Annotated in this window: 97 protein-coding genes, 2 tRNA genes, 1 pseudogene and 1 riboswitch (1 of these 101 cut by a window edge); of the genes and pseudogenes, 43 read left to right on the top strand and 57 right to left on the bottom strand. The window is 71.6% G+C overall.

Translation table 11 applies throughout. From position 1 onward, the window contains the following. From IEY30_RS12225 to metG, 6 genes are all read right to left on the bottom strand, one after another. Positions 1-212, bottom strand: partial view of an ABC-F family ATP-binding cassette domain-containing protein gene (locus tag IEY30_RS12225; RefSeq protein ID WP_030196349.1) — the 5' end (the start) only. 1,672 nt of this gene lie to the left of the window's left edge; the window shows 212 of its 1,884 coding nt (coding positions 1-212); its start codon is at positions 210-212; its stop codon lies beyond the left edge, outside the window. A 100-nt stretch (positions 213-312) separates the two neighbouring features. Continuing rightward, positions 313-1,257, bottom strand: a complete 945-nt coding sequence (locus IEY30_RS12220; RefSeq protein WP_030196346.1) for a 4-(cytidine 5'-diphospho)-2-C-methyl-D-erythritol kinase — start codon at positions 1,255-1,257, stop codon at positions 313-315. 30 nt (positions 1,258-1,287) lie between these two features. After that, complete coding sequence (gene rsmA, locus IEY30_RS12215; protein ID WP_052358429.1) at positions 1,288-2,214, bottom strand: 16S rRNA (adenine(1518)-N(6)/adenine(1519)-N(6))-dimethyltransferase RsmA; 927 nt, start codon at positions 2,212-2,214, stop codon at positions 1,288-1,290. Positions 2,215-2,498: 284 nt separating this feature from the next. After that, entirely contained in the window at positions 2,499-3,635 is a 1,137-nt protein-coding gene (locus IEY30_RS12210; RefSeq protein ID WP_030196340.1) for a resuscitation-promoting factor, read from the bottom strand. A 185-nt stretch (positions 3,636-3,820) separates the two neighbouring features. Next, positions 3,821-4,702 (bottom strand): TatD family hydrolase, encoded by an 882-nt coding sequence (locus IEY30_RS12205; RefSeq protein WP_043416496.1) that lies wholly within the window; start codon positions 4,700-4,702, stop codon positions 3,821-3,823. Further along, positions 4,699-6,597 carry a methionine--tRNA ligase gene (gene metG, locus IEY30_RS12200; RefSeq protein WP_030196332.1) on the bottom strand — a complete coding sequence of 633 codons (1,899 nt, stop codon included), beginning with the start codon at positions 6,595-6,597 and terminating at the stop codon, positions 4,699-4,701. The genes IEY30_RS12205 and metG overlap by 4 nt, the downstream gene beginning before the upstream one ends. Positions 6,598-6,760: 163 nt before the next feature. On the opposite strand from metG, the gene IEY30_RS12195 reads away from it, so the two are divergent. Beyond that, a complete protein-coding gene (locus IEY30_RS12195; RefSeq protein ID WP_030196329.1) occupies positions 6,761-7,192 on the top strand; it encodes an SRPBCC domain-containing protein in 432 nt (143 codons plus the stop codon). An 83-nt stretch (positions 7,193-7,275) separates the two neighbouring features. Here IEY30_RS12195 and IEY30_RS12190 read toward each other — a convergent pair whose 3' ends face one another. Next, the gene (locus tag IEY30_RS12190) at positions 7,276-7,701 is read right to left on the bottom strand and encodes an OsmC family protein (RefSeq protein WP_030196326.1); all 426 of its coding nucleotides are present in this window, start codon (positions 7,699-7,701) and stop codon (positions 7,276-7,278) included. A gap of 151 nt (positions 7,702-7,852) precedes the next feature. After that, positions 7,853-8,683 (bottom strand): 16S rRNA (cytidine(1402)-2'-O)-methyltransferase, encoded by an 831-nt coding sequence (gene rsmI / locus IEY30_RS12185; protein ID WP_030196323.1) that lies wholly within the window; start codon positions 8,681-8,683, stop codon positions 7,853-7,855. Between the two features lie 139 nt (positions 8,684-8,822). Here rsmI and ppc point away from each other — a divergent pair, with 139 nt between their 5' ends. After that, positions 8,823-11,666, top strand: coding sequence for a phosphoenolpyruvate carboxylase (gene ppc, locus IEY30_RS12180; RefSeq protein WP_030196320.1), 2,844 nt, complete (start codon positions 8,823-8,825; stop codon positions 11,664-11,666). A 135-nt stretch (positions 11,667-11,801) separates the two neighbouring features. On the opposite strand, the gene IEY30_RS12175 is transcribed toward ppc, so the two are convergent. Continuing rightward, positions 11,802-12,785, bottom strand: coding sequence for a helix-turn-helix transcriptional regulator (locus tag IEY30_RS12175; protein ID WP_030196319.1), 984 nt, complete (start codon positions 12,783-12,785; stop codon positions 11,802-11,804). Between the two features lie 61 nt (positions 12,786-12,846). Here IEY30_RS12175 and IEY30_RS12170 point away from each other — a divergent pair, with 61 nt between their 5' ends. Further along, positions 12,847-13,428, top strand: coding sequence for a DinB family protein (locus IEY30_RS12170; RefSeq protein WP_229674965.1), 582 nt, complete (start codon positions 12,847-12,849; stop codon positions 13,426-13,428). A 14-nt stretch (positions 13,429-13,442) separates the two neighbouring features. After that, the gene (locus IEY30_RS12165; protein ID WP_030196317.1) at positions 13,443-14,051 is read left to right on the top strand and encodes a DinB family protein; all 609 of its coding nucleotides are present in this window, start codon (positions 13,443-13,445) and stop codon (positions 14,049-14,051) included. A gap of 413 nt (positions 14,052-14,464) precedes the next feature. On the opposite strand, the gene IEY30_RS12160 is transcribed toward IEY30_RS12165, so the two are convergent. From IEY30_RS12160 to IEY30_RS12150, 3 genes are all read right to left on the bottom strand, one after another. Continuing rightward, positions 14,465-14,833 (bottom strand): GatB/YqeY domain-containing protein, encoded by a 369-nt coding sequence (locus tag IEY30_RS12160; RefSeq protein ID WP_052358428.1) that lies wholly within the window; start codon positions 14,831-14,833, stop codon positions 14,465-14,467. A 122-nt stretch (positions 14,834-14,955) separates the two neighbouring features. Next, positions 14,956-17,277, bottom strand: a complete 2,322-nt coding sequence (locus IEY30_RS12155) for an immune inhibitor A domain-containing protein (RefSeq protein ID WP_030196312.1) — start codon at positions 17,275-17,277, stop codon at positions 14,956-14,958. A 107-nt stretch (positions 17,278-17,384) separates the two neighbouring features. Then, positions 17,385-18,122 (bottom strand): dienelactone hydrolase family protein, encoded by a 738-nt coding sequence (locus tag IEY30_RS12150; protein WP_043416493.1) that lies wholly within the window; start codon positions 18,120-18,122, stop codon positions 17,385-17,387. A gap of 70 nt (positions 18,123-18,192) precedes the next feature. Between IEY30_RS12150 and IEY30_RS12145 the strand changes: the two genes are divergently transcribed. The 3 genes from IEY30_RS12145 to IEY30_RS12135 all read left to right on the top strand — a co-directional run bounded on the left by IEY30_RS12145 (position 18,193) and on the right by IEY30_RS12135 (position 20,893). Beyond that, positions 18,193-19,050 (top strand): CPBP family intramembrane glutamic endopeptidase, encoded by an 858-nt coding sequence (locus tag IEY30_RS12145; protein ID WP_030196304.1) that lies wholly within the window; start codon positions 18,193-18,195, stop codon positions 19,048-19,050. 100 nt (positions 19,051-19,150) lie between these two features. Beyond that, positions 19,151-20,746: a dolichyl-phosphate-mannose--protein mannosyltransferase gene (locus IEY30_RS12140; protein WP_030196301.1), complete on the top strand. Its 1,596-nt coding sequence runs from the start codon at positions 19,151-19,153 to the stop codon at positions 20,744-20,746. Between the two features lie 71 nt (positions 20,747-20,817). Next, positions 20,818-20,893: transfer RNA gene (locus IEY30_RS12135), tRNA-Ala, on the top strand. 58 nt (positions 20,894-20,951) lie between these two features. Here the strand turns inward: IEY30_RS12135 and IEY30_RS12130 are convergent. The 5 genes from IEY30_RS12130 to IEY30_RS12110 form a co-directional block, all read right to left on the bottom strand. Beyond that, positions 20,952-22,034 carry a tyrosine-type recombinase/integrase gene (locus IEY30_RS12130; RefSeq protein WP_030196299.1) on the bottom strand — a complete coding sequence of 361 codons (1,083 nt, stop codon included), beginning with the start codon at positions 22,032-22,034 and terminating at the stop codon, positions 20,952-20,954. Continuing rightward, positions 22,031-22,243: a helix-turn-helix transcriptional regulator gene (locus IEY30_RS12125; RefSeq protein ID WP_030196298.1), complete on the bottom strand. Its 213-nt coding sequence runs from the start codon at positions 22,241-22,243 to the stop codon at positions 22,031-22,033. Before IEY30_RS12125 ends, IEY30_RS12130 begins: the two co-directional genes overlap by 4 nt. After that, entirely contained in the window at positions 22,240-23,814 is a 1,575-nt protein-coding gene (locus IEY30_RS12120; protein WP_188960135.1) for a replication initiator, read from the bottom strand. The genes IEY30_RS12125 and IEY30_RS12120 overlap by 4 nt, the downstream gene beginning before the upstream one ends. A gap of 401 nt (positions 23,815-24,215) precedes the next feature. Further along, positions 24,216-24,908, bottom strand: a complete 693-nt coding sequence (locus tag IEY30_RS12115) for a response regulator (protein ID WP_030196290.1) — start codon at positions 24,906-24,908, stop codon at positions 24,216-24,218. After that, on the bottom strand, positions 24,905-26,365 hold the full coding sequence (locus IEY30_RS12110; RefSeq protein WP_188960134.1) for a sensor histidine kinase: 1,461 nt from the start codon (positions 26,363-26,365) through the stop codon (positions 24,905-24,907). Before IEY30_RS12110 ends, IEY30_RS12115 begins: the two co-directional genes overlap by 4 nt. A gap of 83 nt (positions 26,366-26,448) precedes the next feature. Here IEY30_RS12110 and IEY30_RS12105 point away from each other — a divergent pair, with 83 nt between their 5' ends. Then, positions 26,449-28,401: an APC family permease gene (locus IEY30_RS12105; protein WP_052358425.1), complete on the top strand. Its 1,953-nt coding sequence runs from the start codon at positions 26,449-26,451 to the stop codon at positions 28,399-28,401. Positions 28,402-28,440: 39 nt separating this feature from the next. Here IEY30_RS12105 and IEY30_RS12100 read toward each other — a convergent pair. The 6 genes and pseudogenes from IEY30_RS12100 to IEY30_RS12075 form a co-directional block, all read right to left on the bottom strand. Then, positions 28,441-30,388 (bottom strand): annotated as a pseudogene (locus IEY30_RS12100) (APC family permease). Between the two features lie 1,089 nt (positions 30,389-31,477). Continuing rightward, entirely contained in the window at positions 31,478-32,152 is a 675-nt protein-coding gene (locus IEY30_RS12095; RefSeq protein ID WP_030196278.1) for a Type 1 glutamine amidotransferase-like domain-containing protein, read from the bottom strand. Positions 32,153-32,216: 64 nt separating this feature from the next. Then, complete coding sequence (locus IEY30_RS12090) at positions 32,217-33,263, bottom strand: ABC transporter ATP-binding protein (protein WP_043416490.1); 1,047 nt, start codon at positions 33,261-33,263, stop codon at positions 32,217-32,219. Further along, on the bottom strand, positions 33,260-34,078 hold the full coding sequence (locus IEY30_RS12085) for an ABC transporter permease (RefSeq protein WP_030196272.1): 819 nt from the start codon (positions 34,076-34,078) through the stop codon (positions 33,260-33,262). Before IEY30_RS12085 ends, IEY30_RS12090 begins: the two co-directional genes overlap by 4 nt. Further along, positions 34,075-34,971 carry an ABC transporter permease gene (locus tag IEY30_RS12080; protein WP_030196269.1) on the bottom strand — a complete coding sequence of 299 codons (897 nt, stop codon included), beginning with the start codon at positions 34,969-34,971 and terminating at the stop codon, positions 34,075-34,077. The genes IEY30_RS12085 and IEY30_RS12080 overlap by 4 nt, the downstream gene beginning before the upstream one ends. Next, on the bottom strand, positions 34,964-36,103 hold the full coding sequence (locus tag IEY30_RS12075) for an ABC transporter substrate-binding protein (protein WP_081920407.1): 1,140 nt from the start codon (positions 36,101-36,103) through the stop codon (positions 34,964-34,966). Before IEY30_RS12075 ends, IEY30_RS12080 begins: the two co-directional genes overlap by 8 nt. Positions 36,104-36,454: 351 nt before the next feature. Between IEY30_RS12075 and IEY30_RS12070 the strand changes: the two genes are divergently transcribed. From IEY30_RS12070 to IEY30_RS12050, 5 genes are all read left to right on the top strand, one after another. Then, a complete protein-coding gene (locus tag IEY30_RS12070) occupies positions 36,455-37,606 on the top strand; it encodes a magnesium and cobalt transport protein CorA (RefSeq protein WP_188960133.1) in 1,152 nt (383 codons plus the stop codon). A gap of 36 nt (positions 37,607-37,642) precedes the next feature. Then, entirely contained in the window at positions 37,643-38,473 is an 831-nt protein-coding gene (locus tag IEY30_RS12065; protein WP_030196262.1) for a DUF72 domain-containing protein, read from the top strand. Between the two features lie 119 nt (positions 38,474-38,592). Further along, positions 38,593-39,111 carry an OsmC family protein gene (locus tag IEY30_RS12060; RefSeq protein ID WP_030196260.1) on the top strand — a complete coding sequence of 173 codons (519 nt, stop codon included), beginning with the start codon at positions 38,593-38,595 and terminating at the stop codon, positions 39,109-39,111. Positions 39,112-39,120: 9 nt separating this feature from the next. Continuing rightward, positions 39,121-41,226 (top strand): phosphate acetyltransferase, encoded by a 2,106-nt coding sequence (gene pta / locus IEY30_RS12055; protein WP_030196259.1) that lies wholly within the window; start codon positions 39,121-39,123, stop codon positions 41,224-41,226. Beyond that, entirely contained in the window at positions 41,223-42,380 is a 1,158-nt protein-coding gene (locus IEY30_RS12050) for an acetate/propionate family kinase (RefSeq protein ID WP_030196256.1), read from the top strand. Before pta ends, IEY30_RS12050 begins: the two co-directional genes overlap by 4 nt. 71 nt (positions 42,381-42,451) lie before the next feature. Here IEY30_RS12050 and IEY30_RS12045 read toward each other — a convergent pair whose 3' ends face one another. Continuing rightward, a complete protein-coding gene (locus IEY30_RS12045; protein ID WP_030196254.1) occupies positions 42,452-43,324 on the bottom strand; it encodes an SDR family oxidoreductase in 873 nt (290 codons plus the stop codon). Between the two features lie 325 nt (positions 43,325-43,649). Between IEY30_RS12045 and IEY30_RS12040 the strand changes: the two genes are divergently transcribed. Next, complete coding sequence (locus IEY30_RS12040; protein ID WP_229674963.1) at positions 43,650-44,903, top strand: AI-2E family transporter; 1,254 nt, start codon at positions 43,650-43,652, stop codon at positions 44,901-44,903. A gap of 61 nt (positions 44,904-44,964) precedes the next feature. Here IEY30_RS12040 and IEY30_RS12035 read toward each other — a convergent pair whose 3' ends face one another. The 7 genes from IEY30_RS12035 to IEY30_RS12005 form a co-directional block, all read right to left on the bottom strand. Next, a complete protein-coding gene (locus IEY30_RS12035) occupies positions 44,965-45,777 on the bottom strand; it encodes an alpha/beta fold hydrolase (protein WP_030196243.1) in 813 nt (270 codons plus the stop codon). Between the two features lie 63 nt (positions 45,778-45,840). Beyond that, the gene (locus IEY30_RS12030; protein ID WP_052358423.1) at positions 45,841-46,338 is read right to left on the bottom strand and encodes a MarR family winged helix-turn-helix transcriptional regulator; all 498 of its coding nucleotides are present in this window, start codon (positions 46,336-46,338) and stop codon (positions 45,841-45,843) included. Positions 46,339-46,548: 210 nt separating this feature from the next. Further along, the gene (locus IEY30_RS12025) at positions 46,549-47,658 is read right to left on the bottom strand and encodes a SepX/GlpR family protein (protein WP_156035190.1); all 1,110 of its coding nucleotides are present in this window, start codon (positions 47,656-47,658) and stop codon (positions 46,549-46,551) included. 70 nt (positions 47,659-47,728) lie between these two features. Further along, positions 47,729-48,361: a GNAT family N-acetyltransferase gene (locus tag IEY30_RS12020; protein WP_030196236.1), complete on the bottom strand. Its 633-nt coding sequence runs from the start codon at positions 48,359-48,361 to the stop codon at positions 47,729-47,731. A 7-nt stretch (positions 48,362-48,368) separates the two neighbouring features. Beyond that, positions 48,369-48,863, bottom strand: a complete 495-nt coding sequence (locus IEY30_RS12015) for a MogA/MoaB family molybdenum cofactor biosynthesis protein (RefSeq protein ID WP_030196233.1) — start codon at positions 48,861-48,863, stop codon at positions 48,369-48,371. Then, positions 48,856-49,359, bottom strand: a complete 504-nt coding sequence (gene moaC / locus IEY30_RS12010) for a cyclic pyranopterin monophosphate synthase MoaC (protein WP_052358422.1) — start codon at positions 49,357-49,359, stop codon at positions 48,856-48,858. Before moaC ends, IEY30_RS12015 begins: the two co-directional genes overlap by 8 nt. Continuing rightward, complete coding sequence (locus IEY30_RS12005; RefSeq protein ID WP_030196227.1) at positions 49,359-52,001, bottom strand: UTP--glucose-1-phosphate uridylyltransferase; 2,643 nt, start codon at positions 51,999-52,001, stop codon at positions 49,359-49,361. Before IEY30_RS12005 ends, moaC begins: the two co-directional genes overlap by 1 nt. A gap of 59 nt (positions 52,002-52,060) precedes the next feature. On the opposite strand from IEY30_RS12005, the gene IEY30_RS12000 reads away from it, so the two are divergent. Then, positions 52,061-52,675 carry a 5-formyltetrahydrofolate cyclo-ligase gene (locus IEY30_RS12000; RefSeq protein ID WP_030196224.1) on the top strand — a complete coding sequence of 205 codons (615 nt, stop codon included), beginning with the start codon at positions 52,061-52,063 and terminating at the stop codon, positions 52,673-52,675. A 67-nt stretch (positions 52,676-52,742) separates the two neighbouring features. Here the strand turns inward: IEY30_RS12000 and IEY30_RS11995 are convergent, their stop codons facing one another. After that, a complete protein-coding gene (locus IEY30_RS11995) occupies positions 52,743-55,277 on the bottom strand; it encodes a penicillin acylase family protein (protein WP_052358457.1) in 2,535 nt (844 codons plus the stop codon). Between the two features lie 228 nt (positions 55,278-55,505). On the opposite strand from IEY30_RS11995, the gene IEY30_RS11990 reads away from it, so the two are divergent. The 5 genes from IEY30_RS11990 to mscL all read left to right on the top strand — a co-directional run bounded on the left by IEY30_RS11990 (position 55,506) and on the right by mscL (position 59,639). Continuing rightward, entirely contained in the window at positions 55,506-57,026 is a 1,521-nt protein-coding gene (locus tag IEY30_RS11990; protein WP_081920405.1) for a potassium/proton antiporter, read from the top strand. A gap of 45 nt (positions 57,027-57,071) precedes the next feature. Next, positions 57,072-57,452, top strand: coding sequence for an FmdB family zinc ribbon protein (locus IEY30_RS11985; protein WP_030196216.1), 381 nt, complete (start codon positions 57,072-57,074; stop codon positions 57,450-57,452). 73 nt (positions 57,453-57,525) lie between these two features. Beyond that, the gene (locus IEY30_RS11980) at positions 57,526-58,404 is read left to right on the top strand and encodes an S-methyl-5'-thioadenosine phosphorylase (protein ID WP_229674962.1); all 879 of its coding nucleotides are present in this window, start codon (positions 57,526-57,528) and stop codon (positions 58,402-58,404) included. Between the two features lie 201 nt (positions 58,405-58,605). Beyond that, positions 58,606-59,085, top strand: coding sequence for an SAF domain-containing protein (locus IEY30_RS11975; protein WP_030196211.1), 480 nt, complete (start codon positions 58,606-58,608; stop codon positions 59,083-59,085). Between the two features lie 188 nt (positions 59,086-59,273). Next, on the top strand, positions 59,274-59,639 hold the full coding sequence (gene mscL / locus IEY30_RS11970; RefSeq protein ID WP_229674961.1) for a large conductance mechanosensitive channel protein MscL: 366 nt from the start codon (positions 59,274-59,276) through the stop codon (positions 59,637-59,639). 235 nt (positions 59,640-59,874) lie between these two features. Here the strand turns inward: mscL and IEY30_RS11965 are convergent, their stop codons facing one another. The 3 genes from IEY30_RS11965 to IEY30_RS11955 form a co-directional block, all read right to left on the bottom strand. Beyond that, entirely contained in the window at positions 59,875-60,291 is a 417-nt protein-coding gene (locus IEY30_RS11965; RefSeq protein WP_030196207.1) for a tetratricopeptide repeat protein, read from the bottom strand. 56 nt (positions 60,292-60,347) lie between these two features. Continuing rightward, positions 60,348-64,463, bottom strand: coding sequence for a PDDEXK-like endonuclease domain-containing protein (locus IEY30_RS11960; RefSeq protein WP_030196204.1), 4,116 nt, complete (start codon positions 64,461-64,463; stop codon positions 60,348-60,350). Positions 64,464-64,619: 156 nt separating this feature from the next. Next, positions 64,620-65,117: an ANTAR domain-containing protein gene (locus tag IEY30_RS11955; protein WP_162180991.1), complete on the bottom strand. Its 498-nt coding sequence runs from the start codon at positions 65,115-65,117 to the stop codon at positions 64,620-64,622. Between the two features lie 236 nt (positions 65,118-65,353). Between IEY30_RS11955 and IEY30_RS11950 the strand changes: the two genes are divergently transcribed. Both IEY30_RS11950 and IEY30_RS11945 read left to right on the top strand, forming a co-directional pair. Next, on the top strand, positions 65,354-67,909 hold the full coding sequence (locus IEY30_RS11950; protein ID WP_229674960.1) for a GH92 family glycosyl hydrolase: 2,556 nt from the start codon (positions 65,354-65,356) through the stop codon (positions 67,907-67,909). A gap of 185 nt (positions 67,910-68,094) precedes the next feature. After that, a tRNA-Arg gene (locus tag IEY30_RS11945) sits at positions 68,095-68,170 on the top strand. A 398-nt stretch (positions 68,171-68,568) separates the two neighbouring features. Here the strand turns inward: IEY30_RS11945 and IEY30_RS11940 are convergent. Then, a complete protein-coding gene (locus IEY30_RS11940; protein WP_081920403.1) occupies positions 68,569-69,387 on the bottom strand; it encodes an SRPBCC family protein in 819 nt (272 codons plus the stop codon). A gap of 281 nt (positions 69,388-69,668) precedes the next feature. On the opposite strand from IEY30_RS11940, the gene IEY30_RS11935 reads away from it, so the two are divergent. After that, a complete protein-coding gene (locus tag IEY30_RS11935) occupies positions 69,669-71,879 on the top strand; it encodes a SpoIIE family protein phosphatase (RefSeq protein ID WP_052358421.1) in 2,211 nt (736 codons plus the stop codon). Then, entirely contained in the window at positions 71,876-72,379 is a 504-nt protein-coding gene (locus IEY30_RS11930; protein WP_052358420.1) for an STAS domain-containing protein, read from the top strand. The genes IEY30_RS11935 and IEY30_RS11930 overlap by 4 nt, the downstream gene beginning before the upstream one ends. Here IEY30_RS11930 and IEY30_RS11925 read toward each other — a convergent pair. Next, a complete protein-coding gene (locus IEY30_RS11925) occupies positions 72,364-74,058 on the bottom strand; it encodes a zf-HC2 domain-containing protein (protein ID WP_156035188.1) in 1,695 nt (564 codons plus the stop codon). The two genes, IEY30_RS11930 and IEY30_RS11925, sit on opposite strands and share 16 nt — an antisense overlap. 333 nt (positions 74,059-74,391) lie before the next feature. On the opposite strand from IEY30_RS11925, the gene IEY30_RS11920 reads away from it, so the two are divergent. Next, entirely contained in the window at positions 74,392-75,003 is a 612-nt protein-coding gene (locus IEY30_RS11920) for a carboxymuconolactone decarboxylase family protein (protein WP_030196194.1), read from the top strand. Positions 75,004-75,039: 36 nt separating this feature from the next. On the opposite strand, the gene IEY30_RS11915 is transcribed toward IEY30_RS11920, so the two are convergent. From IEY30_RS11915 to IEY30_RS11900, 4 genes are all read right to left on the bottom strand, one after another. Further along, complete coding sequence (locus IEY30_RS11915; protein ID WP_030196192.1) at positions 75,040-75,723, bottom strand: DsbA family oxidoreductase; 684 nt, start codon at positions 75,721-75,723, stop codon at positions 75,040-75,042. Between the two features lie 84 nt (positions 75,724-75,807). After that, the gene (locus IEY30_RS11910; protein WP_030196190.1) at positions 75,808-76,581 is read right to left on the bottom strand and encodes a C40 family peptidase; all 774 of its coding nucleotides are present in this window, start codon (positions 76,579-76,581) and stop codon (positions 75,808-75,810) included. 2 nt (positions 76,582-76,583) lie between these two features. Beyond that, positions 76,584-76,748, bottom strand: a riboswitch (cyclic di-AMP (ydaO/yuaA leader). A gap of 251 nt (positions 76,749-76,999) precedes the next feature. Further along, positions 77,000-77,695 carry an iron-dependent transcriptional repressor DtxR gene (locus IEY30_RS11905; RefSeq protein WP_030196187.1) on the bottom strand — a complete coding sequence of 232 codons (696 nt, stop codon included), beginning with the start codon at positions 77,693-77,695 and terminating at the stop codon, positions 77,000-77,002. 29 nt (positions 77,696-77,724) lie between these two features. Next, positions 77,725-78,975: an MFS transporter gene (locus IEY30_RS11900; protein ID WP_052358419.1), complete on the bottom strand. Its 1,251-nt coding sequence runs from the start codon at positions 78,973-78,975 to the stop codon at positions 77,725-77,727. A gap of 67 nt (positions 78,976-79,042) precedes the next feature. On the opposite strand from IEY30_RS11900, the gene IEY30_RS11895 reads away from it, so the two are divergent. Continuing rightward, positions 79,043-80,269 (top strand): hypothetical protein, encoded by a 1,227-nt coding sequence (locus IEY30_RS11895; protein ID WP_052358418.1) that lies wholly within the window; start codon positions 79,043-79,045, stop codon positions 80,267-80,269. A 332-nt stretch (positions 80,270-80,601) separates the two neighbouring features. Here the strand turns inward: IEY30_RS11895 and pdxH are convergent, their stop codons facing one another. Then, positions 80,602-81,318 carry a pyridoxamine 5'-phosphate oxidase gene (gene pdxH / locus IEY30_RS11890; protein WP_030196179.1) on the bottom strand — a complete coding sequence of 239 codons (717 nt, stop codon included), beginning with the start codon at positions 81,316-81,318 and terminating at the stop codon, positions 80,602-80,604. 110 nt (positions 81,319-81,428) lie between these two features. Between pdxH and IEY30_RS11885 the strand changes: the two genes are divergently transcribed. After that, a complete protein-coding gene (locus IEY30_RS11885) occupies positions 81,429-81,833 on the top strand; it encodes a hypothetical protein (RefSeq protein WP_030196171.1) in 405 nt (134 codons plus the stop codon). 8 nt (positions 81,834-81,841) lie between these two features. Here IEY30_RS11885 and IEY30_RS11880 read toward each other — a convergent pair whose 3' ends face one another. After that, on the bottom strand, positions 81,842-82,468 hold the full coding sequence (locus IEY30_RS11880; RefSeq protein ID WP_030196168.1) for a pentapeptide repeat-containing protein: 627 nt from the start codon (positions 82,466-82,468) through the stop codon (positions 81,842-81,844). Between the two features lie 93 nt (positions 82,469-82,561). Here IEY30_RS11880 and IEY30_RS11875 point away from each other — a divergent pair, with 93 nt between their 5' ends. Both IEY30_RS11875 and IEY30_RS22180 read left to right on the top strand, forming a co-directional pair. Beyond that, positions 82,562-83,683, top strand: coding sequence for a citrate synthase 2 (locus tag IEY30_RS11875; RefSeq protein ID WP_030196165.1), 1,122 nt, complete (start codon positions 82,562-82,564; stop codon positions 83,681-83,683). Between the two features lie 136 nt (positions 83,684-83,819). After that, positions 83,820-84,509 (top strand): helix-turn-helix transcriptional regulator, encoded by a 690-nt coding sequence (locus IEY30_RS22180; protein ID WP_156035186.1) that lies wholly within the window; start codon positions 83,820-83,822, stop codon positions 84,507-84,509. Positions 84,510-84,534: 25 nt separating this feature from the next. Here the strand turns inward: IEY30_RS22180 and IEY30_RS11865 are convergent, their stop codons facing one another. Further along, a complete protein-coding gene (locus IEY30_RS11865) occupies positions 84,535-84,816 on the bottom strand; it encodes a hypothetical protein (protein WP_156035184.1) in 282 nt (93 codons plus the stop codon). Positions 84,817-85,120: 304 nt separating this feature from the next. On the opposite strand from IEY30_RS11865, the gene serC reads away from it, so the two are divergent. The 3 genes from serC to IEY30_RS11850 all read left to right on the top strand — a co-directional run bounded on the left by serC (position 85,121) and on the right by IEY30_RS11850 (position 89,690). Next, positions 85,121-86,263 (top strand): phosphoserine transaminase, encoded by a 1,143-nt coding sequence (gene serC / locus IEY30_RS11860; RefSeq protein ID WP_188960132.1) that lies wholly within the window; start codon positions 85,121-85,123, stop codon positions 86,261-86,263. Positions 86,264-86,414: 151 nt separating this feature from the next. Continuing rightward, positions 86,415-87,767, top strand: coding sequence for a lytic transglycosylase domain-containing protein (locus tag IEY30_RS11855; protein ID WP_052358416.1), 1,353 nt, complete (start codon positions 86,415-86,417; stop codon positions 87,765-87,767). A gap of 198 nt (positions 87,768-87,965) precedes the next feature. Beyond that, positions 87,966-89,690, top strand: a complete 1,725-nt coding sequence (locus tag IEY30_RS11850; RefSeq protein WP_030196151.1) for a ribonuclease J — start codon at positions 87,966-87,968, stop codon at positions 89,688-89,690. 171 nt (positions 89,691-89,861) lie between these two features. Here the strand turns inward: IEY30_RS11850 and IEY30_RS11845 are convergent, their stop codons facing one another. Together IEY30_RS11845 and IEY30_RS11840 are read right to left on the bottom strand one after the other, a co-directional pair. Continuing rightward, positions 89,862-91,148, bottom strand: a complete 1,287-nt coding sequence (locus IEY30_RS11845) for an MFS transporter (protein WP_043416479.1) — start codon at positions 91,146-91,148, stop codon at positions 89,862-89,864. Then, positions 91,145-91,594: a MarR family winged helix-turn-helix transcriptional regulator gene (locus tag IEY30_RS11840; RefSeq protein ID WP_030196137.1), complete on the bottom strand. Its 450-nt coding sequence runs from the start codon at positions 91,592-91,594 to the stop codon at positions 91,145-91,147. The genes IEY30_RS11845 and IEY30_RS11840 overlap by 4 nt, the downstream gene beginning before the upstream one ends. Positions 91,595-91,745: 151 nt before the next feature. Between IEY30_RS11840 and IEY30_RS11835 the strand changes: the two genes are divergently transcribed. Further along, on the top strand, positions 91,746-92,201 hold the full coding sequence (locus IEY30_RS11835) for a hypothetical protein (RefSeq protein WP_030196134.1): 456 nt from the start codon (positions 91,746-91,748) through the stop codon (positions 92,199-92,201). A gap of 71 nt (positions 92,202-92,272) precedes the next feature. On the opposite strand, the gene IEY30_RS11830 is transcribed toward IEY30_RS11835, so the two are convergent. Beyond that, entirely contained in the window at positions 92,273-93,775 is a 1,503-nt protein-coding gene (locus IEY30_RS11830) for an NCS2 family permease (protein ID WP_030196131.1), read from the bottom strand. A gap of 58 nt (positions 93,776-93,833) precedes the next feature. Here IEY30_RS11830 and IEY30_RS11825 point away from each other — a divergent pair, with 58 nt between their 5' ends. Further along, complete coding sequence (locus IEY30_RS11825) at positions 93,834-94,106, top strand: DUF2530 domain-containing protein (RefSeq protein ID WP_052358415.1); 273 nt, start codon at positions 93,834-93,836, stop codon at positions 94,104-94,106. Positions 94,107-94,171: 65 nt separating this feature from the next. Here the strand turns inward: IEY30_RS11825 and IEY30_RS11820 are convergent, their stop codons facing one another. Together IEY30_RS11820 and IEY30_RS11815 are read right to left on the bottom strand one after the other, a co-directional pair. After that, on the bottom strand, positions 94,172-95,107 hold the full coding sequence (locus IEY30_RS11820; protein ID WP_043416474.1) for a DUF3027 domain-containing protein: 936 nt from the start codon (positions 95,105-95,107) through the stop codon (positions 94,172-94,174). A 4-nt stretch (positions 95,108-95,111) separates the two neighbouring features. After that, on the bottom strand, positions 95,112-95,507 hold the full coding sequence (locus IEY30_RS11815; RefSeq protein WP_030196124.1) for a cold-shock protein: 396 nt from the start codon (positions 95,505-95,507) through the stop codon (positions 95,112-95,114). Between the two features lie 202 nt (positions 95,508-95,709). Between IEY30_RS11815 and IEY30_RS11810 the strand changes: the two genes are divergently transcribed. Next, positions 95,710-96,186 carry an SRPBCC family protein gene (locus IEY30_RS11810; RefSeq protein WP_030196121.1) on the top strand — a complete coding sequence of 159 codons (477 nt, stop codon included), beginning with the start codon at positions 95,710-95,712 and terminating at the stop codon, positions 96,184-96,186. A gap of 29 nt (positions 96,187-96,215) precedes the next feature. Here the strand turns inward: IEY30_RS11810 and IEY30_RS11805 are convergent, their stop codons facing one another. Continuing rightward, the gene (locus IEY30_RS11805) at positions 96,216-97,157 is read right to left on the bottom strand and encodes an aldose 1-epimerase family protein (RefSeq protein ID WP_052358414.1); all 942 of its coding nucleotides are present in this window, start codon (positions 97,155-97,157) and stop codon (positions 96,216-96,218) included. A gap of 91 nt (positions 97,158-97,248) precedes the next feature. Between IEY30_RS11805 and IEY30_RS11800 the strand changes: the two genes are divergently transcribed. Next, positions 97,249-99,666: a helicase-associated domain-containing protein gene (locus IEY30_RS11800; RefSeq protein ID WP_030196113.1), complete on the top strand. Its 2,418-nt coding sequence runs from the start codon at positions 97,249-97,251 to the stop codon at positions 99,664-99,666. Positions 99,667-99,672: 6 nt separating this feature from the next. Further along, positions 99,673-100,047, top strand: a complete 375-nt coding sequence (locus tag IEY30_RS11795) for a DNA polymerase ligase N-terminal domain-containing protein (RefSeq protein ID WP_043416469.1) — start codon at positions 99,673-99,675, stop codon at positions 100,045-100,047. 81 nt (positions 100,048-100,128) lie between these two features. Here IEY30_RS11795 and IEY30_RS11790 read toward each other — a convergent pair whose 3' ends face one another. Continuing rightward, positions 100,129-101,061, bottom strand: coding sequence for a hydroxymethylglutaryl-CoA lyase (locus IEY30_RS11790; protein WP_030196100.1), 933 nt, complete (start codon positions 101,059-101,061; stop codon positions 100,129-100,131). Positions 101,062-101,174: 113 nt separating this feature from the next. Here IEY30_RS11790 and IEY30_RS11785 point away from each other — a divergent pair, with 113 nt between their 5' ends. Beyond that, entirely contained in the window at positions 101,175-102,827 is a 1,653-nt protein-coding gene (locus IEY30_RS11785; protein ID WP_030196097.1) for a DNA repair helicase XPB, read from the top strand. Positions 102,828-102,830: 3 nt separating this feature from the next. On the opposite strand, the gene IEY30_RS11780 is transcribed toward IEY30_RS11785, so the two are convergent. After that, positions 102,831-103,598 carry a sulfite exporter TauE/SafE family protein gene (locus tag IEY30_RS11780; RefSeq protein WP_030196094.1) on the bottom strand — a complete coding sequence of 256 codons (768 nt, stop codon included), beginning with the start codon at positions 103,596-103,598 and terminating at the stop codon, positions 102,831-102,833. A gap of 98 nt (positions 103,599-103,696) precedes the next feature. On the opposite strand from IEY30_RS11780, the gene IEY30_RS11775 reads away from it, so the two are divergent. From IEY30_RS11775 to IEY30_RS11760, 4 genes are all read left to right on the top strand, one after another. Next, positions 103,697-104,419, top strand: coding sequence for a response regulator transcription factor (locus tag IEY30_RS11775; protein ID WP_030196091.1), 723 nt, complete (start codon positions 103,697-103,699; stop codon positions 104,417-104,419). Between the two features lie 13 nt (positions 104,420-104,432). Continuing rightward, positions 104,433-105,947 (top strand): sensor histidine kinase, encoded by a 1,515-nt coding sequence (locus IEY30_RS11770; RefSeq protein WP_229674959.1) that lies wholly within the window; start codon positions 104,433-104,435, stop codon positions 105,945-105,947. 68 nt (positions 105,948-106,015) lie between these two features. After that, positions 106,016-107,293 carry a S1C family serine protease gene (locus IEY30_RS11765; protein ID WP_030196083.1) on the top strand — a complete coding sequence of 426 codons (1,278 nt, stop codon included), beginning with the start codon at positions 106,016-106,018 and terminating at the stop codon, positions 107,291-107,293. A gap of 225 nt (positions 107,294-107,518) precedes the next feature. Continuing rightward, entirely contained in the window at positions 107,519-109,039 is a 1,521-nt protein-coding gene (locus IEY30_RS11760; protein ID WP_030196079.1) for an SDR family NAD(P)-dependent oxidoreductase, read from the top strand. Here IEY30_RS11760 and IEY30_RS11755 read toward each other — a convergent pair. From IEY30_RS11755 to htpX, 5 genes are all read right to left on the bottom strand, one after another. Continuing rightward, a complete protein-coding gene (locus IEY30_RS11755) occupies positions 109,011-109,373 on the bottom strand; it encodes a hypothetical protein (RefSeq protein WP_030196075.1) in 363 nt (120 codons plus the stop codon). The genes IEY30_RS11760 and IEY30_RS11755 overlap by 29 nt on opposite strands. A gap of 243 nt (positions 109,374-109,616) precedes the next feature. Further along, complete coding sequence (locus IEY30_RS11750; RefSeq protein WP_052358413.1) at positions 109,617-110,159, bottom strand: GNAT family N-acetyltransferase; 543 nt, start codon at positions 110,157-110,159, stop codon at positions 109,617-109,619. Beyond that, positions 110,156-111,001: a nucleotidyltransferase family protein gene (locus tag IEY30_RS11745; protein WP_052358412.1), complete on the bottom strand. Its 846-nt coding sequence runs from the start codon at positions 110,999-111,001 to the stop codon at positions 110,156-110,158. The genes IEY30_RS11750 and IEY30_RS11745 overlap by 4 nt, the downstream gene beginning before the upstream one ends. Before the next feature lie 5 nt (positions 111,002-111,006). Continuing rightward, positions 111,007-113,505: an aminopeptidase N gene (gene pepN / locus IEY30_RS11740; protein ID WP_030196063.1), complete on the bottom strand. Its 2,499-nt coding sequence runs from the start codon at positions 113,503-113,505 to the stop codon at positions 111,007-111,009. 70 nt (positions 113,506-113,575) lie between these two features. Continuing rightward, positions 113,576-114,451: a zinc metalloprotease HtpX gene (gene htpX, locus IEY30_RS11735; protein WP_030196060.1), complete on the bottom strand. Its 876-nt coding sequence runs from the start codon at positions 114,449-114,451 to the stop codon at positions 113,576-113,578. A 196-nt stretch (positions 114,452-114,647) separates the two neighbouring features. On the opposite strand from htpX, the gene IEY30_RS11730 reads away from it, so the two are divergent. Beyond that, positions 114,648-115,247: a hypothetical protein gene (locus IEY30_RS11730; RefSeq protein WP_030196057.1), complete on the top strand. Its 600-nt coding sequence runs from the start codon at positions 114,648-114,650 to the stop codon at positions 115,245-115,247. Positions 115,248-115,343: the final 96 nt, after the last annotated feature.

The raw sequence follows: 115,343 nt of genomic DNA, 5'->3' as shown, positions 1-115,343 counted from the left end.
CGGATGCCGTCGGCGCCGCCCTGCTTGGTGATGCGGCCGGAGTCGGGCTCCTGCAGACCCGCCATGACGCGCAGCAGGGTCGACTTGCCGCCGCCGTTGACGCCGACGACGCCGATGCGGTCACCGGTGAGGACACCGAGGCTGACGTCGTCGAGGACGTGGGAGGTGCCGAAGACGAGCGAGACGCGCTCGAGGGAGATCAGGTTTGCCATCGGTGTCTGACCCTATGCGCTCCGGTCGTCGAGTGAGCACTCCGTCCCACCAGTCACGCGCAGAGGTGACCTTCGCCGCGCACCCCGTGGGACGGAGTGCTCACTCGACGTGGCGCGGGGAGGTGACGACGTGGGCGCCATGCACGGGGCCCCGGGCCCGGCGCAGGTCGCGGCAGAGGTCCGAGGCCGCGAGCGACACGGACAGGTCGAGGCTGGCCTCGTGGCTCTCGGTGAGGAACGCGACCGTCGGCCCCGACCCGGACACGATGCCGCCGAGCGCCCCGAACTCGACGCCGGCGTCGCGCAGCTCCTGCAGCTGGGGCCGCAGCGAGAAGGCGGCCGGCTCGAGGTCGTTGTGCAGCGCGGCGCCGAGGGCCGCCGGGTCGCCCGACCGCAGGGCCGCCATCAGCTCGGAGCTGACATGGGGCTCGGGCACGTCGATGCCGTCACGTTCGCGCAGGCGGTCGCACTCGGCATACACCTCCGGGGTGGACAGGCCGGTGTCGCTGATCGCGAAGACCCAGTGGAAGGTGCCGCGCGCGAGCACGGGCGCGAGCTGCTCGCCGCGCCCCGAGCCCATCGCGTTGCCGCCGGAGAGGATGAACGGGACGTCGCTGCCGAGGGTCGCTGCCAGCTCGGCGAGCTCCTCGCGGTCGAGGCCCAGGCCCCACAGCTGGTCGCACGCGACGAGCGCCGCCGCGGCGTCGGCCGAGCCGCCCGCCATGCCGCCGGCCACCGGGATGTCCTTGTCGATGCGGATCGAGAGGCACTCGTCGACGGACCACCTCTCGGCCACGAGACGTGCGGCGCGGACGGCGAGGTTGTCGCCGTCGGTCGGGATGCGGTCGGCGTAGGCGCCGGCAGCGATGACCTGCCAGTCGTCCCAGCGAGCGACGGAGACCTCGTCGTGGAGCGAGACCGCCTGGTAGACGGTCGCGAGCGCGTGGAAGCCGTCAGGCCTGCGCGGACCGACGCGCAGCTCGAGGTTGACCTTGGCCGGGACCCGCACGGTCACCGCGCCGGGCAGGGTCGGAGCGACAGTCATGCGCCCACCCTAGGGGCCGATCGCTCGGCGTCAGGACGTATGGCCTCGACGGCGCGCGCGCGGCTGCGCTGTCCCGGCGCCCTCGGGGCGCGCCTCGGCGATCCGGGCGAAGGTCGTGATGTCGAGCTGCTCACCCCGGGTGCGCGGGTCGACACCGGCAGCGACGAGTGCCTGCTCGGCGGCGTCCGGGGAGCCGGCCCAGGAGGCGAGGGCGCCGCGCAGGGCCTTGCGTCGCTGGAGGAACGCCGCGTCGATGCAGCGGAAGACGTCCTCGCGGCTCGCCGTGGTCTTCGGGGGCTTGCGGCGACGGAACGACACGAGGCCCGAGTCGACGTTGGGGGCCGGCCAGAAGACGTTGCGCCCGACCCGCCCGGCGAGCTCGACGTCGGCGTACCACGCGGCCTTGAGGCTCGGGACGCCGTAGATCTTGCTGCCGGGCTTGGCAGCCAGGCGCTCGGCGACCTCGAGCTGCACCATGACGAGGACGCGCTCGATCGTCGGGAAGTGCTGGAGGAAGGAGAGCACGACCGGCACCGAGATGTTGTACGGCAGGTTGGCGACGAGGGCCGTCGGGTCGGGTCCCGGGAGCTTCGTCACCGTCAGGGCGTCGGCCGCGACGAGGCGCAGCTTGTCGGCGTTCTCGGGCTGGAGCGAGCGGACGGTCTCCTCGAGCGCCCCGGCGAGCCGCGGGTCCACCTCGACGGCCGTGACGTGCTTGACGACGGGCAGCAGCGCGAGGGTGAGCGAGCCGAGCCCGGGCCCGACCTCGACGACGACGTCGTGGGGCCCGACGCCCGCGACGCGCACGATCTTGCGCACCGTGTTGGCGTCGACGACGAAGTTCTGGCCCCACTGCTTGGTCGGTCGCACCTCGAGACGCTCGGCGAGCTCGCGCACCTGGGCCGCCCCGAGGAGCGCGGCGTCGTCGACGTGCGGCGCAGCGTCCTTCTTCGTCATGCGCCCACCCTATGGCGCCCCGACCGAGGGCGTATGCCGCCCGGCCGGCCCGCGCGCCCACCGCTCCGACCCCAGCTCGAGTGGCCCCGTCGTCCCACGCCCGCGGGCGTGGGACGACGGGGCCACTCGAGCTGGTGGACGAGGTTCGTCGTAGGACGACGAGGCCACTCGACGAAGGCGGGGCACGGCATACCTGGAGACGCAGACGGCGAGAGGCCCCCGACCGTGCGGTCGGGGGCCTCTGCGCGCGTGCCTGCGCCGTGCTGAGGTCAGATCAGCTCAGGTCAGGCCTTGCACTGCCACTGCGAGATGCCGTTGTCCGCGTAGACGCGGTTGGCGACGGTGATCTGCTGCTCGCGCGAGGCGAGGTCGGCGCGCGACGCGAAGTCGCCACCGCCGTAGGCGAGCCACGTGGAGGTCAGGAACTGCAGACCGCCGTAGTAGCCGTTGCCGGTGTTGATGTGCCAGTTGCCGGTCGACTCACACTGGGCGATCGAGTCCCACATGGCGGCGCGGGCGAGGTTGAGCCCCGCACCGGACGTCGTGCGCGTGGACGTCGTGGTCGACGAGCTCTTGGCAGCCGCGGGACGGGCCTTGGTGCCAACGAGCAGGACCCGGTTGACGGGGGCCTTGGTGACCTTCGAGGAGATCTCCTTGGTGGAGACGACCTTGCCGTCGACGACCGTGGTGCGGACCGTCACGGTGCGCTGACCGGCGACGCCGGCTCGCGCGACCTTGGTCTGGTCGCTGTAGAGGTCGGCGGTCTTCTGCTTGGTCGTGCCGAAGGCGATCGCCCTGGTGACGTTCTTGTCCTTGGTCTGCACGCGCTGGACGGCGACCTTGAGGCCGGGCGTCAGGGGCGTCGTGACCGGCGGGTTGACCTTGTCGGCCTTGCCGACGCGCACACCCAGCTGGGTCAGCGCCTCGCCGACGGTGGCCGCCGCGACGGTCTTCGTCGTCGTCTTGCCGTCGACCACGACCGTGACGGCCTTGGGGGTGACGACGGTCAGGGCGAGGCCCTGGCGACCGATGGTCTGCGAACGCGAGACCGACAGGCGGGCACCCTCGCCGCGGAGACCGAGCGCGAGCAGCGCCCCGTCGACCGTGGTCTCGGTGGTGCGCAGCTGACGGGTCTTGCCGTCGACGGTGAGCGTCAGCAGGCGGGCGTACTTGACGGTGACCGTCTGTCCGTCGCTGATTGGGGCGTCCGCGGCAGGCACGACGACGTCGCCCGGCTTGACGGAGATCCCCTGGCTGTCGAGGACGTCACCGACGGTGCTGCCGAAGACGTGCGCGGTGCTTGCGGTGCCGTCGACGGAGAGGTTGACGGCCTTGTCGAGCTGGGCTGCGCCGACGGCGCCACCGGTGAGGACGACGGCCGCGCCAGTGGCGGCCAGGATCTTGGCGTTGCGAGAAATCAAAACACTCCGAACGTCGATCTATCCGGGTGCAACGCGCTCTCGATCCATCCTCCTCACGTCGTCGGGAGGAGGTCGATGCGGGGCAGCAACCGGCCAACAGTCGTCCACAGTGACCGATCGACGGCGACAAGGTCAAATTTCGGTAACGGCAACGCGTCCCGCTGGACGCGACGATCTGGCGTGCGCTAGGCGGGTTGCCCGGTTCGATCGGCGCCCCACGGACCGTAGACGCGCTCGCTGTTCTCGGACACCGCGCGGCACAGCGTGGGCACGTCGAGGTTGAGCACGGCGGCCATGGCGCGGACGGTCACCGGCACGAGGAACGAGGCGTTCGTGGCCCCCCGGTGCGGCGCGGGAGCGAGGTAGGGCGCGTCGGTCTCGACGAGGACCCGATCGAGCGGGATGGCCGTCAGGGCGTCGCGCAGGTCGCGTGCGTTCTTGAACGTCACGGTCCCCGCGAAGCTGAGGTAGTAGCCACGCTCGACGCACTCCCGGGCCATCGCGAGATCGCCCGAGAAGCAGTGCAGCACCGTGTGCTCGGGCGCCCCCTCCTCCTGGAGGATCCGCAGCACGTCGGCGTGGGCGTCGCGGTCGTGGATCTGGAGGGCCTTGCCGAGCCGCTTGGCGAGGTCGATGTGCCAGCGGAAGCCGTCCTGCTGGACGGGGACGCCCTCGGGGCCGGTCCGGAAGTAGTCGAGGCCGGTCTCGCCGATGACGCGGATGCGGTCGTGGGCCGCGCACCGCTCGACCTCGGCATAGGCCTCCTCGAGCTGACCAGCAGCCGCGAGGCGCGGAACCTCGTTGGGGTGCAAGGCGATTCCGCCGACGAGCTCGTCGTGGGCGTCGATGGCATCCATCGTGAAGCGGATGCCGTCGAGGTCGCAGCCGACCTGGACGAGGCGCGTCACCCCGACCGACCGGGCGGCCTTGATGGCGTCGGCGACGTCGAACGGCTCGTCCCCCTCGCGCGTGATGTCGAGGTGGACGTGGTTGTCGACGACGTCGATGGGCAGCGGGTCCGGCAGGGTCTCCGGCAGTCCCCGCTGCCCCGACGCGTGCGGGCTCATGCGGTCGGCGCCTCGTCGGTGCCCTTGGCCTGCTTCGGCGCTGCCATCCTGGGCGCGGCGAGCGGGTCGGTGTGGTGGCGCGTGCCGCCCGGTGCGCTGTCGCCGAGGCGGGCCCGCTCGTCCTCGATGACCTGCTCGGGGTCGAGCTTGACGAAGACGCCGGTCGGCTTGGCGATGGGCGTCCCGACGACGACCGGACGCGACTCCCAGCGCGGCGTCGAGGAGTACTCGCCGGTGATGACGGGGTAGCTGCGGGTGTCGTCGTCGAGGTCGCCCACGACCTCCAGCCGCGGCATCGGCATGAACTCGCCGTCGCCCCCGAGGACCGCGTGGACGCGGTTGGCCGCGTGGGGCAGGAAGGGTGAGATCAGCGTATTGATATCTGAGACGCTCTGGGCCAGCGTGTGCAGCACGGTGGAGAGCCGCTCGCGCTGGTCGTCGCCTTTGAGCTTGAACGGCTCGGTCTTCGACACATAGGCGTTGGCCTCGCCGACGACGCGCATGACCTCGCCGAGGGCGGCCTTCTGCCGGTGCCGCTCGAGGGACGCGCCGACGGTCGCGAACGCACCCCGCACGGTCGCCAGCAGCTCCTCGTCGACGGGCTCGACGGCATACGGCTGCGGGATCTCGCCGAAGCTCTTGGCGATCATCGCGGCCGTGCGGTTGACGAGGTTGCCCCAGCCGGCCACGAGCTCGCTGTTGTTGCGCTGGACGAACTCGGCCCAGGAGAAGTCGGCGTCCTGGTTCTCGGGGCCGGCCGCGCAGATGAAGTAGCGGATCGGGTCGGGGCCGTAGCGCGCGACGATGTCCTGGACGTAGATGACGTGCTTGCGCGACGTCGAGAACTGCTTGCCCTCGAGCGTCATGAACTCGCTCGCCACGACCTCAGTGGGCAGGTTGAGCGTGCCGTACTCGCCCGGCTCGCCGCCCTTGTCGCCGCGGCCGGCGTAGGCGAGCAGCTCGGCGGGCCAGATCTGGCTGTGGAAGGTGATGTTGTCCTTGCCCTGGAAGTAGTACGACACCGCGGACGGGTCGTTCCACCACTCGCGCCAGCGCTCGGGCTCGCCGATGCGACGGGCCCACTCGATCGAGGCGGACAGGTAGCCGATGACGGCGTCGAACCACACGTAGAGGCGCTTGGTGGGGTTGTCCTCCCAGCCCTCGAGCGGGATCGGGATGCCCCAGTCGATGTCGCGCGACATCGCGCGCGGGCGGACGTCCTTGAGCAGGTTCTTGGAGAACTTGATGACGTTGGGGCGCCACGTGCCCGAGGCCTCGCGGCCGTCAAGCCACTCCCCCAGCGCGCCGGCGAGCGCCGGGAGGTCGAGGAAGAAATGGGCCGATTGGCCAAACTCCGGCGTCTCGCCGTTGATCTTGCTCCGCGGGTTGATCAAGTCAATCGGATCCAGCTGGTTACCGCAGTTGTCGCACTGGTCGCCGCGGGCCTCTGCAAAGCCGCAGGTCGGGCAGGTTCCCTGGATAAAGCGGTCGGGCAGCGTGCGACCTGTTGAGGGGCTCAAAGCGACGAACTGCGATTGCTCGATCATGTAGCCGTTGGCGTAAACCTGGCGGAACATCTCCTGCACGACGGCGTAGTGGTTGCGCGTCGTCGTGCGCGTGAAGAGGTCGTAGGACAGGCCGAGGTCGGTGAGGTCCTGGGCGATGACGGCGTTGTACTTGTCGACAAGCTCCTGCGGGCTCAGGCCCTCCTCCTCGGCGAGGACGAGGATCGGCGTGCCGTGCTCGTCGGTGCCCGAGACCATGAGGACGTCGTGCCCCGCCATCCGCATGTACCTGCTGAACACGTCGGAGGGCACACCGAAACCGGCCACGTGGCCGATGTGGCGCGGGCCGTTGGTGTACGGCCAGGCGACGGCAGACAGGACATTGCTCATGCCGTGAATCCTAGGCGGGCCGCGCCGGCCGCCGCGCGCGCCTTCCGGTCGGTCGCGCGACGGCCCATCCCACGACCCATCTCACGCCCCCGTGTCACGGCCGACGTGAAGTGGGCACACGGCATACGCCCTCTCGAGGTCCCCACGGGAGTAGGACAGGGGGATGACTGGTCATGTTGCACACGCGAAGGTCACGGTCGACGCCACGCCCCAGCAGGCGTGGCACGCGCTCACCGACCCGGACACCGTCCGGAGGTGGATGATGGGCACCGAGCTCAGCACCGACTGGGAGGTCGGCAGCCCGATCACGTGGCAGGGCGAGATGGACGGCAAGCCCTACCAGGACAAGGGAGAGGTGCTCGAGGTCGACGCGCCCCGGCGCCTCTCGGTCACGCACTACAGCCCGCTCATGGGCCAGGAGGACCGGCCCGAGAACTACCACACGATCGTCTACACGCTCGAGGGCGACGACTCCGGGCCGACGACCGTCACGCTCGAGCAGGACGGCAACGACTCGCCGGAGCAGGCGGAGCAGTTCGGGCAGAACTGGCAGTCCATGCTCGACGCCTACCGGACGACCGTCGAGTCCGCCTGAGCGCTCCTGTCGAGATCGCCTGCGGCACAAGCAGATCGGCGCCGACCCCAGCGGGTCGGCGCCGATCGGCGTGAGAAGGGTGGTCAGCCCAGACGTGCCTCGAGCGAGATCGGCACGGCCTTGAGGGCCTGGCTCACCGGGCAGTTGGTCTTGGCCTCCTCGGCGGCCGCCTGGAAGTCCTCGGCGGAGATGCCGGGGACGTCACCGACGACGCTGAGCGCGATCTCGGTGATGCCCGTGCCGGGGACGAAGGTGACGTTGGCCGTCGTGTCGAGCGTGGTGGCCGGCGTGCCGGCCTGGGCGAGTCCGTTGGACAGCGCCATCGAGTAGCACGAGGAGTGCGCTGCGGCGATGAGCTCCTCGGGGCTCGTCTTGCCGTTCGACGACTCCGCCCGCGAGGGCCAGTTGACGTCGTAGGTGCCGATGCCCGAGCTCTCCAGGCTGACCTGTCCGGAGCCCTCGAAGAGCGAGCCCTCCCAGTGCGTGCTGGCGGTGCGGGTGGTAGCCATGCCGTGCTCCTTCACTGTGCTGTCGACTCGGCCGGGCGGTGCGCCGGCCCCGAGGAGAGAACTACGCAAGCCTTACCCGCTGTTCCCCTCGCGGCAAGGGGCTCGCCTGTCGAGACGCTCCCGAGCGGCGGCGCGCTGGCGTGGTCGCGGGTCAGCGCGCCGCGAGCGAGGCGTCGTAGAGCGCCTTCTTGGACAGTCCCGTCCGTGACGCGACGTCGGCCGCGACGTCCTTGAGCCGCTCCCCCGCGTCGACCCGCTGTCGTATGCCGGCAACCGCGTCCTCGAGGGAGGGCACCACCCGCTCGGCACCCGCCACGACGATCGTGATCTCGCCCTTGACGCCGTCGGCGGCCCACAGGGCGAGCTCCGCCAGGGTGCCGCGGCGGACCTCCTCGTAGGTCTTCGTCAGCTCGCGGCAGACGGCGGCGCGCCGGTCGGGGCCGAAGGCGTCGCGCATCGCGGTCAGCGTCTCCGCGAGCCGGTGCGGCGCCTCGAAGAAGACGATGGTGCGGCGCTCGTCGGCGACCTCGGCCAGCACCTTGGCCCGCTCCCCCGGCTTGCGCGGGAGGAAGCCGTCGAAGCAGAACCGGTCGACGGGCAGGCCCGACACGGCGAGCGCCATGAGGACCGCGCTCGGTCCGGGGACGCACGTCACGCGTACGCCCGCCTCGACCGCCGCGGCGACGAGACGGTAGCCCGGGTCGGAGACGGACGGCATGCCGGCGTCCGTGACGACGACGACGCGCTCGCCTGCGACGAGACGGGCGACGAGGTCCGGGGTGCGGGCCGCCTCGTTGTGCTCGTGGTAGCTGACGACCGACCCGGTGGGCGTGACGGCGAGCTCGCCGAGCAGGCGGCGCAGGCGCCGGGTGTCCTCGGCCGCGACGACGTCGGCGGTCGCGAGCTCCTGCGCGAGCCGCGGGGCCGCGTCGCGGGGGTCGCCGATCGGGGTGGCCGCAAGGACGAGGGTTCCGGTGCTCATGACGTCATCCTCGCAGCGGTCGCAGGCCCGCATGCCACGCGACCTCGGCGCGGTCACCCCGGCCGGGCGACGTGCCGGCGCCCGTCCCCATGGTGGGACACGACACACGTCCGAAACCTCGACGCGGTACGACTGGACCATGACCGACCACGGCCACACCACGACCGAGCAGCTCCTCGAGGCCGACCGCCGCGAGCCGGACGCCGCGACGTTCGCCTCCGGGGTCTCGTCGGCGCAGCAGCATGCAGCACTGCGAGCGTCGGTGCGACAGCTGGGCACCCTCCTCGGCGAGGCGCTCACGCGGCACGAGGGTCCGGAGCTGCTCGCACTCGTCGAGCAGGTCCGCGCCCTGGCCCGCGAGCCCGAGGACGACGACCTGCGCGCGCTGCTCGACGGCGTCGACGCCCCGACGGCCGTCGTCCTGGCCCGGGCGTTCACCGCCTACTTCCAGCTCGTCAACGTCACCGAGCAGCTGCACCGTGGGCAGGAGCTCGCGGCCGTCGACGAGGCGCCGCTCGCGGGCACGGTGCGGCGCATCGGCGAGGCGCTCGAGGCCGGCACGCTCGAGCGTGACGAGCTGGAGTCCGTGCTGGCCCGGCTCGAGTACCGCCCGGTGTTCACGGCCCACCCGACCGAGGCCACGCGCCGCACGGTCCTCAACCTGCTTCGGCGCATCGCCGTCACCGTCACCGAGCTCGAGGACCCGCGCCGGCCGGCGTCCGAGGGGCCGCGCGCCGAGCGCCGGCTCGCCGAGCTCGTCGACATGATGTGGCAGACCGACGAGCTGCGCATCGTGCGACCGGAGCCCACCGACGAGGCGCGCACCGCGATGCACACCCTGCGCTTCCTCGCCGAGCAGGTGGTCCCCGACCTGCTCGCCGAGCTCGACCGGACCCTGGCCGGCATCGGCGTGCAGCTGCCGCCGTCGGCGCGTCCGCTGCGTTTCGGGGCCTGGGCCGGCGGCGACCGTGACGGCAACCCCAACGTGACGCCCGAGGTCACCCTCGCGGTCATCGGCCTGCAGCACGAAGCCGGGCTCAGCGAGCTCGTCGACAAGCTCGACCACATGCTGCACGAGCTGTCGTCCTCGACGCGCTTCGTCGAGGTCACCGACGCCCTGCGCGACAGCCTCGAGCGCGACGCCGCAGCGCTGCCGGTGACCTACGACGCGGTGCGTCGCCTCAACGCCGAGGAGCCCTACCGCCTCAAGCTGAGCTTCATCCGCGTGCGCCTGCTGCGCACCCGCGACCGGCTCGCGCACGGCACGCCGCACGAGCCGGGCCGCGACTACTCGAGCTTCGACGAGCTGCTCGAGGACCTCGTCCTCATCCGCGAGTCGATGCTGGCGGGCGGGGACACCCTGACCGGCGACGGCGCGATCCTGCGGCTGATCCGCGCCGCCGTCGCGACGGGGACGGGGCTGGCCACGCTCGACGTGCGCGAGCACAGCGCCAAGCACCACGCCGCCCTCGCGGAGCTCTACGACCGCATCGGCGAGCTCGACACGCCCTACCGGGAGCTCGACCGCCCGGCCCGGATCGCGTTGCTGTCGCGGGAGATGGCCTCGCGCCGGCCGCTGACGGGCGTCGGGCTCGGCGTGCACGACGTCGGCGAGGCCGCCGCCGGCTCGTTGTCGCTCATGACCGCGATCCGCCAGGCCCTCGACGCCTACGGGCCCGAGGCGATCGAGACCTACATCGTGTCGATGACCCACGACGTCGACGACCTCTTCGCCGTCGTCGTCCTCGCCCGCGAGGCAGGGCTGCTCGATCTCGGCACCGGGTCGACGCCCGCCACGGCGCGCATCGGCTTCGCTCCCCTCTTCGAGACCGTCGCCGAGCTGGAGGCCGCCGGCCCGCTGCTCGAGGCGCTGCTCTCCGACGCGTCCTACCGCCGGGTCGTCGCGGCCCGCGGCGACGTGCAGGAGATCATGCTCGGCTACTCCGACTCCTCCAAGGATGCGGGAATCGCCGCGTCGCAGTGGCAGATCCACCGCGCCCAGCGGGCCCTGCGTGACGTCGCGCGCGAGCACGGCGTCACGCTGCGCCTCTTCCACGGCCGGGGCGGCTCGGTCGGCCGCGGCGGGGGTCCCACCGGCGAGGCGATCCTGTCGCAGCCCTACGGCAGCCTCGACGGCCCGATCAAGATCACCGAGCAGGGCGAGGTCATCAGCGACAAGTACACGCTGCCCGGGCTGGCCCGGTTCAACCTCGAGACCGCCCTCGCGGCGGTCCTCGAGGCGTCGGTCCTGCACCGTCGCTCGCTGCTCCCCCGCGACGTCCTCGACGGCTGGAACGGGACGATGGACCTCGTCGCGGGCCGGGGCCAGGACGCCTACCGCGGGCTGGTCGGCGACGCGCGCCTCGTGCCCTTCTTCGTCTCAGCCACGCCGGTCGACGAGCTGGGCAAGATGAACATCGGCTCCCGCCCGGCCAAGCGCCCCGGTGGCGACGGCGGCCTCGAGGACCTTCGGGCGATCCCGTGGGTGTTCGGCTGGACCCAGTCGCGGATCATCCTGCCGGGCTGGTTCGGCGTGGGCTCCGGCCTCGCCGCGGCACGGGAGGACGGCCGGGAGCGCACCCTGCGCGAGATGTACGGCTCGTGGTCCTTCTTCCGCACCTTCCTCTCGAACGTGCAGATGACGCTGACGAAGTCGGACCTCGACATCGCGGCCGGCTACGTCCGCACCCTCGTGCCCGACGAGGTCGCCGGCGTCTTCGACGTCATCCGCGAGGAGCACGCGCGCACCGTCGAGGAGGTGCTGCGCGTGACCGGCCAGAAGGAGCTGCTCGAGTCGGCTCCGGTGCTGCGTCGCACGCTGGACCTGCGCGACAGCTACCTCGCGCCGCTGCACGCGCTGCAGACCTCGCTCCTCGCGCGCTCGCGTGCCGTGCCCGACGACGTCGAGCCCGACGCCGATGTCCAGCGGGCCCTGCTCCTGACGATCAACGGCATCGCCGCGGGACTGCGCAACACCGGCTGAGCCCGTTCGACGTGTGACGACGGGGCCGCTCGACACTCGAGTGGCCTCCCCGCCCCACCCACCCGTGTGACGACGGGGCCACTCGAGTGTGGGGATGGCGTATGCCGTGTGGCGGGCTTGCGCCCGTGGGTGCGGTCAGCCCGCGGCTGACTCGCCGGCGGCGCGGAGCATCCGGGCCGCCTGCTCGCGCATGACGTCCCGTAGCTCCGGCGGGTCGAGGACCGTCATCTCCCACGGCAGCGCGCCGATGTGCATCGCCATGAAGCCGAGGTGGTTGCCGCCTGCCTCGAAGACGCAGGCGTGCGGCCCGTCCGCCGTCACCGTGCCGACCGAGACCGGGATCTGCTTCTCCACCAGTGCTTTCGGGGCCTCGATGCGCACCCGCGCGACGTGGTCGTAGGCATCGCGCGAGATGGACCGCTGCACGTGCTCGGCCGCGTCGGGCGCGTCGTCCCGCGGGCGGAAACGCCACCCGCGCGTCTCGGCGTCGACCATCCGGTCGAGCCGGAAGGTGCGCCAGTCCTCGCGGTCTAGGTCGTAGGCGAGGAGGTACCAGCGACGGCCGGTGGCGACGAGGCGATAGGGCTCGACGCGGCGTTCGCCGGAACCGCGCGGGCCGGCATACGCGAAGGTGACGCGCTCGGTCTCGCGGCAGGCGCGGGCGAGGAGCAGCAGCGTCGCGGCGTCGACGGGGGTGGCACCGGAGTCGAGGGTGACGGTCGCCTCGTGGATGGCATCGACCTGGGCGCGGAGGCGCCCCGGGAGCACCTGGTCGAGCTTGGCGAGCGTGCGCACGGCGGCCTCGCCGAGCCCCTCGACGGTGCCACCGGCCGCGAGCCGCAGGCACACGGCGACGGCGACCGCCTCGGTGTCGTCGAGCAGCAGGGGCGGCAGCCGTCGTCCTGCATCGAGCTGGTAGCCGCCGCCGGCGCCGTGGGCGGCGTTGACCGGGTAGCCGAGGTCGCGCAGACGCTCGACGTCGCGCCGCACGCTCCGGGTCGTGACGCCGAGCCGCTCGGCGAGCTCGGTGCCGCTCCAGACCGGGCGGCTCTGCAGCAGGTCGAGCAGGCGGAGCACGCGGGCCGTCGTGCCGTTGCCGCCGTCGGACGTCGAGGACATGCCGACAGCCTCGCATGTTCTGCGGACAGGAACTGTCCTATATGGCTGCAAGGGTCGAGCCATGACAGAGACGACGCGCAGCACCATCAACTGGAACGAGACCCTCGTCGAGCAGGCCGACTGGCACTGGCAGCACCAGCTCCGCGCCCGCTTCGAGGGCCTGACCGACGAGGAGTACCTCTGGGAGCCGACGCCCGGCGCCTGGAATCTCCACCGTCGCGGCGAAGGCAGCACGGAGATCCAGGGCGGCGGCTCCGGCGAGATGACCATCGACTGGGCCTATCCCGCACCCGAGCCGACCCCCGTGACGACGATCGCCTGGCGGCTGGCCCACATCATCGTCGGAGTGCTCGGGGCTCGGGCCCACCACCACTTCGGCGCGCCCGAGGCCGACTACTTCACCTTCGACTACGCCGCAACGGCCGAGCAGGCGCTCGCCCAGCTGGACGGGGCGTATGCCGCCTGGTTCGACGGTGTGCGCAGCTGGGGCACCGAGGGGCTGACCGCGCCGTGCGGTCCGGCGGAGGGCCCGTTCGCCGAGGCCTCGCGAGCCACGCTCGTGCTGCACATCAACCGCGAGCTCATCCACCACGGCGCGGAGATCGCCCTGCTCCGTGACCTCTACGTCCACCGCAACGACTGAGAGCAGGCAGCGCCATGGCAGCACACGTCCCACCCGTCGCCGACGAGCGCGAGAGCCTCATCGCCTATCTCGACCAGCAGCGCGACGCCTTTGCCACCGTCGCCTTCGGCCTCACCGAGGAGCAGATCCGGCTCGCCCCGACCGCAGGCACGCTCAGCATCGGCGGACTCGTCAAGCACGTCACGACGTGCGAGCGTGGCTGGACCGAGCGGATGGCCGCCGCGCCCGAGGCGCCGGCGCCACCCGACCGGTCCGTGGAGGAGCAGGCGACCGCCTGGGGCGAGGACTTCCGGGTCACCGACGGCGACACCCTCGAGTCCCTGCTGGCTGCACTGGCGGCCCAGGGTGACGTGACGCGCGAGGTGCTGCGCAGCGCGGACCTGGCCGCCCCGGTGCCCGTGCCGCGCGACGCCCCGTGGTTCCCTCACGACGTCGAGGCCTGGTCGGTGCGCTGGGTCGCGATGCACCTCGTCGAGGAGCTCGCTCGTCACGCCGGCCACGCCGACATCGTCCGCGAGACCATCGACGGGGCCACGATGTACGAGCTCGTCGCCGCCCGTGAGGGGTGGCCCGAGACACCGTGGCTCAAGCCCTGGCGACCGGCGTCCGCGACCCTCGCCTGACGGAGGCCGCGAGTCGGAAAGCGTTGCAGCACAAGGCGAAGGGCCCTTGGGAGTATGAGTCTCAAGGGCCCTTCTGGGGTGATCGGTCGTTGGTGACGCTCCCGATCGACTTCTCGTCGTCTCCGGTCCCGGCCGCCTCGTCACCCGGCTGCCGCGGTGGGTTGCCCCACCGGGTGGACCCTCGTCTCCGAGTCGTCCCGCTCTCCCCGAAGGAAGGGCGTGAGAGATTTCTATCCCCGCTGGCGGGGGTCCGCAAGGGCTTTGCCGAAACTTCTCGGCGGTCCACAGGACGACGGCGTGTCGTCCACAGAGCGGGGGCTCTTCTCCACACGTCCACAGGGGCGGTGCACAGCTTGTGCACCGCCCCTGTGGACGACGGCGGCCAGCCGGGCGGGCCGTTCGAGCCCGTCGAGCTACCCGAGCTCGCCGAGAACCGAGCGCAGCAGCGCGGCCCCGGCGGCCGCCGACCGGGCCCGCTCGCTGTCACCGGCCGCGGCATACGCCGCCTGCGCCTCGACGAGCGACTGCACCTCCGCAGCGACGACGGAGCGCTCGGTCGCGTCGTCGAGCCGGCGGCGCTCGGCCTCCGTGACCCCGAGGCCGAGCGCCGCTCCGGCCACGTCGGCGGAGGCGGTGCCGGCCCGGCCGTCGCCTGCAGGAACGGCTTCGGCGTTCTCGATGGCGGCCACAGCGGTGCGCAGCACGCTGACCGCCTCCCGGTCGCGCTCGCGCATCGCCGTGGTGAGACGGGACCGCAGGGCAGCTCGCAGCGTCGAGGACATGCCGAGACCGTATGCCGTCGGCTGCGTTGCGCACCAACGATTTTGGACCGCGCCTGGCATGACGGAGCGGGCGTGGACGTGTCCCGCCCGCTCCGTCACCCCGTGTGGTGCAGCTGAACCTGCTACTTGTTGACCGTCACCTGCATGAAGTCACCCTGCGTCGACGTGCTGACGACGCGGATCTTCGTGCCCGTGCTCGGCACCGGGACGCTGGACCAGCCGAAGTTGCCGATCGACGGGTTCGGCGCCACCCAGTAGCTCTTCGAGTCGTCGAAGACCGGGTTGGCCGGCAGGTTGCCGTAGCACTGCGACGTCGTCGACGACGTGTGCAGGCAGACCCGGTCGGTCCGCTCGAGCCCGAAGGTCGAGTCGTAGGACTGGAACCGGGGGCGCCACACCTTGCCGTTGTCGGGACGCAGCAGCAGGGACGGGTGGGCGTCGACAGGCAGGTAGAGCCCTCCGCACCGCCCGGCCGCGCAGTTGTCCCCGACGTTGTTGTCGGCGAACGAGGTGTCGTAGTACCAGACGAGGAGGCCGTCCTGGTACGGGTAGCGCTCCGTCCAGTTCGGCTTCGTGTCAGGGAAGCCGAAGTTGTACGGACCGGTCTTGAGGCCGGCGTCGTAGCCACGGTAGTTGCGGTACTCGGCGAAGTAGGCGTTGAAGTACGACTGCGTGATCTTGCCGGTCGTCCGGGTGAATCCCTTGTAGTCCCAACCCGGGTCGGTCTCGGCACCGTCGGTGGGCAGTCCGGTGATCGCGACGTCGTCGACGCCGAAGCCGGCGCCCACCGTCGCACCGTCGGTCCAGTAGCGGAAGCCGAGCGTCACCGTCTGCCCGGCGTAGGCGCTGAGGTCGGCCGTGAGGTCGACCCAGCTCCCGCCCGTCGAGCCGGTGATGCCGTTGCCGAAGTTCTGCCCGTTCGGGTTGGTGGCGGTGGAGCGGTTCGTCGCGACCGGGTTGCCGTTGACCGTGAGGTACGCGTAGTCCCAGTCCTGCTCGATGGCATAGCGCGCCTTGGCCGTGAGCCCGACCGTGCCGGCGGGCAGCGTCACGGAGCGCGTCATCGCGTTGTCGAGGTCGTTGCCGGAGCCGGAGTGGTAGAAGTACGTGCCGGCGAACGGGCCGCCGATGTCCGTCGTGACCTGCTTGTCGGGCAGGACCGTCACGAGCTGCTGGGCCTGCTTCGTCGTCGCCGACGCCGGACCGAGCTTGACCGCCGCGGACTGTCCGGGTCCGACGAGCTGGTAGTTCGACCAGCCGAGGAAGATCTTCTCGTAGGCCGACATGGGGATCGGCTTGGTCCCGATGCCGTCCTCGGGCTTGCCCGAGCTGCCGTAGGAGCCGGACGAGTAGAGCGTCCAGAAGCCGGTCGAGTTCTCGGCGCCGCCGGTGTTGCCGGAGGTGTCGTAGAGGTCGGGCAGGCCGAGGTCGTGGCCGAACTCGTGGCTGAAGACGCCGACGCCACCGTTCTCCGGCTCGACGGTGTAGTCGCCGATCCAGAGGTTGGAGCTGCCGACCTGGATCCCGCCGAGCTTGTTGTTCGACGGGCCGGTGAAGCCGATGTTGTTGTAGTAGGCGTACCACCGGTGCGACCAGATGGCGTCGGTGCCCTGCGCGCCGCCGCCGGTCTCCTCGCCCTCGCCGGCGTGCACCGACTGGAAGTGGTCGATGTAGCCGTCGGGCTCGTTGAAGTTGCCGTCGCCGTCGTAGTCGTAGCGGTCCCAGACGTCGTACTTGGCGAGCGCCGCGTTGATCTGTGCCGGGGTCTTGCCCACCGCGACCTGGGCGGCGTACCAGGCGTTGACGGAGTCGCGAACGAAGAGCCACGTGCGGGCGCAGACGATACCGCCGCAGTAGTTCGAGCCGTAGTTCGCCTCGTTGAAGGGTACCGTCACCCAGTCGGTCACGTCGCCGTTGACGGTGTAGCGGTTGGAGCTCTGCTCCTTGTAGAAGTTGCGCATCGAGACGGCACCAGGCGTGTCTGCGAAGAGCAGGTTCGTGAAGTACTCGGGGCTGAAGTCAGAGGTCCAGATGGTCGAGTTGTCGACCGAGCGGTCGGGTGCCGGGATCTGGTTGTGCTGGGGTCCGGGCGCCCCTCCGTAGGTGGTGTTGACCGAGCTGCCGAACTGGCCGAGCACGGTCCAGATCGTGTCCTCGCCCGTCCGGGCCAGCTCGACGTACTGGCCCTTGGCGATCTTGGCGACCTTGGTGTCCGGGGCGAGCTTGCCCGACAGCTTCAGCTGGACGCCCTTGGTGCGCAGCGACTGCTGCTTCTTGCCGAGCGGGTGCGCGAGGCTGTCGCGCCCCTGCTGGGCCTGCGGTTCGGCACCCGGGCCACCTGCACCCGGTGCTGCGGTCACGGCCGAGGCGGCCGTGGAGTACGACCCGAAGGTGAGGGCGATCGCGAGTGCGCCCGCCGGTATCGCCAGAACTTTCTTCCTCATTGGACAAGCCCTTCGACGCTGGACTCCCCCGAGGCGCGGGCACGTGCGCGCGCATCGGCAGCGTATTGCCGGCGCTCGGTCCGCGAGGGGTGTTTCCCAGACTTCGTTCAGGCTGCTGGCATGAGACGTTCACGAAGGAACCCGACGACCGCCTCGACCGCGTCCGGGTGCCGCTCGGCGGTGAGCGTGGCGTGCCCCGACCCGTCGAGCTCCACCCGGCGGAACCCGTCGCCCAGGGCTGCGGTGAGCGTCTCGAAGCGCGTGCCCGTGGCCCAGTCGTCGCGGTAGCGCACCCCGAGCACCGGGCACCCGGCGCGGACGCGATCCTGCACGGCCACGAGGTCGCCCGCGTCGAGACCCACGTCGGCGGCACGACGCACCCCGAGCGGGACGGGCACGGCCGGCTGGGCCACGACGGGGGCCGCGACCGACGGGTCGACCATCATCGCCAGGGCGAAGCCGCCCGTGAAGCACATCCCCACGGCCCCCACCCCGACGCCCCCCAGCTCGGCGTGCAGGTGCCGCGAGAGGCTGCGGAGCCAGCCGGCCACCGGTGTCGTGCGCCCCGTCGCCACCATGGTGAACTCCCGCCCGACGCACAGGCGTGGGATGACACGAGCGGCCTCCGCCCGTCGAGGGGCCTCGTGCGCACTGCCGAAGAAGTGCGGCATGACGACGGTGAAGCCCTCGTCGACGAGCTCCCCGCCGAAACGCACGACCTCGGGCGTGAGGCCCGGGCTCTCGTGCATGACGATGACGCCCGGCCCCTCGCCGTCGCGGTAGGTCGGGAACTCGAAGCCGTCGGCCGCGTGCGCCCCACGGCGCCAGCCGGAGAGCAGCGACATGCCAGCGACAGTACGCCGGCCTCCTGTCCGCCGCGCTGTCCGTCAAGCAGGACGAAGTTACGCTGGCGCCATGTCGACCCCAGCGACCACAGCGACCACGGAGCGCGCACGGTTTGCCGGACTGCTCGCGCCGTCGGAGCGCGATCCCGCCCCGGTCAGCGACCCGGCGGCGCAGCGCGGCCTGCGCCGCGAGACGGTGCTCGTCCTCGGGGTCAGCCTGGGCTCGTCGGCCGTCTACGCCGTGCTCAGCATCATCGAGAAGCTGACCCGACCCACTCCGCTGTCGCAGCAGACGACGGCGATGAACCAGTCGGCGACGCCGGGTCGTCCCTGGCTCGACCTCGCCTACCAGCTCGCCGGCATCGTGCTGCCGCTCGTGGCGGTCGCGCTCGCCCTCTACCTGCTGAACCACATCCACCGGCCCGCCGGTGACGTGCGCGCCGGCCACTTCGTCGGCTTCGACCGGCGCGAGCCCGGGCGCGACGCCCTGCGGGGGCTCGGCCTCGCGGCCGTCATCGGCATCCCGGGGCTCGGCTTCTACTTCCTCGCCAAGGCCATCGGCATCAACACGCAGGTGTCGGCCGCGAACCTCGAGGCGGTGTGGTGGTCGGCGCCCGTGCTCGTGCTGGCCGCCATCGAGAACGCCGTGCTCGAGGAGGTCATCATGGTCGGCTACCTCTTCACGAGGTGGCGCCAGTCCGGGTGGTCCTGGCCCCTCGTCATCGGGCTCTCGGCGGTGATCCGCGGCAGCTACCACCTCTACCAGGGCTTCGGCGGCTTCGCCGGCAACATCGTCATGGGCCTCGTCCTCGGGCTCGTCTTCGTGCGGACCCGGCGCGTCATGCCGCTCGTCGTCTGCCACGCCATCCTCGACACGGTGGCCTTCGTGGGCTACTCGGTCCTGCAGGCCCGCGGCATCTCGCTCTGACGCCGGCGGGCGTCCCGGCCGTGCGCCCGGCAGTGCACCCAGCCGTGCGCCCGGCGACGCGTGCGCGACCCACCCAGCCACACTGCATACGATGGCGCCCATGAACTCGGCCAGGCAGGTGCGCGCTCGCCTGCTCGGAGACCAGGCCGACGACTTCCGCCTGACCCGCCGCACGGCCGGGCGCATCGCCTGGCTCGGCTGGGGAGGCCCGCTCTTCTTCATGCTCGTCGGCGGCTTCATGCGCTTCTGGCACGTCGGGGCGCCGCACCAGCTCGTCTTCGACGAGACGTACTACGTCAAGCAGGGCTGGTCGATGGTCCTGTACTGGTTCGAGATGAAGAACGACCAGCTGCTGCAGGACGCCAACCAGGTCGACCAGCACTTCACCGCCAACGACCCGATGGTCTACGGCACCGAGGGCGACTTCGTCGTGCACCCCCCGGTCGGCAAGTGGCTCATCGGGTGGGGCGAGTCGCCGTTCGGCATCCTCAACTCGTTCGGCTGGCGTTTCGCCGCCGTGCTCGCCGGCACCATCTCGATCCTCATGCTCGGACGCATCGCCCGGCGGCTCTTCCGCTCCGACCTGCTCGGCACGGTTGCTGCGGCCCTGCTCGCCTTCGAGGGGCACCACTTCGTGCACTCGCGCACGGGGCTGCTCGACATCTTCGTCATGTTCTTCGGGCTCGCGGCGTTCGGGGCGCTGCTCATCGACCGCGACAAGGCGCGAGAGGTCCTGGCCCGCAAGGTCGGTGACCGCGCGCGGGCTGCCACGTCCTGGCTGGGGCCGTGGCTCGGCTGGCGACCGTGGCGATGGGTCGCGGGCATCATGCTCGGCCTGTGTGCCGGCGTGAAGTGGTCGGGCCTCTACTTCCTCGTCTTCTTCGGGCTGCTCACCGTCCTGTGGGACCTCGGTGCGCGACGTGCTGCCGGTGTGCGCGGCTGGTCGGTCGGCGGCGTCGTCAAGGACGGGCCGTATGCGTTCGTGCAGCTCGTCGTCACCGGCGTCGTCACGTACGTCGCGACGTGGACCGGCTGGATCCTCACCAAGGGCGGGTCGTTCCGCACGTGGGCGGAGAACAACCCGGACACCGCGCACGGCTGGCTGCCCGACTGGTGGCGCTCGCTCTGGGCCTACCACCAGCAGATGTACGCGTCGACGCAGGCGATCACGAGCTCGCACCCGTACCAGACGAACCCGTGGTCCTGGCTCATCCAGGGGCGGCCGACGTCGTTCTTCTACGAGGGCCCCAAGAAGGGCGCGGACGGCTGCCTCGTCGAGCAGTGCAGCAAGGCGATCACCTCGATCGGCACCGTGTCGATATGGTGGGGCGGCACGATCGCGATCTTCGTGCTGCTCTTCATGTGGGCGCTACGCCGCGACTGGCGCGCCGGCGCGATCCTGTGCGCGCTCTTCGCCGGCTACCTGCCGTGGTTCTTCCTCGGCGACCGGACGATCTACTCCTTCTACGCGGTGGCCTTCGTGCCCTACGTCGTGCTCGCCTGCGTCTACGTCCTGGGCCTCATCATCGGTGGCCGGGAGGCGTCGCTGACCCGTCGTCGCGTGGGCTACGGCGTCATGGGTGCCTTCGTGCTGGTGTCGATCGGGTTGTTTGCGTTCTTCCACCCGATCTACGTGGCGGACGTCATCCCACTCTCGGACTGGCAGGCCCGGATGTGGTTCCCCAGCTGGGTCTGAGGGCGACGTCGGCTTCGCCCGGGTCGATTGGGTATGCCGGTCGGCGTGGTGTTATCGTTCCTTCGCACCAAGGGGCTGTGGCGCAGTTGGTAGCGCGTCTCGTTCGCAATGAGAAGGTCAGGGGTTCGAATCCCCTCAGCTCCACCAGACGGAAACCCCGTCCCACCTGCGGAAACGCGCAGGAGGGTGCGGGGTTCTCTCTTTGTCATCCGCCCGTCTCCTGCCGATGTGTCCCCCCGGTGTCCCCCGGGGTCACATTGAGCCTCGCCAGACCCGCCAGATCGGCACCGGTCCCGAGGAAGTGCAGGTACCGGTTCGTCGTACCGATGGACTCGTGTCCCATCCACGCCTGGACGGTTCCCGGGTCGACGCCGCGCGCGAGCCAGAGGCACGCCGCGGTGTGGCGCAGGTCGTGGATCCGGCGTCCTCGGCCGGTGGCCGGCCACTGCAGGGTGCGCAGTACGGCCGACCGGTGAAGCTGCGACCCACGCTCGGTTGTGAGGAGCAAGTCACCGGGTGCCTTGCCGACGCTCATGGCCAGCACGAGTGGGAGCACCCGGTTGGCGAGCGGAACACGTCGCGAGGAACGACCCTTGGTCGACTTCACCGCGCCACCCTCCGGCTGCGATCGACGGACGAGCAGTCCCGGCGTCGGGACCTCGACGACGTCGGCGACCCGCAGCGACCGGGCTTCAGCCCACCGCAGGCCGGTCCATGCGAGGACGAGGAGGATGTCCGCGAGCCGGGGCGCCGTGGAGTGCCAGGTGGCGTAGACCTCCTCGAGCTCCGCCTCGCTGAAGGGGTCCATCTCATCGGGCTCGTCGGACTGCCGCGGGACGCGCACGCCGGTGACCGGGTTGGTCAGGATGAGCTTCTCGCGCACACACCAGCTGAAGAACGACGACAGGCTGGCGCGAAAACGGACGACGGACCCCTCGGCGAGACCCACGGCGAGCAGGGCCTCGAAGGAGCGGGCGACTTCTCTGCCCGAGACGGCCGACACCTGCAGAGCGAGCATGCTCGTCGGCATCAGGCGGGGCAGGTCCTGGTCGGCGCGAAACGTCTTGGCAGCCACCGTGACCCGCCGGACCTCCAGCCACCGTTGGACGAGGGGCCTGACCCGCTCCCGTCCGGCGCGCGGGTCGACGCCGCCGGTCAGGGCTGCCCGCTCCCGGTCTAGCCAGGCCTTGGCCTCGCGTCGGGTGTCGAAGACCTTGCTGGCGACGCCCACCCGTCCGCTCTTGAGCCGAGCCCGGAAGCGGCCGTTGGGCATCTTGCTGATGCTCATGCCGCCATCCGCTCGAGCCACTTGGTCACGTCCTCGGGCCGGTACCGCGGGGCGTACGGCGAGAGCCACACGACCCGCGGCCCGTGTCCCGTCTGGCGCCAGCGGCACAGCGTTGCTGGGGAGACCTGCAACGCGACTGCCACCTCGCGCGAGGTCAGCAGCACCGGCAGAGGCGGGGGCTGCTGGTCCCCTGACTGATCTTCCTTCATGTCTGAGCTCCTTTCTCGGTCAGTGCTTTTCGTGCCTTCGCTGCTCGCTCTTGGGCGTACTCGCGGGCGCGGGCGGCGGCGGCTTTGGCGAGCTCGGCGTCGCCGTCGGTGTCCCAGCCGGTCCCGGCGTAGGTCCAGTGCCCGATGACGAGGGTGGTCTCCTCCGTGTCGTCCTGCAGGAGGTCGTCGAGGTCGCGGACGTGGAGGTTTCGGCCCTCGCGGTTGGCGGCGGTCAGGGCGCGTTCGTAGCAGACCCGGCGCCGGCGCAGCTGCCCGAGGGTGACCGAGTAGCGACGAGACTTGGTGGAGAAGTGGCCGCGGAAGCCGAGCATGTGCCGCCACTTGAAGAGCAGCCCGTACGGGTGCTCCCGCAGCGGGATCCCGTCGCGGCGGGCGTCGGAGTGGATCCGGTCGGTCACCTCCGCGATAGTGGCCCGCAACCGTCGCGCGTGGGGGCTGTCGGTGTTGGTGGAGTCGGTGGCGGACTTCGTCGCGTACTTGGCCAGGTAGCCGGCGACCTGTTCCGGGGTCAGCGCCCGGTCCGGGTCGTCGGTCCGGCGCGTGGCGGCGATGGGGCGGGAGTCGAGCTGGGTGCCGAACCGGAGCCGGCGCACCACGTCACCCTCGTGCAGCGGCGGCGCGTCGAAGACCACCCCGGCGGCGGCCTGCTCGACCAGGTCTGCCAGCAGGCCCGCGGTCAGGCCGGCTGGCGCAGTGGCGAACCCGTTCACCGACTTGGGGCCGTCGAGGCGGATGAGTGCGTGGAAGTGGACGACGCCCCGGAGTTGGTACTCGGCGACCTTGGCGTACTGCACCGTCACCAGATGCGCGAGCTTGGATTCGGGGACGCTGAGGGTCTTGGCGAGGGCGCGGCGCAGGTCGATGGTGAACCGGCGCCACAGCTCGGGCGACCACCACTGCCAGACGAGGTGGCTCTGGTAGTCGTAGCAGTCCCGACACAACGGTTGCCCGAGCTGCTCGTCGCAGTCGGCGTGCCGGTGGTGGCAGACCGTCGACCGTCCGTGCTCGCAGCTCCGGTTCTGGCCCTTGGGGGTGAAGGGGCGGCAGGTGCGGCCGCCGCGGGTGCCGTGGACCAGCCCGAACGAGGGCGCGGTCAAGGTGGCGAACACCAGCGGGTTCTCACCCACCTGCTCGGGGACACCTTTGCCGCCGGTTACCCCGGCACGGATCAGGTGGAACGTGTCCGCGGCGTACAACCTCGAGCAGGACGGGCACTCGGCGGCGCGACGGTTGCCGCAACGCACGTGCAGGACCCCGAGCGGGCTGTCGGCCGAGGAGAACGACGAGACGACCTCGCCCGTGGCCGTGTCGACGGTGTCGGAGTGGCCGTGGAGGCGGATCGGTCTGGCGCAGTGACCGACCCGGGAGGCGGCCTCGGACCAGGCGTCGAAGTCCCGCGACAGCAACCGCGCAATCACCTGCGCCTCGGTGCAGGCGTCGAGGTGGCCGAGGTCCAGCGGGTGACCCTCACCGGCTGTACCCTCACCAGCCTGCTCGGCGGTACGGAGGGGGACGGCGTCCCAGACGCGGTCTCGTGTTTCCCGGGTCATCGTCGGCCACCCCCTTCCCTATCCGGTCCGGGTGGGTGTGCCGTGCAGGTACTGCGGCTCCCGCTGCACGGCACACCCGGTCCGAAAGGGCGGCCCAGAAACGATCGAGAAGAAGATGCCGGCGTCGCGGGGAGCCGCGCATACGCCAGGTCATGTCAAGAATCACGAAGAAGATGGCGGACCTGAGGATGCGTATCGTGTGTATGGCGGCTATTCGTGGGGATGGCCTCTGGCCGGGGTGGGGAGCCGACCCCAGGGCATCAAGCCCTCATGTTCTTGTCAGTTCAAGTGGTGAGCTTTTGTGTTGGTTTGTCCGCACTCCCACCATCCAGACCCGGACTGCCAGATGAAGAAGAAACACGCCGATATGCGGCGGCCCAATCTCCTGCCATGCGGCGCCGCTATGGACGGAAGCGATATCCCATCCCTGGTTCCGTGAGGAAGTGACGTGGCCTCGTGGGTTCCGTCTCGAGCTTGCGACGGAGTTGCGTCATGTAGAGCCGGAGGTTGGCCTGCTGGTTGAGGTAGGTAGGTCCCCACACCTCGATGAGCAGCTGACGCTGAGACATGAGCTTCCCTGGTTGCCGCACGAGAGCCTCGAGGAGGCTCCACTCGGTCGGCGTGAGGTGCACGGTCTCCGACTGTCCAGCTTGTCGGGCGCGAAGGACCACTTTGTCGGCGAGGTCGACCGTGACGTCGCCGAACTCGACACGAGGGGCTATGGCGTCCCCCGACGGAGCGCGACGGGTGACCGCCCGGATGCGCGCTAGCAGCTCGTCCATGCCGAAGGGCTTTGTCACGTAGTCGTCGGCTCCGGCATCGAGGGCAGCGACCTTGTCGGGGCCTCCGCCCCTGCCCGAAAGGACGATGATGGGCACATCGCTCCAACCCCGTACGCCGTGGATGACGTCGACGCCGTCGAGATCGGGCAGTCCGAGGTCGAGGATGACGAGGTCTGGAGATACAGCGGCGACGGTCTTGAGCGCTTCCGCGCCTGATGTGGCGACGTGGACGTCGTGGTGGCGGGCGCGCAGGTTGATCCGCAGGGCGCGGGCGAGTTGCGGATCGTCGTCCACGACGAGCACGCGGGTCATGAGGATGTGTCTGGGTCGAGGGGCAGGTCGAGAATCATGGTCAGACCCCCGCCCGGAGTATCTGCGGGCGTGAGGGTTCCCCCCATCGCCTCGACCAAGCCTCGGGACAGCGCCAACCCGATCCCGAGGCCAGCGGTGTTGTCGGTGTCGCCGAGCCGCTGGAAAGGGCTGAAAATCCGTGCTCGGTCGCTCGGCGGGATACCGCGTCCGTGGTCGATGACGAGGAGCTCGACGCGGTCGCGTCGCGGGCGCGCGGTCACAGTGGGGGGTACGGTTCCGGATGGTGCATGACGCAGGGCGTTGCCGATGACATTCACCAGAGCCCGGACGATGAGGGCGGCATCGCCCGTGACGGCGGGAAGGTCATCGGGCAGGTCGACGACGACCTTCGCCGCGTCGGGTCCGAGCTCGTCGAGCACCGGAGGGAGCAGCTCATCGAGCCATAGCGTCTGGGTGAGGACGGTGAGCGCCCCAGTGCGCAGCCGCGACAGGTCGAGCAGGTCGGAGACGAGCGAGGCGAGCCGAGCGAGCGACTCACCCGCCGTGGCAAGCAGCTCGTCGCGCTCGTCGTCGGTCCAGCTGACATCTCGGCTTCGCAGGCTGCTGACGGCCGCGGTGGCGGACGCCAGCGGCGTTCGCAAGTCGTGCCCGACCGCGGCCAGCAGCGCGTCACGCAGCCGCTCGGATGCTTCCAGCCGAGCTGCCAAGGCAGCAGCGCGCGCCAGCTCGTCACGCTCGAGCAGCGCCTGGACTTGTGCGGCGAAGGCGCCGAGAATGGTCCGGTCGGACGCCCCGAGAGGACGCCCAGAGAGAGCGATGACCAGGTCATCCCCCGCCGACACGTGAACGTCAGCCATCTCCGGCGAAGAGGGAGCATCGGATCCGCTAGCGTCGATCACGAGCCATTTCGATGACGCCGGAGACTCCCTGCGCAGCAGGCTCGCTGACGTCATCCCGAAGGCGTGCCGCATGTGCTCGAGCAGGGTCGGCAACGCGTCCTCACCGCGCAGGGTCGCTCGAGCCACGTCTGAGAGCGTCCGGGCCTCGGCAGCCGCTCGTGCCGCCGTCGAAGCGGTCGATGCAGCCCGGTGGACGACGGCGCTGACGAGCAGTCCCACTGCCACGAACCCGACGACGGTCCAGATGTTGTGGGGCTCGCCGATCTGCAATGTGCGCACGGGCGGGATGAACCAGTAGTTGAGCAGAGTCGAACTCAACAGCGCGCACACGACCGCGGCCCACAGCCCTCCGACAAGGGCGGTGACGATGACGGACAGCAGGAGCGCGAGCGCGTCACCGGCCAAACTGATGGCCGGACCCACCAAGACCAACCCAGCAGTAAGCGCCGTCGGCAGGACCACCGCCAGGGCCAGACCGAAGAAGCGGCGGGCACGCGAGAGGGCGGAGACGCTGGAAACCTCAGGCAGCACCCCGAACAACATTCCCTCTTGGCTCACGCCTGCATCCTTGCGCAATCCATGCAGCACATGCCGGAACCCTTGCAGGACCTATGCGGCCTCGCTCCTAGCGTCGAAGAGTGATGAACCAAATCTCGACGGCCAAACGGATCCTCGTCGGACGGCCCTTGCGCAACGACAACCTCGAAGAGACGTTGCTGCAGAAACGGATCGCCCTGCCGATCTTCGCCTCCGACCCGCTCTCCTCGGTGGCCTATGCCACGGAGGCGATTCTGAAGGTTCTCACTCTGGGCGGGCTGGCCTATCTCTACCTGGCGCCGTGGATCGCGGCCGCTGTCGTCGTTCTGCTCGTTGCCGTCGTGCTCTCATACCGCCAAGTCGTGATGGCCTACCCCAGCGGCGGCGGGTCCTATGAGGTCGTGCGAGAGAACCTCGGTCAGCGAGCGGCGATGGTCGTGGCCGCGTCGCTGATGGTCGACTACGTCATGACCGTGGCCGTGTCGGTCGCGGCGGGCATCGACAACATCATCTCCGCCGTCCCCGGCCTCAACGCGCAACGTGTCACGATCGCCGTCGCGGTCATCGCCGCGTTGACCCTCATGAACCTGCGAGGCACACGTGAGTCGGGACGGGCGTTCGCGGTGCCGACCTACGTCTTCGTGACCTGCATCCTGGCTGTCAGTGGTTTCGGTCTGGCGAAGGCACTCCTCGGGCTTGCCCCGGTCGCCGAGAGCGCTGGCTACGCCGTGCATGCCGAGCAGACGGGCCTGACCGGTCTAGCCCTGTTGTTCCTCGCGCTCAAGGCGTTCTCCTCCGGCTGCACTGCGCTCACGGGCGTCGAGGCGATCAGCAACGGAGTGCCTGCCTTCCGGACCCCCAAATCGCGCAACGCAGCCCGAACCCTCGTAGCCATGGGCGGCCTCGCCGTTGCAATGTTCGCCGGGATCACGATCCTCGCCCTCGTCGCCAAGGTCCACGTCGCGGACGACACCTGCGACCTCATCGGCTTCCGGGGGAACTGCGAGACGGACCCACAGCAAACCGTGATCGCCCAGCTCGCCTCGGCAGTGTTCGGCGCTGGGAGCGTCATGTTCTACGTCGTGCAGGCCTCGACGGCGCTGGTTCTCATCCTCGCCGCAAACACGGCCTACAACGGCTTCCCGATGCTCGCCTCGCTCCTTGCTCAACACCGCCTCATGCCGACTCAGCTGCGAACCAGAGGAGACCGGCTCGCCTACAGCAACGGCATCATCGGGCTCGCACTGATCGCAGGGCTGCTGATCGTCGCCTACCGAGCCGACGTCGACCAGCTGCTGCACCTTTACATCCTCGGCGTCTTCACCAGCTTCACCCTCAGCCAGGCCGGCATGGTCCGGCACTGGAACCGGGAGCTCCAACGAGTCATCGCGCCCGGCGTCCGTCACCGCATCAACGCCGCCCGCCTCGTGAACACGTTCGGGGCGACACTCACCGGCCTCGTCCTGATCATCGTGCTGGTCACCAAGTTCACCGGCGGTGCCTACCTCGTCGTCATCGCCGTGCCCCTGCTCTGCCTGCTCATGCGCGGCATTCACCGCCACTACGCCAGGATCAGCAGGGAGCTGAGCCCCACCGGTGACGCCCGGCTGCTGCCGAGCCGAGTCCACGCACTCGTACTCGTCTCCCAGGTCAACGAGCCAGCGCTGCGTGCCATCGCGTACGCGCGCGCCACCCGCCCGTCCACACTCACGGCCCTCACCGTCTGCGTCGACCCGGACCAGGTCCACACCATCGAGCACCAGTGGGTTGAGGCCGACCTTCCCGTGTCGCTCACGATGCTCGACTCTCCGTTCCGCGACATCACCGCTCCGCTCGTGGAGCATGTGCAACACCTGCGATCGGACAACCCGCACGACCTGGTCGTCGTCTTCATCCCCGAGTACGTCATCGACCGGTGGTGGGAAGGCATCCTGCACAACCAGAGCGCCCTGCGCCTCAAGCTGCGCCTGCTCACGCTGCCCGGCGTCGTTGTGACGAGCGTGCCCTACCACCTTCGCCCAGCCACCACCCACGAGCCGGCAACCCTGCGCGTGTAGCCAGGTCCTACCCCGCTGACGGACGCCGACCAGTGCAAGTCAGCCGCCCACGTGGATGAGGGGTCGTCGCCGCTCGTCCGGCTCTGCCCGGCGCAGAATCTCGTGGACCAACGGCGGGACGTCCCCTTCGCCGGCGATGAGGAACCGCAGCACGTTCTGCCCGGGCGCCTTCTGGCTCCACTCGAAGTAGGCGTGCGGCGGCTTGCTCATCCGGTCGCGCACGTCCAGCAGCACCGCCGCAAGCACGTTGGGCACCGAGGGGCCAATGGCGCGCAGCACGTAATGGCCGCCCACGACGGCCGAGGTCACGTGAACCGTCGTCTCGAAGTCGCTGGCGTCGCTAATCTCGACCTCGAGGAAGATCGCACCCTGACGGGCGTTGAGGTGGTTGAACATCCGCACGTCGAGCGACTTCTCGCGGTACTCCTGGCGGTCACCGGCCTGGCGCTTGTTAGCGATGAACCGCATAGGCTGCGGCCCTGCCACAGCATCCTCCAGCATCTTCGTCGCCGCTTCGTCGTAGACGACCTGAAGCACCCGAAGCTCGGTGGAGCGCGCGATGCGCGACCAGACGCTGATGACGATGATCAAGGCGATGAAGATGCCGGCGATCAGCAGGCCCTCGGGCCGGTCGACGATGGTGACGGCGAAGGTATAGACGAAGATCGCGCTCACCACGGCGAAAAACGCGGCTGTGCCGCGGTGGCCACGGCGAAGCTCGCTGAGAAAGACAGCGATCGCGGCCGACGTCATCAAAGCCAGGACACCTGTGGCGTACGCGCCCGCCTGCTCGTCGACGCTGGCCCGGAAGGCCAGGGTCACGACAGCGGCGATGGTGGACAGGACGAGGACGAGAGGGCGGGTTGAGCGGGCCCAATCCGGGGCCATGCCATAGCGCGGCAGGTATCGGGGAACGATGTTGAGCAGGCCTGCCATGGCGGAGGCGCCGGCGAACCAGAGGATCCCGATGGTTGCGGCGTCGTAGACAGTTCCGAACGCGTCGCCGAAGAGCTCGTGCGCCAGGTACGCCAGGGCCCGGCCGTTGGCCTCTCCGCCCGGCTGGAATTGCTCGGCCGGGATCAGCAGGGTCGTGACCAGCGAGCTGCCGAGCAGCATCACGCTCATAATGAGCGCCGCCGTTGTCAGCAGTTTCTTCGCGTTGCGAATGCGGCCCGACGGATTGGCCTCGGTGTCGTCCCGGTCCCCCTTCACCAGGGGCATCACCACGACGCCGGTCTCGAAACCAGACAGCCCCAAGGCCAAGGCGGGAAAGACCAGCAGCGCGGCGCCGATGATGCCGAAGGGAGCCGAGTGGGCCGCAGTCATCGCGGAGACCCAGTCGCTCACAGCCGTCGGATGATCCCTGAGCTCGAGCGCTGCGCGGCCGATCACGACGAGGCTCAGACCCAGATAGGCGGCAACGAGGACAACCGCGATCCCGATCGCCTCCTTGAACCCCTTCAGGAACACCGCGGCCAATGCCGCCAACAAGGCCAAGGTCACCGGCACATTGCGCCCGTTCAGCACGTCGTGCAAGAACGGGTTCTCGATCAGGTGCGCGGTCGCGTCGGCCGCCGAAAGGGTGATGGTGATGATGAATCCGGTCGCGACGAAGCCGATCAGGCACCAGCACAAGCACCTTGCTCGGCCAGTACGACAGGAGACGCTCGAGCATCGACAGGCTGCCATCGCCGTGCGGGCTTTCCACGGCGACCCTGCGGTACATCGGCAAGGCCGCGAAGACCGTGATCAAGACCAAGACCAATGTCGCGACCGGTGAGAGGGCCCCAGCGGCCAGAGCGGCGATCCCGGGTTGATATCCCAAAGTCGAGAAGTAGTCCACGCCCGTCAGGCACATGACCCGCCACCACGGCTGCACATGTTCGTTGGCGGTCGCTTCCCGCTCTTTCTCATAATAGCCGCCGGGGTCGGCCTCTTCAGCGTCCAGCAGCCACCGCCGGAGGGACGACTGCTCGCGTTGGTGCATGGTCACGAACGCTGAGTCTAGAGGTCACCAGAACGCCCAAGCCGGTCCGCTGGCCGGCCGAAGACGGTGACTCAACTCTGTCCGGGGCAGCCCTCCGCCCTACGCCAGGCGCCTGCGGTAGAACTGGAGACGTGACAGGCACCATCATCCTCGTCGCCGCCGGCGTCATCGTACTTGTGTACTTCGCGTACCTGTTGGGACGTGACCGGCGCCGCTGACAGGTTCGCGGCGGCGGCGTACGCGAACGCGACCTCAACGGTCCCCGTCTCGGTACGAGACCTCCCCTCGCCGGCTCGCGCAGGCCAGGCCGGTATCCAGACAGCAGCCGGGCTCGTGATGACTTTCTGTACTGGCTCAAGCTGCGCCTGCGGCGCAGAAAAGCGCGGGGACCCGCGGCAGGGACCCCGCGCTGCGGGCGCTGTCGCGCCGTCCTCGCGCACCCCGCCGCCCCCACGCTTTATGACGAGCTCACGGCGGAGCCCGACGTCCTGACGACACTCGCAGCCGGCCCCTCGTCGATCGGCCGGGACTCAGGCGCCTGGACGAGGGAGGCCCCAGCCGTCGCCGCTCGGGCACAGCCCCACGGAGGACCACTGCCCACCTCGAGCGCCTGGTGACCGAGACAGCCCGCGTGGCCGACTTCCTGACGCGCCTTCTGCGCGGCACCTGCCAGCGCGCAGGGTTCCCGTCACTGCGCAGACCCGCGTGCTCGAGTCGTGTCCCCCCGGTGTCCCCCGAGCCACGAAACTGCCATCTGGCAACGGTGCCGAGGTAACGCATGCAGAGCACCAGGAAGAGCACGACAACGGCCCGGCACCTGTTCGCAATGAGAAGGTCAGGGGTTCGAATCCCCTCAGCTCCACAACATGAAGAAGGACCGGACACGCTTTTCGTCCGGTCCTTCTTCATGTTCTGGGTCAAGGCGCGGGGATTCGGGAGGAGCCCGGAGCGCAGCGGAGGGCGACGGCTCCCCTCAGCTCCACCAACGGCAGAGAGACCGGACACGCTTTTCGTCCGGTCCTTCTTCGTGTTCCGGGTCAAGGCGCGGGGATTCGGGAGGAGCCCGGAGCGCAGCGGCAGGTCCGGCAGCTAGTGCGGGCTCACCTCAGGCAGGAGACTCCAGCGCCCCTCGGACACCACCTGGGCCACCCCGTCGACCACCCGGATCGCGGACTGGTCGTCGAGGACGTACGCCGGGCCGCCGATCTCGGCCGCCCACTTCTCGGCATCAGCCATGGTGTTCTCCGGGAACACGTCGAGGTGGGGAAAGACCGCGAAGTCGACGAGGCCGAGCGTGCGGTCGTCGGGCGCTCCCGGCCACTGCACGAAGTCGGGCCCGATCCGCGGCGTCATCACCATGCTGCCGGCGCTCACGCCCACCCAGACCGTGTCGGACAGCGACGGCAGGAGGTCCGCCAGCCCGGACTCCTTCATCCAGTGGCACAGGTACGTCGCCTCGCCACCGTCCACGAGCAGGACGTCAGCCTCACGAACCCACGGCACCCAGCGTTCTTCCCCGATCGTCGCCAGCGCAGACAGCTCGAGCAGGCCGAGCGATTTCCACGGCATCGAGGTCATCCCGCCCCAGGGCGGCAGACCAGCGACGAACCCGCGCGCCGAGACCGGTCCGCACATCGGATGACCCCACTGTGCGGTGGGGATGCAGAGGGCCGTCGCCTCGTCGACCGGCTTGCCCAGCAGGTCGACGAGCGCCTCGTTGATGGTCGGGTTCGTGACTCCGCCGGACGTGAGCAGCATCTTCACGAGGCCCACTGAACCACACGAAGGCGGCGGTCATCCGTCGGCAGCGCCGGGGCGGGAGACCCGGCTACCCCGCGGCGATGGCGAGAGCCGGCGCCCCCACCGGACGGACCGTGACGCGGTCGCCGGGTGAGAAGTCGGCCACGACGGCACTGGGCACCTGGACGAGCACCGGGTGCAGGTTCTCGCCGGGGCTGACGACGACGCGCCCCTGCGCCCCGAGGAAGCTCGAGCTGATGACGACAGCCGCCCCGGCGGCGTCCTGGGTCACGGTCAGGTGCTCCGGGCGGATGAGCACCGTCACGGGCCCCTCGCTCGCCGAGCCGGGCAGGAGCGGGACGTCGGCACCGAGCACCTGGACGGTCATCCCGTGCGACGTGCCCATGACCCGATTCGTCAGTCCCACGAAGTCCGCGACGAAGTCGTCTGCCGGCCGGGAGTAGAGCTCCTGCGGCGCCGCGAGCTGGAGGAGCCGCCCGCTGCGCATGACCCCGACCCGGTCGGCGATCGCCAGCGCCTCCTCCTGGTCGTGGGTCACGAAGAGGGTCGTCGTGCCGACCTCGAGCTGGATGCGGCGGATCTCGTCGCGCAGCTGGGTGCGGACCTTGGCGTCGAGCGCGGAGAGCGGCTCGTCGAGCAGCAGCACCTGCGGCTCGATCGCGAGCGCCCGCGCCAGCGCGACGCGCTGCTGCTGGCCGCCCGACAACTGGTGGGCGTACTTGTCGACGTGGGCCGAGAGCCCGACGAGCTCGAGCATCTCGGTCGAGCGGCGGCGCCGCTGCTCGCCGCCCTGCTTGCGCAGCTGGAGGCCGAACTCGACGTTCTGCCGCGCGGTCAGGTGCGGGAAGAGGCTGTAGGCCTGGAAGACCATCCCCATGTCGCGCTTGTTGGTCGGGACCCTCGTCAGGTCCTTGCCGCCCACCTCGACCCGGCCGGAGTCCGGGTCCTCCAGCCCGGCGAGGCACCGCAGCGCCGTCGTCTTGCCGCAGCCGGACGGCCCGAGCAGGGCCACGAGCTCTCCGGGCTCGAGGTGCAGGGTCAGCCCGTCGAGGGCGTTCACCCCCGAGTAGGTGCGGCGCAGGTCGGTCAGCTGGACGGCGACGCCACGGCTCATGAGGTCTCCTTGCGGGAGGGGCTCCGACCGCCGACGAACGACAGTGCGAAGAGGACGAGGAAGGCGAAGACGAGCGACGCCAGGCCGACCGCGACGCTGACCTGTGCGTCGGACTTGCCGAGGAAGAACATCGCGACCTGCAGGTTGGTGCGGCTGAACAGGTTGGCGATGGTGAACTCGCCGAGGGTCAGCGCCACGGCGAGGAACGCCGCCGAGAGCACCGCAGTGCGCAGGTTGGGCAGCACGACCCGCACCATCACCGTGCCCCAGCCCGCTCCGAGCGAGCGCCCGGCCTCGGAGAGGGTCTTGACGTCGATGGCCCGCAGGCCGACGTCGAGGGAGCGGTAGGCGTAGGGCAGCACGAGGATGACGTAGGCGAACCCGAGCCAGATCGTCGACTCACCGAGGAAGTAGGTCACCCACGAGTAGACGGGGGTGAGCCCGACGACGAGGACGATCGCTGGCACCGTGAGCGGCAGCAGGCAGAGGAACTCGACGGTGCGCGACAGGCCGGGCAGCCGCAACCGCACCCAGGTCATCGTCGGGACGAGCAGGACCAGCATGACGACGACCGTCAGCACCGCCAGCCCCACCGATGCGGTGAAGCCCGCAGCCAGGTCGGGGTAGTCCCGGGAGACGCCCTGCACGTCGACGAGCTTGGCCCACGTCGCACCGGTCCGGTTGCCCTGCGCGTCCTTGGTGGTGAAGTCGAGCATGCCCGCGAGCGGTGCCGCGAAGAACAGCATGCACAGCGTCACCACGACCCAGCGCAGGACCGACTGGCGACGACGCCGGGTCGCCCTGATCCCGCTCATCGCGCCAGCCAGCGTGACGCGCGGCGGTCGATGGCGGCATACAACGTCATGACCGCAGCGACGACGACGACCATGAGCAGTGCCATGGCCTTGCCGACGTTCTCCTGCCCGAGGATGACCTCTGAGTTCAGGGTTCCGCCGATCGCAAGCGGAAGGAGCGGGGAGCCTTGCGAGACAAGGGCGGCCGCCGTCGCGTAGGCACTGAACGCGTTGGTGAACAGCAGCAGCAGGGCGCCGACGAACGACGGGAACAGGATGGGCGCCGCGACCTTGCGCCAGTAGAGCCACGTGCTGCCGCCCAGGGTCTCGGCGGCCTCGCGCCACTGGGGACGCAGGCCCTCGACCGCGGGGAGGAAGACGATGAGCATGAGCGGGATCTGGAAGTAGAGGTAGACCAGCATGAGGCCCTTGTTCCACTCGTACAGCCACAGGCCGCCCGTGTCGTCGAGACCCGTCGAGGCCAGCAGCTTCGTGAGGTAGCCCGTGGCGCCGAACGTCGCGAGGAACGCGAAGGCCAGGGCCACGCCACCGAACTGCGCCAGCACCCCGCACAGGGAGGTCGTGAAGCGGCGGAGCACGCCGTCCGGCCTCGCCGTCGACACGGCATACGCGAGGAAGGCGCCGATGACGGCGCCGGCCACGGCGGTGACGGCCGACAGGATCAGCGAGTGCCAGAGGGCCGAGGTCACGGCCGGCTCCGCCAGCGCCCTGACGTTCGCGAGGCTCAGCCCGCCCTGACCGCCCGGCCCCGTCGCGATGAACGCCCCGACGACCACGACCAGGGTCGGGACGAGGAGGAAGACCGTGACGTAGACGAAGAAGGGGACGACGCCGAGGAGGGCGCTCGACGGCCGGCGACCGGCGAGCGCCCCTCGACGAGCAGTGTCAGCCAACGGCGTTCGCCCACGCCGTGGCGAGGTAGGCCTTGCCGGACGTCGCGTCGGCCTGGGAGGGCACGACCGGGGTCCCGCTCACCTTCGGCAGCGCGGCGGCCGCGGCGGCATCGAGCGAACCGGCCTTCTGCATGGCGTCGAAGCGGACCGGGCGCGCACCGCCCTTGAGCCAGAGGTTCTGCCCCTCGTCGGAGTAGAGGAACTCCTGCCAGAGGCGTGCGGCCGCGGGGTGCGGCGCGTCCTTGTTGATGGCCTGGTAGTAGTAGCCGGCGATGACGGCGCCCTCGGGGACGACGACCTTCCACGACGGCAGCTTCGCGGTGGCGGCGGCGTTGAGGTAGTCCCAGTCGATGACGACGGGGGTCTGGCCGGACTGGATCGTGGCCGGTGTGGGGTCGACGGGGATGAAGTTGCCGGCGGCCTTGAGCTGCTTGAAGAAGTCGACACCCTTGGTGAGGTCACCGGCGGTGCCGCCCTGGGCGACCGAAACCATCTGGACGCCGGCGAACGCGGCTCCGGCCTTCGTGGGATCGCCGTTCAGAGCGACCTTGCCCTTGAACTCCGGCTTGAGCAGGTCGGCGACGCTCGTGATGGTTGGGACCTTGGAGGAGTCGTAGCCGATGGACATGTAGCCGCCGTAGTCGTTGACCCACGCGCCGTTGGCGTCCTTGAACGAGTCGGGCACGTCGGCGAAGGTCGCCACCTTGTAGGGCGCGTACTTGGCCGTGTTGGCGAGGGCGACGGCTGCACCGAGGTCGAAGACGTCGGGCGCGGTCGACTGGCCCTTGAGCCGGTCCGCCGCGGTGATCTCGTCGGCGCTGCTCGCGTCGGGCTGAGCGCTCGTGACCTTGATGCCGTACTTGTCGCCGAACGCCTTAATGATGGCGCCGTAGTTGGCCCAGTCCGGTGGGAGGGCGATGACGTTGAGCGCGCCCTCCTTCTTGGCCGCGGTGACGAGCGCGTCCATCCCGCCGAGGTCCGCTGCCGACGTGGCGGTGGCGGCACTCTTGCCGCCCGGAGCCGTGGTGGTGTCGGAGCTCTTCGTCGGCGCCGAGCAAGCGCTGACGACCATGGCCGACGTGGCGACCAGAGCGAGCATCCCTGTGGACCGGCGCAACAGGACAGAGTGCATGCGATTCCCTCCCAGTGACGAGAGCCCGAGGCGGGCTGATTCGAACACTAGGGGCAACGCGGTCCACGTGAGTAGGACTTTCGGCCCGGTTCATGTGATGCCCACGAACACGTCATCACCGGTTCGCACGCACCCGAAGACCAGGCGCCACACGACAGTCGGGTCTAGACTCCCCCGGGGCGACGGCACACGGGCACGTCGCGCGACGACGGCAGGGAGGTGGGCGCCATGTGCGGCGAGCCTCCCAGTCATAGGCCCGACGAGAGCTGACCGCTCGAGACTCCCGAAGGGGCCTCGCGGCGGTTCTCGTCGCGATGACCGCCTGCCCCTTCGTCCCACCCGGGAGTCGTCATGTCCGAGCGCCCTCGCAACCCCATCCGCACCCTCGCCGGCCGCGTGCGCCGTCCGTCGCCGTCCACGCACGCCGGCCGCACCAGCCCGCAGCCGACCGCCCCGTCGACCCGTCAGGACCGCCGGCCCGGCGCGAGCATGGTCGACAGCGCCATCTACGTCGACGGGAGGCGCACGGCGTCGCCGGTGACGCTCGCCGAGACGTTCCGCGGCCTGCGGGAGCTCACCAAGTCCGTGGGCTGGATCGGTCTCTACCGGCCCACCCAGGACGAGCTCGCCGCTCTCGCAGCGGAGTTCGACCTGCATGAGCTCGCGGTCGAGGACGCCATCGTCGCCCACCAGCGACCGAAGATCGAGCGGTACGGCGACACCCTCTTCGTCGTGCTCCGGGCGGCCCGCTACGTCGATGCCTCCGAGGAGGTCGAGTTCGGCGAGGTGCACCTCTTCGTCGGCCCCGACTTCGTCATCACCGTGCGGCACAGCGAGGCACCCGACCTCTCGGCCGTGCGCCGTCGCCTCGAGAGCGACCCGGAGCTGCTCGCCCGCGGACCCGAGGCCGTCCTCTACGCGATTCTCGACCGCGTCGTCGACGGCTACGGACCCGTCGTCCGGGGACTGCGCAACGACATCGACGAGATCGAGACCGAGGTCTTCCGCGGCGACCCCGCGGTGTCGCGGCGCATCTACGAGCTGAGCCGCGAGGTCATCGAGTTCGAGCGCGCCGTGCGTCCGCTCGCGACCGTCATCCAGTCCCTGTCGGCCGGCTTCGAGAAGTACGGCACCGACGAGGAGCTGCGGCGCTACCTGCGCGACGTCGAGGACCACCTCACCGAGGTCCGCGAGCAGGTCGACGGCTTCCGTCACCTGCTCCGCGACATCCTCACGGTCAACGCGACCCTCGTGGCGCAGCAGCAGAACGAGGAGATGAAGACCCTCACCGAGGCGAGCATGGACCAGAACGAGGAGGTCAAGAAGATCTCCGCGTGGGCCGCGATCCTCTTCGCGCCGACGCTCATCGGCACGGTCTACGGGATGAACTTCGACGCCATGCCGGAGCTGCACTGGCGCTTCGGCTACCTCTACGCCATCGGCATGATGGGGCTCGTCAGCATCGGGCTCTACGGCATCTTCAAGGGGCGTCGCTGGATCTAGCCGGTCCTGCGGCGTCCCCACGGGTAAGGAGCGGACATGCCTCACGCACGGATCGGCGTCTCCGGCTGGCGCTACCCGTCGTGGCGCGGCGACTTCTACCCCAAGGGTCTCCCCCAACGCCTCGAGCTGACCTACGCCGCCGAGCGGATGACCTCCATCGAGCTCAACGGGTCGTTCTACTCCCTCCAGCGACCGAGCTCGTATGCCGCGTGGCGCGCTGCCGTCCCCCGTGACGTCGACTTCGCCGTCAAGGGCGGACGGTTCATCACCCACATGAAGGCGCTGCGCGACGTGGAGACGCCCCTGGCCAACTTCTTCGCGAGTGGGGTCCTCGCGCTCGGGCCGCAGCTCGGGCCGGTCCTGTGGCAGCTGCCTGAGCGGATCACCTTCGACCGCGAGCGCCTGGCCCGCTTCTTCGAGCTGCTGCCGCGCACGACCGGCGACGCCGCGCGCCTGGCCGAGCAGCACGACGACAAGCTCAAGGAGGACCGGATCCTCACGACGTGCGAGGTCGACGCACCGGTGCGCCACGCGCTCGAGCCGCGGCACGAGAGCTTCGACTCGCAGGAGGCGCGGGCCCTGTGCCAGGAGCACGGCGTCGCCATGGTCATCGCCGACAGCGCGGGCCGCTGGCCCGTCATGGACGACGCGACGAGCGACTTCCGCTACGTGCGCCTGCACGGCGAGACCGAGCTCTACGCGAGCGGCTACACCGACGCCTCCCTCGACCGGTGGGCGCGGACCTGCGAGGCCTGGCTGGAGCAGGGCCACGACGTGCACGTCTACTTCGACAACGACGCGTTGGGCCACGCGCCGCACGACGCGGTGCGCCTCGTCCGCAGACTCGGCCTGCACACGACCGCGTGAGCCGGAGGGGACGCCGTCCCGCAGGGGCGCACGCGACCCGAGCACCCGGCATACGGTGTCGGGACAGGACCCTGACGACGGGAGCCAGCCATGGCCCAGCAGCACCTGAGCGACGCGACATGAACCGGGACGAGCTGCGCGCGGCGCAGGAGCCGCTCAAGGCGCGCTACCGGGAGGACCCGGAGGCCGCGATGCACTCGGTCTCGGCGAGCGCCGTCTTCGGGGAACCGGTCACCGTCGAGGTGCGCACGACGGCGGGCGTCGTGCGCGCAGGACTGCACCCGGCGACAGGCGGCGACGGGTCGGACGCCTGCTCGGGCGACATGCTCATGGAGGCGCTCGTCGCGTGCGCGGGTGTCACGCTGCACGCCGTCTCGGTCGCGTTCGGCGTCGAGCTGCGCGACGTCGCGCTGCGGGCGGAGGCGCAGTTCGACGCGCGCGGCACCCTCGGGGTCGACCGGGCCGCGCCGGTCGGGGTCCTGCTGCCGCGCCTCGTCGCCGAGGTCTCGACGGACGCGGACGACGCGACGCTGGCACGGCTCGCGACGGCGACCGAGCGCTACTGCGTTGTCGGGCAGTCCCTTCGGCACCCGCCGACCTTCGAGGTGCGCCGACGCCCCAGCGCTGCGGACCGGTAGGTTCGTGCCGTGAGCCGAAGCGTCTACGTCGCCTCGCCGGAGGGGCTGACGGGCAAGTCCGCCGTGGCCCTCGGCCTGCTCGACGCCCTGTTGCGAGAGGTCGGGTCGGTCGGCGTCTTCCGCCCGCTGACGACGTTGGGCGGCACGGGTCCCGACGACGAGGTCGACCACATCGTCGAGATGCTCGTGAGCCAGCCCGGGGTCGAGCAGACCTACGACGAGGCACTCGGCGTCACCTACGCACAGGCCCATGACGACCCCGACGAGGCGCTGCACCTCATCGTCGAGCGGTTCGGCGCCCTGAGCACACGCTTCGACGTCGTGCTCGTGCTCGGCTCGGACTACACCGACGTCTCGACCGGCACCGAGCTGTCCTTCAACGCCCGCGTCGCCGCCAACCTCGGCTCGGCCGTCGTCCTCGTCGTCCACGGCCGTGACCGCACCCCCGACCAGATCCGCGTCGCCGCCGACGGCGCCATCGCCGAGCTGCGCGCCAACCACGCCCAGACGGTCGCCGTCGTCGCCAACCGGGTCGAGCCGGACGACCTCGACGAGGTGCGGGCAGCGCTGGCCACGCTCCCCTTCCCCGTGACTGCGGCGATGCCGGAGAACTCTCTGCTGTCCGCCCCGAGCTTCCGCGCCCTCGCCGACGCCATCGGCGCCCAGCTCGTGCTCGGCAGCGAGTCGTGGATGGACCGCGACAGCCTCGGGCTCATCGTCGCCGCGATGAGCCTGCCCAACGTCCTCGCGCGGCTGGGACCGGACGTCACCGTCATCGCGCCGAGCGACCGCACCGACCTCATCCCCGGACTGCTGCTCGCCCACCAGTCGGGCACCTTCCCGACGCTCGCCGGGATCATCCTCACCGGCGGCTACCCGATCCCCGAGACGATCTCGCGGCTGTCGGCCGGCGTGCAGCAGGACCTGCCGATCGCGCTCACCGACGACGGCACCTTCCGCACGGCCGAGCGGCTCATGCAGGTGCGCGGCCCCATGACGAAGGGCTCTCGCAACAAGATCGAGACCGCACGTCGCCTCTTCGCCGAGAGCGTCGACCAGGCGGCCCTCCTCGCGGCCGTCGACGTCTCGGCCTCCGAAGTGCGCACGCCGCTGATGTTCGAGTTCCAGCTCATGGAGCGGGCTCGCTCGGACCGCAAGCACATCGTGCTCCCCGAGAGCCAGGACGACCGCATCCTCGAGGCGGCCGACATCCTGCTGCGTCGCGGCGTCGCCGACCTGACGCTGCTCGGTGACGAGACGAAGGTACGGGCGCGCGGCTCGGCCCTCGGGCTCGACCTCGACGCCGCTGCGGTCCTGTCCCCCACCGACCCCGAGCTCGTCGAGCGCTTCGCGCAGGAGTATGCCGTCGCGCGGGCCCACAAGGGCATGACCGTCGAGCGCGCCCGTGAGGTCGTCACCGACATCTCGTACTTCGGCACGATGATGGTCCACCTCGGTCTCGCCGACGGCATGGTGTCGGGCGCGGTCAACACGACGGCGCACACGATCCGGCCGGCGCTCGAGTTCGTCAAGACGGCCGAGGGCGTCAAGACGGTCTCGAGCGTCTTCCTCATGTGCCTGGCCGACCGGGTGCTCGTCTACGGCGACTGCGCCGTCATCCCCGACCCCACCGCCGAGCAGCTCGCCGACATCGCCATCTCGTCGGCGCAGACCGCGCAGCAGTTCGGCATCGAGCCGCGCGTCGCGATGCTGTCCTACTCGACGGGGTCGAGCGGCTCGGGCGCCGAGGTCGAGAAGGTCCGCGCCGCAACGACGCTCGTCGCCGAGCGTGCCCCGGAGCTCGCGCTCGCCGGGCCGATCCAGTACGACGCGGCCATCGACCCGGTCGTGGGCCGCGCGAAGATGCCGGACTCCGACGTCGCGGGCCACGCGACGGTCTTCGTCTTCCCCGACCTCAACACGGGCAACAACACCTACAAGGCCGTCCAGCGCAGCGCGCACGCCGTGGCGGTCGGCCCCGTGCTGCAGGGCCTGCGCAAGCCGGTCAACGACCTGTCGCGCGGCGCCCTCGTCGACGACATCGTCAACACCGTCGCCATCACCGCCGTGCAGGCGCAGGGCGTCTCGGCCGAGCAGCAGGGAAGCAACCAGTGACGCAGTCCCCCACCGACCGTCCCGTCCTCGTCCTCAATGCCGGGTCCTCCTCGCTCAAGTACCAGCTCGTCGTGCCCGAGTCGGGCGAGGTCCGCGCCGCCGGTCTCGTCGAGCGCATCGGCGAGTCCGGCAGCGAGGTCGCCGACCACTCCGGCGCCCTGGAGGCGATGCGATCGCAGCTGCAGGATGCCGGGATCCGGCTCGACGAGGTGCCGCTGCGCGCCGTCGGGCACCGCGTCGTCCACGGCGGCCCCGACTTCTCCGAGCCGGTCGTCATCGACGACGGCGTGCTCGACCGCATCAAGGCGCTGAGCGCTCTTGCGCCACTGCACAACCCGGCGGCCGTCATCGGCATCGAGGCCGCGCGCAAGCGCTACGACGTGCCGCACGTCGCGATCTTCGACACCGCCTTCTTCTCCTCCCTGCCGACCGAGGCGTCGACGTATGCCGTGCCCCGCGACCTCGCCGCGAAGCACTCGATCCGCCGCTACGGCTTCCACGGCACGTCGCACCAGTTCGTCGCGCACGCCACCGCCGAGCTGCTGGACCGGCCCGTCGAGGACCTGCGTCAGGTGATCCTCCACCTCGGCAACGGCTGCTCGGCGTCGGCGGTCCGCGGCGGCCGCGCCGTCGAGACGTCGATGGGGCTCACGCCGCTGCAGGGCCTCGTCATGGGCACGCGCTCCGGCGACGTCGACCCCGGGCTGCACGCATATCTCGCCCGTGAGGCGGGGATGTCCCTCGACGAGATCGACACCCTGCTCAACAAGAAGTCCGGGGTGCTCGGCCTCAGCGGCGTCAACGACTTCCGCGAGCTCGTGCAGCGGGTCGAGGCCGGCGACGACGACGCCCGCCTCGCCTTCGACGTCTTCGTGCACCGGCTCAAGCACTACGTCGGGGCGTACCTCGCGATCCTCGGCGGCGCCGACGTCCTCGTCTTCACAGCAGGCATCGGTCAGCACAGCGCCCCGGTCCGCGCCGCGGTCGCCGCCGGCCTCGGCGAGCTCGGCATCAGCATCGACGACGCCCTCAATGAGGCCGGCTCGACCGAGGCACGGGTCATCTCGCCCTTCGGGTCACGGGTCGTCGTCGCCGTGGTGCCGACGAACGAGGAGCTGGCCATCGCCCGCCAGACCGCCGACCTCGTCGGCTGACCCGCTGACCCTGGTCGGATGGTCCCGCGGCCCCGGTCGAGGTGATGCCGGCACTCAGGCGGGTGCCGCGATCACCTCGACCCGCGCTGGGACACGAGGTGGTCCCGCAGCGAGGTCGGCCGGCGGCCGGTGAGGCGTTCGACGTCGTCGCTGACCCCGTCGAGCTCGCCGGCGGCGACCGCCGTGTAGGTGGAGACCCAGGCGTCCACCTGCCAGTCCGGCGCCCCGTAGGCGGCGCGCGACGCATACGCCTCCTCCACCGTCTCGTCGTGGAAGCGCACGTCCCGACCGGTGACCTCACTGACCGTCCGGGCCATCTCGGCGAACGTCAGGGCCTCCGGCCCGGTCAGGTCGTAGCTCGCGCCCTCGTGCGACGCCGGGTCGAGCAGCACGGCGACAGCGGCGCGGGCGATGTCGGCGTGCGACACGACGGCCGCGCGGCCTTCGCCTGCCGGGCCACGGATGAGGCCGTCGTCGCCGACCATCTGGTCGATGAACTCGAGGTAGAGGTTGTCGCGCAGGAAGGTCCACGACATCCCGGAGGCGCGCAGGTGCTCCTCGGTGGCGGCGTGGTCGCGGGCGAGGGTGAACGTCGCGTCGGGGGCCGCGCCGAAGAACGACACGTAGACGCCGTGGTGCACACGAGCCGCGGCCGCCGCGTCGACGAACGCACGGTGCTCGGCCAGCCGGTCCTCGTTCTCGGCCGCCGAGACCATGAAGAGCGTCTCGACACCCTCGAGGGCAGCCCGGGCGGCGTCGCCATCTCGGTAGGTGCACTGGGCCGCAACGGAACCCGGCAGGTCCGGGGCCCGCGTCACGTCACGCACGAGCAACCGCTGCCGGACGCCTCGGTCCGCGAGGTCCCTGGCGACGAGCCCGCCGAGCCAGCCGGTCGAGCCGGTGACGGCGAGGGTGGGACGGTCTGCAGCCGAGGCGTCGCTCATCCTCCGAGCGTACGCACGGCCGACGTCAGGTTCGCCGGACCAGGCGTGCGAGGTCGACGGACGCCGGGACGACCACGACGGACGCCCGTGCGTGACCAGCGAGGGCGACGCGGCCGCACCGGTGGCGCTGGTGGCGCCTTCTCCCAGAACGTCGTCATGCCGAGAGTGTCGTCGTCGACGTCGCGGCGGGGGCCCTCATCCACCGCGCCGATGCCCGATCGTGACACCGAGTCAGCCACCGTGGCAGCCACCGAGGCAGCCGTCGCGGACCGACCCCACGGCGGGTGATCCACCGGAAGCCCGCCACGCGGCATACGGTGTGGTCGTGACCGACAACCACGCCGCCCCCTCCGGCGCGCCTCGCGACGTGACCCAGCCCGTCTCCACGCGCGACGGCGACGACGCGCTCGACCTCGACGACCGCCCGACGAGCACCGCTGACGAGATCCACGACGAGATCCACGACGAGATCCCCGGTGTGGAGGCCGCGGCCGTGCCGCAGAGCATCCGGGTCGCGAGCGAGTGGGCCTGGCGCCTGCTGCTCATCGGCGCCGCCATCTACCTGCTGTCCCTCGCCGTGCGCACCGTCTCCGAGATCATCGTGCCGGTCGCGATCGCGATCCTGCTGACGGCGCTGCTGCGCCCCGTTGCGAGCTCGCTGCACCGGGTCATGAAGCCGGGCGCCGCCGCCGGCCTGACCCTGCTCGGCACGATCCTGCTCATCAGCGCCCTGTTCACGCTCGTCGGCACGCAGTTCAGCAGCGGCTTCTCCGACCTCACGAGCCAGGTGGCGACCGGCCTCGAGCGCATCCGCGACTGGGTGCGCACGACGTTCAAGATCACCGACGCCCAGTTCGACGCGTACTTCAACACCATCCGCGACAAGGTCAGCGAGTCGGGCAACCTCGGCGACACCGCGACGTCGGTCGGCCTCACCGCGACGCACTTCGTCGCGGGCCTGTTCATCGCGCTCTTCTCGCTGTTCTTCTTCCTCTACGAGGGACCGCGCATCTGGAGCTGGGTGGTGCGGCTCTTCCCGCGCGCGACCCGGACGCGCGTCAACTCCTCCGGCTTCATCGCCTGGCACCAGCTCTCGGCGTTCGTGCGCGCGACGATGATCGTCGCCTTCGTCGACGCCGTCGGCATCTCGGTCGGTGCGGCGATCCTCAAGGTGCCCTTCGCGTTCGCGATCGGCATCCTCGTCTTCATCCTCGCGTTCATCCCGATCGTCGGTGCGCTGCTCTCCGGCGCCGTCGCGGTGCTGCTCGCCCTCGTGGCCCACGGTCCCGGGGTCGCGCTCATCATGCTCGCGATCGTCATCGGCGTGCAGCAGCTCGAGTCGCACGTGCTCCAGCCGTTCCTGCTCGGCAAGGCGGTCAGCGTCCACCCGCTCGCGGTCATCCTCGCGATCGCGACCGGCTCGATCATCGCCGGCATCGTCGGCGCCCTCGTGGCCGTGCCGTTCGCGGCCGTCCTCAACGCCGTGGGCAAGCACCTCTTCAGCGACGAGTCGTCAGCGGAGCTCGACCACGAGATGGAGGCGTCCGCGCGCGAAGGAGGGGCACCCGCCAACGCCTGAACCGATGGCGTATGCCGTGTGGCGCGGACCCGCGTCCGTCGCCACACGGCATACGACACCGTCAACGACGGGCGGCACCCAGCTCGGCCAGGAACCCGTCGACGGCGGCGTTCCACGCGTCGGGCTGCTCCATGTTCGGGTAGTGCGCGCTGCCCTGCACCTCGGCGTAGCGCCCGCGACGCACCCCGGCGGCGAGGCGGCGTCCCATGTCCAGGTGGTCCTCCGAGTCGAGGGCTCCACACAGGGCGAGGACGGGTTGCTCGATCTCGTCGAGCCGGTCCCACGCGTCGTGGACCGGCTCGGGCATGACAGCGTCCGGGCTCGCGTGGCGGGCAAGCGTGTCGGTGAGCATGCGTCGGCACCGCTCGACCGTGTCGCCGGCGACCTCGTCGAGTCGGCGGTGCGGCCCGGCGCAGAAGGCGAGACTCGCCTCGACGTAGGCGGCGGCATCGCGCGCCGCGACGGCCCGGTGCCACTCCTGGAGGATGGCGACGACCCACGGGTCCGAGAAGGTGGCGACGCTCGTGCCCGTGCCGCTCACGACCAGGGCGCGGACGGCGTCCGGATGCTCGAGCGCGGTGTCGGTGGCGGCCCCACCGCCCATGGACAGGCCGACCAAGACGGCTGGCCCGGCGTCGATGTGCCGCACGAGCGCGGCGACGTCGTCGCAGTGCCGCGCCGGTGTGAACAGCGTCGAAGCCTCGCCGTGCCCACGGAGGTCGGGCACGACGACCCGGTGGCGAGCAGCCAGCGCCGAGACCTGGTCGTCCCACATCCTGTGGTCGACACCGCCGCCGTGCAGCAGGACGACGAGGTCTCCGTCCCCGGTGTCGGTGTAGGCGAGATGTCCGTCGTCGAGGGCCAGTCGGTGCACGGGTGCCTCCTGCGTCATGGGTTGGGTGGTTGCCTGGTCCGTGGTGGTCGGTGTCCGTCTGGCTCAGCGGGAGCGGGCACGGTCGGCGGCGCGGACGTCCGGATGCGGCACGGTGGCCCCGGGACCCGCGATCTCGCGCACCGCGGCCGTGAGGCGCCCGAGCACCTCGGCGCAGTGGGCAAGGTCGCCGGGTTCGATCCCCGTGGTCGCCGCCTCGAGGTTCGCGGCCTCGGCTGCGCGGAGCTGCGCGAAGACCCGCTCACCTCGCGGCGTGACGGTGACGAGGCGGGACCGGGCGTGAGCCGGGTTGTCGCGCAGCGCCAGGTGCCCTAGTCGCACGCCGTCGTCGACGACCTTCTGCACGCCTTGGCGGCTCACGAGCAGCTCACGTCCGAGGTCTGGGACGGTCTGGGGACCGCCGTCGAGAAGCAGCTCCAGCACGGCGCGAAGGGGCAGCGTCAGGTCGGTCCCGACCAGGAGGTCGGAGACGGCGCGGGCGGAGAACTGGTGCAGCGGGCGCACGTGACGCAGGACGGCATACGCCGCATCGACCCGATTCATGACAACCAAGTTGTCATATCTTCCAAGGTGGCCGCAAGCCTCCACCTGAGCCACCCGTCCCGGCTCCGCCCCGGCGGAGAAACCGCGCCAGAACAGCCCATCGCACCACGCCAACTCCGCCGGGGCGGACAAGCCGTGCGAGAGACCCGCCCTACAACCACGACAACTCCGCCGGGGCGGAGCTGTCGGCGTTCGGCTGGTGGGTCGCGGTTACTGCGAGACGGCGCGGCGGGCGAAGAGGGCCCGGTCGTCGAGCTCCTCGGCCTCGTCGGCGAACTCCGGGGTGTCGAAGACGTCCGCCGGGATGCCGCTGTCGGTGTAGCGCGGCTCAGCCTTGGCCTTGAGGGAGTACGTCGGGCGCGGCACCGGCACCGGGCTCCAGCTGCCCTCGGCGACCGGAGCGGCCTCGGTGTGGACGACCGCCTGCGCCGCGGCGACCGGCACCTCACCGGTGACGGGCGCCTGGACGTCGAACACACCGGGCTCGACGTGCTGGGCGACGAGGGGCGGCTGCGACGCCGGGACGACGGTGGAGGTCGCCGGGACGGGCGTGCTGCGGATGACCTGGGTGTCCTCGCTCGACAGGACCGGCACGTGGTGCTCGGCGCGTCGGCGAGAGCCACGACGCCCACGGGGAGCCTCGGCGTCAGCGCGCTCGTCGGCGCCGGCCCGCAGCTGGTCGGTCTGGGCCTCGGCGCGCAGCCACACGAGCACGGCGGCGACGGTGAGCACGGCGAACGGGATCGAGATCCACATGAGGACGCCGGTGACCGTGAGGGTGATCGAGACCGGGAGCCACGCGAGTGCGACGAGGAGCAGAGCCGCGCGAATCCGCCGCTGTGCCAACGGAACCCGCACGGGAGCGGCCGATCGGCTTGGCGTGGCGCGGCCTGCGTGGTGCGACTGGCCGGCTGACTCGGGCATGCGGTCCACCTCGGCGGCGTAGGGGGCGATGTCGTGGTCGGTGTGGCTGTGGTCCGACGGGCCACCCGACGGGAGGGTGGCGTTGAGCACGCGCTCGTCGGCGCGACGGGCGACGAGCGGGGAGCTCCGACGCGTGCTGCCCGCGGGCACGGCCCGCTTCACGTCGACGGTGGGGCGGCCCGTGGTGGCGGGCTTGACGGCGTACGAGTGGGGGCGCGGCGTGCTGAGCTCGGTGGCCGGCAGGGCCCGCCGCTTCTCGAGGACGCGCATGGCCTGGGTGAAGCCGTCGACGGAGCGGGTGGCTGCGGCGTCCTCGCGCCGGCGCGCCCAGTGCTGCACGAGATAGGCAGCCCAGATCGCCACGATGACGACGAAGATCAGGCTGCTGACGGGCACGTGACCCACGGTAGGACGCGGTTCGGTAACGACCCCGGACATTCGAGGCGTGTCGCGCAAGAGGCTGGTGTTACACCTGTGACAGACGAGCCATGAGGGTCGATCCGGCGAGGTCCTCCGTGGTCGCGGCGAACGACCGGTGGTCGCGCCAGCCCCCGTCGATGTGCAGGAACCGCTCGCGGACCCCCTCGTCGCGCAGCCCCAGCCGCTCGACGACCCGGAGCGAGGGCACGTTGTCGAGCCGGATGTTGACCTCGACGCGGTGCAGCCCGCCCGCGCCGAGCGCGTGGTCGAGCGCGAGGGCGACAGCGCGCGTGGCGATGCCCTGCCCGGTCACCGCCTCGTCGAGCCAGTAGCCCGCCGCGGCGGACTGCTGCGCCGCCCGGACGATGCCGAAGAGGTGCACCTGCCCGACGATGCGCCCGCCGACCTCGATGCACCACGGCATCGCCCGGTCCGCGGCCGCCTCGGCGTCGAGGTCCCGGACGAACTGCCGGAACGAGACCGGGGTGCGCGCGGGCGAGCCCGGCGGAAGCGTCGGCTCCCACGGCTGGACGTATGCCGCGTTGTCCCGCCGCACGCGTTGCCAGTCCCGCTCGTCGTCGACCCGCAGGGGACGCAGCACGATCGGGGGCTCGAAGGTGGCGTCGCGCAGCACGACGGGCCACCGGCCCCGTCCGTCACGGTGCGGACGCCACGGCATCCTCACCTCAGTGGTCGCTGCCGGGGATCTGGTCGAGGGCGTGCCCCAGGACCGGCTCGAGCACGACGAGCGCGTCGCTCACGCCACCGCGCGAGCCGGGCAGGTTGACGACGAACGTGCGCCCCGACAGGCCCGCAAGCCCGCGGGAGAGCATCGCCGTCGGCACGCCCTTGGCGACGCCGGCCGCACGGATGGCCTCGGCGACACCCGGCACCAGCCGGTCGAGCAGCGGCGCCGTCTGCTCGGGAGTCGCATCGGTGGGCGTGAGGCCGGTGCCCCCGGTCGTCAGCACGAGGTCGGGCTCGCTCGCGAGCACCTCGCGCAGCTCCATGCCGAAGTCGTCACCGTCTGCGACGACGATCGGCGAGCTCACCGTGAAGCCCCAGCCCCGCAGCCGGTCGACGATGATCGGCCCGGACACGTCGGCGTAGACCCCGGCCGCGGCCCGGGTCGACACCGTCACGACGACGGCTCGGCGGCTCTTGCCCGGACCGTCACTCATGCCAGTCCCCCGAGCGGCCGCCGGACTTGGCGGTGACGCGCACGTCGGTGATGCGGCCGTGCTTGTCAACGGCCTTGACCATGTCGATGAGCGCCAGCGCGGCGACCGAGACGGCCGTCAGGGCCTCCATCTCGATGCCGGTGCGGTCGGCGGTGCGCACGGTGGCCGTGATGTCGGCGCCGTCGTCGGCGACCGTCACGTCGACCTCGACGCCGTGCACGGCGATCGGGTGAGCGAGCGGGATGAGCTCGGGCGTGCGCTTGACCGCCTGGATGCCGGCGATGCGAGCCACCGCGAGCGCGTCGCCCTTGGGCACCCGGCCCGACCGCAGCGCTGCCACGGCGTCGGGGCTCAGCAGCACCCGCCCGGCCGCGCTGGCCTCGCGCGCGGTCACGGCCTTGGCCGAGACGTCCACCATGTGCGCGCTGCCGTCCGCGCGGACGTGCGTCAGCGAGGGCGCCGGAGTCGAGGGTGCCTCGGGCGACTGGTCGCTCATCAGGCCTCCTTGTCGAGGAGGAGGACGTCGACGACCTCGCCGGCGACGAGCTCGGTGACGTCCTCGGGCACGACGAACAGGGCGTTGGCCCGCGAGAGGTCGGCGACGAAGTGCGAGCCCTGGCCTGCCACCGGCACCGCCACGAGCGTCCCCTCGGCGGAGCGGGACACGACGGCGCGGCCGTACTGCCTCCGGCCGACGAAGGACTCGACGCCGGAGATGAGGGTGGCCGGTCGCAGCCGGCGCTTCTCCGGGGTCAGGCGCATGAGCCGACGCAGCGCCGGCCGCACGAAGATCTCGAACGAGACGAAGGACGACACCGGGTTGCCGGGCAGGGCGAAGAGCGGCACCTGCTTGCCGTCCGGGCCGGCGAGCAGGCCGAAGCCCTGCGGCTTGCCCGGCTGCATCGCCACCTTGACGAAGTCGATGCCCTTGCCGCGCAGCGCGCTCTTGACGACGTCGTAGGCGCCCATCGACACCCCGCCGCTCGTGATGACGATGTCGGCCTTGCCCACGATCTCGTCGAGAGCGGCGAGCAGCTCCTCCTCGGAGTCGCCGACGGCACCGCGCACCTCGGCGGTCGCTCCTGCGCCGACGGCCGCCGCCCAGAGCATCGAGGAGTTCGAGTCGTGGATCTGACCGGGGCCCAGGGGCTTTCCGGGCTCGACGAGCTCGGTGCCGGTGGACAGGACGACGACGTGCGGGCGGCGGTGGACCTCCACGCCGGCGTGACCGCAGGCCGCGAGCAGGGCGATGGTGCGCGCGCCGACCACCTCTCCGGCGGTGACGACGACCGAGCCCGTGGCCACGTCCTCGCCGCGCGGCCTGACGTAGCGGCCCCGTGCCACGGAGGCGCGGCACTCGACCTCACCGGTCGCGGCGCCGTCCGTGTCCTCGACGGCGATGACCGCGTCGGCCCCGTCGGGGACCGGCGCGCCGGTCATGATCCGAGCGGCCTCGCCCGGGCCGACCGAGAAGGTCGGGTCGTCACCGGCCGCCACCTCGCCGACGATGCGCAGCCGCACGGGCGCCTCGGCCGCGCCGGCGAGCGACTCCGCGCGGACGGCATACCCGTCCATCGAGGAGTTGTCGAAGCTCGGCAGGTCGACGTTCGAGCGGACGTCGCGCGCGACGACGAGACCGAGGGCCTCGGTGAGCGGCGTCCACTCGGTCGGCGACGGCTCGAGCGTCGCGAGGATGGCCTTGAGGTGCTCGTCGACGGTGCGCACGTCGCTCGGGAGGGCTCCGGGTCCCGCTGCGGTGAGGGGCGGCTCGCCGAGCACGGAGTCGTCGAGGACGCGTCGGTAGCCGTCGATGAGCACGTCGCCGATGCAGCGGACGTTCCGGCCGAAGACGGGGTCGCCGATGACGCGCAGGCTCGTGCAGTCGCGCATCGACGGCACGCCCTTGGGGAAGCGCTTCTCGAAGCCGGACACGAAGCGGTAGGCCGAGTCGAGGTCGACGTAGGGCTCGGGGCCGTCGACGGTGGCGACGACGTGGTAGCCCTCGTCGAGCGAGAAGAAGTCGGACCGGATGACGAGCAGGTCGTTCGTCGTCTTGACCGGCCTGAAGCGCGTACGGGGCACGAGGATCGCCTCGGACCCCTCGAAGACCTCGATCGCCGTGCCCATCGCCGACTCCATCTGGATGACCTCGGGCGAGCTGGGGTCGGCGGGGTCGACGTTCTTGTGGTTGACGATGATCGGCAGGCCGAGGACCCCCTGCTTGGCCGTCATACGCTCGCGCAGGACCTCGAGGTCGATCCACACGTTGTTGGCGTTGAAGGTGCTGTGCCGCTTGATGTCGCGGAAGTAGCGCTCCTCCCCCTCGGCGACCATCGCCGTGTCGCGCAGGACGATGCGACCGTCGGACTTGCGCACCGCGAGGTGGCCGCCCTTGCGGTCGCTCTTGGTGCGCTGGCACACCTCCGCGACGTAGGGCAGGCCGCGCTCGACCATCCAGGCCGCGACGTCGGGGTCGCAGGTGGCGCCGAGGTTGTCGGAGTTGGAGAGGAACGCGTAGCGGATCCCCTTCTCCAGCAAGGCGTCGAGCACGCCGGAGGTGACGAGCGAGACGTAGATGTCGCCGTGGCCGGGCGGGCACCACTCGAGCTCGGGGTCGGCGGGCCACTGGACGGGCATGAGGTCGTCGGGTCGCAGCTTGGGCTCGGCGCTCTGGATGAAGTCGAGCGGCAGGCCCTCGACGGCCAGGTCCGGGTACTTCGAGAGGATCTTGAGCGACTCCTCCGACGTGCGGAAGGAGTTCATCAGCACGAGCGGCAGCTCGACGCCCCAGCGCTCGCGGAGGGCGAGCACCTGCAGCGCGATGATGTCGAGGAAGGTCAGGCCGTCCTTGACCTCGAGCGCCGACTTGGCGCCTGTCATGCCCATGCCGGTGCCGAGGCCGCCGTTGAGCTTGATGACCGCGGTCTTGGACAGGGCCTCGCGGGCCTCCTCGTCGCTGACCTGCACCTCACCCAGCGCCTGGATGTCGCCGAGGGGCTGGATCGACTCCTCCGGGATGGTGCCGAGCGCGCCGGCCTGCAGCTGCTGGAAGTAGTGCTCGAAGACGCTGATGGCCTCGGGCCCCAGGCCTCTCCGGCGCATCAGGTCGACGGAAGCGCGCAAGGCCTGGTCACTCATGGCCCTCACCTTACGATGGGCTCCATGCACGTCCGGCCCGTCCCACGAACCCGATCAGCGTGACAGCGGGCACCAAGCGTGACGTGCGTCACGCCGCACGGGCCCGACGGCGTGAGCTCGCGCGCGGGACGGACCCCGCGGCCCGCGAGGCCGCTGCCGTCGCGATCGCCGACGCGGTCCTGCGCTTCGTGCCCGAGCCCTGCCGGGTGGCCGTCTACGAGTCGCTCCCGGACGAGCCGCCGACCGGCCGCCTCGTCGAGGCGCTCCTTGCCGCCGGGCACGAGGTCATCGTGCCGATCGTGCTCGAGGACTTCTCGCTGGAGTGGAGGTATGCCGTCCCCGGCGCCTCGGGCGACGATGCCACCGTGCGCCGCCCGGGCCACGGCGGCCACGAGCCCGACGCCGACGAGCGGCAGCGCTGGCTGGGCACCGACGCCCTCGCCACGTGCGACCTCGTCGTGACGCCCGGCCTGTCGGTCGACAGCCACGGCACGCGGCTCGGACAGGGCGGCGGCTGCTACGACCGGGCCCTGCTGCACCGCGACCCGTCGGCACCCGTCGTCACGCTGCTGCACGAGGGAGAGCAGAGCGAGCTCGACCTGCCGGCGGACGCGCACGACGTGCCCGTCGACGGCTACGTGACGACCACCGGCCGCGTCGTGCGCCTGCGCTGACGAGGTCAGCACACGGCATACGCCCTCGCGTCGCGGACCTCAGGCAGCGAGCGTCAGGGAGCGGACGTCAGGGAGCGGGAGCCTGCGACGGCGGCACGAGGGTCAGATCGTCGTCCGTCGCGTCGCGCACCGCGGCCTGGCTGAACGGCCACGCGAAGGTCTCGTTGGCCGCCCACGCGTCGATCTGGTCGGCGTAGTGGTCGTCGTAGGCGTGCCCCGACTGGCCCGTCGAGTTGACCCAACGGGACGCGTCGAGGTTTCCGAGGTCGACGACCATGCGCATCGACGGGCCGTTGGTCACGTCGTAGCCCGGCTTCGAGGCGTTCCACGAGTTGGCGTTGACGATGGAGTTGCCGCCGCCGAGCTCGATGTCGTTGCGGTTGAAGAGGTTCTGGACGATCTCCGGCACTCCGTCGGCGCCCATGACCTGGTGCTTGAGGTCGAGCTGGTGCAGGCGGCCCCAGCGCCACGTGGCGGGCACCTTGCCGAGCTCGCGCGCGAGGTCGAGACGGGCCTCGACGAGAGCCCGCTTGAGGATCTCGCCCGACCCCTCGGTGACACCGGGGGTCGTCTTGTCGTCCCACCAGTCGTTCTTCGGGTCCTTGAGCAGCTGCTCCATGACGACCATCCAGCGGCTGCCGCCGTCGGGGGCGATGTCGGGCGGGAGCTCGTCGAAGGTGTACTGCAGGAGGTACTTCCAGACGGCGTTGTAGTACGCCGCCGAGGCCGCGTCGCGCGACTTGTCGTTGGGCTGGCTGCCGTCCCAGTCGCGCAGCAGCCGCTGGGCCTGTGCGGTGAAGTCGTCGACCTGCACCGACAGGAGCCGCTCGACGAGCTCGGGAGCGTAGGTGTTGCGGGTGTCGCCCTGGATCTGCGACATCGTCTCGGGCGAGACCTTCGGGGTCGCGGCGAGGACCGTGCGGATGCGCTGCGCCCGGAAGCCGTAGTCCCACTCGGACGTCAGGAACGGCGTCGGGCTCGCGGTGACGGCCTGGTTGGCCGTGACGACGAAGCCCTCGGCCGGGTCGAACGAGGTCGGCAGGTCGTCGAAGGGGACGTAGCCCTTCCAGTCCCACTGGGAGTCCCAGCCGGGCGAGGGCCAGAAGCCGGGGGCCGCACCGGGTGTCGCCGACCGACGGACCGGGATCTTGCCGGGCGCCTGGTAGCCGATGTGCCCGGCCGTGTCGGCGTAGACGAGGTTCTGCGACGGGACCGAGAAGAGCGCGGCCGCCTTGCGGAAGTCGGCCCAGTTCGTCGCCCGGTTGAGGGCGAAGATCGCGTCGGCGGTCGTGCCCGGTGTCAGCGCCGTCCACGCGAGCGACACGGCATACCGGTTCGACTGCGGCGCACCGCGCACGACGCTGCGGTCGCCGGCGGCATCGATCGACGGGACCACGTCGGACAGGATCGGGCCGTGCACCGTCGAGCGGACCGTCAGGGGCACGTCGGCGCCTCCGGCGACCTTGATGACCTCCTGGCGCTTCGTGACGCGCACGTTGTCACCGTCGCGGAGGTAGGTGTCGCCCGAGACCTGCTCGAGGTAGAAGTCCGTGACGTCGGGGCCGAGGTTGGTCATGCCCCACGCGACCTTGTCGTTGTGCCCGATGACGACGCCGGGCAGGCCCGAGAAGGTGAAGCCCGAGACCTGGAAGGGGCACGCGGCGCTGAGGGTGCGGCACTGGAGGTTGACCTGCCCCCAGATGCCGGGGATCGACAGGGCGAGGTGCGGGTCGTTGGCGAGCAGCGGCTTGCCCGTCGTGGTGCGCGAGCCGGAGACGACCCACGAGTTGGAGCCGATGCCGTCGCCGCGCCCGAGGCTGACCGGGACCGCCTCGATTGAGGCGAGCGCCGAGTCGATCGCGTCGCTGCCGTCGGGCGTGCGCAGCGCCTTCAGCGCGGCGGGCGCAGGGCTCGCGGCCTGGTCGCTCTGGGCCGACGCCGGCTGCCAGTCCTGCTCGGAGAGGATCGGCTGGTTGCGGTCGACGGGGTAGGGCGGGTAGAGCAGGTTGACCTGCTTGAGCGAGCGGGTCGTGCGCGACAGGCGCGCGCGGGCGAGCTCGTCCTTGTAGTCGCCGCGCAGGTCCCACGCCATGGCCTTGAGCCAGGCGAGCGAGTCGACGGGCGTCCACGGCTCGACGCGGTAGCCGGGGTTGCGGCGCGCGAGCACGGTGTACTCGAGCGACATCTTCTCGGGCGACTCGGTCTTCTTGATGTAGGCGTTGACGCCGTCGGCGTACGCCTGGAGGTACTGCCGGGTCTCGGGCGCGAGCTTGGGCAGCTCCTGCTCGGCGACGCGGCGCCAGCCCATCGCGCGGATGACCTTGTCGCTGTCGATGCCGGCGCTGCCGACGAGCTCGGACAGGCGCCCGGCCGTCACGTGACGGCGCAGGTCCATCTCGAAGAAGCGGTCCTGGGCGCTGACGAAGCCCTGCGCGCGGAAGAGGTCGTTCGCGTTGTCGGCGAAGATCGTCGGGACGCCCTGGGCGTCGCGGTGCACCGAGACGGAGCTCGTGAGGCCCTCGATCTCGAGCTGGCCGGTGGTGTCCGGAAAGGACTGTCGCACCACACCGATCGCCAGGATGCTCACCGCGACCACCGCCATGACGACGAGGACGGAGACGAGCAGGACGATCCGACGGGCGCGCTTCAACCGTGACACGCGACGAGCCTAGGCCACCGCCGACGGCCCGGACCGCAGCCCGGCGGGCGCCGGCGCACATCGTTGCCGAACCGACGACAAACCTGTGACGTGGGTCGGCCGAGCCCCGGACCGCTCCACGACGGGCCACGCCGGGATGGTTGGATTGCCACCAGACCTGAGGAGCTGCCCTTGCCCGCACTCGCATCCATCACGTCGTCGACCATGGACCTCGACGACCTGACGCGTGTGCTCCTCGTCGGCTCGCTCGTGCTGCTCGTGGCGGTCGCCGCCGTGCGCCTGTCGGTCCGCTCGGGCCTGCCGTCGCTGCTCATCTACCTCGGCATCGGCCTGGCCCTCGGCAACGCCGGCGCCGGCATCCAGTTCGACGACGCGTCCATCACGCGGGTGCTCGGCTACGCCGCCCTCGTGCTCATCCTCGCCGAGGGTGGCCTGACGACGTCGTGGTCCAACATCAAGGACTCGGTCGCGCCCGCCGCGGTGCTCTCGACGGTCGGCGTCGTCGTGTCGGTGCTCGTCGTCGCCGTGGCCGCCCACACCCTCCTCCCCCTGTCGTGGACGATCTCGCTGCTCATGGGCGCGATCGTCACCTCGACCGACGCGGCCGCCGTCTTCGCCGTCCTGCGCAACGTGCCGCTGCCCAAGCGCCTCTCGGGGATGCTCGAGGCCGAGTCGGGCTTCAACGACGCGCCGGTCGTCATCCTCGTCGTCGCGTTCGCCGCCCAGGGCGTGCCGGGCGGGACGGCCGACCCGTGGTGGGTGCTGCTCCTGCACGCGGTCGTCGAGCTCGTCGGCGGCGCGCTCGTCGGTGGCGCGGTGGGCTGGCTGGGCGGGCAGATCCTGCACCGCGTCGCGGGCGCGTCGTCCGCGCTCTTCTCGATCGGCGTCGTCTCCCTCACGGTGCTCGCGTATGCCGCGGGCGCCGCCGTCCACGTCTCCGGCTTCCTCGCCACGTACCTCTCGGCCCTCGTGCTCGGCAACATGGGGCTGCCCAACCGGGTCGCCTTCCAGAGCTTCGCCAACGCCCTCGGCTGGATCGCGCAGATCGGTCTCTTCGTGCTGCTCGGCCTGCTCGCCGACCCGCGGCGCCTCGGCGAGCAGCTCATCCCCGCCATCGTCATCGGCCTCGTCCTGCTGCTCGTCGCCCGCCCGCTGTCGGTCGTCGCGTCCGTGTCGTGGTTCAAGGTGCCCTGGCGCGACCAGCTCTTCCTGTCGTGGGCGGGGCTGCGCGGCGCCGTCCCCGTCGTGCTCGCAACCGTGCCGCTCGTCGTCGGCACGCCGGACACCGAGTGGATCTTCGACCTCGTCTTCATGCTCGTCGTCGTCTTCACCATCGTCCAGGGCCCGACGCTGCCGTGGGTGGCGCGGCGCCTCGGGCTCACCGAGCAGGTGCACTCGGTCGACGTCGACCTCGAGTCGACCTCGCTCATGGAGATCAGCGCCGACGTCATCCAGGTGACGGTCGGACCGCAGTCCCGGCTGCACGGCGTCGCCGTCTTCGAGCTGCGCCTGCCCAAGGGCGCCAACGTCACCCTCGTGGTGCGCGGCGGCGAGGGCTTCGTCCCGGACCGGCACACGACGATCCGGCACGGCGACCAGCTGCTCGTCGTCACGACCTCCAAGGTCAAGCAGCGCACCGAGCAGCGCATCCGCGACATCAGCCGCGGCGGACGCCTCGCCGGGTGGCCGTAGACTGACCCTCGGCCTGTTTCCCCATACGACGTCCGAGGTTCACCTGTGCCCACCTACTCCTACGCGTGCCAAGAGTGCGGTCACGCCTTCGACATCCGCCAGTCGTTCACCGACGACTCCCTGACGGTGTGCCCGGAGTGCGGCGAGCCGCGGCTGCGCAAGGTGATCCACCCGGTCGGCATCGCCTTCAAGGGCTCGGGCTTCTACAAGACCGACTCCCGCGCGGGTGCCAAGAGCGCTGCGACGCCGGCGGCCGGTGGCTCGGGCGAGAAGAAGAAGGACGCCGCGACGTCCTCCCCCTCCTCCGACTCGACCTCCTCGAGCGCGTCCACGACGTCCGGCTCCTCCGGCTCGTCGAGCACGTCCTCGACGGGCTCGACGGGATCTTCGGGCTCGGGCTCCGGCACGTCGTCCACAGCCTCCTGAGCCACGGGGACGTTGTCCCCACCCGAGGACGTATGCCGTCCGGCCGGCCGGGAGCCCACCCTAGGCTCGTGCCATGACGACAGAGCAGACGACCGTGTCCGACCCCGCCGTCCCGCTGGCGCCCGCTCCGGGACCGCGCGCCGAGATCGGCGTCATCGGCGGATCCGGCCTCTACGAGTTCCTCGACGACTACGAGACGGTCGAGGTCGACACCCCCTTCGGTCGGCCCAGCGACCCGCTCGTCGTCGGTGAGGTCGAGGGACGCTCCGTCGCCTTCGTCGCCCGCCACGGCAAGGGGCACCGCTTCGCGCCCCACCGCGTCAACTACCGCGCCAACCTCTGGGCGCTCCGAGCGGTCGGCGTGCGCCAGATCCTCTCCCCCTGTGCGGTCGGGTCGCTCCGGCCCGAGCACGGCCCGGGCACCATCGTCGTGCCCGACCAGGTCGTCGACCGCACGTCGGGCCGCGCGCACACGATCTACGAGGCCGAGGGCCCGGTCGTCCACGTCGGGTTCGCCGACCCGTACTGCCCCAACGGCCGCCAGGTCGCCGTCGACGCGGCCCGGCTCTCCGAGCTCCAGGTCGTGCCCGACGGCACCCTCGTCGTCATCAACGGGCCCCGGTTCTCCTCGCGCGCCGAGTCGCTCATGCACCAGGCGGCCGGCTTCGGCATCGTCGGCATGACCACGATGCCCGAGGCGGCGCTCGCCCGTGAGCTCGCCATGTGCTTCACGACGATCGCGATGGTCACCGACCACGACGCCGGGGTCGAGGGTGGCGACGCGGTCACGCACGAGGAGGTGCTGCGCGTCTTCGCGACCAACGTCGAGCACCTCACCGGCATCCTGCGCGACGCCATCGGGCAGATGCCCGCGGCCGAGCCGGACGACACCGCGACCTGCCCGTGCCGTCGCAGCCTCGACGGTCTCGAGCTGCCCTTCCCGCTCCCCTGATGGCCGGGACGCGCGTCGGGGGGCGCTGGGGGTCGGGGTCCGGCTGCGGCGGCGTGGCCCGACGGCCCGCGTCGTCGCCGCGCGCGCCGCACCCGGTGGCGCCGGTGGGCGGCGGCAGGTCTCGCGGCCCTCGCGGTCCTCGTCACCGTCGGCGCCCTGCGCCCGGCGCCGGCCGGTGGCACGGGGCTGCCGACGCTCGTCATGGTCCGCGACGTCGCCACCGGGCAGCGGCTCGGTCCCGACGACGTCGCCGTCGCGACGAGGCCGGGCGGCCAGCGACCCGAGTCTGCACTCACCCGGCCCGACGTAGCGGTGGGCCGCGTCGTCGCCGCGCCGCTCGCGGTGCACGACGTCGTGACGCCCGAGCGCCTCCTCGGCCCTGACCTGCTCTCGGGCCAGCCCGCCGACCGCGTCGCCATCAGCGTCCCCGTCCTCGACGCCGCCTCGGTGGGCGCTCGCCCCGGCGACCACGTCGACCTCTACGCCACCGGCACGGGCACGAGGACGGCCAGCGACGTCGTCGTCCTCGCCGTGCACGACGCCGAGGAGTCGACCGGTCTCGGCACCGGGGCCCCGGCCCGCGTCACCCTGGCCCTCGACCCGAGCCAGGCCACCGAGGTCGCGCGCGGCCTCAGCGCGCTCGCGGCCGGCCAAAGTCTGGTCATCGCCATCCGGCACTGAGCACGAGCACGGCAGTAGGCTCGAACCGCCCGGGTCGCTCGTCACACGAGCCACTCTCGTCGCAACGCCGCACGCGGGCCGCAGGCTCAACAGAGACAGGCAGGACCCTCGGGGACGAGTCGACACCCACCGCATCCCCCTCGAGGCACCGAGACGCCCCCCTTCCAGGGGCAGAGAAAGGGACGCTCATGATCAAGGGTTTCAAGGATTTCCTGATGCGGGGCAACGTCGTTGACCTCGCAGTCGCGGTCGTCATCGCGGGCGCATTCGGCAAGGTCATCGAGGCCTTCGTCACCGTCATCATGGACCTCATCGGCAAGCTCGGCGGCACGCCCAACTTCTCCGCCTGGGCGCCGGGCGGCGTGCACATCGGCACGTTCATCACCGTGCTCATCAGCTTCGTCATCGTCGCGGCAGCCGTCTACTTCATGGTCGTCGTGCCGATGAACAAGCTCGCCGAGCGGCGCAAGCAGGGCATCGAGCCCGAGCCCGAGGCTCCGTCCGAAGAGGTCATCCTCCTCACCGAGATCCGCGACAGCCTCCGCGCCCGCTGACCTTCACCCACGCACCGAAGTGCCCACTCGACCCCAAGTCGAGTGGGCACTTCCATTGCCACAAAAGTCGAGTGGCCCCGTCGTCACACAAAGTCGAGTGAGCGCCCCGCCCCACGCAAAGTCGCGGTAGGCACTGTGTGGCACACACACTCGAGTGAGCGCCCCGCCCCACCATGAACTCGAGTGGCCCCGTCGTCACAGGTGTGACGGCGGGGCCCCTCGAGTTTGTCTGAGGTCAAGCGGGGTCGGTCGGCTCCGGGCGGCTGCTGCCGTAGGCCTGCGGGCGCTCGTAGTCACCGAGGATCTCGGCGAGGGCGAGCGGACGGGCGGCCTCGGCGTGCCGGCCGGCGCGCTGCAGCGTGCGCCCGAGCAGCAGGTGCGCATAGGAGTCGGTCGGCGACTGCTCGATGACCTGCGTCAGCGTCGCCTCGGCGCGGCCGAGCTGCGCCGACTGGAAGTAGGCGCGGGCCAGCATGAGGCGCAGGTCGGTGACCGAGTGCAGCACGGCCTCGGACTCGGACGAGCTCTCACGGGACGACTCGACCTCGTCGACGAGCTCGGCCAGGGCGGTGGCAGCGGCCGCGTGGTCACCTCGCTCGAAGAGACCCTGGGCCCAGGAGAGGCGCAGCGAGAACGGAGTCGTCGTGTTCATGCGCCCGTCAACGCGGCGCAGGGTCGCGGCATTCCGCAGAAGTCAGTCCGCAGGGGTCACTCGTAGTGCGGCGGTCGCTGCTCCTGCAGCCACCGGTCGCCGAGGCCCGAGCTGGAGGGGCGTTCGCCCCAGCCGAGGTCGAGCTCGTCGCCGCTGCGCCCGAGCGCGGCGCCCGGCTCGCTGCCGTCGGTCTCGGAGGTCGACTCGGCGGCCGCGGTGCCCTTGCGGAAGACCCGGCGACGCTTGCGCTTCGGGGCGGGAGCCTCCTGCGTCGCCGGCACGGCAGCCGCTGCGGTCGAGCCCTCGTCCGACGAAGCAGCATCGCCAGCGCCGTCCGACGTCGCGTCCGCGTCTGAACCCTGCTTGGCCTGTGGCTCCTCGACCGGCCCCGACGTCTCCTCCGCTGCTTCAGCAGCCGGAGGGGGCGGCGACGATCGGGCCAGGTTCACGATGCGCGCGATCTCACGAGCGGGGTCGCGGAACACGTCGGTGCTCCAGACCCGCTCGTGCACCCACCCGAGGCGGGCGAGCTGCTCGGGACGCAGACGGTCACGGTCGCGCGTGCTGCGCAACGCGGCATACCGCTCCCCGTCGGTCTCGACGGCGATGAGCGCGCGACCGCGGTGATAGGGGTCCTCGACGGCGATGTCGATGCGGTGGCTCGCCGTGCCGTAGTCCTCGTGGACCGTGAGCCCGTGACGGCGGAGCCGCTCGGCGAGGTCGTGGCGCAGCGGGTCGCTCGTGACGGGAGCGGATGCGAAGAGGGTGTCCTCGTCGCCGGCCCCGCCACCACCCTCGGCGTAGGCGAGGAAGTCGCGCAGCATGAGGGCGCCCCGTGCCTTGAGGCGACCGGGGTCGAGGTCGATCGCCCGCAGCGCCGACACGACCGCCATCCGGGACCGGGCGCGGGTGATGGCGACGTTGAGGCGGCGCTCGCCGCCCTCGATGTTGAGGGGGCCGAAGCGGTGCAGCACCCGACCGTGCGGCGTCTTGCCGTAGCCGATCGACAGGATGATGGCGTCGCGCTCGTCGCCCTGGACGCGTTCGAGGTTCTTGACGAAGAAGCGCTCGTCGCGGGCGTCGTCGAAGAAGGCGGCGACGTCGGGCGCGGTGCGCAGGGCCTCGGTGATCGCCTCCTCGAGGCGGTCGGCGTGCTTGATGCCGAGCGCGATGACGCCGAGCGACTCGGCTGGGCGCGTGCGCGCGTGCTCGAGGACGAGCTCGACGACGCGGGCGACCTCGCCGTCGGTCGTCTCGATGGTGTCGACGCCGGGCTGGACGACGGCCTGCCCGTCGACCGGCTCGAAGGTGACGGCCGAGTCGAGGGAGGTGCCGGGGAAGGTCGTGAGGCGCCCGTCGTACATCGCCTCGTTGGCGAAGGCGATGAGTCGCTCGTCGCGGCTGCGGTAGTGCCAGTTGAGGTTGCGCGTCGGGAGCGCCGCGGCCAGCACGTCGAGCACCGACTCGAAGCCCTCGGTCAGGGTCTCGTCGGCCGGGGCTGCCGCGTCGGACTCGTCGTCGGAGACGACGGTGAAGAAGTTGGTCGGGGGCAGCTGGCGCTCGTCACCCGCGACGACGACCTGCCGGGCGCGCGAGATCGCCGAGATCGCCTGGGCCGGCTGCACCTGCGACGCCTCGTCGAAGATGACGACGTCGAACCAGCGGCCCGGGGGCAGCGTCGAGGCGACGACGAGCGGGCTCATCGCCCAGCACGGCTTGATCGCCGTCAGCGTCGCCGACGCCTGCGGCATGAGGTCGCGCAGCGGCCGGTGGCGCCGGGCCTTGCCGGCCTCGGCCCGCACGAGCGCCTCGTGCGCGGGGTGGTCGGCGAGGGTCTCGCGCACGTTGCGGGCAACGGCGGCGCGGACCCGCGCGACGGTGGCGGACTGGTGGGCGCGGTCGGCCTCTGCGAACTCGGCGACGTCGCGGCGCAGGCCCGTCCCGTCGTGGGCGCCGTAGGCGGGGTCGCGGACGGTGATCTCCTGGGCGAGCGAGGCCCACCACACGTGCTCGACCTCGGCCGTGACCTGCTCGGTGGGGATCCCCCGGGCGGCGAGGTCGTCGACGACTCCCCCGAGACCGACGGCGCGCAGCTCGTCGAGCGCGGCCGTGACCTGGGGCAGCACCGCGATGCGGTCGGGGCGGCTCGCGAGGGCGGCGAGACGCTCGCGCAGCTCGAGCAGCGGCAGCGAGGTCAACGTCTGGCCCTGGGGCCCGGGCTGGAGTCGTTCGTCGAGCCACTCGAGGTCGGCGGTGAGGTCGGCGAGCAGGGCGAGGCCTTCGTCGAGTCGCGGCGAGATCTCGGGCCGGCCGCCGCCGCCGACGAGCTCGAACCAGTGCTCGCGCTGCTCGCTGGCCGACACGAGCTCCTCGTGGAGGTCGGCCGGCGGGCGACCCGGACGGAGGAGGCGCTTGGTCTGCTGCCGGATCTTCCAGCGGTCGAGCCAGCCCATCTCGACGTCGCGTGCCTCGCGCCAGTCGCGCGTCGCGGTCGCCGCGATGTGCTCCTTGAGGGGGATGTCGAACACCTCGGGCCGGAACACCTCGAGCGTCTCGCGGACGCTTGACATCGTCGCGAAGGCCGACTTCCAGTCCTCGAGCGAGTTTGCCTCTGGCACACGGGATTCGGACAGTATGCGGTTGAGCTGGCGAGCGGCGTCGTCGAGCCCGCTCGTGCTGTGCTTGCTCGTGATCTCGAGGGCGCGGGCCGCGTCGTCGGAGCTGAGGATGCGGGCGCCGAACCACGGGTCGTCACCGTCCCGGGTCCACGCGCCGAGGCCGGCGGCGTCGCGCAGGCGACGCCCGAGCTCGACGGCGCGGGTGCGGCTCAGGCCGGCGAGGTCGCGACTCCCGAGCCGCACGTGGCAGGTCGGCGGTGGCGTGCGGGTGCCCAGCTCGACGAGCGCCTCCTGGGCGTCGTGGGCGGACACGCCCCACGGGTCGCGCACCGCGTGCAGGGCCTGCACGTGCTGCTGCAGCCGGGCACGACGTTCGCGCAGGGTCGCGGTGGTGCGGTCGCTCTCGGTGGCATCGTTGTCGACGGCGGCCTCGAGGCTGCGCGCGAACTGCTGCGCGGTCGCCCGCTTGTTGGTCGGGCCGTCGTACGCGTCGAGCACGAGGTCACCGAGGCCGAGGCGGTCGAGGCGGCTGAGGACGGCGTCGATGGCGGCGCGCTTCTCCGCGACGAAGAGGGTGGACTTGCCCTCGGCGGCGAGCGAGGCGATGAGGTTGACGATGGTCTGCGACTTGCCCGTGCCGGGAGGTCCCTTGACCACGAGGTGGGCGCCAGCGCGTACGGCATCGATCGCCGCGTGCTGGGAGGAGTCGGCGTCGAGGACGAGGTACTCGTGCTCGGGGTCCGGGTCGGCCTCGCTCTCGGGCACCCGGAGGCGCACGGCCGCGAGCGCCGACTCGTCACCGGCGAGCGCCGCGACGACGTCGTGGTCGGCGAGGGTCGCGCCCTGCAGCGCGAGGTCGGCGACCATCGGCAGCTTGGCGTAGGAGAAGGTGCCGAGGACGAGCCGCGGGCTGATCTCGAACTCGGGCACGTGCTGGCACGCGTGGCCGAGGGCGGCATACACGGGGTAGGGGTCGAAGCCGTTGCCGGCGCTGGCGAGGTCGGCGAGCGCGTCGGCGTCGATCTCGATGCCCTGCTCGGAGCGGAGGTACTCGCGCAGCACGGGGTTGAACTCGGCCTCGGGCCCGAGGTCGATCTCGAAGTCCTCCTGCGCGGCGCCGGTCGGTCGCAGCACGCACGAGCGCAGCAGCACCGGCGAGGCCGGCGGCCGGGCGGCGCGGGGCACCGACCACGTGGCCATGCCGATGGCGATGAACCCGGCCGCGATGCCACGCTCCTCGCGCAGCTCGAGTGCCTTGGCGCGGATGGCGCGCGCTCGACGGCGGGCCTCCTCGAAGGCGGCGGGCTCGCGCACGAGGTCGGACAGGCGGGTGCGGCGGCCCGCGAGCAGCATCGAGACGCCGCCGGGGTGAGCGGTCGTCAGGTCGAGGGTGCCCGAGGGGAGGTCGCGGTACCAGAGCAGCGTGTTGCGGCCACCGAGGTCGACGAGCGTGCGCTGCCACGTCCTGACGGCGGCCGCGACGCGGTCGGCACGCGGGTCGCCCGAGGGCGACTCCGCCGGGATGGCAGGGTCGGTCCTGAGGGCTTCGGTCATTCCAGCAGGCTAACGAACGAACCTCCGTAGTCCTGCCAGCGACAGACCACCGCGCGGAGGAATCGCTCCGCGGGCACACGGCATACGCAGACGACGGGCACTGCTGCGCACGTCGTCGCGCGCACGTGTGGCCGAGCGTGGTGCAGAACGTACGGGCTAGACGGCCTCGGCAGACTCAGTGGACTCGGCACCGAGCGGCTCGGCAGGCAGCAGCGTCACGTCGCCGGTCTCCACGATCTCGTCGGCCACGAGACGCAGCTTCTGGTTCGTGTTCTGGCTCGCGGTGCGCAGCAGCCCGAAGGCGGCCTCCTCGCTCACCTTGCGAGCCAGCATGACGATGCCGATCGCCGCCCCGATCCGGCGCGAGGTGCGCAGGGCGAGCTGGAGCTGCGTGGTCAGCTCGTCGCGCACCAGACCCGCGGCCTGGAGCTCGAGGAGCAGCTCGTGGTCCAGATCGGCACGACACTCCAGACCGTCGATCCGCTTCCGGTCGTCCTCGGCGCGACCCTCGATGGAGTCCGCCCGGGCGGCTGTCTCCTCCGAGGTGTTCAGGAGGTCGTCGATGTCCGACCTGTTGACGGTCATCTGGGCCCGCATCTGCTCGACCTCGGCCAGCAGATCCGGCTCGTCCTGTGACTGAGCGTGCTCACTCATGTCCTCCATTATGGACGATCTGGGGCCGCTGACGGCACGTGGGAGGCCGCCTTGAGTGCGACCTCGATGACTCCGAGCCGGGGCCGGCGCTCGGATCGGGCGGTCGTCACCGGTCCTGTCCACCGGCTGTCCCGATCGGACAAATGCGACATCTCGCATTGCCGTGGATCCGACACGATCCCTAGCGTGCTGGCTCCGAGCCAACCCCAGCGTCGGGGAACGAAGGAGAGTCGACCATGCACCTGTCGAGGACCAAGCGGAGGTGGACCGTGGCCGTGACGGCGGCCGCCCTGCTCGCCACCGGCACATCCGGGGCGGCCAGCGCACGCTCCGACCACGGCGCCGTGCCACCGCAGCACCGGCAGGTCCTGCCGCTGACCCAGTACGTCAACCCGTTCATCGGCACGGCGGTGTCGGCCACGAGCGGCTACGCCGGCAACAACAACCCGGGCGCCAAGGTGCCCTTCGGCTTCACCAACTTCGGACCGGACATGCCCCGGACCAACTTCAACGGTTCGGGGGGCTACCTCAACCCGCCCGACGCGACCACCGGCCGGATCAACTTCTTCAGCCTGACGCACCTCAACGGCGTCGGCTGCCCGGGCCAGGGTGCGGTGGGCATGATGCCGGCGTCGTCGCCGACTCCGGTGGCGTCGAGCACCGGCGTCCCGACCGGCGTGCCCTTCCACACCGACACCGAGTCCGCCTCCCCCGGCTACTACGGCGTGAAGCTCGACAACCAGGTCAAGGTCGACCTGACGGCCACGACCCGCACCGGCATGGCGCGCTTCACCTATCCCGACGCCGGGTCCGGCTACTTCTCCATCGACACCCGGCTCAACGGCAACAGCAACCGCAAGACCGAGGCCGGCAAGATCACCCCCGACCACGTGTCGCTCGACGTCAGCAAGGACGGTCGGGTGCTGTCCGGCCAGAGCGTCGCCCCGGCCTTCTGCACCCCGTACGGCACGCCGTGGAACTCGCCGGTGTACTTCTACGCCGAGGTGAACCGGCCGCTCCAGCAGACCGCGGAGAACGCGGTGAACTCGCCGAAGGACGGCGCCGCGCTGCTGCACTACTCGCTCCCGGCATACGACCCGACGCTCACGATGCGCGTCGGCATCTCGGCCGTCAGCGTCGAGAACGCGAAGCTCAACCTCCACACCGAGAACCGCGCGTCCGACTTCGAGCAGACGCGCAAGGCAGCCGACACGGCCTGGAACGCGAGGCTCAACACGATCCAGGTCGACCGGGCAGCCGACGCCCGCACGCTGACGGGTCCTGAGCGCGACAAGCTCGTGAAGCTCTACACCGCGCTCTACCGCGTGTTCGGCTCTCCCACAGTCTATTCCGACGTCAACGGTGACTTCCGAAGCATGGGCGCCGAGCGCCCCTACCCGACCGGCGTCGACACGACGGGAGGCATCGCGCCCCGCAAGACGGCCAACGTCGCGGACTACTCCTACACGAAGCCGGACGGCGAGAAGGGCCGCTACACAACGCATTACAGCAGCTTCTCGATGTGGGACACCTACCGGTCGCAGGCGCAGCTGCTCGCACTGCTGGCCCCCAAGGAGTCCGGCGAGATGATGCAGTCGCTGGTCGTCGACGCGGAGCAGTGCGGCGCCTTCCCCCACTGGGTGGACGCCAGCGACGACTCGACGCCCATGGCCGGAGACAACGCCCTGCCCGTCCTTGCCGGCGCCTACGCCTTCGGTGTCAAGGACTTCGACGTCACGAGCGCCGCTCGCCTCGTCAAGCAGTCGGCCTTCGACCCGAAGAGCGCGTGCAACGGCAACAAGAGCATGACGTCCTCGGAGCAGTACCTGCGGGACGGCTACTACCCCAGCCCGGAGTGGTCTTCGAGCAACATCGAGCGCTACAACAGCGACCGGGCCGCGGCCGCGTTCCTCGCGGACGTCCCCGACTCGGTGCGTCGCGACCCGAGCGTGGCCGTCACCCAGGCGGACCTGGACCAGCTCTACGACCGGGCCGGCTGGTGGCGCAACATCTTCGACACGGCCAACGGCCGCATCGCCACTCGCGCGGCGCCGACCACCCCGGGGACTCCGGGAGCGCTGATGCCCGGCACCTTCCACGAGTCGACCGAGCCGAACTACTTCTGGTCGTTCGGCTACGCGTGGACCGACCTCATCGCGGCCATCGGCGGCAAGGACCAGGCCGTCGACCGTCTCAACCGGCTCTTCTCCATCGACTCCTCGCTCAGCACCACGCCGACGGCTGCCCAGCTCAACGGCGGCCAGGAGGCGGAGACCTTCTACATGGGCAACGAGATGGGCTTCAACGCGCCGTGGGCGTACAACTGGGCGGGAGCGCCGGCCTCGACGCAGTACATCGTGCAGAAGCTCATGGACGTCACCTTCAACGCCGGACGTGACGGCCTGCCGGGCAACGACGACATGGGCGCCCTGTCGAGCTGGTACGTCTTCGCTGCGCTGGGCATGTACCCGACCGTCGCGTCGGCGCCCGGCCTGTCCCTGTCGACGCCGCAGTTCCCGGCAGCGACGGTGTGGCTGAAGAACAAGGCGCTGCGCATCACGACGGACCACGACGCGGCTGCCCGCCCGTTCATCAGTGACCTCACGGTCAACGGTGACGCGCACCCGAGCTCGTGGCTGCCGGTGCGCGAGGTGAAGAACGGCGGCGCCATGACGTTCAAGCTCGCCGCCAAGCCCACCACCTGGGCTGCCGCACCGTCGCTGACGCCGCCGTCCGGCCCGAACGCGGACTACACGCGCTCGACCGCATCGGGACACGGCGGCGGCCGCTAGTCCCTACGACGAGGATGGCGGGGTGCGGCGGCGAGGCCGCTGCACCCCGCTTCTTCATGCGACTTCGAACGGTCGGACGACCGCGACGAGCGGGAGTCGTCAGGTCGAGTAACCTGTCCACCGTTGGCCGGCCCGGCGATGGTCTCACCACCGCGAGGACCACACGCAGGTCCGTGCCATGCCCCGCCCTCGTAGCTCAGGGGATAGAGCACCGCTCTCCTAAAGCGGGTGTCGCAGGTTCGAATCCTGCCGGGGGCACCACCCGTGCGTGCGGCAGCAACACCCTCGACACGGCACACGTCAGGGCTACGTGCCGTACGCAGGGTCACGCTCGCCCTCCAGCTCGTCGCCGACGCACCCACGCCAGTGTGGCCGGGGCAGCCACCGCCACGACGGTCGTGAGGCAGCCCAGCGGCAGGGGCAGGCAGCAGCCGGTGCAGGACACTCGTGTCCCGCCCGCCGTGGTCGTGGAGTACCCGGGGAGGGCGCAAGCCTGAACCGGCCTCGTCGTGCAGAGGGCATGAAGTGCCTTTCGAAGATGGAGGAGGTTGCCGGGCGGCCGATCGCGGCCGACCGGGGCGCGGCAGTCGCCGCCCCGCCCAGGAGCGGCCGCCTCCGTCCCAGCAGGACGGAGGCGGCCGCCAGATGCTGCCCGCGGGTCAGCTCGGGGTGACGTCTCTACGGGTGTCCGGGTGCACCTGCTCGTCGGCGCGGAGGGGGACGTCGGACGCGCCCGCCTCGATCTCCTCATCCGCCAGCATGTGGATGTCCGGGTCCGTCCCGGACCCGACCCGCTGATCGGTGACGGTCGTGGTGTCGCGGGCCGGAGTCGTCGCGGTGCTCACGACGTCGCCCTCGGTTGACGTCTCGGACGACCCACGCGAGCCCGAGGCGCCGGCCACAGCAGCGGCCGCCGCAGCAACGCCGACGCCCGCGGCGACGGTCTTGGCCGACAGGCCCGCCTTGCCGGAGTCGCCCTTCGACGCTGCGGCGTCCTCGACCCCGGGCGTGCCGACGGTCCCTGCCGTGTCGACGGAGCCTCGCCACGCGCCGGTGGCGTAGCCCTCCGACTCGATGAAGTCCTTGAAGCGCTCGAGGGCGTTCTGGGCCTGGTTCTCCACGATGCCCAGCTTGTCCCCCGCCTTCTCGACCAGCCCCTCCGGCTCGTACTCGAGCTCGAGCGTCACCGAGGTCTGGTCGCCGCCGAGGTCCTCGAACGTCACGGCGCCGGCGTTGGTCGCGCCCTCGGTCGCGGCCCAGGCCACCTTGCGGTCCGGAACCTGCTCGAGGATCCTGGCCTCCCACTGGCGCCGGACTCCGGCGATCTCGGCGACCCACTCCAGTCGGTCGTCGCCGAGCTGGGTCACGCTCTGCACGCCGCCCATGAACCGCGGGAAGTCCTCGAACTGCGTCCACTGGTTGTAGGCCCGGCTGACCGGGACGTTCACCATGACGGTCTTCTCGACTCGCGTCGTCATGTCATCTCCTTGGGGCTGCGGAACGGCGACAACCCCCGTCGTCGCCCTGGTGTGTCCCTCCCCGTGCCCATCGGCTCGCCGCTCAACCGCTCTGAGACGAACTTTCGCGTATGCCGGGTGGCATGGTCCCGACGCCTGACCAGGGCGCTGTGGTTGCGCTTCGGGCTCCGGACCGAGTGCTCGTGGCAGTTCCCTGCGCCATGGCGCCCCTCGTCAGGAGCCGGATCTGCTCCTAGAGTCATGACCATGGTGGGGCGCGGGCGGCTGGGCTGCTCCGGACGATGACGACGGACGTGGGAGCGGAGTACACCTCGGCTCCCGCAGCCATGCCCTCCCACGGCACCCCGGCGACGGAGCTGTCCGTCATGTCCGTACCCCTCGCTCGCCGCCTGGTCCGGCTGCTCGTCATCGCCGCCGCCTACTACATCGGCGCGCGACTGGGCCTCGGCCTGTCCTTGGTCGGCAACGACGTGACGCCGCTCTGGCCGCCGACCGGTGTCGCGGTCGCCGCTCTCGTCGTCGTCGGACGGTCCTACTGGCCGGCCGTCGCCGTCGCGGCCCTCGCCGTCAACCTGCCGATCAGCGCCAGCCCGCTCGCCGCGGCCGTCACGGCGGTGGGCAACACCCTCGCCCCGGTCGTGGCCGTCACGCTCCTCCAGCGGGTCGGCTTCCGTCGCCAGCTCGACCGCCAGCGCGACGCCGTCGCGATCGTCTTCCTCGGCGCCCTCGCGAGCATGCTGGTCAGCGCGACGATCGGCTCCGCCACGCTGCTCGCCTCCGGCTCCATCACCTCGGCGCAGCTCCCGGCAGCGTGGGCCGTGTGGTGGACCGGTGACGCGATGGGCGTCCTCGCCGTCACCCCCTTCCTGCTCTGCCTGCCCCTCTTCTGGGAGCAGCGCCGTTGGCCCCTGCGCCAGTGGCTCGAGGGTGCGGCGGTGCTCGCGGCGTCGACCGCCGTCATCGCGGCCGCGTCCGTGACCGAGCTGCCCGTCCTCTTCCTCACGCTGCCGGTCCTGGGCTGGGCGGCCTGGCGCCTGCAGCTGCGCGGCGCCGCCCCCGCGGCCCTCATCGCGAGCCTGCTTGCGACGTGGTCCGCGGCCCAGATGATTGGACCCTTCAAGGGCATGACCCTCGTCGGCCAGATGGTCACGCTCCAGACCTTCAACGCCTGCGTCGCCCTGACCTCCTTCTTCCTTGCTGCCCTCGTCAGCGAGCGCCTGCAGACCGCGGCCGCGCTCCGCGCCGCGACCACCGAGCTCGAGCGCCGCGTCGAGCACCGCACGGCGCAGCTCTCGGCCGCCAACACCCGTCTCGTGCAGGAGGTCCAGGAGCGCTCCGAGGCGCAGGAGCTGCTGAGCCACGAGGAGGCCCGCGCCCAGCGCGAGCACCAGATCGCCGAGACCCTCCAGCGCAGCCTCCTGCCCGACCGCCTCCCCGACGTCCCCGGCGTCGCCCTCGCCGCCCGCTACGTCCCGGCCACGGCCGACGTGCAGATCGGCGGCGACTGGTACGACGTCGTCCAGCTCCCCGGCGGCCTGCTCGGTCTCGCCATCGGCGACGTCGCGGGCCACGGGCTCCCCGCCGCCGCGACCATGGTGCAGGTGCGGATGGCCTTGCGCGCGTACGCCCTTCAGGACCCGTCCCCGCCCGCGGTCATGCGCGGCGTCCACCAGCTCGTCGCGCAGCTGCCGGTCCCCGAGATGGTCACGCTCATCTACCTCGTCTTCGACCCGGCCACCCGCCGGATCCGGTGGAGCAACGCCGGCCACCCCCCGGCCCTCACCGTCGCCGACGGTCGGGGCGACTTCCTCACCGGCGCGCTCTCGCCGCCGGTCGGGGTCACCGCGGACGGCTCGTTCACCGAAGCGAGCGCCGAGCTGCCGCCGGGCGCGACCCTCATCCTCTTCACCGACGGTCTCATCGAGCGCCGGGGCGTGTCGCTCACCGACGGCCTCGACCGCCTCGCGCTGGAGGCGTCGGCTGCGGCCGTGGACGACCGTCTCGAGGCCCTGTGCGACCGCCTGCTCGAGACCTTCCTCGACGAGCACCACATCGAGGACGACGTCGCCGTGCTCGCGATGCGGGCCGCGCCGTCGGTCGACGGAGAGCTCGACCTGCGCCTGCCCGCGCAGGCCCGCAACCTCGTTCAGGTCCGCAGCGCCCTGCGCCGCTGGCTCAGGGAGTCGGGCGTGTCCGACCACGACGCGGACGAGGTCCTCGTTGCGTGCGGCGAGGCGTGCGCCAACGTCGTCCAGCACGCCTACAGCGGGCGGCCCTCCGCCGGGGACCTCGTCGTCGAGGCCCGGCTGGACGAGGACCACCTCGAGGTCCGGGTCCGCGACCACGGCCACTGGCGTCCTGCCGCCGAGCGCGGGGGCGGCTGGGGCCTCCAGCTCATGAGCGCCCTCGTCGACGACGTCGCCGTCGAGCGCTCTCCCGAGGGCACCGAGGTCCGCCTCCGACGACGCATCCGGCTCGGAGGCACGTCGTGAGCGACCTCGCCCGCGTCGACATGACGAGATCGGGCACCACCCAGCTCGTGCGGATCACGGGCGAGCTCGACCTCTCCAACGCCCGCTCCCTGACCGACGCCCTCGCCCACGCCGTCCCCGACGACGTGACGCTCGTCGTCGTCGACCTCACGGGCACCACCTACGTCGACAGCGCCGCGATCGCCTCGCTCTTCCGCCTCTCCCAGCGCCTGCGCGACCGCCGCCAGGACCTTCGCCTCGTCGTGCCGCCCGTGACGCCGATCCGCGCCGTCGTCGAGCTGACCCGGCTGGGCCAGGTGATCCCCGTCGACGAGAGTGCCCCTGACCTGCCCGTCGACCCGATGGCGTATGCCGCCCTCCCGCCCCCGGGCGCGCCCGCCACCCCTGTGCCCGTTGACCCTTCGCCTGCCGCCGGCACCACCGCCGGCGGCCCCGACGGCAGCACCGACGCGGAGTCGGACCCCGACACCGCCGTCGACGAGGCTCACCGCAGCAGGTAGTCCCCCGAGCCGGGGAGCCGCGCGCCGGACCGGTCGGTGAAGACGGCGGTCAGCGCCCCGGTGACGTCTGGCCTCACTCTCGTCACCTCGACGACGAGGTCCCCGCCCCCGAGCCGGCCGTCGAAGACGGTGACCGGCTGGTCCACGTGCTCGCGCACCCGGGCGCCCTTGACGTCCCGCACCGAGGTGATGGCCCAGCCGCCCGGCACCTCGAGGTGGGCGACATAGCCGCGGTCGCTCGGCGTGAACCCGAGGCTCGTCACCGTGCCGACGGGACTGACCGTCGCAGTCGGCGTGGTGGTGGTGGTGGGCCTCGCCGACGTGGACGTGGGCCGCGCGACGGTCGAGGTCGGCGACGTGCGGGGCCGGCGGCTCGCGGAGCCGCTGGACCCACCTGTGCCCGCCGCTGCCTGCGCCTGGCTCCCGGCCCGACCGCCCGACGACTGGTAGCGCGAGACCCCTTCTGCCGTCGCGACTCCGATGACGGGCCTGGGCGCGGTCGCGCTCGTATCGGCGCTGCCGGACGTCTCGTCCGGGTAGTCCGTCTCGGCACCGTCGGCCGATCCCGGCGAGGAGGCCTGCCCGACAGGCGAATCCGCCGCGACACGACCCGACGGCTCGAGCTGGTTCAGGAAGAGGGCAGCTGCCACGATGAGGGCGGCAGCGGCGAGGATCGCAGCGACGGATCGCCCGGGCACGGAGACCACCCGCCCGAACACCTCCTCTGCAGGGTCGTCGTCAGGCCCTCGGTCGTCCTCCGCCCCGTCCATGAGCCACGCCACGCCAACGGGCACCGGCACCCAGCTCTCGGCGAGCGCGGCCGCCGTGCCGTCCGCTTCTGACGCCTCGTCCGTTCCCGACACCTCGCCCGCCCCGGCCTCATCGGCGACCGCCGACGCACCAGCCCCCGCGACGGCCGCCGCGAACGCTCCCGGCAAGAGCACCGGCGCCACCCGCAGCAGGATCGCGGCATCGAGGTCGACGGCGTCGAGGACTGCGGCTCGGCAGCGGGCACACCCGTCGAGGTGGTCGTCGACCTGCTGTCGCGCGGGCTCCGGAAGGTCGTCGCGCAGGTAGCCCCCGACCTGGCGCCGCGCCGCGCGACAGCCCGGCTCCCCCGCCTTCGCGACGAGCTCGGACAGGAACGCCCGGCGCAGGCGCTCCCGCGCCCGCCGGCTCCGTCCGGCGAGCCCGCTCGAGGTCGTTCCGAGGGCTGGCGCGATCTGGTGCGGCTGCTCCTCGTGGACGGCGAGGCGCCAGAGGAGAGAACGGGACTCGTCGGGCAGCGAACGCCACGCGGCCCAGACGGCATCGCGCTCCTCCGCCTCGACGGCGTCGACCCCGGCCTCTCCGTCGCCGCCGGCGGCGACCCGTCGGAGGGTGCTGAGCAGGTAGGGCCGGAAGGCCGTGTCGGCGCCGCCACCCGCGAGCAGGTCGTCGAGAGTTCGCACGAAGGCGTCGTCGACAAGCGCGGCGGCCGACGCCGATGACCCGGCGAGCCGCTCGGCAAGAGGTCGGGCGGCCGACTCGTGCCGCGCCCGCAGATGCGCCCAGGCCGCATCGTCACCCCCGCGCACCCGGCCCACGAGCCCGGCGTCCGTCTCGTGCGCGTCGTCGTGCACGTCGTGCGCCTCGTCGTGCGCGCCCTCGCGCCCGCCGTCCGACTGCTCCACCCTCACCCACCCCGGTCTGCCGACCTCGCCGGCTGCTCGACCCGTCGCTGGACTGCTGCGCGACCGCACCGAGCCTCCACCCGAGCCTCCACCCGGGCCCCCACCCGAGCGCGCGACTGCGCACCCTCGCATCCTTCCCCCGAAAAGCCGCGCGGGAGCCGAATCCCGGCGCGACATGCCCACGACTGTGCAGGGTCCGCGCCGCACTGGGCGTTTTGCGCCGTTCTGTCCCGGCCACCACGAGCAACGGCGTCCCGTCGCGTTCCGTACGAGCCCGGACACGTCCAGAACACCGTGGGACGATGAAGCACCACGCCCTGACACCGAGGGAGCTGCGCAATGGCGACGACACACCCGAGTCATGGCTTCCTCGCGGAGCCCCCGCCGTCGCCAGAGGTGCAGGCGCTCTTCGACGGTGACGTCGCCGACCACGGCTTCGTCATGAACCTCACGCGCGTGTGGGCGCACGCGCCGTCCGCGAAGGTCGCGCTCTTCGCGCTGCTCGGCGACCTGGCCCAGCAGGCCCGCCTCACCTTCCGCCAGCGCGGGGTCCTCATCTCCGCGACCGCCGGAACCATCGGCGACGCGTACTGCTCGCTGGCGTGGGGCAACCGGCTCGCGACGGCTGCCGGCGACGATGTCGCGCAGACCGTCCTCCGCGGCGACGACGACGGTCTCGACGCCGTCGACGCCGCCCTCGCCGGGTGGGCAGGGACGATCGCCCGAGACCCGAACGCCACGACGGCCGCCGACCTCGAGCCCCTCCGACGGGCGGGCTTCGACGACCGGCAGATCTTCGCGATCACCGCGTTCGTCGCGCTGCGTCGTGCCTTCTCGACGGTCAACGACGCGCTGGGAGCACTGCCCGACCGGCAGCTGCGCGACGAGGCACCGGCCGGGGTCGACGCAGCAGTGTCGTTCGGTCGTCCGGCCGCCGACGAGGCGTTCTGACCGAGGGCGTATGCCGTCCGGCCCGGCGGGTGCGCCTCAGACGGTCTGCGTGGCGACGCCGCGAAGGAGGGCGAGGTAGTCCTCGACGGGACGCGCACCCGACACCGCGGCATACCCGTTGGCGACGACGAAGGGCGTCGACGTGACGCCCATCGAGCGGGCCTGCTGCTCGTCGGCCCGCACCTGCTCGGCGTACTCGTCGGACGCGAGCACGGAGGACACGCGACGCTCGTCGAGCCCGCACTCGCCGGAGAGCCGCTGGAGCACCTCGTGGTCGTCGATGGCCAGCCCCTCACCGAAGTGGGCGGAGTGGAAGCGCTCGACGGCCGCCGACCGCAGGGCCGGGCCGCCCATCTCGCCCGCGAGGGCGCAGAGCCGGTGGGCGTCGAAGGTGTTGGCGCGCACGGCGCGGTCCCAGTCGAAGACGAGGTCGTCGGCCTCAGCGACCTCGCTCGCCCTGGCGTTCATGAGCCGGCCGGCCCCCGCGTCGCCCCCGTGCCGCACCGACAGGTGCTCGCTGACGGGCACGGCACCACCCACCGGCACGTCGGGGTCGAGCTCGAACGACCGCAGCCGCACGGTGACGTCGTGTGGGCGCTCGAAGGCGGCGACGGCGGCCTCGACACGCCGCTTGGCCACCCACGAGTAGGGGCAGACCAAGTCGCTCCAGAGGTCGAGCTCGATGAGGGTCGTGGACTCGGCGGCAGGCTGGTCGGTCATCACCTCAGTCAACCACGGGCCCGGAAAGCACTGCGCCCCCACCGGTGACCGGTGGGGGCGCAGCGACGAAGCAGGAGGTGCGGCTCAGAAGCGGCCGTAGCCCGACGGGGCGGTCCAGATCGAGTGGTTGCCGATCACGGTGCCGGGGCGCTGGGCGTCGATCATGCGGCCGGGGCTGACGTAGATGCCCACGTGGTAGGCCGGCGAGCCGAAGAAGACGAGGTCTCCGGGGCTCGGGTTGCTGACGCGCGTCGCGGCGGCCTGCTGCGCCGACGCCGTGCGCGGGATCGAGATCCCGGCCTGGCGGTAGACGTAGGAGGTGAAGCCGGAGCAGTCGAAGCCCGAGGGCGTCGAGCCGCCGTAGACGTACGGGACGCCGAAGAAGGACTGCGCGATGCCGACGATGCCGCTGGCGGTCGGCGCCGGTGCGGGCGCGTTGAGGGCGACACGCGTGGCCGACCGCGAGGTGCGCTCGGTCGCGGCCTGACGCTCGGCGGCTGCCTTGGCAGCGGCCTTCTTCTCGGCGCGAGCCGTCTTGACCTGGATGTCCTCGATGACGACCGGCTTGACGTTGGCCTGCTTGAGCGCGGGCTTGGCGAAGCCGATGGCGGAGAGGGCGTTGCCGGCCTTGAGCGTGCCGACGGCGGGGCCGACGGCTGCGGGGGCGGCGACGGCGCTGCTCGAACCGTCGGCGGCGTTCGCCGTGCCGGCGAACGAGGCGACGAGGCCACCCGAGGCGGCCACGATAGCGGCACCCTTCACGGCGGGCTGAGCAGACTCCTTGGCGATCGTCTTGAGCTCTGCGATCGCGTTGAATCGACCGGGGGCGCGGTGGCGCCCGGGAACGTTCTGAGCCACGGTTGACCTCTCGACGCCTACGAGGTGAGCTGTCGGGTTCGGGCTGGAGGTGCTGCCCGGCCTTCGCTCGGACCAGGTTCGGTCCACGGAGGGCTTCACCCCGAGGGCGTCTCTCGACGTCCGGAGAAAGTGGTTCCCCCGCTCCTGCCATGCGGTTCGTGCTGAGCCTCGGGTCGATGGCAGGACTAGGCGGTTCGACCCACGGCACTCACTCGACGGGGAGAGCAAGTGGGGCCAACCGTACCCAAGAGGCCCACCCTTGTCACCTCCGAGTTCCCACTCGTCAAAGAATTTTTCCGAGGCTCTCGACGGGCTCGTGGCGCGCTGTGGCAAGGACTGACAAAAGGGTCCGGCAGCAGGGGGCAAACCCCCACAGACCGACCCGCGAAACAGTGGGGAACGGCAGCACCGACCGGCGTCAGGCGGCCTGGCAGAAGACGTGGACGGCGACGTCGTCGGGCAGCGACACTCCCGTCGAGGGCTCGCTGCCCTCACGGACGGCCACGACGCGGCCCCCGTCACGCACGACCTCGACACGGGCACCGGGCACGACGCCGGCGCTCGTCAGCAGCGCGAGCGCCTCGGGGTCGACCTGCACGGGCTCGCCGATGCGGCGGATCGTCACGATGGCCGGGGCGTCCTTGACCGCCGCGGTCAGCGTGCTGAGACCGGTGAGGAAGTCCTCGTCCTGGCGCACGCCGAGCTCGTCGAGCCCCGGGATCGGGTTGCCGTAGGGCGACTCGAGACCCTCGCCGATGAGTCCGAGGATCTTGCGCTCGACCTTCTCGGACATGACGTGCTCCCAGCGACAGGCCTCGTCGTGGGCGTACTCCCACTCCAGGCCGATGACGTCGACGAGCAGCCGCTCGGCGAGCCGGTGCTTGCGCATGACGCGGGTGGCCAGCAGCCGGCCGTGGTCGGACAGCTCGAGGTGCCGGTCGCCCGACACGGCGACGAGCCCGTCGCGCTCCATGCGGGCCACCGTCTGCGACACCGTGGGACCGGAGTGGCCGAGACGCTCGGCGATGCGCGCACGCAGGGGGACGATGCCCTCCTCCTCGAGCTCGAAGATGGTGCGCAGGTACATCTCGGTGGTGTCGATCAGGTCCGTCACGGTCATACCTTCTCAGAGTCGGAGAGCGCTCAGGGACCGCTCGTCGCAGCACCGCGGTCGCCGACCCGGGTCGGGTCGTGCCGAGGCACCCAGATGCGCAGCCACCCCGCCCCGACGACGGCGCCCACGCCGAGCACGACGGCGGAGGCGCCGAGGGACATGATGGCGCTCAGCCCTGACAACGCCAGCGGGCCCGCGGCCCTTCCCAGGTCGGCGCAGAGGCGCCAGCCGCCGAGGAACTGGGCGCGGCCGTCGGCCGGCGACGCGTCCGCCCCGAGCGTCATGATGAGGCCTGCGCCGAGCCCGTTGCCGATCCCCAGCACGGTCGCTGCGGCCGTCACGGCGACGAGACTCGTCGCAAGAGGCATGAGCGCCATGCCGAGTCCGAGCACGAGCATGCTCGGGACGGCGGCGGCCACGCGGCCGTAGCGGTCCATCAGCCACCCCGAGGGGTAGAAGAGCAGCATGTCGATGGCGCCCGCCACGCCAAAGACGAGCGAGGTCTGCGCCGGCGAGAAGCCGACCGACTCGGCCCAGAGCGGGACGAGCGCCTCGCGGATGGCGCGGGCCCCCGCCACGCACATCGCGCCCGTGCCCAGCGTCAGCAGCACGTGCCGGTGCTGCAGCAGCACGGACGCGACGCTGCGTGGGGGGCCACCACCCGCGACACGGTGGGCCGATCCCGTGATGTCGGGTGCGAGGAGGACGAGGACGAAGGCGGCGATGCTCGCGACCCCGCCCACGGCATACGCGGACTCCGTGCCCCACCGCACGATGACGAGCGACCCGATGAACGGGCCGAGGAAGTAGCCGATGCGGTGGACCCCGCCGAGTGTGGACAGGGCCCGCGCGCGCATCGCGACCGGCACGGCCTCGGTGAGGTAGGCCTGCCGCGCCAGCCCGAAGAGGGAGCCGGCGAGGCCGATGACGAGGACGCCGACGAAGAGCATGACGAGACCACCGGCGAGCGCCGAGACGAGCATCCCGACCGCCTCGACGACGGCGGCGACGAGGAGAGCCCGACGCTCACCGATGCGGGCGGCGAGCGCCCCCGACGGCAGGTCACCGAGCAGCTGACCGACGCCCATCATCGCGACGAGCAGCGCGGCCACCCCCACCGACGCACCGAGCTCGCGCGCCGAGACGGCCACGATCGGGGACACCGCTCCGGCGCCCGTCGAGCCGAGCAGCGTGGGGCCGTACGCCGACAGGGCGATCGCCCGCAGGCTGCCGCTCCGCCCGGCGGCCCCGTCTGCGCCGTCCCCCTGAATCTCGGTCACGCCACAGGACCCTAACGATCGGGTTACTCAGGTGGCCGCGCCGACCAGCCGACGAAACCATGGGCGCGTGGCCGAAGCCGAGGAGTCGAGCGCCGCGAGTGCGGTGCCGCGCTCGCGCACCCTGACGCTGCTCGTGCTCGGCGCCGTGGCCGCCTCGCTCGCCGTCACGCTCCGCTCCCCCGTCGCGACGGCCGTGATCGGCCTCATCCTCTTCGGGGTGCTGCACAACCTCCTCGAGATCCGCTACGTCGTGGGGCGGTTCGGGGGCCTGCTGGCCCGTCCCTTCGTCGACCTCCTCGTCGTGCTCGTCACCGGGATCGTGGCCTTCCGTCTGCTCGCGCCCGTCATCGGTCGTCCCGCCCAGCTGGGCGAGATCGCCCTGGGCTACGCCGTGCTCGCAGCCGCGGCGCACCACGTGCTCGAGGGCCGCCGGCGGGTGGTCGCGTGGGCGCTGATCGGGGTGGCGGCAGCCGTGTCGCTGGCCTTCCCGGCCTACCACCTCGTCGTGCTGGTCCACCTGCACCACGTGGTGCCGCTCTTCTTCCTCTGGGAGTGGTCGCGGCGCATCACCTCGCAACGCGGACGCCGGGCCTTCCGAGCCGTGCAGCTGCTCTGGGTCGTGGTGGTCCCGGCCGTCATCCTCACGGGTCTGTTCGACGGGTCGCTGAGCGCCGACCCGGGCATCGTGCGCAGCGTCGTCGGTGACGGCCACGCGGTCCTTGCCTCGGGCGCGCTGCCGGGAACGGCCGCGACCGTCATCGGGGTGCGGCTGCTCACGGTCCTCGCCTTCATGCAGACGATGCACTACGTGGTCTGGGTGGCGCTCATGCCACGCATCGCCCCGGACGCGTCCGCGGCCTTCGAGGCGCGGGTGCCGTGGGTGACCGGCCCGCGGCTATGGGCCGTCGGCTTCGTCGCCGCCGCCCTCTTCGCCGTGCTCTTCGGCGTCGACTACGCCCGGGCCACGACGTTGTATGCCGCCCTCTCCAGCTACGCGGCCTACCTCGAGCTCCCGGTGCTGCTGGCCATGCTCGTCGGGGCGGGTCGTCTCTACGGGTCGACGAGCGCTGCCGCCGGGTCGCAGCCCGAGGACGCGGAGTCCCGGGACGTGGCGGAGCCGCCGGCCTCGACCGCGGACGCGACGTCCGAGCCGTCGGAGCCGTCCGTCGCGACGCTGCCCTACTGGCCGCCGGCCGCGCCGCCCCTGCCGCCGACCGGTGGTGGCTCGGGCCCGGTCGGCCTGCGCCCCAGCGCGCCGGCGGCGGTCGCGCCGGACCCCGAGCCCGGCGTCTGACGGTCCGCGGGCAGCCCTCGATAAAGCTCTTGCCGCCCTCGCGGACCCGACCTAAGGTCGAGACATCGAAACCGAAGGGAGGTGATCCGAGAAGTGATTTCTTCCGGAGCGTGTGAGGTGGCCACGCGATAGCCGCGTCCCCATCCATACCCATGGATGAAGCAGGGCAGTCCGACTCGTCGGGCTGCCCTGTTCCATGTCCAGCCCCTCCCCTCCCCACCTCTTCGACCGAACGCAGCGTTCGATGCCGAACTCAGTGTTCGAACAGTGAGTTCGCGACCGAACGCTGCGTTCGGTGCGGGAGGTCGGTGGGCGGCGGGACGTCGGTGGGGTCAGGGCTGGAGGCGCAGCCTCGTCCACGAGGCCGCGTCGGCGAGGTCGCCGTCGCCCGTGCGACGGAAGACGATCCGGTCGTGCAGCCGGTTGCGCCGCCCCGCCCAGAACTCCACCTCGTCGCACACGATGCGCCACCCGCCCCAGAAGTCCGGCACCGGCACGTCGTGGTCGCTGCCCGTGTCGGGGAAGCGCTCCAGGACCTCCTGCCACTTGCGTTCGAGCTGGTGCCGGTCCTCCGCCGGACGCGACTGGTCCGACGCCCACGCCGACAGCCTCGAGCCGTAGGGGCGCGAGTCGAAGTAGGCCTCGACCTCGTCGCGCCCGACGAGCTCCGCACTCCCCCGGAAGCGGATCGCGCGGTAGAGCGAGGGCCACGTCAGGGCCGCCGCGACGCGCGGGTTGGCCTTGAGGTGCTCGCTCTTGGCCGAGTCGAGGTTGGTGACGAAGCCGGGTCCGCGCTCGTCGAGGAAGCGCATCAGGACGGTGCGCACGTCGGGCGTGCCCGTCGCGTCGACGGTGGCGACCGAGATGGCGGTCGGCTCGGGCACGTCGTCGCGCTCCTCGGCTGCCGCCACGGCGTCGTCGACCCACGCCCGGGCCTGGAGGTACGGCGAGGCCGCGACATCGGACTCGACGAGGCCGTCGCCGGAGTAGTCGACACGGCGGACGGCTGCCAGGCCCTGCGGGGCCGCATCGCGCGGTGAGCTGTTCATGACCCCACACTAGGGTTGACCCGAGAAGGTCCGCGCGGACGTCAGGCCACGGCGCGCGCGGCCCCGACGACAGCCCCGGGCCGCCCCGGGGCGCTGTGAGGAGTGACCACATGGCAGGCAAGGGCAAGCTCGTCACCCAGGGCGTCAAGCTCGGCATCAAGTACGGCCCCCAGATCTGGGTGGCCACGCAGGCGCTGCGCGAGCCGGCCAAGGAGGCCGCCAACAAGGCCATCTCGAGCGAGCGCGCCCGGCGCCAGGCCATGGCACACGCCAAGTCGCTCGCCGACGGCAGCATCCTCAAGGTCTACAAGGGCGACGTCGCCCACTGGGTCGTCTTCAGCAGCGACGAGGCCGTCGGCGTGCACCCCCACACCGACATGCTGCTCTCGGACCTCGTCGAGCGCGCCGACCTCACCAAGCGCATCCGGCCCGACGACAAGGTCAAGGCCACCGACCGCGCCAAGGACGCCGCGACCGCGGCCCTGCGCCGGGCCAAGCCCAACCAGATCAACTGAGCTCCGGCTCAGTCGGCGACGAGGATCCCGAGCTCGGCCGCGAGGGCGTCGGCGAGGTCGATGACCTGCGTGCGGCTCAGCGTCGCGCCCCTGAGCCCGGCCAGCCCCACCGGCGAACGCAGCGTCGCACCGGAGAGGTCGAGGCCGGCATACGTCCCGCGACCGAAGGTCGGCGCCACGAGCGTGCACCCTTCGAAGGTCAGTCCGTCGACCTTCGCCTCCTGCAGGTCCAGCTCGCCGACGACGCAGTCGACGAAGGCGACGTCCTTGAGGCGCGCCCCGCGCAGGTTGAGGAAGTCGACCTTGCCGCCGCGCACCGTGACGTCGCGCCACGTCGACCCCCACGCCGAGACGGCCGCGAGCCGGCAGCCCTCGATCGTCGTCTCGACGAGGGTCGACTCGGTCAGGACGACGCCCACACCACCGACGCGCTCCCACTCGCACTCCGACCACCGCGAGCCCTCGAGGTGCGCCTCGTCGAGCGTGCTGCCGACGAGCGAGCACTCGAGGAAGCTGTGGCCCTCCGCGTGCGCCCCCGTGAAGTCGGTCCCCTCGAAGCGGACGGCGTCGTGGTGCTGGTCTCGGGTGGTGAACACGGCATCACGAAAGACGGTCTGGTCGGCGGCTGACGGCATACGGTGAGTCTGTCAGCCGCGACCGACGCCCGAGCGTCCGCGGCTGCCGGCCTCCACACCGCGGTGGTACCGCCTGCACAGCAAGGATCGTCCATGGCAGACAGCACGCCCGACCCCGACTTCAAGCCAGGCCTCGAGGGCGTCATCGCCTTCGAGTCGACCATCGCCGAGCCGGACAAGGAGGGTGGCGCGCTGCGCTACCGCGGCGTCGACATCAACGACCTCGTCGGCCACGTCGACTTCGCCCACGTCTGGGGCCTGCTCGTCGACAACGAGTTCGACCCCGGCCTGCCGCCCGCAGAGCCGTATCCGCTGCCCGTGCACACCGGGGACGTACGCGTCGACGTCCAGTCCGCGCTCGCCATGCTCGCGCCGGTGTGGGGTTTCAAGCCGACGCTCGACATCGACGCCGACGAGGTGCGCGACAACCTCGCCCGTGCCGCCGTCATGGCGCTGTCGTTCGTCGGCCAGTCCGCCCGCGGGCTCGACAAGCCGATGGTCCCGCAGAGCGAGGTCGACAAGGCCCGCACCATCACCGAGCGCTTCATGATCCGCTGGCGCGGCGAGCCCGACCCCAAGCACGTCGAGGCCGTCGACGCCTACTGGGTCTCCGCGGCCGAGCACGGCATGAACGCCTCGACCTTCACCGCGCGCGTCATCACCTCGACCGGCGCCGACGTCGCCGCCGCGCTCTCGGGCGCCGTCGGCGCGATGTCCGGACCGCTGCACGGCGGCGCGCCCTCGCGCGTGCTGCACATGCTCGACGGCGTCGAGCAGCAGGGCGACGCGACGGCCTACGTCAAGGGCGTGCTCGACAAGGGCGAGCGGCTCATGGGCTTCGGGCACCGCGTCTACCGCGCCGAGGACCCGCGCGCCCGCGTGCTCCGCTCGGCCTGCGAGCGCCTCGGCGCGCCGCGCTACGAGGCCGCCGCCGCCCTCGAGAAGGCAGCCCTGGACGAGCTGCACGCCCGCCGTCCCGACCGGGTCCTCGCGACCAACGTCGAGTTCTGGGCGGCCGTCATCCTCGACTTCGCCGAGGTGCCGCCGTCGATGTTCACGCCGATGTTCACCTGCGCCCGCACGGCCGGGTGGTCGGCCCACATCCTCGAGCAGAAGCAGACCGGCCGGCTCATCCGACCGTCGTCGCGCTACATCGGGGAGGGGCCGCGCAAGCCCGAGGACGTCGCCGGCTGGACCCCGGAGATCTCGCACTGAGCCCCTCCCGCCGAGCCACCTGACGGACCACCGCGCGGACCTCCGGCAATCACGGACGCGGCGGGTCTGCCGCTCGTACGCTTGATCGGAGGCCGTGCGGCCGACGAGCCGGTGCGGCAGACCCGAGGTGGCCGCCATGACCGACTCATGCGTGCACGAGGACGACGTCATCCGCCTGCTCGAGATCCTCGACCACGCCCACGTCTGGGAGCCGGACGACATCTTCTACACCTCGGTGCTCGCGGAGCTGGCCGAGCTCATGCCGGCCGACGAGGTCGCCTTCCAGGTCACCGCGTGGCTGCGGCTCTCGGGCGTAGTGCTGCAGGTCGCGGGCGGGCGGCGCACGGTCATGGTCCTGACCGGCGCCGACCCGGACGACCTGGTCCTGTGTCGGGCCTGCGCCGGACTCTCCGAGCAGTTCGGCTCCCACGGAGTCACCGCGCACACCGAGGTCAGCCGGGGTCGGCGCACCTCCGGGGTCCTCGGCTTCCTCGCGCCGGTCGGGGAACTGGACCGCCGGGTGCTGCTCCACCGCCACAGCGGTCCGGCCTTCTCCACCCGGGAGGTCGACCTGCTGCGGCTCGCGCGTCCCCACCTCGCGGAGCTGCACCTGCGTCGCCGCGCGGAGCTGCACGGGCTGTCCTCGCTCACTCCCCGGCAGTGGGAGATCCTCCACCTCGTCGCCATGGGCGCGACCAACCTCCAGATAGCGCACCGCCTGCTCATCTCCGAGGGGACGGTGCGCAAGCACCTGGAGCACGCCTACGCGCGGCTCGGCGTCGTGAGCCGCACCGAGGCGGTGGCCACCCTGCTCGGACAGCTCTGAAGGACCGCCCGTCGCGACAGGACGGTCAGGGGTGGCGCGGGCGACCGTGCCCGGGAATCGCCAGGGTCACCGTCGCCGCCAGCACGAGGACCCCCGCGAACACCCAGTCCCCCACGCCGTCGTCGCCCAGGACCGGGACGGCGACCGCGGGCGGTGGCAGCGGCGGCCAGATGCCGGATCGCCCGACCGGCTCGGGCATCGGCTCGGAGGCGAGGGCCGCCGTGGCGCCGACCATGACACCGACGGCCACCCCCGTGGCAGCCAGCGTCACAGCCGTCAGGAACCGGGCCGCGTTGCGCAGGACCATCTGTCCGTCCCCCTTCGAACGTGCCGGACCGTCGCCCACCGCGACCCGGCACCTCCCAGCGTCCTCGCGGTGCCGGCGCCCCCGGAATACGCCCTTCCGCGTACGCCGCGCAGACGCCTCCCGGGTGCCGAACCGATGACCGGATCGGTGCCTGGGTCGGTGCCGCACGGATGTCCACACATCGATCACCGGTGTCCAAGGGGTGGGCAGCTGGGGTTCAATGGCGGCGATGACAACGGTGTCATCCGTCGTCAACACGTCTGCCACCTGCCCCGTCACGTGGCCGCACTCCCGAGGTGGATCCGTGACCGAAGCGCCAGCCGCGACCCCGCCCATCACCATCCCGGCCGAGCTCCTGCCCGCCGACGGACGGTTCGGCTCCGGACCCTCGAAGGTCCGCCCCGAGCAGGTGGACTACCTCGCCTCGCTCGGACGCACGGTGCTCGGCACCTCCCACCGCCAGGCGCCGGTCAAGCAGCTCGTCGGCGATGTCCGCGAGGGTCTGCGCGACCTCTTCTCGCTGCCCGCCGGCTACGAGATCATCCTCGGCAACGGCGGCTCGACCGCGTTCTGGGACATCGCCGCCTTCGGCCTCGTCCGCGACCGCGCCCAGCACCTCGCCTTCGGCGAGTTCTCGAGCAAGTTCGGCAACGTCACGGCCGCGGCGCCCTTCCTCGGCGACCCGACGATCGTCAAGGCCGACCCCGGCACCCTCGCGACGCCCCACGCCGAGGCCGGCGTCGACGTCTACGCCTGGCCGCACAACGAGACCTCGACCGGCGTCATGGCCCCGGTCCAGCGGGTCGAGGGGGCCGACGACGACGCGCTCGTCCTCATCGACGCGACGTCCGGAGCGGGCGGCCTGCCGGTCGACATCACGCAGACCGACGTCTACTACTTCGCGCCGCAGAAGTGCTTCGCGTCCGACGGTGGCCTGTGGCTCGCCGCCTTCTCCCCCGCGGCGCTCGCCCGGGTCGAGCAGATCGCCGCCTCGGGCCGCTGGGTCCCCGACTTCTTCAGCCTGCCGACCGCGATCGACAACTCGCTGAAGAACCAGACGTACAACACCCCGGCGCTGTCGACCATCGCCCTGCTGAAGAGCCAGCTCGACTGGATGAACGGCAACGGCGGCCTCGAGTTCACGACCGGCCGCACCAAGGACTCCTCGACGCGTCTCTACACCTGGGCCGAGCAGACCAGCTGGACGACGCCCTACGTCGCCGACCCGGCCGCTCGCTCGCAGGTCGTCGGCACCATCGACCTCGACGACTCCATCGACGCCGCGGCAGTCGCGAGCACGCTGCGCGCCAACGGCATCGTCGACGTCGAGCCCTACCGCAAGCTCGGCCGCAACCAGCTGCGGGTCGCGATGTTCCCGGCGGTCGACCCCGAGGACGTCACGAAGCTGACGCAGGCGATCGAGCACGTGGTGTCCGCGCTGGGCTGAGTTCCCTGGCACCCTCGAGGGGGCCGGATCCCGTATGCCGGGTGCCGGCCCTCTCGCACAACCCGTCGTCCCGCGTGCGTGACCTTCGGGTCGGTGGCTCGTTGAACCGACAGACCGCCAAGGAAGGCGGCTGACGCATCGAGGAGTCACCATGGTCCGCATCGTCCGCGCAGGCACCACGGCGCGCCGGGTCGCTGCAGCCGTGCCGGTCATCGCCCTGGCCACGGCCGGCATCGCCTTCGCCGCCACGCGCAGCACCGACACCGTGAGGCCCACCTCGGCCATCACCGTGCCCGACCAGGCGATCGCCGAGGGCAGCCCGCTCTACCCGCAGGCCGGTCCCGCGCCCGCGCCGATGCAGCTGCCCCCGATCTACCAGACCTTCACCAAGGACTACGCCCGCGTCGACGTCCCGTCCGAGGCGCGGGGTGCGATCTCGGCCATCGAGTCGCTCGCCCCGGTCCGCCTGGACGCGAACGGCATACCTTCTCTCGCCCTCGCCGCCTACCAGCGCGCGGCCGGCGTGCTCGACGGCATCAAGCCGGGCTGCGGCGTGGACTGGGCGCTGCTCGGCGCCATCGGCCGCGTCGAGAGCAACCACGCGCGCTTCGGCGGCAACGTCCTCGACGCGAGGGGCATCGCCCGCCCCGGCATCATCGGCATCCCGCTCGACGGCTCGCGCGGCACCTCGAGGATCACCGACACCGACGGCGGCGCCCTGGACCGCGACGCCGTCTACGACCGCGCCGTGGGTCCGATGCAGTTCATCCCCACCTCGTGGAAGCTGGCCGGCCGCGACGGGGACGGCGACGGGGTCGCCAACCCGCAGAGCCTCACCGACGCCGTCACCGGCGCGGGCGTGCTGCTCTGCTCGGGTGGCACCGACCTGCGCGCGCCGGGCGCGGCCTACAAGGCCGTGCTGCGCTACAACCACTCCGACTCCTACGTCCGCACGGTCCTGTCGATCGCCGACGCCTACCGCCGCGGCGTGACCGTGGTGCCGATGAGCGCGCTTCCCGCCGCCCGCCCGGCCGCCGGCAGCGGCTCGGCGACGCCCGACGGCTCCGGGTTCGCGTATGCCGGGTCGCCGGCTCCCCGTTCGACGGCTTCGCCGAGCGCGCGCCCCACACCGAGCTCCTCGGCGAAGCCGTCACCCTCGGCCGGCACGCCCAAGCCCTCGAGCTCGCCCAAGCCGTCCTCATCGCCCAAGCCGGCGCCCGCGCCGAAGCCGGGCAAGGGCTCCCCCGGGCTGCCGGTGCCCGTGCCGTCGGTCCCTGGGGTGCCGCTCCCCTCGGTCACCCTGCCGCTCCCGTCGGTGACCAAGCTGCCCGTCCCGACCCTGCCGGCCGAGATCGTGCGACTGCTCGCGCTGCCACACCTGCCGCTGCTGTCGGGCGACCCGAAGGACCTCGTGCGGGTGCTCGACCCGCTCAAGGCCAAGGTCGTCTGCGTCCTCGTCGACAAGGTCGTGACCTGCCCCACCGGCGGCGGCCTGCTCGGCTGACCGGGGGCCCGCCCGCCGCCGGCCTCGGGCCGGGCTCGAGCCGGCCCGGTTGCGTGAGCGCGTGGGTCGGCCGGGAGCCCGGCACGGTCTGACGTGAAATGCTCTCCCCATGTCGACCCACTCGCTCACCCCCGCCACCCGACGGGCCCCCGCACCCTCAGGCCAGCACGCCGCCAGCTCCCGTCCCGGAACGGGCCTGTGAGCTCCGGCGGCGGTCGCGGGCGGCAGTCCCGTGGCCGGGGACGTGGCCCCCGGCGTTCCCAGGAGCTCCCCGCGCTCGCACGCGACGGCCTGCGGATCGTCCCGCTGGGTGGCCTCGGGGAGATCGGCCGCAACATGACGGTCTTCGAGCACGCCGGACGGCTGCTCGTCGTCGACTGCGGCGTGCTCTTCCCCGAGGAGCACCAGCCGGGCGTCGACGTGATCCTGCCCGACTTCTCCTGGATCCGTGACCGTCTCGACAAGGTCGACGCGATCGTGCTGACGCACGGGCACGAGGACCACATCGGCGGTGTGCCCTACCTGCTCCGGGAGCGGCCGGACATCCCGGTCGTCGGCTCGCGCCTGACGCTCGCCTTCCTCGAGGCGAAGCTCAAGGAGCACCGCATCACGCCCGTCACCGTGCAGGTGAAGGAGGACGAGCGACGCAGCTTCGGGCCCTTCGACTGCGAGTTCGTCGCCGTCAACCACTCGATCCCCGACGGGCTCGCCGTCGCGATCCGCACCGCCGCCGGCCTCGTGCTGCACACCGGCGACTTCAAGATGGACCAGTTCCCCCTCGACGGCCGGGTCACCGACCTTCGCGCCTTCGCCCGTCTCGGCGAGGAGGGCGTCGACCTCTTCCTCGTCGACTCGACCAACGCGGAGGTCCCGGGCTTCACCGTGTCGGAGGGCGAACTGTCCCCCGCCATCGAGGCCGTCTTCCGGACGACGCCCGGCCGGGTCATCGTGTCGAGCTTCGCCAGCCACGTGCACCGCATCCAGCAGGTGCTCGACGCGGCCCGTGACCACGGCAGGAAGGTGGCCTTCGTCGGGCGGTCCATGGTGCGCAACATGGGCATCGCGGCCGAGCTCGGCTACCTCGACATCCCCAAGGGCCTGGTCGTCGACCTCAAGCAGCTCGAACGCCTGCCCGCCAACCAGATCGCCCTGATCTGCACGGGGTCGCAGGGCGAGCCCCTCGCCGCGCTGTCACGGATGGCCAACCGCGACCACCCCATCCGCATCACCGAGGGCGACACCGTGCTGCTCGCCAGCTCCCTCATCCCCGGCAACGAGAACGCCATCTACCGGGTGATCAACGAGCTGACCCGGTGGGGCGCCAACGTCGTGCACAAGGGCAACGCCAAGGTGCACGTCTCGGGCCACGCCAGCGCCGGCGAGCTGGCCTACTGCTACAACATCGTGCAGCCCTCCAACGTCCTGCCGGTCCACGGCGAGTGGCGCCACCTGCGGGCCAACGCCGACATCGCCATCCGCACCGGGGTCGACGCCAAGCAGGCCCTCATCGGGCACGACGGCGCCGTCGTCGACCTCGTCGACGGACGGGCGAGCATCACCGGCACCGTGCCGGCCGGGCTCGTCTACGTCGACGCGATGACCGTCGGCGGAGCGACCGAGGAGTCCCTCCACGTGCGACGCACCCTCGCCGAGGAGGGGGTCATCACCATCGTCTGCATCGTCGACCCCGAGACCGGCAAGCTCACCGAGGAGCCCGACTACCTCGCCCACGGGTTCGAGCACGAGCCGGGCGACTTCGCCAAGGCCACGCCCGCCATCCAGAAGGCGCTGACCACGGCGACCAAGGAGGGCATCGAGGACATCGAGCAGGTCGAGGAGCTCGTGCGCCGCGCCATGTCGACGTGGGTCCACCGCCAGGCACGCCGCAGCCCGCTCATCATCCCCGTCATCGTTGACGCCTGACCGTCCCTGACGCTGCAGCCTCGGGGCACGAGCCCCGTGACGACCAGCGCCGCCTGCCGACGTCGGCAGGCGGCGCTGGGCCGTTTCAGCGGTTGACGAGGGCCGCCACCACGGCGATCACGATGAAGAGCAGGAGCGCCGCGACCGTGATGCGGTGACGGAACTTGAAGTTCACTTCATGACCTCGGGGGCGGTGGGCACCGCCGAGGCGAGCTGGATGCGAAGGCGCGGGCGGCGCTGCGTCTGGAAGGTCACCGCGACATTCTGCCGACGTGCGACCCAGAGAGCCACCGCGACCAGGCTGAGACCGACGGCGACGGTGCCGATGGCGATGGTCCAGCGCGGACCCCACACGTCGCCGATCCAGCCGATCACGGGCGCACCGACGGGGGTGCCGCCCATGAAGATGGCCATGTAGAGCGCCATGACGCGTCCCCGCATGACGGGGTCGACGCTGACCTGGACCATGGCGTTGGCCGTGGTCAGCGCGGTCAGGGCAGCCAGGCCCGTGGGCACGAGGTAGATCGCGAACATGACGTAGTTCGGCGCCGTCGAGAGCAGGGCCGTCGACACGGTGAAGCCGACGAGGGCGACGAGCAGCACGCGCAGGCGCGGACGGGCCCGCCGGGCCGACAGCAGGGCCGCGGTGAGCGACCCGACGGCCATGATCGAGCCGAGCAGGCCGTACTCCCCCGGCCCCTTGTCGAAGACCTTGGTCGCCATGAGCGCCATCGTGAGCTGGAAGTTCATGCCGAAGGTCCCCAGCACGAAGACGAGCGCCATGATGAGGATGAGGTCGGGCCGTCCCTTGACGTAGCGCAGGCCCTCGCGGATCTGTCCCTTGCCGCGGGCGCGGGGCGAGGGGGTGAGCAGCCGCGTGTTCATCCGCAGCAGCGCCACGAGGACGAAGACGAACGTCGCCGCGTTGACGTAGAGCGCCGGTGCGATGCCGAACCAGGCGATGACGAGGCCGGCGACGGCGGGACCGACGAGGCGGCCGAGGTTGAACGACGCGCTGTTGAGCGCGACGGCGTTCGGCAGGTGCTCGGTGTCGACCATCTCGGACACGAACGTCTGGCGAGCCGGGTTGTCGACGGCCGTCGCGACGCCCTGCAGGAACGCGAGGGCGTAGACGTGCCAGAGCTCCACGACGCCGGCGGCGGTGAGGACCGCGAGCAGCAGCGCCGTCACGAGCAGGGCCGTCTGGGTGAGGAAGAGGATGCGGCGCTTGGGGAAGCGGTCGACGAGCATCCCCGCGAACGGCGCGAGGATGAGGAACGGCAGGAACTGCAGGCCCGTGACGATGCCGAGCGCCGTCGAGGAGTGGTCGGTCAGCACGGTGAGCACGAGCCAGTCCTGGGCGACCCGGCCCATCCAGGTGCCGACGTTGGAGACGATCGCGCCCGAGGCGTAGATGCGGTAGTTGGGGATGGAGAGCGAGTGGAAGGTGGGGCTCACTTGGAGGCCACCTTCCCCAGCACGGCGGCGGCCCGCTGGAGCAGCTCCCGCTCCTCGTCCGTCAGCGTCTCGAACCGCTCGAGCATCCACTCGTCGCGGTGGCGCCGGATGCGGCGCAGCGCCTTGCCGCCCTCCGGGGTCAGCGACAGGATCACCTGTCGGCCGTCGGTGGGGTCGTCGGCCCGAGACACGTAGCCCCGCTCGACGAGCATGTTCGTCGTGCGCTTCATGCTCGGAGCCGAGACGCGCTCGATGTCGGCCAGCTCGCTGTTGGTGCGTGCGATGCCCTCGAGGCGGCACAGCACCGAGAACTGGTGCGGCGGCAGCTCACTGTCGGACTCGAAGCGGACCCGGCGCGAGATGCGCATGCAGGCCAGTCGGATGTCGTTGGAGAGCGAGACGAGCTCGGCCCGGGAGAGGTGAGCGGTGGGGTTCTTTGCAGTCAAGAGCGGATCCTCGGAAGTACAGTCGGCAGATGTTTAGCCTAACTCATTACCTCGGCTAACCATTCCCGACCTTGGACAGACCCGGACGGATGGATCGATCCGGGGCCGCCGCGTGTCCTACGGTCTGAGCACCGACACAGGGGGAACGCCGATGACCCACAGCACCTCACTGGCCCTGCACCACTTCAGCGTTGTCGCCGTCGCCGTGGCGGCCGTCTGCCTCTCCGGGTGCGCGGCTGCCCCGGACGGCGCGCCGGGCACGACGGTCTCGGGCGTCTCCTGCCCCACCGCCGGCCCTTTCCGAGCGTCCGAGCTCGACCGGCTCTCGGTGTGCGACCTGCCGCCCGGCGCGGAGATCTCGATCGACCTCTGGCCCGGCGGCGCTCCCGCCACCGGGACCGGGATCGGCGCACCACCCGCCGACGAGATACCCGCCGGATCGGTGCAGAACGTCGGCGAGTGCGCCGGCTCGGCCGAGGGCGTGCCCGTCACGGTGTGCACGTTCGCGGCGCCCGTCGGCACGGCCGGCTTCGCCGGCGAGGCCGACGCGCGCGTGTGGTTCGGCAGCCCCGAGGGCGTCGCCCGGGTCCGGAGCACGATGGGCTGAGAGAGCCGTGAGGCCCCCTTCCCGGCGGGAAGGAGGCCTCACGGTCGTCGTGCGTCGTGCGTCGACGGCGCTCAGGAGAGCATCGACTCCAGCGGCGCCTTGACGAAGTAGATGACGAAGAAGGCGGCGACCACCCACATGAGCGGGTGCAGCTCGCGCGTCTTGCCGCGGGCCATCTTGACGAGCACCCAGGCGATGAAGCCCGCACCGATGCCGACGGTGATGTTGTAGGTGAAGGGCATGAGCACGATCGTGAGGAACGCCGGGAGGGCGATCTCCATGTCGTCCCACTCGATGTTCTTGACCTGGGTCATCATGAGGAAGCCGACGATGACGAGCGCCGGGGCCGCGGCCTCCGACGGCACGACCGCGAAGAGCGGGGCGAGGAACGTCGCGAGCAGGAACAGCACGCCGGTCACGACGGACGCGAGCCCCGTGCGAGCGCCCTCCTCGACGCCGGACGCCGACTCGATGTAGGACGTGTTGCTGCTGACGCCACCGGCACCACCGGCGATGGCCGCCACCGAGTCGACGACGAGGATGCGGTCGGTGTGGGGCGGGTTGCCGTCCTCGTCGAGCAGCTTGGCCTCGGTGCCGATCGCCACGACGGTGCCCATCGTGTCGAAGAAGTCGGCGAGCAGCAGCGAGAAGACGAACATCACGGCCGTGACGATGCCGATCTTCTGGAACGACCCGAGCAGGCTGAACTGGCCGAGGATGCCGAGGTCGGGGGTGTTGGTGATCGAGTCCGGCAGCTTGGGCACGGTGAGGGCCCACGCGGACGGGTTGGTCAGGGCGCCCTTGTCGTCGAAGACGCGCGGACCGATCTTGAAGATGGCCTCGAGGGCCATCGCGAGCACGGTCGCGGCGACGATGCCGATGAGGATCGCGCCCTTGACCTTGCGGATGAGCAGGACGGCGATGAGGAAGACGCCGACGACGAAGACGAGGGTCGGCCAGCCGTCGAGGCTGCCCCCGATGCCGAGCTCGCTCGGGACCGAGCCGGGCGAGGTCGGACGGCGCGCGAAGCCGGCGTCGATGACGCCGATGTAAGCGATGAACAGGCCGATGCCGACCGAGATCGCGACCTTGAGCGGGCCGGGGATGGCCCGGAAGACGGCCTTGCGGAAGCCGGTCAGCACGAGGACGAGGATGATGACGCCCTCGATCACGACGAGGCCCATGAGGTCGGCGAAGGTGATCTTCTCGGCCGAGTGGGTCAGCACCATGCCCGTGATGAGGCCGTTGATGCCGAGGCCCGCGGCGAGCGCGATCGGGAAGTTCGCGACGAGCCCCATGAGGATCGACATGACGCCCGCGACGACCGCCGTGCCCACCGCGACGAGCAGCTTGCTGCGCACGAGGTCGGTGGTGCCGCCGATCATCGTGCCCGAGCCGTCGACGACGCCCGAGAGGATGATGGGGTTGAGGACCACGATGTAGACCATCGTGAAGAAGGTGACGATGCCGCCTCGGACCTCACGGGCGACGGTGGACCCGCGCTCGGTGATCTTGAAGAAGCCGTCGAGCCCAGACCGGGTCGGTGTGGGGGTGGTGCGCGTATCCGTCGACATGGCGCACACCTTAGTGGCGGCGCGTTTCGCGCGTGTGACGAGACCCTAGGCTGTCAGCGTGAGCGACGAGACCAGGCCCGACGTGCAGGCCGGCGGGACCGAGCCGGCGACGCCCGAGCAGATCGAGCCGCTGCACGTGCCGATGCTGCGGATCATCGAGGTCGGCCTCGCCGTGTGGCTGCTCGCCCTCGTCGTCACGCTCGTCGTGCCCGCCCTGCACCAGGGCGATCGTGACTGGTGGCCGTGGACGTGCGTGGCCGGTCTCGTGCTCGGCGGGATCGGCTGGGCCTACGTCCGTCGCGGTCGCGGCAACGCCCGCGACGCCGCCTGACCCACCCCCCCGGACAGCACGAACCACCCGGGTGTGCCGGGTGGTTCGTCGCGCTGGACCTTCCGTCAGTCGGTGACGGGGTCGTCCGAGCCGTGCTGCTCCTCGGCGGGCTGGTCCTCCGCGGGCGTCTCGCCCGGAGACGCGTCCTGGGCTTCGTCCGTGGCCCCGTCCGTGGTGTCGTCCGTGGTGTCGTCGGACGCCATGTCCGTCGTGGCGGTCGGCGACTCGTCCTGGTCCCGCTGCGCGGGACGCTCGGCGGGCTCGACGTCGACGGCGAACTCGTCGACGATCGGCTCGCCGACCGGCATCGGCTCGGGGTGGTCCATGTCGGTCTCGGAGTGCGCGCCGCAGCCATGGTCGAGCGTGACGACGCGACCGTCGGACGGGCTCCACTCGTTGGCGCAGACCCCGAAGGTCACGCGCAGCGCACCGGCCATGGGCAGGAAGTAGCCGCAAGTCGAGCAGTGCTCGGTGGCCTTGGCGGCCACCTCGGAGGTCGGGCCGTTGTCGCCGGAGTACCACCGGGTCGCGGCGGCCTCACGGCCCTCCGCCGAGAGCACCCGGGGACGGCCGAGACCGAGCTCGAAGAAGGCCATCTGGTCGACCTCCTCCTCGCCCGTCGCCTCGAAGCCCGCCTCGAGGTTGGGGTCGTCGGGGCGGAACGGCAGCACGTCGCCGGCGCCGAGGTCGCCGGGAGCGAGCCGGTCGGCATACGGCAGCCACTCGGGGGCCAGGACGGCGTCGGGGCCGGGGAGCAGGTTGGTCTCGCAGACCGTGGCGACCTTGGCGCGCGGCACCCGGGCGACGCTGACGCCCCACCGCCACCCGCGATAGCCCGGCGACGTGCACTCGAACCAGTGCATGCCGAGGCGCTCCTCGAGCAGGTCCATGCCGAGGTGGGCGCCGATGGTTCCCGGCTCGGCGACCTCCTCGAGGACGCTGCGGGCGAGGTCGGACGCGGCGAGCAGCACGGCGTCCGTCTTGGGGGCGGTGACGGTCATCAGCTCACTTCTCCAGCTCGTCCGCGAGGCCGCGCAGGGCGCGGGCGACGTTGGAGGCGAGCTTGCGGTCGGGGCGGCGTCCGGCGCGGTAGCCCTCGCCGACACCGTCGAGCAGCTGCACGACGTCCTCAATGATGACGACGAGCTCCTCGGGGGTGCGGCGGGTCTGCGCGGACTTGTTGGCGGCGACGGACTGGACCGGGTCGAGGAGCTTGACCGACAGCGCCTGGGCGCCCTTGCGCCCCTCGACGATGCCGAACTCCACGCGCACGCCCTTCTTCAGGGTCGTGACCCCCTCCGGGAGCGCGTTCGCGTGCAGGAAGACGTCCGCGCCGGAGTCCTCGGAGATGAATCCGAAGCCCTTGTCCGCGTCGTAGAACCTGACCTTGCCAGTCGGCACAGTCCACCTCGTTCAGATCTCGGTCGGCCGTCCGACGGCACGACTCGATGGCGCTCCTTGCGCTCTGCTCCAGCCTAACGGCTCGGAGCAAACCGAATTCGCCGCCGCGCACGTTCGCGCCGCCCCGCCTCCCCGCCTCCCCGCCCGGCGCAAGCCCCCGTCGGAAGCCCCCGGCCGCGCACGAGCCGCCCTACGCTGGACCATGCCCTCGTCCCTGCACCTCGAGTCCTCGCGCGCCGTGCCCGTCGAGGTCGGCGCCGCCTTCGACCGGCTGATCGCCCACCCGCTCACCGACCTCATGTCGCGGCGTTACGGCCTGCTCCCGCCGATCCGCGAGGTGCGCGACCAGTCCGGTCCCTGGGGCACGGTCGGGCAGACCCGGACGATCGTGACCTCGGACGGCGGCACGATGCGCGAGCGGCTGACCGAGGTCGTGCGCCCGGAGCGCTTCGACTACGTCCTGACCGACTTCACGGGCGCCTTCAAGCCGCTCGTCTCGCACGTGGACGGCCGCTGGGCCTTCGCCCCCGTGGGGACGGGCGTGCTCATCACGTGGAGCTGGACGCTGCACCCGACGAGCGCGTATGCCGCCCGCGTCCTGCCGCTCGTCGGCCGGATGTGGCGGGGCTATGCGCGTCAGGCGCTCGAGCACACGTCGGACGTGCTGCTCGGCCGCTGATCCCTCCGGCGTCGCTGCACCTCCGCTGCTCAGGCCGGGGAGATGCCCCAGACGCCGGACCACTCCTCGCCCGGCGCGAGCACGACGAGGGCGTCGCCAGAGTTGAAGGCGTCGGCAGGGCAGCTCATCGGCTCGACGGCGATGCCGACCTCACCCTTGCGGTCCTCGGCGATGGCGGTGAAGACCTGCAGCCACGGGAAGGACGCGTCGGCCCAGAGGGTCGTCGCGCGGTCGGCCACCGACACGGTGCAGCGCCACATGCCGTCCTCGTCGCGCAGGACGTCGGTGTAGGCGGTGTCGAGGCGCGCGCCGTCGACGGCGTGGGCGGTGCGGAAGTCGTAGTCACCGCCGTCGACCGGGTGGGTCGCGGCCGGCAGCAGCCGCTCGTCGACCTCGACCCATGTCTCGGCCGGGATGCGCAGCCGCACGTCGGCGAGCTGCGTGTCGCCGATGGCGAGGTAGGGATGCGCACCGTAGCCGAAGGGCGCGGCGGACGGTCCGACGTTGCGGGCCGCGGTCGTCACGACGAGCCCGGAGTCGTCGAGCAGGTAGGTGGTGCGCAGGTCGAGGAAGTGGTCCCAGCCGGGCTGCGGGTGCAGGCGGTAGCCCACGGTCACGCGGTCGTCCTCGAGCTCGACGAGCTCCCAGAGCGCCCAGCGGACCAGGCCGTGGCTGGCGTTGCCCCGCGGGACCTCGGTGACCGACAGCTGGTGCTCGGCGCCGTCGAAGGTGTAGCGGCCGTCGCGGATCCGGTTGGGCCAGGGCATGAGCTGCTGCCCGCGACCCGACGCGCAGGCCTCGTCGGCGGCGTAGCCCGCGACGAGGTCGACGCCGTCGCGGGTCAGGGTCCGCAGTCCTCCGCCGACCTCGACGACGGTGGCCTCGAACGGGCCGTGGCCGATGGTCCACTGCTCCCCGGTCGGGTGCGCCGGCACGGGCTCGGCGGGTGACACGGGTGAGAGCGCGCTCATGGGGGCAACGCTAGCGGGCAGCACGCGAGCCCGAGGCCACCCCACGGCATACGGACGCGGAACGGCCGGCGACGGGCAGTAGGTTGGGAGGATGGCCACCCCGAGCCGGAGCCTCGCCGACGACATCCGCGGTCGCAGCGACGCAGAGCTCATCGACCTCGTGCTCGCGCGCCCGGATCTCGCGCGCCCGGCTCCGGCAGACCTCACCGGTCTCGCGGCCCGCGCCGGCACCCGCGCCAGCGTCCAGCGCGCCGTCGAGGCGCTCGACCGCGGCCATCTCCAGGTGCTCGAGGCCGTCGTCGTCGCCGGCGACGCGGCCGACCGCAGCGACCTGCTGCGCCTGCTCGGCACCGACGACCGAGCGACGGTCGAGACGATCGTGCAGGACCTCTGGCGCTCGGCCCTGCTCTGGAAGGGCGCCGACGGCTACCACGTCGTGCGCACGGTGCCCGAGGTGCTCGGCACGTCGGTCGCCGGGCTCGGCGCCCCGATGCGCGAGCTGCGTCCGTCGGCACCGCCCGAGCAGGCCGACCCCGAGCTCATCCGCGCCACCGTGGCGCAGGCTCCCGACGACTCGCGGGCCATGCTCGAGCGCATGACGTGGGGGCCGGCGTTCGGCGTGCTGCCCGCCGCGCAGCCCGGGCGCACGACCGCGCGCTGGCTGCTCGAGCACCACCTCCTCGTGCCGGTGTCGACCGACCGTGTGGCGATGCCCCGCGAGGTGGGTCTCGTGCTGCGCGACGGGCGCCTGCACCGGTCCGTCGAGCTGACGCCGCCCGCGATCGAGGCGCGCTCGGTCTCCCTCGTCGACGCGGCCGCGGGCGGCGCCGCGAGCGAGTGCCTGACCCACGTCGACGAGCTCGCCGCCACCTGGGGGGCCGAGCCGCCCCGCGTGCTGCGCGCCGGCGGCCTGTCGGTCCGCGACCTGCGCATCACGCAGATGGCGCTCGACCTCGAGCCCGAGCACACCGCCTTCGTCGTCGAGCTGGCGTATGCCGCGGGCCTCGTCGCCGACGACGGCGAGGTCGTGCCCGTGTGGGCTCCCACGTCGGAGATCGACGAGTGGAGCTCGAGCGAGGCCGGGCACCGGTGGGCCGCCCTGGCCCTGGCCTGGTTCGCCTCGACCCGCGCGCCGCACCTCGTCGGGCGACGCAGCACCGGCACCGGCCCGGCCAACGCGCTCGGTCCCGACGTGCAGTGGCCCGCGATCCGTGCGATCCGGCGCGAGGTGCTGCGCGAGCTCGCCTCGCTCGAGCCGGGATCGGCGCCCGACCACGCCTCGCTGCGCGAACGCCTCGCGTGGCGGCGGCCCAACCGGTCCGCCGCCGTGCTCGACGAGGCCGTCGAGGCCGTGCTGCGCGAGGCGGAGTGGCTCGGCGTCACCGGCCGCGGCGCCCTGTCCGACGCCGGTCGCCAGCTCGTCGCCCCCCTCGTCCCCAGCGTCCCCCCGGTTCGAGGTGATGGCGACAGCAAGGCGGGTGGCGCGACCACCTCGAACGGCAAGCGCGCCGGGCGCGGTCGAGGTGATGGCGACAACGGCGCCGGTGCCACGATCACCTCGAACGAGCCGGGGGCGCCGACAGGTGAGGCAGTCGCCGAGAGCGTGGCGGCCGCGATGTCGGCCCACCTGCCCTCACCGGTCGACCACATCCTCGTCCAGGCCGACCTGACCGCCGTCGCCCCGGGGCCCCTCGTCGGTGGCCTCGGCTCCTTCATGCGCCTCGCGGCCGACGTCGAGTCCCGCGGCGGCGCCACGGTCTACCGGTTCACCCCCGAGTCGGTGCGCCGCGCGCTCGACGCCGGCTGGACCGCCGCCGACTTCACCGAGACGGTGCGCCGGTCGAGCCGCACGCCCGTGCCGCAGCCGCTCGAGTACCTCGTGACCGACGTCGCCCGCAAGCACGGCCAGACCCGCATCGGCGGGGCCGCCGCCTACATCCGCTCCGACGACGAGGCCGTGCTCGACACGATGCTCGCCTCGCGCGACCTCGCCCCCCTGCGCCTGCGACGGCTCGCGCCGACCGTCCTCGTGTCGTCGGCCGACCCACGCGTACTCGTGGAACTGCTGCGCGACAACGGTTTTGCGCCCGTGCACGAGGGGCAGGACGGCACGGTCGTGCACGCCGAGACCCCGCGCCGACGGGCCGGCTCACGCCGCCGGGGTCCGGGGCCCAACGTCTCGCCCGTCGACCGGCCCTACACCCAGTCACTCGTCGACGGGCTCCGCGCCGCCGAGGCCACCGCCGACCAGCGGCGCACCGAGGACGAGACTCGGGCGGGGCCTCGCATCCAGGCGATGGACCCCGTCGTGACGCTGTCGCTGCTGCGCGACGCCGTCGCCGACCGGCACGGCGTGTGGATCGGCTACTCCGACGGCCACGGCGCGACGAGCCGCCACCTCATCCACCCCCAGAAGGTCGAGGGCGGGCGCGTGCGCGCCACCGACGAGTCCGGCCACGAGAAGTCCTTCTCGGTGCACCGCATCACCGGCGCGACGCTCGAGGGCTGAGCGGCCTTGGCAGGCAAGGGATCCCGCCAAGGCCATCGGCCGGCATACGTGCTCCACGACCACCGGAAACCGCGGCCGCACTTCGACCTCCGGCTCGAGGAGGACGGCGTGCTGCGCTCGTGGGCGGTGCCCAAGGGGCTGCCGACGTCGAGCCGTCACGACCGGCTCGCGGTCGCGGTCGACGACCACGCGATGGACCATCTCGGCTACACCGACGAGCACAAGTCGGTCGCCAACACCGGCTGGTGGGAGGAGGAGTCGCGTGACGACCACCGCATCGTCTTCGTGCTCCACGGCCGGAGTGAGCCGCGGCGCTACGCGCTGATCCGCACCGACCGCGACTGGCTGCTCCACCTCACCAAGGACCAGCCTCCGGCCTGACGCGGGCCACTCGGCCGGACCGACACGAGGAGACGCACTCCTGGAGCCGAAAGCCGCGTTCGTTCCGGCCGGTCGGACCGTTCAGGCGCCGGCGAGGGCGCGCACGACGTTGCTCGGCGAGGGCCGGCCGAGCTGCCCCGCCATCCACACCGACGTCTCGACGAGCGCGTCGAGGTCGACACCGGTCTCGACGCCGGCGCCGTGCAGCGCCCAGACGAGGTCTTCGGTGGCGAGGTTGCCGGTGGCCGACTTGGCGTAGGGGCAGCCGCCGAGGCCGCCGGCGGCCGCGTCGACGACGGAGACACCGTCGCGCAGGGCGGCCATGGTGTTGGCGAGCGCCTGGCCGTAGGTGTCGTGGAAGTGCACGGCGACGCGGTCGGTGCCGATGCCCCGGGCGGCGAGCGCCTCGAGCAGCCGGTGCACGTGGCCCGTCGTGCCGACCCCGATCGTGTCGCCGAGGCTCAGCTCGTGGCAGCCGAGGTCCATGAGCCGCTCGGCCGTGTCGACGACCTGCTCGATCGGGACCGGTCCCTCCCACGGGTCGCCGAAGCACATCGAGACGTAGGCGCGCACCCACATGCCGTCGGCCAGCGCGCGCTTCACGACCGGCTCGAACATGGCGTACTGCTCGGTGACCGACCGGTTGAGGTTCTTCTGCGCGAAGGTCTCGGTGGCCGAGCCGAAGATGGCGATCGCGGTCAGGCCCAGCTCGTCGGCGCGGTCGAGGCCGCGCTCGTTGGGCACGAGGGCGGGGCGCCAGCGTCCGAGCCCGTCGGCGCCGAGGGCCGCGAGCACCTCCTCGGCGTCGCCCATCTGCGGCACCCACTTCGCGGGCACGAACGACGTCGTCTCGATGGTGCCGAGCCCGGCGGCCTCGAGCCGGCGGATGAACTCGACCTTGGTGGCGGCCGGCACGACGGTCTTCTCGTTCTGCAGGCCGTCGCGCGGACCGACCTCGTAGATCGTCACCTTCGGGGGCAGCCCCGTCGCCGCCTCGACCTGTGGGGATCGCATGCGCCCATACTGTCACCACGCCACACGAGGCCCCTCGCCGCCGGTTCGATGTATCGGCGCGGTCCAGGGGCCGCCGGAATACCTCGACCTACGCTCGGAGTTGTCCCCACACGATGAATGACGGACCCCTGATCGTCCAGAGCGACAAGACCCTCCTCCTCGAGGTCGACCACCCGAGCGCCGAGGCCGCTCGGCGCGCCATCGCGCCGTTCGCCGAGCTCGAGCGCGCCCCCGAGCACGTGCACACCTACCGGATCACCCCCCTCGGCCTGTGGAACGCCCGTGCCGCCGGGCACGACGCCGAGCAGGTCGTCGACGCCCTCATGACGCACAGCAGGTATGCCGTCCCGAACGCCCTGCTCGTCGACGTGGCCGACACGATGGACCGCTACGGCCGCCTCACCCTCGAGAAGGAGGGCCTCCCCGACTCCGAGGAGGGCACCCGGCTCGTGCTGCGCACGACGGACCGCCCAGTGCTCGAGGAGGTGCTGCGGCACAAGAAGATCAAGCCGCTGACGGGTGAGCGTCTCGACGACCTCGCCGTCGTCGTGCACCCGAGCGAGCGCGGCACCCTCAAGCAGGAGCTGCTCAAGATCGGCTGGCCCGCCGAGGACCTCGCCGGCTACGTCGACGGTGAGGCGCACCCCATCGACCTCCAGCAGGACGGCTGGCACCTGCGGCCCTACCAGCAGCACGCCGTCGACGGCTTCTGGCACGGCGGCTCGGGCGTCGTCGTGCTCCCCTGCGGCGCGGGCAAGACGCTCGTCGGCGCCGGAGCGATGGCCGCGGCCAAGGCGACGACGCTCATCCTCGTGACCAACACCGTCAGCGCGCGGCAGTGGAAGGACGAGCTGCTCAAGCGCACCACGCTGACCGAGGACGAGATCGGCGAGTACTCCGGCGCCCGCAAGGAGATCCGTCCCGTCACCATCGCGACCTACCAGGTGCTGACGACGAAGCGGAAGGGCGCCTACGCCCACCTCGACCTGCTCGACGCGCGCGACTGGGGCCTCGTGGTCTACGACGAGGTGCACCTGCTGCCGGCGCCGATCTTCCGCATGACGGCCGACCTGCAGGCGCGCCGCCGGCTCGGCCTGACGGCGACCCTCGTGCGTGAGGACGGCCGCGAGGCCGACGTCTTCAGCCTCATCGGCCCGAAGCGCTTCGACGCGCCGTGGAAGGACATCGAGGCGCAGGGCTACATCGCTCCCGCCGACTGCGTGGAGGTGCGCGTCAGCCTCCCCGAGAGCCAGCGCCTGGCGTATGCCGTCAGCGAGCCCGAGGACCGCTACCGTCTCGCGTCGTGCTCGGACGCCAAGCTGCCCGTCGTCGAGAAGCTCGCGAAGCAGCACGCCGGTGAGCCGACGCTCGTCATCGGGCAGTACCTCGACCAGCTCCACGAGGTGGCCGAGCGGCTCGGCGCCGAGGTGATCACCGGCGAGACGACGGTCAAGGAGCGCCAGCGCCTGTACGACGCGTTCCGCTCCGGCGAGGTCACGACGCTCGTCGTCAGCAAGGTGGCGAACTTCTCCATCGACCTGCCCGAGGCGAGCGTCGCGATCCAGATCAGCGGCACGTTCGGCTCGCGCCAGGAGGAGGCCCAGCGCCTCGGCCGCGTGCTGCGCCCCAAGGGCGACGGGCGGACCGCGCACTTCTACACGATCGTGTCGCGCGACACGGTCGACGCGGACTTCGCCGCGCACCGCCAGCGCTTCCTCGCCGAGCAGGGCTACGCGTACCGGATCGTCGACGCCGACGACCTCTGAGGCTCAGCTGCGCAGGGCCTCGGTCCCGACGACGACGGCGAGCACGACGAGGAGGACGGCGAAGGCCCGGAGCAGCACCGCCCCGCGGGCCCGACCCGCGAGGCGGTTGCCGGCCCAGGTGCCGGCGCCCGTCGCGGCGGCGAAGACCGTCACGAGGCCCCACGGCAGGCCCGGCACCCCGCCGCCGAGCAGCCGGGTGGCGAGCGCCGCGGCGGCGTTGACGGCGATGACGACGAGGCTCGTCGACGTCGCGACGAGCGCCGGCAGCCGCATGACGACCGCCAGCGCCGGCACGGTCACGAACCCACCGCCGACGCCGAAGAAGCCGGTGAGCGTGCCGACCCCGAACGCCGTCGGGACGAGCTGGGTCAGCGAGACCTCGTCGGAGCGTCGCGCCGCCGTCTCGTCCCGTCGCGCGTGGCGCCACGTGATGGCCCCGACGACGGCGAGCAGCACCGCGAAACCGGCCATGAGCACGCGGGGGTCGGCCAGGACCGAGAGCCGCGCCCCGAGCACGGACCCTCCGAGGCCCAGGCCGCCGAAGACGAGTCCGGTGCGCCAGTCGACGCGTCCCTCGCCGCGCATCGAGACCAGGCCCACCACCGCGCCGAAGAGCACGACGACGAGCGAGATGGTCGTCGCCTCGCGGATCGGCTGGTCGAGCAGGTAGACGAGGACGGGCACCGCGATCACGGCACCGCCCCCGCCGAGCGCGCCCATGACGAGGCCGACGACGAGGCCGAGGAGGGCGGGCAGCAGCAGGGAGGTCATCGCCGCACACGGTAGGGCACCGACCGCCGCACCATCGAGACCGGGCGGATCCGACGAACTCCCAGCGAACTCCCAGCAAACGTGCCGACACTGTTCTCGTGGACACCCAGACTGCCCCGACCGCAGAGGCCCGGCTGCTCGTCGTCGAGGACGAGCCGAACATCCGTGAGCTGCTCGCGACGTCGCTGCGCTTCGCCGGCTTCGAGGTCGAGACGGCCGGTGACGGCACGACCGCCCTCGCCATGGCCGCCGAGTCCGAGCCCGACCTCGTCGTGCTCGACGTCATGCTGCCCGACGTCGACGGCTTCGAGGTGACGCGGCGCCTGCGCGACCGCGGCCGCCAGCAGCCCATCGTCTTCGTCACCGCACGCGACGCGACGGGCGACAAGATCCAGGGCCTCACCGTGGGCGGCGACGACTACGTCACCAAGCCGTTCAGCCTCGAGGAGGTCATCGCCCGGATCCGCGCCGTGCTGCGCCGCACGCGCGGCCAGGCCGACGACGGCGCCACCCTGCGCTTCCACGACCTCGAGCTCAACGAGGACTCCCACGAGGTGCGGCGCGGGGGCCGCGTCATCGACCTGTCCCCCACCGAGTTCAAGCTGCTGCGCTACCTGCTCCTCAACCCCAACCGGGTGCTCTCGAAGCTGCAGATCCTCGACCACGTCTGGGACTACGACTTCCGCGGCGAGTCCGGGATCGTCGAGTCCTACATCTCCTACCTCCGGCGCAAGATCGACGCCGACGGGCCCTCGCTCATCCACACCAAGCGCGGCGTGGGTTACGTTCTCCGCGTGCCCCCCGAGCTGACCACGCCCTGACGCGGTGGTCGACGTGACCGCCGAGCCCGCCGCCCCACCGGGCCGCCGGGAGCGTCCGCTGTCCCGCCTGCGCACCATGCCGCTGCGCTGGCGACTGCTCGCCGTCACCCTCGGGCTCATCGCCGTGGCGCTCGCCGTCACCTCGCTCGTCGTCGGCGCCCTGCTGCGCGTCTACCTCGTCAACCAGACGGAGCAGGAGCTCAAGGTCTACGCCGCGAGCCTGGCGTCCATCGACCCGGCCGAGCTCGCCGAGGCCGGCCCCCAGCTGCCCACCGGCTTCACGACCCGCGTCATCGACGTGCGCACCGGCAAGGCCGACTCCCTCGGCGAGGCCGTCACCGAGACCAACGCGGCCAAGCTGCCCACCCTCACGGTCAACGACCCCAGGGTGACCAAGCGGACCACCTTCCAGATCGGGTCCGTCGAGGGCGACGCCCAGTGGCTCGCCCTCGCCCAGCTCAACGAGACGCGCAACGAGATCTACGTCCTGGCCCTGCCGCTCACGCCCCTCGACCGGACGGTCAACCAGTTCCTGCTCTACGCCGCCGGCATCGGGGCCATCACCCTCATCATCACGGCGGTGCTCGGCTGGTACCTCGTGCGCCGCACCTTCCGGCCCCTGACCCGGATCGAGGACACCGCGGCCCAGATCGCGGTGGGCGACCTGACCCAGCGCGTCGACGTGCCCGACACCGACGACGAGGTCGCCTCGCTGTCCCGGTCGCTCAACGCCATGCTCGCCCGCATCGAGCAGAGCTTCGCCGTCCGGGAGGCCAACGAGGCCCGGATGCGCCGCTTCATCGCCGACGCCTCGCACGAGCTGCGCACCCCGCTGGCCGCCGTCGGCGGCTACGCCGAGCTCTACCGGCAGGGCGCCCTCCCGTCGGCCGACGCCGTGACCGGGGCCATGGGCCGCATCGAGTCCGAGGCGCACCGGATGAGCGGGCTCGTCGAGGACCTGCTCACCCTCGCCCGCCTCGACGGCGAGCGCCCGCTCGAGCTGCAGCCCGTCGACCTCGCCGTGCTGGCCGCCGACGCGGCCCAGGACGCGCGCACCATCGCGCCCGACCGGCACATCGTCGCCACCGGCATCGACGGCCCCATCGAGCCGACCGAGCTGCAGGCCGACGAGCGGCAGCTGCGCCAGGTCGTCACCAACCTCGTCACCAACGCCCGGGTCCACACTCCCGCCGGTACGCCGATCGAGATCCTCGTCGGTCGGGTCGACACCGGGCACGTCGCGCTCCACGTGCGCGACCACGGACACGGCATACCTCCCGGTGAGCGCGCGGACGTCTTCGAGCGCTTCTACCGCGCCGACCGCTCCCGCAGCCGCGGCAAGGGCGGCGGCAACGGCCTCGGCCTCGCCATCGTGCACGCGATCATCGAGGCGCACGACGGACGCGTCAGCGTCCGCGAGACCCCCGGTGGCGGCGCGACGTTCGTCGTCGAGCTCCCCGCCCCCGAGCCCCGGCTCGAGGACGAGCGCCCGCTGCACGGCGCAGCGCAAGGCACAGCCGATTCCTAGGAATGCCACAACCGGGTCCAAAGCTGGGTAGGTCTGATGGAGGCAACAGACCAGAGCGAGGAGGAGCCATGACCTTGGCACCTGAGGACCACACCCAGCAGATCCCGCAGGGCGACTACTACAGCCAGTCGGCACCGCCCGCACCCCCGGCCCCGCCGACGCCGCCGCTGGGCGAGGGCAGCCGCCCCGCCCCGAAGCGCGACCGCCGCGTCGGGCAGACCGCCGTCACCGCGCTGCTGGCCGCCGTCCTCGCGAGCGGGGGGACGTATGCCGTCACCCAGCTCGGTGACACCGGCACCACCTCCTCGACGCCCACCGCGACGGCGACGACGAACCCCAACCAGAACAGCTCGCCCACGGTCGTGCAGGGCAACGCCTCCGCGCCCGACTGGACCGCCGTCGCAGCCGCGGTCGCGCCCAGCGTCGTCAGCATCGACGTCACGACCCAGCAGGGCTCGGGGGCCGGCTCGGGCGTCGTCTTCGACAAGAGCGGCCACATCCTCACCAACAACCACGTGGTGGGCGACGCCACGGGCAACGGCGCGATCACCGTGACCCTCAGCGACGGCCGCACCTACGGCGCGACCATCGTCGGCACCGACGCCTCGACCGACCTCGCCGTCATCAAGCTGACCAACGGCCCGTCCGACCTCACGCCGATCAGCCTCGGCGACTCCGAGGCCCTCAAGGTCGGCGACCCGGCCATGGCCGTCGGCAACCCGCTCGGACTGTCGGGCACCGTGACGACCGGCATCATCTCGGCCCTCAACCGCCCCGTCAGCACCGGCACGTCGAGCGAGTCCCCCTTCGGGCAGCAGCAGTCCTCCGGTGACGAGGTCGTGACGAACGCCATCCAGACGTCGGCCGCGATCAACCCCGGCAACTCCGGTGGCGCCCTCGTCAACGGCAAGGGCGAGCTCATCGGCATCAACAGCTCGATCGCCTCGCTCGGCCAGAGCCAGGGCAGCCAGAGCGGCAACATCGGCATCGGCTTCGCCATCCCCGTCAAGGAGGCCAAGTCCATCGCCGACCAGCTGATCAAGAGCGGCAAGGCCGAGCACGCCTTCCTCGGCGTCAGCACCCGCGACGCGGTGGTCACCGACGGCAGCGCCAAGCGCGCCGGCGCCCAGGTGGTCTCCGTGAGCAGCGGGACGCCCGCCGCGAACGCCGGCCTCAAGAACGGCGACGTCGTCATCGCCGTCGACGGCCAGCGGGTCGACTCCGCCACGGCCCTCGTCGCCCAGATCCGCGAGATGACCGCCGGCGACAAGACCAAGCTGACGATCATCCGTGGCGGTTCGCGTCAGGACGTCGAGGTCACGCTCGCCGTCAAGCCGACCAGCTGAGCCGACCGGCCCCCTCCACTTCGCACCGGGACACGGACAGGGTCACCACACCCTGGACGTGACCCGGGCGAGGCCAACGTCTCCCGATCGCGTATGCCGTCCGCCCCGCTCCGTCCCCGCCACCACGCTCCCGGTGGCTCGGACGGGAGCCGGCCGGACGGCATACGTCATCCCGGGCGCTCCGCGGATTGGGGCGTGAGGGAGCCACCCGCGTACCCTTGCGCGGTGAGTGAGACCGAGAACGAGCTGGACCCCGCTGCCGTCGTGCACCTCGACCCCGAGGACGTCGCGACCGCGGTCCGGGTGCTGGCCCTCGCACCCTCGCTCGAGATCGACGACCCGGACTTCGAGACCCTGAAGCGGGCGGCGTCGCTGATGTACAAGCGGCTCAAGAAGGACCGGCGCAACGCCAAGACGTGGGCCGAGCGCAAGGCCGACCGGCAGGTCATCGAGTCGACCGCCACCGGATCGCCGATGCGGATCGACGACGAGACCAAGGGAATCCCCTTGGTCTCCAACGCAACCGGCGCTTTCGCGGGTGAGCTGATCAACCCGCGCGGGTGCTACATCTGCAAGAGCGACTACACCCTCGTCGACGCGTTCTACCACTGGCTCTGCCCCGACTGCGCGGCCCGCAGCCACGCCAAGCGCGACCAGCGCACCGACCTGACGGGCAAGCGGGCCCTCCTCACGGGCGGCCGCGCCAAGATCGGGATGTACATCGCCCTCCGTCTGCTGCGCGACGGCGCCCACACGACGATCACGACGCGCTTCCCCAAGGACGCGATGCGCCGCTTCGCCTCGATGGAGGACAGCGCCGACTGGATCCACCGGCTCAAGATCGTCGGCATCGACCTGCGCGACCCCACCCAGGTCGTCGCCCTCGCCGACGAGGTGACCGCCGCAGGCCCCCTCGACATCCTCGTGAACAACGCGGCCCAGACGGTGCGCCGCTCCCCCGGCGCCTACAGCAACCTCGTCGAGCTCGAGTCGGCACCGCTGCCCGACGGCGTGGCGCTGCCCGAGATGGTGACCTTCGACCGCATCAGCGAGGCGCACCCGGCGTCGATCGCCGGCGCGCTGGGGGGCCACGCCGTCGCCCACCACGACGGCGAGTCGGTCGAGCACGCGATCGCCGCCCAGACGGCCGCGTCGATGACGGCCCTCGCCCTGTCGGCCGGCCACGCCAGCCTCGAGGCGCACCGGGCCGGTACCGCGGTCGACGCCGGCGGCCTGCTCCCCGACCTCCAGCGCAACAACTCGTGGACCCAGAAGGTCGAGGAGGTCGACCCCCTCGAGCTGCTCGAGGTGCAGCTGTGCAACTCGACGGCCCCCTTCATCCTCGTCTCGCGGCTGCGCCCGGCGATGCGCGCTGCCGTCGCCGCCGGGGCGCGTCGGGCCTACGTCGTCAACGTCTCGGCGATGGAGGGCCAGTTCTCGCGCCGCTACAAGGGGCCGGGCCACCCGCACACCAACATGGCCAAGGCCGCGCTCAACATGATGACCCGCACGAGCGCCGGCGAGATGTTCGAGACCGACCGCATCCTCATGACCGCCGTCGACACCGGCTGGATCACCGACGAGCGCCCGCACGACGAGAAGCTGCGCATCGCCGCCGAGGGGTGGCACGCGCCGCTCGACCTCGTCGACGGCGCGGCCCGCGTCTACGACCCGATCGTGCGCGGCGAGGCGGGCGAGGACCTCTACGGCTGCTTCGTCAAGGACTACGAGCCCAGCCCCTGGTGACCCCTGGGGCGTGGCTCGCGGCAGGTCGCGCCGGGCGCACCAGGTCCCAGTCCGACTCGGCCATGACGACGGCGAACCTCGCGCCACGCGGGTAGCTGACGCGAGCCACGAGGCACATGTCGCCGCCCCGGCGCAGGACCGTCAGGTCGCCCGCGGCGGCATCGGCGACCAGCGTCGTCCAGAACGTCGTCGGGTCGCCGAGCACGAGCGGGTGGCTGCGGTTCGAGGTGATGAGATCGCCCTCGACCTCCACGGTGAACGACCTCCGACAGAAGGGCGGGACCTCGGGCACCGGCTTGCTCTCGGGGTCCTTGTAGAGCACGGTGACCGTCACGCGGCCCCCGCGATGGTGCTCGAGGACCCCACCTCACGAGGGTCGCGAAGGCGCCACGCCACCCGCCGGCCCCCGGCGCCCCTGCTCCCATCCGCGCATCGAACCACACGCACGACGCACAGGGGGACGAACGCGACGGACGGCGCACCACTGCCGTGGGTGGCTCGCGCGGTCACCGGGGGTTCGTGGAGTTCTTCCGGCGCCTGGTGCCGGGAGACCTCCACCAACGGGTGGCGGCGCCGCTCAGGTCAGGGGCTTGGCGTACCAGACCTCGGCGTAGAAGGCGTCGGAGAAGGCCGGCACCCCGACCCACCCGTGCCGCACGTAGAGCGCCCGGGCCTCCTCGAGGTCCAGGCGGGTGTCGAGGCGCATCGCGGACACGCCCCAGACGCGGGCGATCTCCTCGGCGGTGGCCAGCAGCGCCGACCCGAGCCCGGCCCCGCGGTGCTCGGGCCGCACGTAGAGGCGGCGCAGCTCGGCCACCCGGGCGCCGGTGTCGTCGCGCAGGAGCCTCAGCCCCACGCAGCCGCCGAGCACGGCGCTGTCGTCGGCGCGCCGGGCCACGACGAACTCCCCCGTCGGTGGGGCCAGGTCGTCGCTGCGCATCTGCGGGAAACCGGTCTCGATCTCCTCCGGCGTCGAGTCGCGGCCCTCCCGGTGCTGGTACCACCGGTCGCTGACGTCGACGTAGTAGTCGCGCAGCAACGCCTCGCAGGCCGGTTCGCGCACGTCGGCCAGCTCGATGACCCAGGAACCCTGCCCGGGGACGGCCCGGTCGGAGGTCACGTCGCAGGTCCCTGGGCCTCGGTCGACGGCGGCGAGGTGACGGCGACGCCGTCGGCGATGACCTCGGCCATCAGGGCGACGAGGTCGCGACGACGACGGCCGGGGTCGGCGGCATACGTCGACGGGTCGCCGGGGCGCTCGCGCACACGCAGGCCCTCCTCGACGATCTCGCGGTGCTGCGGGTAGGCCTCCAGCGCCCACCGGCCCGCCCCCGACTTGGACGTCGGACGACCGGTGACGAGCAGGTGCACGAGCCGCGGGGCCCCGAGCGCACCCCACTCCGCCGCCTGCGGCAGGGACGCCTCGCGCGGGTGGTGCTCCATCGCCTCGAGCTGCGAGCGCCAGAACGTGTCGAGGTTCTCGAGGGTCGAGGCGTGGAGGGCGGCGTCGTCGCTCCAGATGGCCAGTTCGCGAAGGTGCTTGCCCCACACGGTGACTCCGTGGTCGCGCAGCTCGCGCCACGTGATGTGCTTGACGTCGCAGTGGGTGCCGACGTCGAACCACTGGTGCAGCACCCCGGGGACGTCCGGCACGACGTCGGGCGATCCGGCGAGGTCGGCCGCCACGACGTAGAAGCCGTCGTAGGCCGGCTCGGGCCGGCGCCGGTCGATCTCGGAGTGCACGCGGCGCAGCACCTCGGCGTCGGCGTCGGTCGCCCGCCTCGTCGTCACCGCGACGAAGTCGATGTCGCTGCCGCCGTGGAACTCCCCGCCGAAACCGAGGGAACCGTGCAGGTGGAGCCCCTCGACGAGCCCCGGTGCCTGCTCGTCGAGGAGCGCCAGGTGCAGGTCGCACGTGGCACGGACGACGCCGGGGAGCTCGTCGGGGCTCGGGGCCCCCACCGCCGTCAGACGGCGGCGCCGAACGTCGCGCGGGACGCCAGGGCCTCGCGCAGCTCGGCGTCGGCGTCGACGAGGGAGCGGTGGACCGCCGGCGTCAGGTCGTCACGCGCGATCGTCTCGGCGCTGAGGCGTGCCGTCTCGTCGGTGAAGACCCGCGGGAACGCGACGAGGACGACGCGCGAGAGGGCGTCCTCACCCACCCACGCCGACATCGCCGGGACGTCGGTGAAGTAGCGCGCGACGTAGTCCTCGACGAGGGCGTCGTCAGGGGCGACCCAGAAGCCGCGGGCGAGGTGGACCATCTCGTAGTTGGAGCGGCCGTTGCGGCCCGTCAGCTGCTCCCACGCCCACGCCTTGGCGTCGGCGTCGGGCAGGCTCGCGCGGCACATGAGCGCGTTGAGGCCACCCTGCAGGGTGTCGTCCTTGGCGCGGAACGCGTCGACCTCGGTGGCGCCGATGAGCCCCCGCGCAGCGAGGTTGCGCACGACGATCCACCGGAAGTCACCGTCGTCCTCGAGACCTGCCGGCAGGCCCTGGCCGTCGGCCCACGAGCGCAGCAGCGTCTCGTCGTCGCTCGTGCCCGCCACGAGACGGGCCGCCGCCAGCGACTCGGTCGTGCCGGCGGCCGCCCGCTCGAGCAGCCCGACGCCGGCCCGGTTGAGGCGGGCCACCGCAGCGTCCTGCTGGTCGCGCGGGACGAACCACGGCACGACGCGGTGCTCCGCGTAGGCCGCGACCCGCGTCAGGATCGAGGAGTTCGTCTCGTGCGGCCAGGCTGCGTCGAAGACGTCGAGGAACGCCTCCGGCGAGACCGTCGCGCCGTGCACGCCGTCGATGAGCGAGGACCACACGACGGCCCGGGCCTGCTCGTCGGGGATCTGGCCGAGCTGCGACGGCAGCGCGGCGACCGTCGAGTCCGACAGCCGCACCCGCGCCCACGTCAGGTCCGAGGCGTTCGGGACGAGCACGGCCGGCTCCGGCGTGCGCTCGAGCTCGGCGAGGGTCGTCTCCGGCCCGGTGATCGTCACCGCGACCCGGCCGAGCTCGCGCCCGTCGGTCCAGCCGGCGACGTCGAACGCGTGGGGCCGGTCGGCCGGGCGGTCGGCGGGCGACTCGCGGCGCACGACGGCGGACTCGACGACGCCGCCCTGCTCCTCGAGCTCGACCGAGAGCGTGTCGCGGTCGGCCGTGAGCAGCCACGCGCGCGACCATGCCTCGAGGTCCTTGCCGCTGGCCGTCTCGATGGCGCCGAGGAAGTCGGCGAGCGTGCCGTTGCCGTAGGACTTGTCGGTCAGGTACGCGCGGACCCCGGCGATGAACCGGTCGTCACCGACGTACGCGATGAGCTGGCGCAGCGTGGCCGCGCCCTTGGCATACGAGATGCCGTCGAAGTTCTGCAGCGCGGACTGCGCGTCGAGGGCCTCGACCCCGGCGACGGGGTGGGTCGACGGGGATCGCTCGGCGCCGTAGCCCCACACCTTGCGAACGATCGAGGAGTCGACCCACGCGTCGGTGTACTCGGTGGCGTCGACGAGGCAGCGGTGGCTCATGTACTCGGCGAAGCTCTCGTTGAGCCAGAGGTCGTCCCACCACTTCATCGTGACGATGTCGCCGAACCACATGTGCGACATCTCGTGGCTGACCGTGTTGGCCCGCGTCAGCAGCTCGTCGCGGGTCGCCGCGCCGCGGTAGAGGTACTGGTCGCGGAAGGTGACGCAGCCGGGGTTCTCCATCGCGCCGGCGTTGAACTCCGGGACGAAGACCTGGTGGTACTCCCCGAACGGGTAGCGGATGCCGAAGAGCCCGTGGAAGTAGTCGAACGACCGCTTGGTCACGTCGAAGAGCTCTGCCGCGTGGCGCTCGAGCGGCTCGCGCAGCGACGCCCGGGCGTGCACCCCCAGAGGTATGCCGTCGTGCTCGTCGCGCACGGAGACGTAGGGTCCCGCGCACACCGTCATGAAGTACGTCGCGAGCGGCTTGGTCGTCGCGAGGGTCCACGTGCCGGCACCGACCTGCGAGGCGGCGCCGTTGCCGATGACCGTCCAGTCGAGCGGCGCGTGGACGGTGACGTCGTAGGGCGCCTTGAGGTCGGGCTGGTCGAAGCAGGTGTAGACGCTGGGGGCCGCGTCGAGGAAGAGGTGGCCGTAGACGTAGTCGAGGTCGTCGGCGGGGTCGGTGGCCCGGTGCAGGCCCTGACCGTCGTGGCTGTAGGCCATCGTCGCCGCGACGACGAGCTCGTTGTCGGCTGCGAGGTCCGGCAGGGTCAGGCGGCCGTCGGTGACCGCGTCGGGGTCGAGAGGCGCGCCGTTGAGCGAGACCGTCTCGACGGAGCGAGCCTTGAGGTCCACCCACGTCTCGGCACCCGGCCGGGCGCACGTGAAGCGGACGACCGTCCGCGAGCCGAAGACCTCCGCACCCTGGTCGAGGTCGAGCTCGACGGCATACGACGTGACGGTGATCAGCGAGGATCGCTCGCGGGCTTCGGCCAGGGTGAGACTGCGCATAGGTGCGAGCCTGCCAGATGGAGCGCCCGGCCGTCGCCCGGGATGCCGGACTGCAGCGTCGCGGTCGGGGTCAGCGGTGGAGCGGACCGCCGGCCATGCTCTCGAGACGCGCGATGCGCTGGTCCATCGGCGGGTGCGTCGAGAGGAAGCGCGTGACGTCCTGGGCCCGGAACGGGCTCGCGATCATCATGTGGCTCGCGTTGACGATGTCCTGCGACGGGGCGAGCGGTGCGCGGGCCACACCGGACTCGAGCTTGCGCAGCGCCGAGGCGAGGGCGAGCGGGTCGCCGGTCAGCTTGGCGCCGTCCTCGTCGGCGTCGTATTCGCGCGTGCGGCTGATCGCCATCTGGATCATCATCGCGGCGAGGGGCGCGAGCAGGCTCATGGCCAGCAGGGCGAAGGGGTTGGGGCGGTCCTCGTCGGAGCCGCCGCCACCGAACATGCTCGTGAACATCAGCATCTGGCCGATCGAGGTGATGACGCCGGCGATGGCGGCCGCGACCGAGCTCGTGAGGATGTCGCGGTTGTAGACGTGCATGAGCTCGTGTCCGAGGACGCCGCGCAGCTCGCGCTCGTCGAGCAGGCCGAGGATGCCCTCGGTGCAGCAGACGGCGGCGTTCTGCGGGTTGCGGCCCGTCGCGAAGGCGTTCGGGGCCTGGGTGGGGCTGATGTAGAGGCGCGGCATCGGCTTGCCTGCGGCGGTGGAGAGCTCGCGGACGATGCGGTACATCGCCGGCGCCTGCGCCTCGGAGACCGGGTAGGCGTGCATGGCGCGGATCGCGAGCTTGTCGCTGTTCCAGTAGCCGTAGAAGGTCGTCGCGACGCCGATGAGCGCGAAGACCCAGATGAAGCGCCCGCCGCCGACGAGCGCGCCGATGCCGAGCAGGAGGGCCCAGATGCCGCCGAAGAGGGCGGCCGTCTTGAGCCCGTTGAAGTGGTTGTGCATGTCGGGTGAACGACCGGCTCCGGGGTGGTGTTCCCGCTGGGAGTCCTCTGGGAGTCCGCTGGACGTGATGGCCGCGCATCGGGATGTGACACACGCCTCAAACCGGACTCGTTGAAACGGCAACTCAACTACTACGCGCCGTAGTAGTTTGGCCGTGTTGGGGAAACCGACACCCTTCCGATGAAAGAAGCGAACGATGCGCAAGACACTCGACAAGCTGATCTCGTGGACCGGCCTCATCATGGCCGCCGTGCTCGTGGTCGCCGGCGGACTGCTGATGTACGCGAGCAGCTTCGTCGCCAACAACGTGCACGAGCAGCTGAGCCAGCAGAACATCACGATGCCGGCCGCGGCAGCCCTCGAGACCCAGGCCCAGAAGGACGCGCTCCTGCAGTACGCCGGCCAGCAGATGACGACCGGCGACCAGGCCAAGGCCTTCGCCGACCACTACATCCTCGTCCACATGAACGCTGCGTCGGACAACCGCACGTACGAGGAGGTCTCGGGCGAGTTCCTCAAGATGTCGAAGGACCCGAACGCCGACCAGGCCAAGGTTGCCGAGCTGGGCCAGCTGCGCCAGACGCTCTTCATGGGCAACACCCTGCGGGGCCTGCTCCTCAACGCCTACGCCTTCGGCACGATGGGCACCATCGCCTTCTACGCCGCCATCGGTGCCTTCGTGGGAGCCGCCCTCCTGCTGGCCCTCGCCCTGCTCGGCCTGCGCCACGCGAAGACCGCCGAGGACGAGGCGGCGGTCCAGGCCGGCCACGCGAGGACCATCCCGCAGACCGCCTGACCACCGGACCTCGGTCGGCGCCCCCGCCACACGGCGCCACGACCGGACGGAACGGCCCCGGGACCTCGGTCCCGGGGCCGTTCCGTGTCACCGTGC

It is taken from the genome of Terrabacter tumescens, assembly GCF_014646815.1.
GTDB lineage: Bacteria > Actinomycetota > Actinomycetes > Actinomycetales > Dermatophilaceae > Terrabacter > Terrabacter tumescens.
This window is presented reverse-complemented; position numbering and strand designations above follow the sequence as displayed.

Coding starts and splice junctions, on each gene's coding strand:
- IEY30_RS11875 (WP_030196165.1), top strand. CDS start 82,562: ATGGCAGACAGCACGCCCGACCCCGACTTCAAGCCAGGCCTCGAGGGC.
- IEY30_RS12170 (WP_229674965.1), top strand. CDS start 12,847: ATGACAGAGACGACGCGCAGCACCATCAACTGGAACGAGACCCTCGTC.
- IEY30_RS11835 (WP_030196134.1), top strand. CDS start 91,746: ATGACCCACAGCACCTCACTGGCCCTGCACCACTTCAGCGTTGTCGCC.
- IEY30_RS11785 (WP_030196097.1), top strand. CDS start 101,175: ATGAATGACGGACCCCTGATCGTCCAGAGCGACAAGACCCTCCTCCTC.
- IEY30_RS11855 (WP_052358416.1), top strand. CDS start 86,415: ATGGTCCGCATCGTCCGCGCAGGCACCACGGCGCGCCGGGTCGCTGCA.
- IEY30_RS12020 (WP_030196236.1), bottom strand. CDS start 48,361: ATGCCGTGGCGTCCGCACCGTGACGGACGGGGCCGGTGGCCCGTCGTG.
- IEY30_RS12140 (WP_030196301.1), top strand. CDS start 19,151: ATGAACTCGGCCAGGCAGGTGCGCGCTCGCCTGCTCGGAGACCAGGCC.
- IEY30_RS12160 (WP_052358428.1), bottom strand. CDS start 14,833: ATGTCCTCGACGCTGCGAGCTGCCCTGCGGTCCCGTCTCACCACGGCG.
- IEY30_RS11790 (WP_030196100.1), bottom strand. CDS start 101,061: ATGCGATCCCCACAGGTCGAGGCGGCGACGGGGCTGCCCCCGAAGGTG.
- IEY30_RS11965 (WP_030196207.1), bottom strand. CDS start 60,291: ATGAACACGACGACTCCGTTCTCGCTGCGCCTCTCCTGGGCCCAGGGT.
- htpX (WP_030196060.1), bottom strand. CDS start 114,451: ATGCACAACCACTTCAACGGGCTCAAGACGGCCGCCCTCTTCGGCGGC.
- rsmI (WP_030196323.1), bottom strand. CDS start 8,683: ATGAGCACCGGAACCCTCGTCCTTGCGGCCACCCCGATCGGCGACCCC.
- IEY30_RS12145 (WP_030196304.1), top strand. CDS start 18,193: ATGTCGACCCCAGCGACCACAGCGACCACGGAGCGCGCACGGTTTGCC.
- IEY30_RS12005 (WP_030196227.1), bottom strand. CDS start 52,001: ATGAGTGACCAGGCCTTGCGCGCTTCCGTCGACCTGATGCGCCGGAGA.
- metG (WP_030196332.1), bottom strand. CDS start 6,597: ATGAGCAATGTCCTGTCTGCCGTCGCCTGGCCGTACACCAACGGCCCG.
- IEY30_RS11960 (WP_030196204.1), bottom strand. CDS start 64,463: ATGACCGAAGCCCTCAGGACCGACCCTGCCATCCCGGCGGAGTCGCCC.
- IEY30_RS12130 (WP_030196299.1), bottom strand. CDS start 22,034: ATGAGCATCAGCAAGATGCCCAACGGCCGCTTCCGGGCTCGGCTCAAG.
- IEY30_RS12045 (WP_030196254.1), bottom strand. CDS start 43,324: ATGAGCGACGCCTCGGCTGCAGACCGTCCCACCCTCGCCGTCACCGGC.
- moaC (WP_052358422.1), bottom strand. CDS start 49,359: ATGAGCGACCAGTCGCCCGAGGCACCCTCGACTCCGGCGCCCTCGCTG.
- ppc (WP_030196320.1), top strand. CDS start 8,823: ATGACCGACCACGGCCACACCACGACCGAGCAGCTCCTCGAGGCCGAC.
- IEY30_RS11805 (WP_052358414.1), bottom strand. CDS start 97,157: ATGAGCGCGCTCTCACCCGTGTCACCCGCCGAGCCCGTGCCGGCGCAC.
- IEY30_RS11975 (WP_030196211.1), top strand. CDS start 58,606: ATGGTCCGCGACGTCGCCACCGGGCAGCGGCTCGGTCCCGACGACGTC.
- IEY30_RS11980 (WP_229674962.1), top strand. CDS start 57,526: ATGACGACAGAGCAGACGACCGTGTCCGACCCCGCCGTCCCGCTGGCG.
- IEY30_RS11915 (WP_030196192.1), bottom strand. CDS start 75,723: ATGACCGACCAGCCTGCCGCCGAGTCCACGACCCTCATCGAGCTCGAC.
- IEY30_RS12195 (WP_030196329.1), top strand. CDS start 6,761: ATGACTGGTCATGTTGCACACGCGAAGGTCACGGTCGACGCCACGCCC.
- IEY30_RS11995 (WP_052358457.1), bottom strand. CDS start 55,277: ATGGCGGTGGTCGCGGTGAGCATCCTGGCGATCGGTGTGGTGCGACAG.
- mscL (WP_229674961.1), top strand. CDS start 59,274: ATGATCAAGGGTTTCAAGGATTTCCTGATGCGGGGCAACGTCGTTGAC.
- IEY30_RS11730 (WP_030196057.1), top strand. CDS start 114,648: ATGCGCAAGACACTCGACAAGCTGATCTCGTGGACCGGCCTCATCATG.
- pepN (WP_030196063.1), bottom strand. CDS start 113,505: ATGCGCAGTCTCACCCTGGCCGAAGCCCGCGAGCGATCCTCGCTGATC.
- IEY30_RS12065 (WP_030196262.1), top strand. CDS start 37,643: ATGCCTCACGCACGGATCGGCGTCTCCGGCTGGCGCTACCCGTCGTGG.
- IEY30_RS11765 (WP_030196083.1), top strand. CDS start 106,016: ATGACCTTGGCACCTGAGGACCACACCCAGCAGATCCCGCAGGGCGAC.
- IEY30_RS12090 (WP_043416490.1), bottom strand. CDS start 33,263: ATGAGCCGTGGCGTCGCCGTCCAGCTGACCGACCTGCGCCGCACCTAC.
- IEY30_RS11810 (WP_030196121.1), top strand. CDS start 95,710: ATGCCCTCGTCCCTGCACCTCGAGTCCTCGCGCGCCGTGCCCGTCGAG.
- IEY30_RS12105 (WP_052358425.1), top strand. CDS start 26,449: ATGAACCAAATCTCGACGGCCAAACGGATCCTCGTCGGACGGCCCTTG.
- IEY30_RS11830 (WP_030196131.1), bottom strand. CDS start 93,775: ATGTCGACGGATACGCGCACCACCCCCACACCGACCCGGTCTGGGCTC.
- IEY30_RS12060 (WP_030196260.1), top strand. CDS start 38,593: ATGAACCGGGACGAGCTGCGCGCGGCGCAGGAGCCGCTCAAGGCGCGC.
- IEY30_RS12030 (WP_052358423.1), bottom strand. CDS start 46,338: ATGAATCGGGTCGATGCGGCGTATGCCGTCCTGCGTCACGTGCGCCCG.
- IEY30_RS12150 (WP_043416493.1), bottom strand. CDS start 18,122: ATGTCGCTGCTCTCCGGCTGGCGCCGTGGGGCGCACGCGGCCGACGGC.
- IEY30_RS11940 (WP_081920403.1), bottom strand. CDS start 69,387: ATGACGACGCGAGTCGAGAAGACCGTCATGGTGAACGTCCCGGTCAGC.
- IEY30_RS12190 (WP_030196326.1), bottom strand. CDS start 7,701: ATGGCTACCACCCGCACCGCCAGCACGCACTGGGAGGGCTCGCTCTTC.
- IEY30_RS11950 (WP_229674960.1), top strand. CDS start 65,354: ATGCACCTGTCGAGGACCAAGCGGAGGTGGACCGTGGCCGTGACGGCG.
- IEY30_RS11800 (WP_030196113.1), top strand. CDS start 97,249: ATGGCCACCCCGAGCCGGAGCCTCGCCGACGACATCCGCGGTCGCAGC.
- IEY30_RS12115 (WP_030196290.1), bottom strand. CDS start 24,908: ATGACCCGCGTGCTCGTCGTGGACGACGATCCGCAACTCGCCCGCGCC.
- IEY30_RS11880 (WP_030196168.1), bottom strand. CDS start 82,468: ATGCCGTCAGCCGCCGACCAGACCGTCTTTCGTGATGCCGTGTTCACC.
- IEY30_RS11955 (WP_162180991.1), bottom strand. CDS start 65,117: ATGAGTGAGCACGCTCAGTCACAGGACGAGCCGGATCTGCTGGCCGAG.
- IEY30_RS12205 (WP_043416496.1), bottom strand. CDS start 4,702: ATGAGCCCGCACGCGTCGGGGCAGCGGGGACTGCCGGAGACCCTGCCG.
- IEY30_RS12125 (WP_030196298.1), bottom strand. CDS start 22,243: ATGAAGGAAGATCAGTCAGGGGACCAGCAGCCCCCGCCTCTGCCGGTG.
- IEY30_RS11885 (WP_030196171.1), top strand. CDS start 81,429: ATGGCAGGCAAGGGCAAGCTCGTCACCCAGGGCGTCAAGCTCGGCATC.
- pdxH (WP_030196179.1), bottom strand. CDS start 81,318: ATGAACAGCTCACCGCGCGATGCGGCCCCGCAGGGCCTGGCAGCCGTC.
- rsmA (WP_052358429.1), bottom strand. CDS start 2,214: ATGACGAAGAAGGACGCTGCGCCGCACGTCGACGACGCCGCGCTCCTC.
- IEY30_RS22180 (WP_156035186.1), top strand. CDS start 83,820: ATGACCGACTCATGCGTGCACGAGGACGACGTCATCCGCCTGCTCGAG.
- IEY30_RS12155 (WP_030196312.1), bottom strand. CDS start 17,277: ATGAGGAAGAAAGTTCTGGCGATACCGGCGGGCGCACTCGCGATCGCC.
- IEY30_RS12175 (WP_030196319.1), bottom strand. CDS start 12,785: ATGTCCTCGACGTCCGACGGCGGCAACGGCACGACGGCCCGCGTGCTC.
- IEY30_RS12120 (WP_188960135.1), bottom strand. CDS start 23,814: ATGACCCGGGAAACACGAGACCGCGTCTGGGACGCCGTCCCCCTCCGT.
- IEY30_RS12015 (WP_030196233.1), bottom strand. CDS start 48,863: ATGAGTGACGGTCCGGGCAAGAGCCGCCGAGCCGTCGTCGTGACGGTG.
- IEY30_RS11920 (WP_030196194.1), top strand. CDS start 74,392: ATGGCGACGACACACCCGAGTCATGGCTTCCTCGCGGAGCCCCCGCCG.
- IEY30_RS12165 (WP_030196317.1), top strand. CDS start 13,443: ATGGCAGCACACGTCCCACCCGTCGCCGACGAGCGCGAGAGCCTCATC.
- IEY30_RS12075 (WP_081920407.1), bottom strand. CDS start 36,103: ATGCACTCTGTCCTGTTGCGCCGGTCCACAGGGATGCTCGCTCTGGTC.
- IEY30_RS11820 (WP_043416474.1), bottom strand. CDS start 95,107: ATGACCGTCACCGCCCCCAAGACGGACGCCGTGCTGCTCGCCGCGTCC.
- IEY30_RS11935 (WP_052358421.1), top strand. CDS start 69,669: ATGACGACGGACGTGGGAGCGGAGTACACCTCGGCTCCCGCAGCCATG.
- IEY30_RS11780 (WP_030196094.1), bottom strand. CDS start 103,598: ATGACCTCCCTGCTGCTGCCCGCCCTCCTCGGCCTCGTCGTCGGCCTC.
- IEY30_RS12070 (WP_188960133.1), top strand. CDS start 36,455: ATGTCCGAGCGCCCTCGCAACCCCATCCGCACCCTCGCCGGCCGCGTG.
- IEY30_RS11865 (WP_156035184.1), bottom strand. CDS start 84,816: ATGGTCCTGCGCAACGCGGCCCGGTTCCTGACGGCTGTGACGCTGGCT.
- IEY30_RS12085 (WP_030196272.1), bottom strand. CDS start 34,078: ATGAGCGGGATCAGGGCGACCCGGCGTCGTCGCCAGTCGGTCCTGCGC.
- IEY30_RS12220 (WP_030196346.1), bottom strand. CDS start 1,257: ATGACTGTCGCTCCGACCCTGCCCGGCGCGGTGACCGTGCGGGTCCCG.